At 69.1% G+C, this 111,592-nt stretch carries 104 protein-coding genes and 2 riboswitches (2 of these 106 cut by a window edge); of the genes, 63 read left to right on the top strand and 41 right to left on the bottom strand.

The features are described 5' to 3' along the window. Positions 1-848, bottom strand: the 5' portion of a protein-coding gene (locus AC1RL8_RS26170) for a leucine-rich repeat-containing protein kinase family protein (RefSeq protein WP_492686581.1). 472 nt of this gene lie to the left of the window's left edge; 848 of the gene's 1,320 nt are visible here — the first part of the coding sequence; it begins with the start codon at positions 846-848; the stop codon falls past the left edge of the window. A 109-nt stretch (positions 849-957) separates the two neighbouring features. Continuing rightward, entirely contained in the window at positions 958-2,016 is a 1,059-nt protein-coding gene (locus tag AC1RL8_RS26165) for an MBL fold metallo-hydrolase (RefSeq protein WP_159272767.1), read from the bottom strand. 94 nt (positions 2,017-2,110) lie between these two features. On the opposite strand from AC1RL8_RS26165, the gene AC1RL8_RS26160 reads away from it, so the two are divergent. From AC1RL8_RS26160 to AC1RL8_RS26095, 14 genes are all read left to right on the top strand, one after another. Beyond that, a complete protein-coding gene (locus AC1RL8_RS26160) occupies positions 2,111-2,554 on the top strand; it encodes a MerR family transcriptional regulator (protein WP_070062936.1) in 444 nt (147 codons plus the stop codon). 12 nt (positions 2,555-2,566) lie between these two features. Next, complete coding sequence (gene can, locus AC1RL8_RS26155) at positions 2,567-3,301, top strand: carbonate dehydratase (RefSeq protein ID WP_062478745.1); 735 nt, start codon at positions 2,567-2,569, stop codon at positions 3,299-3,301. A 43-nt stretch (positions 3,302-3,344) separates the two neighbouring features. Next, on the top strand, positions 3,345-5,165 hold the full coding sequence (gene aceK / locus AC1RL8_RS26150) for a bifunctional isocitrate dehydrogenase kinase/phosphatase (RefSeq protein ID WP_062478759.1): 1,821 nt from the start codon (positions 3,345-3,347) through the stop codon (positions 5,163-5,165). 68 nt (positions 5,166-5,233) lie between these two features. Next, on the top strand, positions 5,234-6,418 hold the full coding sequence (locus AC1RL8_RS26145; protein ID WP_095746933.1) for an acetyl-CoA C-acyltransferase: 1,185 nt from the start codon (positions 5,234-5,236) through the stop codon (positions 6,416-6,418). A gap of 91 nt (positions 6,419-6,509) precedes the next feature. Continuing rightward, positions 6,510-7,757 carry a glutamate carboxypeptidase gene (locus AC1RL8_RS26140; protein ID WP_307696344.1) on the top strand — a complete coding sequence of 416 codons (1,248 nt, stop codon included), beginning with the start codon at positions 6,510-6,512 and terminating at the stop codon, positions 7,755-7,757. A gap of 40 nt (positions 7,758-7,797) precedes the next feature. Next, positions 7,798-8,928 (top strand): acyl-CoA dehydrogenase family protein, encoded by a 1,131-nt coding sequence (locus AC1RL8_RS26135; RefSeq protein WP_492686410.1) that lies wholly within the window; start codon positions 7,798-7,800, stop codon positions 8,926-8,928. An 8-nt stretch (positions 8,929-8,936) separates the two neighbouring features. Further along, the gene (locus tag AC1RL8_RS26130; protein ID WP_492686411.1) at positions 8,937-9,773 is read left to right on the top strand and encodes a metallophosphoesterase; all 837 of its coding nucleotides are present in this window, start codon (positions 8,937-8,939) and stop codon (positions 9,771-9,773) included. Positions 9,774-10,134: 361 nt separating this feature from the next. Beyond that, complete coding sequence (locus tag AC1RL8_RS26125; protein ID WP_492686412.1) at positions 10,135-10,419, top strand: hypothetical protein; 285 nt, start codon at positions 10,135-10,137, stop codon at positions 10,417-10,419. A 104-nt stretch (positions 10,420-10,523) separates the two neighbouring features. Then, positions 10,524-10,877 (top strand): hypothetical protein, encoded by a 354-nt coding sequence (locus tag AC1RL8_RS26120; RefSeq protein WP_492686413.1) that lies wholly within the window; start codon positions 10,524-10,526, stop codon positions 10,875-10,877. Positions 10,878-11,023: 146 nt separating this feature from the next. Beyond that, positions 11,024-11,680, top strand: a complete 657-nt coding sequence (locus tag AC1RL8_RS26115; RefSeq protein WP_492686414.1) for a hypothetical protein — start codon at positions 11,024-11,026, stop codon at positions 11,678-11,680. A 92-nt stretch (positions 11,681-11,772) separates the two neighbouring features. Then, on the top strand, positions 11,773-12,204 hold the full coding sequence (locus AC1RL8_RS26110; RefSeq protein WP_095746929.1) for a YchJ family protein: 432 nt from the start codon (positions 11,773-11,775) through the stop codon (positions 12,202-12,204). Between the two features lie 27 nt (positions 12,205-12,231). Further along, positions 12,232-12,337: riboswitch (TPP riboswitch) on the top strand. A gap of 92 nt (positions 12,338-12,429) precedes the next feature. Next, positions 12,430-14,313, top strand: a complete 1,884-nt coding sequence (thiC, locus tag AC1RL8_RS26105; RefSeq protein WP_492686415.1) for a phosphomethylpyrimidine synthase ThiC — start codon at positions 12,430-12,432, stop codon at positions 14,311-14,313. A gap of 89 nt (positions 14,314-14,402) precedes the next feature. Next, on the top strand, positions 14,403-15,095 hold the full coding sequence (locus AC1RL8_RS26100) for an HAD family hydrolase (RefSeq protein ID WP_307584285.1): 693 nt from the start codon (positions 14,403-14,405) through the stop codon (positions 15,093-15,095). Positions 15,096-15,181: 86 nt separating this feature from the next. After that, on the top strand, positions 15,182-15,508 hold the full coding sequence (locus AC1RL8_RS26095) for a thioredoxin family protein (RefSeq protein ID WP_492686416.1): 327 nt from the start codon (positions 15,182-15,184) through the stop codon (positions 15,506-15,508). Positions 15,509-15,786: 278 nt separating this feature from the next. Here AC1RL8_RS26095 and AC1RL8_RS26090 read toward each other — a convergent pair whose 3' ends face one another. Continuing rightward, positions 15,787-16,827, bottom strand: coding sequence for an AraC family transcriptional regulator (locus AC1RL8_RS26090; protein WP_062478709.1), 1,041 nt, complete (start codon positions 16,825-16,827; stop codon positions 15,787-15,789). Between the two features lie 127 nt (positions 16,828-16,954). Here AC1RL8_RS26090 and AC1RL8_RS26085 point away from each other — a divergent pair, with 127 nt between their 5' ends. The 8 genes from AC1RL8_RS26085 to AC1RL8_RS26050 all read left to right on the top strand — a co-directional run bounded on the left by AC1RL8_RS26085 (position 16,955) and on the right by AC1RL8_RS26050 (position 27,127). Beyond that, positions 16,955-18,127, top strand: a complete 1,173-nt coding sequence (locus AC1RL8_RS26085; RefSeq protein WP_062478706.1) for an isovaleryl-CoA dehydrogenase — start codon at positions 16,955-16,957, stop codon at positions 18,125-18,127. Between the two features lie 68 nt (positions 18,128-18,195). Continuing rightward, positions 18,196-19,863: an AMP-binding protein gene (locus AC1RL8_RS26080; RefSeq protein ID WP_492686417.1), complete on the top strand. Its 1,668-nt coding sequence runs from the start codon at positions 18,196-18,198 to the stop codon at positions 19,861-19,863. Continuing rightward, a complete protein-coding gene (locus tag AC1RL8_RS26075) occupies positions 19,860-21,482 on the top strand; it encodes a carboxyl transferase domain-containing protein (RefSeq protein ID WP_307584289.1) in 1,623 nt (540 codons plus the stop codon). The genes AC1RL8_RS26080 and AC1RL8_RS26075 overlap by 4 nt, the downstream gene beginning before the upstream one ends. Before the next feature lie 13 nt (positions 21,483-21,495). After that, complete coding sequence (locus tag AC1RL8_RS26070; RefSeq protein WP_492686418.1) at positions 21,496-22,290, top strand: enoyl-CoA hydratase/isomerase family protein; 795 nt, start codon at positions 21,496-21,498, stop codon at positions 22,288-22,290. Positions 22,291-22,309: 19 nt separating this feature from the next. Continuing rightward, positions 22,310-22,981: a DUF4126 domain-containing protein gene (locus AC1RL8_RS26065; protein ID WP_095947914.1), complete on the top strand. Its 672-nt coding sequence runs from the start codon at positions 22,310-22,312 to the stop codon at positions 22,979-22,981. Continuing rightward, positions 22,974-24,974: an acetyl/propionyl/methylcrotonyl-CoA carboxylase subunit alpha gene (locus AC1RL8_RS26060; protein WP_492686419.1), complete on the top strand. Its 2,001-nt coding sequence runs from the start codon at positions 22,974-22,976 to the stop codon at positions 24,972-24,974. Before AC1RL8_RS26065 ends, AC1RL8_RS26060 begins: the two co-directional genes overlap by 8 nt. 59 nt (positions 24,975-25,033) lie before the next feature. Next, positions 25,034-25,996 (top strand): DUF4349 domain-containing protein, encoded by a 963-nt coding sequence (locus tag AC1RL8_RS26055; protein WP_492686420.1) that lies wholly within the window; start codon positions 25,034-25,036, stop codon positions 25,994-25,996. Positions 25,997-26,056: 60 nt separating this feature from the next. Continuing rightward, positions 26,057-27,127, top strand: a complete 1,071-nt coding sequence (locus AC1RL8_RS26050; protein ID WP_493196611.1) for a hypothetical protein — start codon at positions 26,057-26,059, stop codon at positions 27,125-27,127. On the opposite strand, the gene AC1RL8_RS26045 is transcribed toward AC1RL8_RS26050, so the two are convergent. Then, on the bottom strand, positions 27,105-27,419 hold the full coding sequence (locus AC1RL8_RS26045) for an EthD family reductase (RefSeq protein ID WP_062477314.1): 315 nt from the start codon (positions 27,417-27,419) through the stop codon (positions 27,105-27,107). The genes AC1RL8_RS26050 and AC1RL8_RS26045 overlap by 23 nt on opposite strands. A gap of 87 nt (positions 27,420-27,506) precedes the next feature. Here AC1RL8_RS26045 and AC1RL8_RS26040 point away from each other — a divergent pair, with 87 nt between their 5' ends. The 8 genes from AC1RL8_RS26040 (at position 27,507) to AC1RL8_RS26005 (ending at position 34,480) form a co-directional block, all read left to right on the top strand. Beyond that, complete coding sequence (locus AC1RL8_RS26040; RefSeq protein WP_492686422.1) at positions 27,507-28,427, top strand: 2-hydroxyacid dehydrogenase; 921 nt, start codon at positions 27,507-27,509, stop codon at positions 28,425-28,427. Positions 28,428-28,520: 93 nt separating this feature from the next. Further along, positions 28,521-29,270 carry an IclR family transcriptional regulator gene (locus AC1RL8_RS26035; protein WP_062477316.1) on the top strand — a complete coding sequence of 250 codons (750 nt, stop codon included), beginning with the start codon at positions 28,521-28,523 and terminating at the stop codon, positions 29,268-29,270. Next, positions 29,267-29,656: a cupin domain-containing protein gene (locus tag AC1RL8_RS26030; protein WP_492686423.1), complete on the top strand. Its 390-nt coding sequence runs from the start codon at positions 29,267-29,269 to the stop codon at positions 29,654-29,656. The genes AC1RL8_RS26035 and AC1RL8_RS26030 overlap by 4 nt, the downstream gene beginning before the upstream one ends. Before the next feature lie 23 nt (positions 29,657-29,679). Then, positions 29,680-30,693 (top strand): Bug family tripartite tricarboxylate transporter substrate binding protein, encoded by a 1,014-nt coding sequence (locus AC1RL8_RS26025; protein ID WP_492686424.1) that lies wholly within the window; start codon positions 29,680-29,682, stop codon positions 30,691-30,693. Continuing rightward, complete coding sequence (locus AC1RL8_RS26020) at positions 30,690-31,922, top strand: CaiB/BaiF CoA transferase family protein (RefSeq protein ID WP_492686425.1); 1,233 nt, start codon at positions 30,690-30,692, stop codon at positions 31,920-31,922. The genes AC1RL8_RS26025 and AC1RL8_RS26020 overlap by 4 nt, the downstream gene beginning before the upstream one ends. After that, a complete protein-coding gene (locus tag AC1RL8_RS26015) occupies positions 31,919-33,088 on the top strand; it encodes an acyl-CoA dehydrogenase family protein (RefSeq protein WP_159272784.1) in 1,170 nt (389 codons plus the stop codon). The genes AC1RL8_RS26020 and AC1RL8_RS26015 overlap by 4 nt, the downstream gene beginning before the upstream one ends. Before the next feature lie 10 nt (positions 33,089-33,098). After that, a complete protein-coding gene (locus AC1RL8_RS26010) occupies positions 33,099-33,395 on the top strand; it encodes an acylphosphatase (protein ID WP_492686426.1) in 297 nt (98 codons plus the stop codon). A 164-nt stretch (positions 33,396-33,559) separates the two neighbouring features. Beyond that, positions 33,560-34,480 (top strand): hydroxymethylglutaryl-CoA lyase, encoded by a 921-nt coding sequence (locus AC1RL8_RS26005; RefSeq protein WP_492686427.1) that lies wholly within the window; start codon positions 33,560-33,562, stop codon positions 34,478-34,480. A 17-nt stretch (positions 34,481-34,497) separates the two neighbouring features. On the opposite strand, the gene AC1RL8_RS26000 is transcribed toward AC1RL8_RS26005, so the two are convergent. From AC1RL8_RS26000 to nirB, 4 genes are read right to left on the bottom strand one after another with little or no spacing between them, the layout of a single operon-like run. Continuing rightward, entirely contained in the window at positions 34,498-36,249 is a 1,752-nt protein-coding gene (locus AC1RL8_RS26000; protein WP_492686428.1) for a bifunctional protein-serine/threonine kinase/phosphatase, read from the bottom strand. Positions 36,250-36,266: 17 nt separating this feature from the next. Continuing rightward, entirely contained in the window at positions 36,267-37,079 is an 813-nt protein-coding gene (locus AC1RL8_RS25995; protein ID WP_369645300.1) for a formate/nitrite transporter family protein, read from the bottom strand. 50 nt (positions 37,080-37,129) lie between these two features. Beyond that, positions 37,130-37,471, bottom strand: coding sequence for a nitrite reductase small subunit NirD (gene nirD / locus AC1RL8_RS25990; protein ID WP_062477342.1), 342 nt, complete (start codon positions 37,469-37,471; stop codon positions 37,130-37,132). A gap of 24 nt (positions 37,472-37,495) precedes the next feature. Continuing rightward, positions 37,496-40,015 carry a nitrite reductase large subunit NirB gene (nirB, locus tag AC1RL8_RS25985; protein ID WP_492686429.1) on the bottom strand — a complete coding sequence of 840 codons (2,520 nt, stop codon included), beginning with the start codon at positions 40,013-40,015 and terminating at the stop codon, positions 37,496-37,498. Between the two features lie 449 nt (positions 40,016-40,464). On the opposite strand from nirB, the gene AC1RL8_RS25980 reads away from it, so the two are divergent. The 5 genes from AC1RL8_RS25980 (at position 40,465) to AC1RL8_RS25960 (ending at position 44,085) form a co-directional block, all read left to right on the top strand. After that, entirely contained in the window at positions 40,465-40,953 is a 489-nt protein-coding gene (locus AC1RL8_RS25980; protein WP_056577405.1) for a YbaK/EbsC family protein, read from the top strand. Next, a complete protein-coding gene (locus tag AC1RL8_RS25975; RefSeq protein ID WP_082818188.1) occupies positions 40,950-41,219 on the top strand; it encodes a DUF1289 domain-containing protein in 270 nt (89 codons plus the stop codon). The genes AC1RL8_RS25980 and AC1RL8_RS25975 overlap by 4 nt, the downstream gene beginning before the upstream one ends. Continuing rightward, complete coding sequence (locus tag AC1RL8_RS25970) at positions 41,216-41,854, top strand: 2-hydroxychromene-2-carboxylate isomerase (protein WP_139701370.1); 639 nt, start codon at positions 41,216-41,218, stop codon at positions 41,852-41,854. The genes AC1RL8_RS25975 and AC1RL8_RS25970 overlap by 4 nt, the downstream gene beginning before the upstream one ends. Before the next feature lie 213 nt (positions 41,855-42,067). Beyond that, positions 42,068-43,762: an MFS transporter gene (locus AC1RL8_RS25965; protein WP_062477354.1), complete on the top strand. Its 1,695-nt coding sequence runs from the start codon at positions 42,068-42,070 to the stop codon at positions 43,760-43,762. Positions 43,763-43,896: 134 nt separating this feature from the next. Beyond that, positions 43,897-44,085 carry a hypothetical protein gene (locus AC1RL8_RS25960; protein ID WP_056577413.1) on the top strand — a complete coding sequence of 63 codons (189 nt, stop codon included), beginning with the start codon at positions 43,897-43,899 and terminating at the stop codon, positions 44,083-44,085. Between the two features lie 16 nt (positions 44,086-44,101). Here the strand turns inward: AC1RL8_RS25960 and AC1RL8_RS25955 are convergent, their stop codons facing one another. After that, positions 44,102-45,232, bottom strand: a complete 1,131-nt coding sequence (locus tag AC1RL8_RS25955; protein WP_139701371.1) for an ABC transporter substrate-binding protein — start codon at positions 45,230-45,232, stop codon at positions 44,102-44,104. 185 nt (positions 45,233-45,417) lie between these two features. Here AC1RL8_RS25955 and uvrA point away from each other — a divergent pair, with 185 nt between their 5' ends. The 5 genes from uvrA to AC1RL8_RS25930 all read left to right on the top strand — a co-directional run bounded on the left by uvrA (position 45,418) and on the right by AC1RL8_RS25930 (position 55,914). Continuing rightward, positions 45,418-51,168 (top strand): excinuclease ABC subunit UvrA, encoded by a 5,751-nt coding sequence (uvrA, locus tag AC1RL8_RS25950; protein ID WP_492686430.1) that lies wholly within the window; start codon positions 45,418-45,420, stop codon positions 51,166-51,168. A gap of 117 nt (positions 51,169-51,285) precedes the next feature. Continuing rightward, positions 51,286-52,335, top strand: coding sequence for an ornithine cyclodeaminase (gene ocd / locus AC1RL8_RS25945; protein WP_492686431.1), 1,050 nt, complete (start codon positions 51,286-51,288; stop codon positions 52,333-52,335). Between the two features lie 34 nt (positions 52,336-52,369). After that, positions 52,370-53,416: a histone deacetylase family protein gene (locus AC1RL8_RS25940; RefSeq protein ID WP_492686432.1), complete on the top strand. Its 1,047-nt coding sequence runs from the start codon at positions 52,370-52,372 to the stop codon at positions 53,414-53,416. Between the two features lie 106 nt (positions 53,417-53,522). Next, positions 53,523-54,491: a Bug family tripartite tricarboxylate transporter substrate binding protein gene (locus AC1RL8_RS25935; protein WP_095947927.1), complete on the top strand. Its 969-nt coding sequence runs from the start codon at positions 53,523-53,525 to the stop codon at positions 54,489-54,491. A gap of 226 nt (positions 54,492-54,717) precedes the next feature. Then, entirely contained in the window at positions 54,718-55,914 is a 1,197-nt protein-coding gene (locus AC1RL8_RS25930; RefSeq protein WP_062477373.1) for a porin, read from the top strand. Positions 55,915-56,044: 130 nt separating this feature from the next. Here the strand turns inward: AC1RL8_RS25930 and AC1RL8_RS25925 are convergent, their stop codons facing one another. After that, a complete protein-coding gene (locus AC1RL8_RS25925) occupies positions 56,045-56,869 on the bottom strand; it encodes an HAD-IIB family hydrolase (RefSeq protein ID WP_492686433.1) in 825 nt (274 codons plus the stop codon). Between the two features lie 95 nt (positions 56,870-56,964). On the opposite strand from AC1RL8_RS25925, the gene AC1RL8_RS25920 reads away from it, so the two are divergent. The 5 genes from AC1RL8_RS25920 to AC1RL8_RS25900 all read left to right on the top strand — a co-directional run bounded on the left by AC1RL8_RS25920 (position 56,965) and on the right by AC1RL8_RS25900 (position 62,124). Further along, complete coding sequence (locus tag AC1RL8_RS25920) at positions 56,965-57,960, top strand: ABC transporter ATP-binding protein (RefSeq protein WP_159272795.1); 996 nt, start codon at positions 56,965-56,967, stop codon at positions 57,958-57,960. Between the two features lie 8 nt (positions 57,961-57,968). Further along, a complete protein-coding gene (locus AC1RL8_RS25915; RefSeq protein ID WP_492686434.1) occupies positions 57,969-58,811 on the top strand; it encodes an ABC transporter permease in 843 nt (280 codons plus the stop codon). A gap of 85 nt (positions 58,812-58,896) precedes the next feature. Continuing rightward, a complete protein-coding gene (locus AC1RL8_RS25910; RefSeq protein WP_492686435.1) occupies positions 58,897-60,087 on the top strand; it encodes a hypothetical protein in 1,191 nt (396 codons plus the stop codon). Then, the gene (locus AC1RL8_RS25905; protein ID WP_492686436.1) at positions 60,084-61,133 is read left to right on the top strand and encodes a DNA methyltransferase; all 1,050 of its coding nucleotides are present in this window, start codon (positions 60,084-60,086) and stop codon (positions 61,131-61,133) included. Before AC1RL8_RS25910 ends, AC1RL8_RS25905 begins: the two co-directional genes overlap by 4 nt. A 187-nt stretch (positions 61,134-61,320) precedes the next feature. Next, positions 61,321-62,124 (top strand): ABC transporter permease, encoded by an 804-nt coding sequence (locus AC1RL8_RS25900; protein WP_492686437.1) that lies wholly within the window; start codon positions 61,321-61,323, stop codon positions 62,122-62,124. Here the strand turns inward: AC1RL8_RS25900 and AC1RL8_RS25895 are convergent, their stop codons facing one another. The 6 genes from AC1RL8_RS25895 to phaP all read right to left on the bottom strand — a co-directional run bounded on the left by AC1RL8_RS25895 (position 62,125) and on the right by phaP (position 67,447). Then, complete coding sequence (locus AC1RL8_RS25895) at positions 62,125-63,753, bottom strand: peptide chain release factor 3 (protein WP_062482912.1); 1,629 nt, start codon at positions 63,751-63,753, stop codon at positions 62,125-62,127. A gap of 66 nt (positions 63,754-63,819) precedes the next feature. After that, the gene (locus tag AC1RL8_RS25890; protein WP_139706027.1) at positions 63,820-64,413 is read right to left on the bottom strand and encodes a GNAT family N-acetyltransferase; all 594 of its coding nucleotides are present in this window, start codon (positions 64,411-64,413) and stop codon (positions 63,820-63,822) included. Between the two features lie 25 nt (positions 64,414-64,438). Continuing rightward, positions 64,439-65,512 carry an alpha/beta fold hydrolase gene (locus AC1RL8_RS25885; RefSeq protein WP_492686438.1) on the bottom strand — a complete coding sequence of 358 codons (1,074 nt, stop codon included), beginning with the start codon at positions 65,510-65,512 and terminating at the stop codon, positions 64,439-64,441. Then, positions 65,509-65,952, bottom strand: coding sequence for a hypothetical protein (locus tag AC1RL8_RS25880; RefSeq protein WP_492686439.1), 444 nt, complete (start codon positions 65,950-65,952; stop codon positions 65,509-65,511). Before AC1RL8_RS25880 ends, AC1RL8_RS25885 begins: the two co-directional genes overlap by 4 nt. A 45-nt stretch (positions 65,953-65,997) precedes the next feature. Further along, the gene (locus AC1RL8_RS25875) at positions 65,998-66,927 is read right to left on the bottom strand and encodes an alpha/beta fold hydrolase (protein WP_159272801.1); all 930 of its coding nucleotides are present in this window, start codon (positions 66,925-66,927) and stop codon (positions 65,998-66,000) included. 22 nt (positions 66,928-66,949) lie between these two features. Then, a complete protein-coding gene (gene phaP, locus AC1RL8_RS25870) occupies positions 66,950-67,447 on the bottom strand; it encodes a TIGR01841 family phasin (protein WP_062482351.1) in 498 nt (165 codons plus the stop codon). 251 nt (positions 67,448-67,698) lie between these two features. After that, positions 67,699-67,767: riboswitch (S-adenosyl-L-homocysteine riboswitch) on the top strand. A 65-nt stretch (positions 67,768-67,832) separates the two neighbouring features. Between phaP and ahcY the strand changes: the two genes are divergently transcribed. From ahcY to AC1RL8_RS25850, 4 genes are read left to right on the top strand one after another with little or no spacing between them, the layout of a single operon-like run. Beyond that, complete coding sequence (gene ahcY / locus AC1RL8_RS25865; RefSeq protein ID WP_070062885.1) at positions 67,833-69,272, top strand: adenosylhomocysteinase; 1,440 nt, start codon at positions 67,833-67,835, stop codon at positions 69,270-69,272. A 5-nt stretch (positions 69,273-69,277) separates the two neighbouring features. Further along, complete coding sequence (locus AC1RL8_RS25860; RefSeq protein ID WP_159279420.1) at positions 69,278-70,111, top strand: TlyA family RNA methyltransferase; 834 nt, start codon at positions 69,278-69,280, stop codon at positions 70,109-70,111. A gap of 10 nt (positions 70,112-70,121) precedes the next feature. Then, positions 70,122-70,946, top strand: coding sequence for a methylenetetrahydrofolate reductase [NAD(P)H] (metF, locus tag AC1RL8_RS25855; protein ID WP_062482359.1), 825 nt, complete (start codon positions 70,122-70,124; stop codon positions 70,944-70,946). Positions 70,947-70,999: 53 nt separating this feature from the next. After that, positions 71,000-71,638, top strand: coding sequence for a septal ring lytic transglycosylase RlpA family protein (locus AC1RL8_RS25850; RefSeq protein WP_095746890.1), 639 nt, complete (start codon positions 71,000-71,002; stop codon positions 71,636-71,638). 10 nt (positions 71,639-71,648) lie between these two features. On the opposite strand, the gene AC1RL8_RS25845 is transcribed toward AC1RL8_RS25850, so the two are convergent. Beyond that, positions 71,649-72,608 (bottom strand): 23S rRNA (adenine(2030)-N(6))-methyltransferase RlmJ, encoded by a 960-nt coding sequence (locus AC1RL8_RS25845; RefSeq protein ID WP_492686440.1) that lies wholly within the window; start codon positions 72,606-72,608, stop codon positions 71,649-71,651. A 162-nt stretch (positions 72,609-72,770) separates the two neighbouring features. On the opposite strand from AC1RL8_RS25845, the gene AC1RL8_RS25840 reads away from it, so the two are divergent. From AC1RL8_RS25840 to mdtD, 6 genes are all read left to right on the top strand, one after another. Beyond that, entirely contained in the window at positions 72,771-73,373 is a 603-nt protein-coding gene (locus AC1RL8_RS25840) for a hypothetical protein (protein ID WP_492686441.1), read from the top strand. 5 nt (positions 73,374-73,378) lie between these two features. Next, positions 73,379-74,647, top strand: a complete 1,269-nt coding sequence (locus AC1RL8_RS25835; RefSeq protein WP_492686582.1) for a S1C family serine protease — start codon at positions 73,379-73,381, stop codon at positions 74,645-74,647. 205 nt (positions 74,648-74,852) lie between these two features. Then, positions 74,853-75,284, top strand: coding sequence for a 50S ribosomal protein L13 (rplM, locus tag AC1RL8_RS25830; protein WP_062479213.1), 432 nt, complete (start codon positions 74,853-74,855; stop codon positions 75,282-75,284). A 12-nt stretch (positions 75,285-75,296) separates the two neighbouring features. Beyond that, positions 75,297-75,689 carry a 30S ribosomal protein S9 gene (rpsI, locus tag AC1RL8_RS25825; RefSeq protein WP_062479216.1) on the top strand — a complete coding sequence of 131 codons (393 nt, stop codon included), beginning with the start codon at positions 75,297-75,299 and terminating at the stop codon, positions 75,687-75,689. Between the two features lie 197 nt (positions 75,690-75,886). After that, positions 75,887-76,252: an iron-sulfur cluster insertion protein ErpA gene (gene erpA / locus AC1RL8_RS25820; RefSeq protein ID WP_056577477.1), complete on the top strand. Its 366-nt coding sequence runs from the start codon at positions 75,887-75,889 to the stop codon at positions 76,250-76,252. Positions 76,253-76,342: 90 nt separating this feature from the next. Further along, positions 76,343-77,776, top strand: coding sequence for a multidrug transporter subunit MdtD (gene mdtD / locus AC1RL8_RS25815; protein ID WP_492686442.1), 1,434 nt, complete (start codon positions 76,343-76,345; stop codon positions 77,774-77,776). 6 nt (positions 77,777-77,782) lie between these two features. Here mdtD and AC1RL8_RS25810 read toward each other — a convergent pair whose 3' ends face one another. Next, positions 77,783-78,934 carry an anhydro-N-acetylmuramic acid kinase gene (locus tag AC1RL8_RS25810; RefSeq protein ID WP_492686443.1) on the bottom strand — a complete coding sequence of 384 codons (1,152 nt, stop codon included), beginning with the start codon at positions 78,932-78,934 and terminating at the stop codon, positions 77,783-77,785. Between the two features lie 17 nt (positions 78,935-78,951). Next, on the bottom strand, positions 78,952-80,298 hold the full coding sequence (locus AC1RL8_RS25805; protein ID WP_062479224.1) for a M23 family metallopeptidase: 1,347 nt from the start codon (positions 80,296-80,298) through the stop codon (positions 78,952-78,954). A gap of 161 nt (positions 80,299-80,459) precedes the next feature. Between AC1RL8_RS25805 and tyrS the strand changes: the two genes are divergently transcribed. Then, positions 80,460-81,692, top strand: a complete 1,233-nt coding sequence (gene tyrS, locus AC1RL8_RS25800; RefSeq protein WP_492686444.1) for a tyrosine--tRNA ligase — start codon at positions 80,460-80,462, stop codon at positions 81,690-81,692. Positions 81,693-81,747: 55 nt separating this feature from the next. Here the strand turns inward: tyrS and AC1RL8_RS25795 are convergent, their stop codons facing one another. Together AC1RL8_RS25795 and AC1RL8_RS25790 are read right to left on the bottom strand one after the other, a co-directional pair. After that, positions 81,748-82,362 (bottom strand): OmpA family protein, encoded by a 615-nt coding sequence (locus AC1RL8_RS25795; protein ID WP_492686445.1) that lies wholly within the window; start codon positions 82,360-82,362, stop codon positions 81,748-81,750. Positions 82,363-82,366: 4 nt separating this feature from the next. Next, positions 82,367-82,852: a FecR family protein gene (locus tag AC1RL8_RS25790; RefSeq protein ID WP_369630225.1), complete on the bottom strand. Its 486-nt coding sequence runs from the start codon at positions 82,850-82,852 to the stop codon at positions 82,367-82,369. A 151-nt stretch (positions 82,853-83,003) separates the two neighbouring features. Here AC1RL8_RS25790 and AC1RL8_RS25785 point away from each other — a divergent pair, with 151 nt between their 5' ends. Both AC1RL8_RS25785 and dtd read left to right on the top strand, forming a co-directional pair. Beyond that, positions 83,004-83,918: a cation diffusion facilitator family transporter gene (locus tag AC1RL8_RS25785; RefSeq protein WP_095746881.1), complete on the top strand. Its 915-nt coding sequence runs from the start codon at positions 83,004-83,006 to the stop codon at positions 83,916-83,918. Continuing rightward, entirely contained in the window at positions 83,915-84,358 is a 444-nt protein-coding gene (gene dtd / locus AC1RL8_RS25780; RefSeq protein ID WP_099793121.1) for a D-aminoacyl-tRNA deacylase, read from the top strand. The genes AC1RL8_RS25785 and dtd overlap by 4 nt, the downstream gene beginning before the upstream one ends. Here the strand turns inward: dtd and AC1RL8_RS25775 are convergent. From AC1RL8_RS25775 to AC1RL8_RS25765, 3 genes are read right to left on the bottom strand one after another with little or no spacing between them, the layout of a single operon-like run. After that, positions 84,330-84,956: a class I SAM-dependent methyltransferase gene (locus AC1RL8_RS25775; RefSeq protein WP_492686446.1), complete on the bottom strand. Its 627-nt coding sequence runs from the start codon at positions 84,954-84,956 to the stop codon at positions 84,330-84,332. The two genes, dtd and AC1RL8_RS25775, sit on opposite strands and share 29 nt — an antisense overlap. Before the next feature lie 12 nt (positions 84,957-84,968). Further along, positions 84,969-85,436, bottom strand: a complete 468-nt coding sequence (gene ybeY / locus AC1RL8_RS25770) for an rRNA maturation RNase YbeY (RefSeq protein ID WP_492686447.1) — start codon at positions 85,434-85,436, stop codon at positions 84,969-84,971. Position 85,437: 1 nt separating this feature from the next. Beyond that, positions 85,438-86,388 carry a PhoH family protein gene (locus tag AC1RL8_RS25765; protein WP_172438305.1) on the bottom strand — a complete coding sequence of 317 codons (951 nt, stop codon included), beginning with the start codon at positions 86,386-86,388 and terminating at the stop codon, positions 85,438-85,440. 20 nt (positions 86,389-86,408) lie between these two features. Here AC1RL8_RS25765 and ruvA point away from each other — a divergent pair, with 20 nt between their 5' ends. From ruvA to AC1RL8_RS25745, 4 genes are all read left to right on the top strand, one after another. Further along, positions 86,409-86,981 carry a Holliday junction branch migration protein RuvA gene (gene ruvA / locus AC1RL8_RS25760; protein WP_056577514.1) on the top strand — a complete coding sequence of 191 codons (573 nt, stop codon included), beginning with the start codon at positions 86,409-86,411 and terminating at the stop codon, positions 86,979-86,981. After that, complete coding sequence (locus AC1RL8_RS25755) at positions 86,978-87,874, top strand: hypothetical protein (RefSeq protein ID WP_492686448.1); 897 nt, start codon at positions 86,978-86,980, stop codon at positions 87,872-87,874. The genes ruvA and AC1RL8_RS25755 overlap by 4 nt, the downstream gene beginning before the upstream one ends. A gap of 35 nt (positions 87,875-87,909) precedes the next feature. Continuing rightward, on the top strand, positions 87,910-88,902 hold the full coding sequence (locus tag AC1RL8_RS25750; protein ID WP_095947951.1) for a helix-turn-helix domain-containing protein: 993 nt from the start codon (positions 87,910-87,912) through the stop codon (positions 88,900-88,902). 120 nt (positions 88,903-89,022) lie between these two features. Next, a complete protein-coding gene (locus AC1RL8_RS25745; protein ID WP_216360064.1) occupies positions 89,023-90,429 on the top strand; it encodes an aldehyde dehydrogenase family protein in 1,407 nt (468 codons plus the stop codon). Positions 90,430-90,463: 34 nt separating this feature from the next. Here the strand turns inward: AC1RL8_RS25745 and AC1RL8_RS25740 are convergent, their stop codons facing one another. The 10 genes from AC1RL8_RS25740 to AC1RL8_RS25695 all read right to left on the bottom strand — a co-directional run bounded on the left by AC1RL8_RS25740 (position 90,464) and on the right by AC1RL8_RS25695 (position 104,376). Next, the gene (locus tag AC1RL8_RS25740) at positions 90,464-91,618 is read right to left on the bottom strand and encodes a serine hydrolase domain-containing protein (protein ID WP_492686449.1); all 1,155 of its coding nucleotides are present in this window, start codon (positions 91,616-91,618) and stop codon (positions 90,464-90,466) included. Beyond that, positions 91,615-93,924, bottom strand: a complete 2,310-nt coding sequence (gene tynA / locus AC1RL8_RS25735) for a primary-amine oxidase (protein WP_492686450.1) — start codon at positions 93,922-93,924, stop codon at positions 91,615-91,617. Before tynA ends, AC1RL8_RS25740 begins: the two co-directional genes overlap by 4 nt. 69 nt (positions 93,925-93,993) lie before the next feature. Then, positions 93,994-94,956 carry a helix-turn-helix domain-containing protein gene (locus AC1RL8_RS25730; RefSeq protein ID WP_095746874.1) on the bottom strand — a complete coding sequence of 321 codons (963 nt, stop codon included), beginning with the start codon at positions 94,954-94,956 and terminating at the stop codon, positions 93,994-93,996. A 126-nt stretch (positions 94,957-95,082) separates the two neighbouring features. Continuing rightward, positions 95,083-96,078, bottom strand: a complete 996-nt coding sequence (locus AC1RL8_RS25725; protein ID WP_492686451.1) for a Bug family tripartite tricarboxylate transporter substrate binding protein — start codon at positions 96,076-96,078, stop codon at positions 95,083-95,085. Positions 96,079-96,103: 25 nt separating this feature from the next. Continuing rightward, the gene (locus AC1RL8_RS25720; protein ID WP_492686452.1) at positions 96,104-97,378 is read right to left on the bottom strand and encodes an alkyl sulfatase dimerization domain-containing protein; all 1,275 of its coding nucleotides are present in this window, start codon (positions 97,376-97,378) and stop codon (positions 96,104-96,106) included. Continuing rightward, on the bottom strand, positions 97,375-98,712 hold the full coding sequence (locus AC1RL8_RS25715; protein WP_492686453.1) for a DUF1254 domain-containing protein: 1,338 nt from the start codon (positions 98,710-98,712) through the stop codon (positions 97,375-97,377). Before AC1RL8_RS25715 ends, AC1RL8_RS25720 begins: the two co-directional genes overlap by 4 nt. 5 nt (positions 98,713-98,717) lie before the next feature. Beyond that, positions 98,718-100,106, bottom strand: coding sequence for a DUF1254 domain-containing protein (locus AC1RL8_RS25710; RefSeq protein ID WP_492686454.1), 1,389 nt, complete (start codon positions 100,104-100,106; stop codon positions 98,718-98,720). A 45-nt stretch (positions 100,107-100,151) separates the two neighbouring features. Continuing rightward, positions 100,152-101,153, bottom strand: coding sequence for a Bug family tripartite tricarboxylate transporter substrate binding protein (locus AC1RL8_RS25705; RefSeq protein WP_492686455.1), 1,002 nt, complete (start codon positions 101,151-101,153; stop codon positions 100,152-100,154). A gap of 26 nt (positions 101,154-101,179) precedes the next feature. Further along, complete coding sequence (locus AC1RL8_RS25700) at positions 101,180-103,291, bottom strand: acetate--CoA ligase family protein (protein WP_492686456.1); 2,112 nt, start codon at positions 103,289-103,291, stop codon at positions 101,180-101,182. A 23-nt stretch (positions 103,292-103,314) separates the two neighbouring features. Next, positions 103,315-104,376 (bottom strand): porin, encoded by a 1,062-nt coding sequence (locus AC1RL8_RS25695; protein WP_492686457.1) that lies wholly within the window; start codon positions 104,374-104,376, stop codon positions 103,315-103,317. 272 nt (positions 104,377-104,648) lie between these two features. Here AC1RL8_RS25695 and AC1RL8_RS25690 point away from each other — a divergent pair, with 272 nt between their 5' ends. Continuing rightward, positions 104,649-105,272 (top strand): Crp/Fnr family transcriptional regulator, encoded by a 624-nt coding sequence (locus tag AC1RL8_RS25690; protein ID WP_223301435.1) that lies wholly within the window; start codon positions 104,649-104,651, stop codon positions 105,270-105,272. A gap of 25 nt (positions 105,273-105,297) precedes the next feature. Here AC1RL8_RS25690 and AC1RL8_RS25685 read toward each other — a convergent pair whose 3' ends face one another. From AC1RL8_RS25685 to AC1RL8_RS25655, 7 genes are all read right to left on the bottom strand, one after another. Next, entirely contained in the window at positions 105,298-105,912 is a 615-nt protein-coding gene (locus tag AC1RL8_RS25685; RefSeq protein ID WP_492686458.1) for a YdeI/OmpD-associated family protein, read from the bottom strand. Continuing rightward, positions 105,909-106,856: a phosphatidate cytidylyltransferase gene (locus AC1RL8_RS25680; protein ID WP_492686583.1), complete on the bottom strand. Its 948-nt coding sequence runs from the start codon at positions 106,854-106,856 to the stop codon at positions 105,909-105,911. Before AC1RL8_RS25680 ends, AC1RL8_RS25685 begins: the two co-directional genes overlap by 4 nt. A gap of 5 nt (positions 106,857-106,861) precedes the next feature. Continuing rightward, complete coding sequence (locus tag AC1RL8_RS25675) at positions 106,862-107,527, bottom strand: lysophospholipid acyltransferase family protein (RefSeq protein ID WP_139704435.1); 666 nt, start codon at positions 107,525-107,527, stop codon at positions 106,862-106,864. A gap of 62 nt (positions 107,528-107,589) precedes the next feature. Next, a complete protein-coding gene (locus AC1RL8_RS25670; RefSeq protein ID WP_062482724.1) occupies positions 107,590-108,030 on the bottom strand; it encodes a hypothetical protein in 441 nt (146 codons plus the stop codon). Next, entirely contained in the window at positions 108,023-109,369 is a 1,347-nt protein-coding gene (locus AC1RL8_RS25665) for a phosphatase PAP2/dual specificity phosphatase family protein (RefSeq protein ID WP_492686459.1), read from the bottom strand. Before AC1RL8_RS25665 ends, AC1RL8_RS25670 begins: the two co-directional genes overlap by 8 nt. Further along, complete coding sequence (locus AC1RL8_RS25660; RefSeq protein ID WP_492686460.1) at positions 109,366-111,132, bottom strand: bifunctional alpha/beta hydrolase/class I SAM-dependent methyltransferase; 1,767 nt, start codon at positions 111,130-111,132, stop codon at positions 109,366-109,368. The genes AC1RL8_RS25665 and AC1RL8_RS25660 overlap by 4 nt, the downstream gene beginning before the upstream one ends. 38 nt (positions 111,133-111,170) lie before the next feature. Continuing rightward, positions 111,171-111,592 carry the 3' portion of a CDP-alcohol phosphatidyltransferase family protein gene (locus tag AC1RL8_RS25655; protein ID WP_492686461.1) on the bottom strand. 193 nt of this gene lie beyond the right edge of the window, so the window shows 422 of its 615 coding nt (coding positions 194-615); the start codon falls outside the window, past its right edge; it ends in the stop codon at positions 111,171-111,173.

The raw sequence follows: 111,592 nt of genomic DNA, 5'->3' as shown, positions 1-111,592 counted from the left end.
TCGGTGCCGTCGGGGTGGCCGTCGATGCGGCCTTGCGCGGCGATCAGCGTCGGGTGCGCGCCGGCCGCGATGCAGGCCGCCATCTCGCTGTGCGGCCAGCCGTCGCTGGTGACGGCGCCCTTGAACAGCTTCACCGCCACGGGCAGCTCGGCGCCATCGGCCGTGGCTAGCGTGGCGCGGTGGATCACGCCCGAGGCGCCTTCGCCGAGCTTCGGGCCGAGCGTGAGGTCGCGCCAGTCGACGTGCGGCACGGTGGGCGCGTCGATGGCGGCGTCTTCGGTCGGCGCATCGAACGGGTTGCCCGCGCAGGCCAGCCAGGCCAGGCGCGGCAGGGTGGGCAGCCACTCGGGCAGCGCCTCGAAACGGTTGGCCGACAGGCGCAGCAGCTCGAGTTGCCGGCAGCGGGCCACCGACGGCGGCAGGGCGCGCAGGCGGTTGCCGGCCAGCATCAGCTTCTGCATGCGGGTGCAGTCGCCGAGAGTGTCGGGCAATGCTTCGATGGCGTTGTCGGTCAGGATCAGCCAGCGCAGCGAGGGCGGCAGCGCCTCGGCGGGCACGTGGGCGATGCGGTTGGCCTTGAAGCCCACGATGTCGAGCTGGCGGCACTGGCCGATGGACGCCGGCAGTTCCGTGAAGCGGTTGTCGGAGCAGAACAGCACACGCAGCCGGTGCAGCCGGCCGAGGTCGTCCGGCAGCGCGCTGAGCGCATTGCCCGTGAGGTTCAGTGTTTCGAGGGTGTCGGCGAGCGCAAAAATCTCGCGCGGGAACTCGGTGAGTCCGCACGAGAGGTCCAGTCGTCGTGCGCCAGCCAGCCGGCCGGCGCGCAGCTCAGCCAGCGTGTTCGACATTGTCATTCCCAGAGTCTATGCGGCCGCCGCCGGGCCGCCCCAAGGCGAGCCGCGCCTCCCCCTCGGGGGGAGTTACACGCAGCGAAGCGAAGTGAAAAGCCGGGGGGCCTCAGGCTGCGCCGAAGCGGTAGATGCCGTCGGCATCGAGCGTGCGCTTCACCTGCCCCGAGAACCACAGCAGGTGCAGGTGGGCCACGGTCTCGCCCATGGCGAAGGTGATCTGGTGCAGGTCGAGCTCGCGCTTGAACAGGATCGGCAGGCCCTCCGACGCCGTGATCGGGCGCGCGAGGCAGGCTTCGAGCAGCTCGGCCAGGCGGTCGCGGTGGTGCTCCTGCAGCTGGTCGACGCGGCGGTGGATGCCGGTGAAGGGCTTGCCGTGCGAGGGCAGGCCCAGCGTGTCGGCCGGCAGGGCCTTGAACTTGTCGATGCTGTCCAGGAACAGGCGCAGCGAATTGGCCTCGGGCTCGCCCGCGTGCACGCTCACGTTGGTCGAGATGCGCGGCAGCATCATGTCGCCGCCCAGCAGCAGCTTCGGCTCGGCGCAGTACAGCGCGATGTGCTCGGGCGCGTGGCCGTAGCCGCTGATGCAGCGCCAGTCGCGCCCGCCGATGTGGACGATGTCGCCGTCCATCATGCGCACGTAGCGGGCGGGCACGCTGGGCACCATGTTGGTGTAGTAGCTGGTGCGCGCGCGGATCTTGGCGATCGATTCGGGGTTGGTGAGGCCGTGCGAGGCGAAGAAGTCGGCCGCCGCGTCGCCGCCCGCGAGCGTGTCGCCGGCGCTGCACAGCACGCGAGCCACGTGGTAGTCGGTGGCGCTGATCCACAGCGGCGCGTTCCAGCGCTGGCACAGCCAGTCGGCCAGGCCGATGTGGTCGGGGTGCATGTGGGTCACGATCACACGCAGGATCGGCAGGCCCTGCAGCTGCGTCTCGAAAATCTGCTCCCACTGCGCGCGGGCCTCGTCGTGCGCGATGCAGCAGTCGACCACCGTCCAGCCCTCGACGCCGTCGATCGTGTCGCGCAGCAACCAGAGGTTGATGTGGTCCAGCGCAAAGGGCAGCCGCATGCGGATCCAGCGCACGCCGGGCGCGACTTCCAGTGCTTCGCCGGCGGCGGGCAGGGTGTCGCCCAGGGGGTAGTGGAGTTCGCGTTCGAGGAGGTTCATGTATGATTGACGTTTACGTAAACGTCATGGGTTGAGGCATCATTGTAGAGAATGCGCCGCCAACCTGCTGTCGCCCCCGCAACCCTTGCCGCCCATGCCCGCGCAGACCTTCACCATCAGCCAGCTCGCCAAGGAGTTCGATCTCACGACGCGCGCCATCCGCTTCTATGAAGACATGGGCCTGCTGTCGCCGGAGCGGGCCGGCCTGCAGCGCGTGTACAGCGCGCGCGACCGGGCGCGGCTCACGCTCACGCTGCGCGCCAAGCGCCTGGGCCTGACGCTGGTCGAGGCGAAAGACATCCTCGACATGTACGACAGCCCGCGCGACACCGTGCCGCAGCTGGAAAAATTCCTGGGCGTGCTCGGCGCCCACCGCGCGCAGCTCGAGGCGCAGCTGGCCGAGCTGCAGGCCAACCTCGCCGAAGTGCGCGAGCACGAGAAAAAAGGCCGCGCCACGCTGACCAGGGCGCAGAAGGCCGCCAAGGCCGTCCAGGACGCCCGAGGTGGCGAAAACACGCCCGACACGACGACTCACTGACAATAGACCACCATGCCCTCCGACAACCTCGACGACCTCTTTGCCCACAACCGTGCCTGGTCCGCCCAGATGGAGCGTGACCGGCCCGGCTTCTTCACCGGCCTTGTCAAGCAGCAGACGCCGCGCTACATGTGGATCGGCTGTTCCGACAGCCGCGTGCCCGCCAACCAGATCACCGGCCTGGAGCCGGGTGAAGTGTTCGTGCACCGCAACGTCGCCAACATCGTGGTGCACTCCGACCTCAATGCGCTCTCGGCGATCCAGTTCGCGGTCGAGCACCTGAAGGTCGAGCACATCATGGTGGTCGGCCACTACGGCTGCGCCGGCGTGAAGGCTGCGCTCAGCGGCAAGCGCATCGGCCTGGCTGACAACTGGATCCGCCACATCCAGGACGTGCGCGACCGCCACAGCGTGATGCTCGACAGCCTGCCCGAAGACGTGCGCGTCGACGCGCTGTGCGAGCTCAACGTGGCCGAGCAGGTGGTCAACGTGGCCGTCAGCACCGTCATGGTCGACGCCTGGGCGCGCGGCCAGAAGGTGCGCATCCACGGCTGGACCTTCGGCGTGCACGACGGCCTGCTGCAAGACCTCGGCCTGAGTGTCGAGGGCGACAAGCCGCTCGACGCCATTTACAAGGCCGCCGTGCAGCGCATCCGCTACAAGTGGAGCAAGCCGGCCGGCGCCTCGCCGTCGGCGCAGGCGGGTGCCGACGGCACCGAAGGCACCGAGACGCCGCCAGCCGCCTGAGTTCGCTGCCGCTGCCATCGCCGCCCCCGTCGGTATTGCCGCCATGTTCCCGCAGCGCCTCGATTCACCGCTGGCCTACGATATCGCGAAGGCGATGATCGACGGGTTCAACCGGCACTACCGGCTGTTTCGGGCCGAATCGGCGCGCGCCAAGCACCGATTCGAGACCGCCGACTGGCACGGCCAGCAGCGGGCGCAGCGCGAGCGCATCGAGTTCTACGACCTGCGCGTGAACGAGGCCGTGGCCCGGCTCGAAAAAGAGTTCAAGGCCGGCGACCAGCCCATGGAGGTCTGGCACCAGGTCAAGCTGCACTTCATCGGGCTGCTGGTGAACCACCACCAGCCCGAGCTGGCCGAGAGTTTCTTCAACTCGGTCACCACGAAGATCCTGCACCGGGCCTACTTCCAGAACGACTTCATCTTCGTGCGCCCGGCCATCAGCACCGAGTACATCGAGCCGCGCGGCGCACCCACCTACCGGCCGTACTACCCCTCGCAGGCCACGCTGCCCGACATCATCGAGCAGATGCTCGACGACTTCGCGCTGCAGGGCAGCTACGCCAACAAGCGGCGCGACGCCGAGCGCGTGGCGCACGTCATCCTGAACCGCTTTCACCAGGTCAAGCTGCGCGCCAATTTCCAGCTGCAGGTGCTGTCGGGCCTGTTCTACCGGAACAAGGGCGCCTACGTGGTCGGCAAGATCATGAACGGCTTCACCGAGATCCCGTTCTCGCTGCCCATCCTGCACGACACCCACGGCAAGTTCTACATCGACGCGGCGCTGTTCGGCGAAGACGACCTGCAGATGCTGTTCAGCTTTGCACGCGCCTACTTCATGGTCGACATGGAAGTGCCCTCGGCCTGGGTGCAGTTCTTGCGCTCGCTCATGCCGCGCAAGCCGCGCGCCGAGATCTACAACGCGCTCGGCCTGGCCAAGCAGGGCAAGACGCTGTTCTACCGCGACTTCCTGTCGCACCTGAACTATTCGAGCGACCGCTTTCGCATCGCGCCCGGCATCAAGGGCATGGTCATGCTGGTGTTCGACCTGCCGTCGTTTCCGTTCGTGTTCAAGGTCATCAAGGACTTCTACCCGCCGCAGAAGGACACCACGCGCGAGCAGATCAAGGGCAAGTACATGCTCGTGAAGCAGCACGACCGCGTGGGCCGCATGGCCGACACGCTCGAGTACAGCAACGTGGGCTTTCCGCTCGACCGCTTCGAGCCCGAGCTCATCGAAGAAATTCGCAAGTTCGCGCCCAGCCAGCTCGAGATCGGCGACCGCGACGGCAACGGGGAGATGGAGGTCGTGCTCAAGCACGTCTACATCGAGCGCCGCATGATCCCGCTGAACATCTACTTGCAGGAAGCCTTCGACACGCTGGCCCATCCCGAGAGCCCGGCCCAGGCCCGGCGCGCCAAGGACCAGCTGGAGCACGCGGTCATCGAGTACGGCAATGCCATCAAGGACATGGTGGCCGCCAACATCTTCCCCGGCGACATGCTGTGGAAGAACTTCGGCGTCACGCGCGGCGGCAAGGTCGTGTTCTACGACTACGACGAAATCGAATACGTCACCGACTGCAAGTTCCGCAAGGTGCCCACGCCGCGCAACGAAGAAGACGAGATGAGCGGCGAGGTCTGGTATTCGGTCGGCCCGAAGGACGTGTTCCCCGAGACCTTCGAGCCCTTTCTGCTGGGCAACAAGGACGTGCGCGCCGCCTTCATGGCGCACCACGCCGACCTGCTCGACGCCGCCTTCTGGCAGCACCACAAGGAACGCATCCAGGCCGGCCAGATGCTCGACGTGTTCCCGTACGAAGAGTCGCAACGCTTCCAGCACGAAGGCCACGCGACGCATTTCTGACCGCCCGTTTCCGATTTCTGTTTTCGCTTTTTCTTGACTTCACTTTCACATCCCTGAAGGAGACCTCCATGTCCGAATCCATCGTCATCGTCGGCGCCGCCCGCACCCCCATGGGTGGCTTCCAGGGCGACTTCTCGTCCCTCTCCGCGCACGACCTGGGCGGCGCGGCCATCAAGGCGGCCGTCGAGCGCGCCGGCATCGCGCCCGAGAGCGTGGGTGAAGTGCTGTTCGGCAACTGCCTCATGGCCGGCCAGGGCCAGGCCCCGGCACGCCAGGCGGCCTACAAGGGCGGCCTGCCCGACAGCGCGGGCGCCGTCACGCTCAGCAAGATGTGCGGCTCGGCCATGAAGGCCGCGATGCTCGCGCACGACCTGCTGCTGGCCGGCACGCACGACGTCATCGTGGCGGGCGGCATGGAAAGCATGACCAACGCGCCCTACCTCATGCTCAAGGGCCGCGGCGGCTACCGCATGGGCCACGACAAGATCTATGACCACATGATGCTCGACGGCCTCGAAGACGCCTACCAGCCGGGCCGCTCCATGGGCACCTTCGGTGAAGACTGCGCCGCCAAGTACAACTTCACGCGCGAGCAGCAAGACGCCTTTGCCATCGCCAGCGTGCAGCGCGCCAAGGCCGCCACCGAATCGGGCGCCTTCAAGGACGAGATCACGCCCGTCACCGTGAAGGGCCGCGGCGGCGACACCGTCATCTCCATCGACGAAGGCCCGGGCAAGGTCAAGCTCGACAAGATCCCCACGCTCAAGCCCGCGTTCAAGAAAGAAAACGGCACCATCACCGCCGCCTCGAGCTCGTCGATCAACGACGGCGCCGCCGCGCTGGTCATGATGACCGAGTCGCATGCCAAGAAGATCGGCGCCAAGCCGCTGGCGCGCATCGTCGGCCACGCCACGCACGCGCAGCAACCCGAGTGGTTCTCCACCGCGCCGGTCGGTGCCGTGCAGAAGCTGTTCGCCAAGACCGGCTGGAGCGTGAAGGACGTCGACCTGTGGGAAGTGAACGAGGCCTTCGCCGTCGTGCCCATGGCGCTCATGCACGAGCTCGACGTGTCGCACGACATCGTCAACGTGAATGGCGGCGCCTGCGCGCTGGGCCACCCCATCGGCGCCAGCGGCGCGCGCATCATGGTCACGCTGCTGCACGCGCTGAAGGCGCGCGGCAAGAAGCGCGGCGTGGCCACGCTGTGCATCGGCGGCGGCGAAGGCACCGCCGTCGCGCTCGAATTGCTATAACGCCAGGAGCCGCCGGCGCCCGGGAGAGGGCGCCGGACGGTTTTCCACCCCGGACAGTTCAAACAAAACCATGCGTAGAGCAGGAGATTTCATGCGCCCATCCCTTCACCGTACCGCCGTTGCCGCCGTGCTCGCTACCGCCTTCGTGGCAGGTGGCGCCTGGGCCCAGAAGCGCGACAACGTGCTGTTCCAGGCCGCCACCGACGAGCAGCCGGCGGTGATCAAGACGCTCGAGAAGCTCGTCAACATCGAGACCGGCACCGGTGACGCCGAAGGCATGGCCGCCGCCGGCGCGTACCTCGAAGGCGAACTGAAGAACCTCGGCTTCACCGTCACGCGCAGCAAGTCGGTCGGCCTCGTGGTCGGCGACAACATCGTCGGCAAGCTCAAGGGCCGCGGCGGCAAGAACCTGCTGCTCATGTCGCACATGGACACCGTGTACACCAAGGGCACGCTCGCCAAGGCGCCGTTCCGCATCGAAGGCGACAAGGCCTACGGCCCCGGCATCGCCGACGACAAGGGCGGCAACGCCGTCATCCTGCACACGCTCAAGCTGCTCAAGGACTACGGCGTGCGCGACTACGGCACCATCACCGTGCTGTTCAACACCGACGAGGAAAAAGGCTCCTTCGGTTCGCGCGACCTGATCCAGGAAGAAGCCAAGCTGGCCGACTACGTGCTCTCGTTCGAGCCCACCAGCGCCGGCGACGAAAAGATGTCGCTCGGCACCTCAGGCATCGCCTACGTGCAGGTCAACATCACCGGCAAGGCCTCGCACGCGGGCGCCGCGCCCGAGCTGGGCGTGAATGCATTGGTCGAGGCCTCCGACCTCGTGCTGCGCACCATGAGCATCGACGACAAGTCGAAGAACCTGCGCTTCAACTGGACTATTGCCAAGGCCGGCAATGTGTCGAACATCATCCCGGCCAGCGCCACGCTGAACGCCGACGTGCGCTACGCACGCAACGAAGACTTCGACGCCGCCATGAAGACCCTCGAAGAAAAGGCGCAGCAGAAGAAGCTGCCCGAGGCCGACGTCAAGGTGCTCGTCACGCGCGGCCGCCCGGCCTTCAACGCGGGCGAGGGCGGCAAGAAGCTGGTCGACAAGGCCGTGGGCTTCTACAAGGAAGCCGGCGGCAGCGTGGGCGTCGAAGAGCGCACCGGCGGCGGCACCGACGCAGCCTACGCGGCACTCTCGGGCAAGCCCGTGATCGAAAGCCTGGGCCTGCCGGGCTTCGGCTACCACAGTGACAAGGCCGAGTACGTGGACATCAGCGCCATTCCGCGCCGCCTGTACATGGCCGCGCGTCTCATCATGGACCTGGGCGCCGGCAAGTAAGCCACGCACCCACCGACAAGAAAGAACTGGAGACAACGCCATGCTGCTCAGCGCAGACCAGGAAGCCATCCGCGACGCGGTGCGCGATTTTTCGCAAGCCGAGCTCTGGCCCAACGCCCCCAAGTGGGACCGCGACCACAGCTTTCCGAAGGAAGTGCACCAGGGCCTGGCCGCGCTGGGCGCCTACGGCATCTGCGTGCCCGAGGAGCATGGCGGCGCGGGCCTCGACTACCTCACGCTCGCACTCGTGCTCGAAGAGATTGCGGCCGGCGACGGCGGCACCAGCACCGCCATCAGCGTGACCAACTGCCCCGTCAACGCCATCCTCATGCGCTATGGCAACGCGCAGCAGAAGAAGAAGTGGCTCGAGCCGCTGGCCCAGGGCCAGATGCTCGGCGCCTTCTGCCTCACCGAGCCGCAGGCCGGCAGCGACGCCTCGAGCCTGCGCACCACCGCGCGCAAGGACGGCGACGGCTACGTGATCGACGGCGTGAAGCAGTTCATCACCAGCGGCAAGAACGGCCACGTCGCCATCGTCATCGCGGTGACCGACAAGGGCGCCGGCAAGCGCGGCATGAGCGCGTTCATCGTGCCCACCGACGCGCCCGGCTACAACGTCGCGCGCCTGGAAGACAAGCTCGGCCAGCACAGCAGCGACACCGCGCAGATCAACTTCGACAGCTGCCGCATCCCGGCCGAGAACCTCATCGGCGCCGAAGGCGAGGGCTACAAGATCGCGCTCGGTGCGCTCGAGGGTGGCCGCATCGGCATCGCCGCGCAGAGCGTGGGCATGGCCCGCAGCGCCTTCGACGTGGCCGTGGCCTACGCCAAGGAACGCCAGGCCTTCGGCGGCGCCATCTTCGACCAGCAGGCCGTGGGCTTTCGCCTCGCCGAATGCGCCACGCAGATCGAAGCCGCGCGCCAGCTCATCTGGCACGCCGCCAGCCTGCGCGACGCCGGCCGGCCCTGCCTGAAAGAAGCCGCCATGGCCAAGCTCTTCGCCAGCGAGATGGCCGAGCGCGTGTGCAGCGCCGCCATCCAGACCCTGGGCGGCTACGGCTACGTGAACGACTTTCCGCTGGAGCGCATCTACCGCGACGTGCGCGTGTGCCAGATCTACGAAGGCACGTCGGACATCCAGAAGCTGCTGATTCAACGCGCGCTCGCCTGATCGATCACGTGAGCCGGCGCCGCGGCCGACCCTGGGGCCCGATCGCCGCGGCACTCGTGCTCGCGGCGCTGGCCGCCTGGAGCGTCGTCATCGAGCCGCACTGGGTGGCCGCGCGTGTCGAGCCCTTGGGCTCGGCGCAGTGGCAACCCCCGGCTGGCCTGAAGGTCGCCGTGGCCAGCGACTGGCACCTCAGCACGCGCTCGCTGTGGCGCGTGACCAGCGCCGACCGCGCCGCCGCCATCGTCGACCAGATCAACGCGGCGCAGCCCGACGTGATCCTGCTGCCCGGCGACTTTCTTGCGGGCTCCGGCGACGACGAAGACTTTTCCATCGAAGCCATGGCCGCCGTGCTCGGCCGCCTGAAGGCGCCGCAGGGCGTTTACGCGGTGCTCGGCAACCACGACTGGTGGCACGACGGCGAACGCACCGCCAAGGCCTTGTCCGCGCAGGGCATCCGCGTGTTGGAGAACGCCTCGGTGCGCCTGCCCGGGCACGACCTCTGGGTGGTCGGCATCGGCGACGACTCCACCGGCCATTCCCAGCCCGACAAGGCCCTGGCCGGCGTGCCACCCGGCGCCGCCACGCTGGTCATGATGCACGACCCCTTCAGCTTCGCCGGCATGCCGCGTACGCAGGGGCTCGTGGTGGCGGGGCACACACACGGCGGGCAGATCAGCGTGCCGGGCTACGGCGCCTTGGTGGTGCCCGGGCGTGCGCCGCGTGAGTGGGCCTATGGCTGGATCGCGCATAAGGACAACAAGCGGATGTATGTGACCAGCGGGCTTGGTGTGAGCATCTTGCCGGTGCGGTTCAACATGCGGCCTGAGTGGGTGATGTTTCGGTAGGCCCGTGCCAATCGCTGGAGCTTGACGGGGCTCTTCGAGACCGCTTACATTGCCTTCGCCTCGTGATGAGCGGGGCCGGGTTTAGCAGCCCGCTGACATCCTGCGACGAAAGCCGCAGTTACCGCACAGGGTCTGCGGCTTTTTCGTTCGTGCTCCTTTTTAGGCGGCTCGAATGGGAGGGCTCGCGCCCTGCCGGTTTCCGCAAGGATGTCCCGGTCTGCTAACCCGTTCGAGCCGCCGCCCTCGTTTAGCAGCGGGTGCGTCGGTTGTTGCAAATCGACATCCTTGGAGGCCTATGGCCACTGCTTCAAATACGGGTACCGACACCGGTTGCCCTTGCGCGCCTCAACGACCCGCTGCCTTGTTTAAGCCCTTTGAATGGGTTGAGGGCGAAGGGCTCTCTCCTTCACTGCAAAGCCATGCTGCTTTCGTCAACGATGCGCGTGATGTAGTGCAGGGCGCTCAGACGTTGGTACAGCTGCTCGGCTGGGATGAGGATCGACGCGACGCCGCTACTTCTGATGCAGGCGCCGCGCCACTTTTCGATGCATGTCAGCGCAGTTCGCTGCAGCGGCTTCTTGCGGCATCGCTGGGGCTTCTGCACGCGCGAATTGAAGCGCAGTGCGAGGCGTTGACTGAGTTGTAGCGCGGGCTCGAGGCTCGTGCAGAAAAAGGAAGGCCGTCTCAAAATATGCCTCTTGGGCGCACCGACCCGCAATTGCTTAGTACAGTGCTGCTACAGGAGAACACATGACTAAATACTACAGCGCTGAAGTGGAGGTCGTGCAGACCAAGACCATTTCAGTGCAGATCGCTGCCGACAGTGAAGCCGACGCCATTGAGAAGGCAAGAGAAAAGGCTCGCACTAAGGAGCCCGGATTTTCCCCTAAGAATGTGCAACTCACTTTCGTCGGAGAAAGCGAGATGGAGGTTGGTAGCCGCGTTGTTCACTCGATATTCGGTGCTGGAGCAGTGGAGGCGATGATTCCGAATGGGGCCGGACTCGGCTTTCGCGTTCAAGTCAAATTTGACCTAGGCGACACCAAGACCATACATGGGCCCGGAGGGCATTTGCTACCCGAGACACTCGTAAGTCGCGGATAGTCATTGCAGCGGTGTGATCTGCGGGGGCCGGATAGGAGATACAAGAGGCCAGCAGGCGTAGGGCAATCAGAGAGCTGTGGACCGGAAAAAAAGCGAAGAGGGCCTCCATGAGAAAAATATCGCCAACGGATGTGAGAAATGATTTCTTGAAGCAGCTTGTCGAGCTCGGCAGGTTTCACAACGCTTGCATGGCGGCGTTATCGACGGCATCCGATCAATCTAGGCTAACCGAACACAGTCTGCTGGCCGCTGCGGTCGCGTGGGAGGGCTTCGTTAGCGACATGTTTATCGCCTATATCAACGGCGACGCGACGCGCTTCAAAAAACACCTGAAAGACTCCTTTGAAGCACATGTGAACAGTGCAAGCACACCATCGAATGTCTACGTTTCGTTTGCCTCGCTTTCTTTCCCGCGTCACCTGACTAAAGAAGACGTTCAGCGGCTGGCGAACACCAGCGGGAACAACATCACGTTTTCCAACTTCGCCAAGTTGGAAGTCGGCGCAAAAAAGATGCTGGTGGCGGCTCATGCGCATAAGTTCACCTCGCTTAGCTCGCAGCAGAAGGCCGTGGTTGATGCCGTGATCGTGCTGCGAAATCATGTGGCGCACCGAAGCCGTCGATCGTCAGAGGCAATGAATACCGCTCTTAGCAAGGGAGCCCTACTTCATAGCGGCATCAAACGTGGACAAAACAAGTTTCACGATGTTGGCGCATGGCTGAAAGCCGTTCCTCCTGGGAGGGCCGACTCTCGACTCGGCACGATCATTGGCGCCTTGACTGCGATAGGTACGGCGTTCTAACGCCTTACCGAATTTCACGCGGAGGGGCTTGGAGGCCCATGTCGCCCTCACCTTCAGCCCCTGCCGCGCCAAGTGTTCCAATAGAGCCCTTCATGAGCGCCACCGACCCCACTCCCGGCCCCTGCCCCTGCGGCCGCACCGACCGTCGCGACAAGCCCATCGGCTACGCCCTGTGCTGTGGGCGCTACCTCGACGATTTCGAGAACACGCCGGCGCCCGACGCCGAATCGCTGATGCGTTCGCGCTACTCGGCCTTCGTGCTGGCGCGTGCCGACTACCTGCTCGCCACCTGGCATGCGTCGAAGCGGCCGGCGTCGGTCGAGTTCGAGCCGGGCGTCAAATGGCTGGGGCTGGACATCCGCTCGCGCTCGGTGCTCGACGCCGACCACGCCGAGGTCGAGTTCGTCGCCCGCCAGCGCGGCGCGACGGGCGTGGCGTTCCGCCTGCACGAGCGCAGCCGCTTCGTGCGCGAGGACGAGCGCTGGTTCTACGTCGACGGCGACCTGCACCAGCCCCCGGGTTGACGGCGGCGGGCTTCGGCCCGCACAATCGGCCCCGCTCCGGGGTGCACGCATGTGGCGTGCTGAGATGGCAAAGCTGCCGACCCGCGAACTTGATCCGGGTCATACCGGCGTAAGAAGAGCTGCACTCCCTGACTTCGGTCCGTCACTCCCTTTTCCGGTGGCGGGCCTCCCGAGGTCCACGAGCGATTGCGGAGCACCCTTTCCCTCAACAAGGAGTGCCTCCCGATGAATGCCCCCGACAAGTTCACCTCGCTGCTGTCGCTGACGCGCGAACCCTTTCCCGCGTCGCACAAGTGCGTCATTCCGGGCAGCCGGCCTGACCTGTTCGTGCCCGTGCGCGACGTGGCGCTGACCAACGGCGAAACCGTCTCCCTGTACGACACCTCGGGCCCCTACACCGACCCGAAGGTCGAGATCGACGTGCGCCGCGGCCTGCCCGACGTGCGCAGCGCCTGGGTCATCGAGCGTGGCGACACCGAAAGCTACGAAGGCCGCACGCACCACGCGCTGGACGATGGCGCCAAGAACGAAGACCGCGACGCGCAGCGCCTGGCCGAGCTGCGCGCCGGTGCCTCGGCGCTGCAGCGCACGCCGCGTCGCGCCAAGTCGGGCGCCAACGTCACGCAGATGCACTACGCGCGCCGCGGCATCGTCACGCCCGAGATGGAGTACGTGGCCCTGCGCGAGAACGGCAAGCGCGAGTGGATGGCCGAGTACCTGGCCAACGAGGAGCGTGCCAAGCGCGTGGCGGGCAACCCGATGGGCGCGAGCATTCCGCGCATCATCACGCCCGAGTTCGTGCGCGACGAAGTGGCCCGTGGCCGCGCGATCATTCCCGCGAACATCAACCACCCCGAGGTCGAGCCGATGGCCATCGGGCGCAACTTCAAGGTGAAGATCAACGCCAACATCGGCAACTCGGCCGTCACCTCGAGCATCGAGGAAGAGGTCGAGAAGCTGGTGTGGGCCATCCGCTGGGGCGCCGACAACGTCATGGACCTGTCGACTGGCAAGAACATCCACACCACGCGCGACTGGATCGTGCGCAACTCGCCGGTGCCCATCGGCACGGTGCCGATCTACCAGGCGCTCGAAAAGGTGGGCGGCGTGGCCGAAGACCTCACCTGGGAGATCTACCGCGACACGCTCATCGAGCAGGCGGAGCAGGGCGTCGACTACTTCACCATCCACGCGGGCCTGCGCCTGCCGTTCATTCACCTCACGGCGGACCGCATGACGGGCATCGTGTCGCGCGGCGGCTCGATCATGGCCAAGTGGTGCATCGCGCACCACAAGGAGAGCTTCCTCTACACGCACTTCGAAGACATCTGCGACATCATGAAGGCCTACGACGTGAGCTTCTCGCTCGGCGACGGCCTGCGCCCCGGCAGCGGTGCCGATGCGAACGACGAGGCCCAGTTCGCCGAGCTGCGCACGCTGGGCGAGCTCACGCAGATCGCCTGGAAGCACGACGTGCAGACCATGATCGAAGGCCCGGGCCACGTGCCGATGCACATGATCCAGGCCAACATGGACGAGCAGATCAAGCACTGCCACGAGGCGCCGTTCTACACGCTCGGCCCGCTGACCATCGACATCGCACCGGGCTACGACCACATCTCCAGCGCCATCGGCGCCGCGATGATCGGCTGGGCCGGCACGGCGATGCTCTGCTACGTAACGCCCAAGGAGCACCTGGGCCTGCCCGACCGCGACGACGTGAAGCAGGGGATCATTGCCTACAAGATCGCCGCGCACGCGGCCGACGTGGCCAAGGGCCACCCGGGAGCGCGCTCGCGCGACGACGCGCTGAGCAAGGCACGCTTCGAGTTCCGTTGGCAAGACCAGTTCAACCTGGGCCTGGACCCCGACACGGCGCGCGAATTCCACGACGAGACGCTGCCGAAGGACTCGAGCAAGGTGGCGCACTTCTGTTCGATGTGCGGCCCCAAGTTCTGCTCGATGAAGATCACGCAGGAAGTGCGTGAGTACGCGGCCAAGAAGGGCGTGGCCGAGGCGGCTGCCATGGCCGAGGGCATGGAAGAGAAGTCGAAAGAATTCATGGCCGGCGGCGGCGAGATGTACATCCCTATCCGCCCCGTCGCCTGAGGCCGTGAATGACCCGATAGCCTGAGTCTCCCCGTGCGGAAAGGGTGCGTTGCTACCATGGGGCCAGACCCCTGAACTCCTGCCTCGCAATGACCCCTTTCCCCTTTTCCGCCGTTCTCTTCGATTGCGACGGCGTGCTCGTCGATTCCGAACCCATCACCAACCGCGTGCTCGCCGACATGCTCGGCGAGCTCGGCTGGCAGCTCACGGCCGAGGAATCGATGAACATCTTCACCGGCAAGGCCGTGAAGGACGAGACGGCGCTCATCGAGGCCAAGACGGGCTTCAAGATCACCGACGACTGGCTGCGCGGCTTCCGCGCCCGTCGCAACGAGGCGCTGGACCGCGACCTCGTCGCCATTCCCCATGCACCCGCCGCCATCCGCGAAATCCATGCGCGCCTCAAGGGCCGCATTGCCTGCGCCTCGGGCGCCGACCGCCACAAGGTCGAGCTGCAGCTGGCCAAGGTCGGCCTGCTCGACTGCTTCGAGGGCCGCATCTTCAGCGGCCACGAGATGCCGCGCTCCAAGCCGCATCCCGACGTGTACCTGGCCGCGGCGGAAGCGCTCGGCGTCGACCCGACGCGCTGCGCGGTGGTCGAAGACACGGTCACCGGCGCAATGGCCGGCGTGGCCGCGGGCGCCACGGTGTTCGGCTACAGCACGGGCGAGTCGGGCCACAGCGGCCCGGGCGCGCTGCGCGCCGCGGGCGCCGTGGCCGTGTTCAGCGACATGACCGGGCTGCCCGCATTGCTGGCCGGCTACGGCCTGCAGGCGGCCTGAGTTTCTGGTGCAATGACGCCCGTCAGCGTGTGGCGCGCCCGTCGCCTTCACGCGCTCCTTCCCACGAATTCGCAAGGACCCCGCCCATGACCTCCGAGTACCAGACCGAGCAACCCGACCGCAGCGAGATCGACGCGCTCCAGGGCCCGGCCGTGGTGGAGTTCGGCACCAACTGGTGCGGCATCTGCAAGGCCGCGCAACCGAACATTGCCGAGGCCTTTGCCCAGTACCCGAACGTGCGCCGCATCAAGGTGGAAGACGGCAGCGGCCGCCCGCTGGGCCGTTCGTTCAACGTGCGGCTGTGGCCCACGCTGGTGTTCCTGCGCGACGGGCAACAGGTCGCGAAGCTGGTGCGGCCGGAAGACAGCCAGTCGATCGCCGATGCGCTGGCGTTGATCGATACGCCGGCCTGAGTTCCGTTATTCAGGGCGACGCTCCCGCCGACGGGGAGCCTTGCTCCGCGAATGTCCCCCGGGGCTTCGCCCCTCCTCCTTGATTTCGCTGCGCAAGGCACCCCATCGGCGTGAGCGTTGGGCAGTGCGGTTGGTCATCGACCGGCACAACGACAGCGCTCAGTGGGCGCAGGACACTGGGTGCTTCCCGCAGCGAAATCAAGGGGGAGGCCGCAGGCCGGAGGACATTCGCGGAGGGAAGTACCCGGTGGCCTGTGCACGCGCCCTGAACAAGCGCCCTACAGCCCCAGCTGCCGAAAATCCCGAGGCGCGTGCCCCGTCCACTGCAGGAACGCACGCGAAAAGCTCTTCTCGTTGCGAAAGCCCACCGCCAGCGCCACCTGCTTGATCGGCCGCGTGGTCCGGCGCAGTTGCTCGACTGCCAGTTCGTGCCGCACCTCGTTCTTCAGCACCTGCAGCGAGGTGCCCTCTTCATGCAGCTGCCGGTGCAGCGTGCGCCCCGACACATTCAGCAGCCCTGCCAGCGCCTCGGCCGTGGTGGCCTCGCCGGCGCGCGCGCGCAGCAGTTCGCGCACGCGCTGGCCCAGCAGGCGGTCGCGGCGGTACTGCAGCACCGTGAGCGGCAGGGCGCGCTTGAGCATGGTGCGCAGCGCGCGCTCGTCGCGCAGCAGCGGCAGCGCGAGGTAGCGCTCGTCGAAGCTGATGCTGGCCTGCGGCGCGTCGAAGTGCACGTCGGGCGTGAACATCAGCGGGTAGGCGTCGCGGTGCGGCGGCGCCGCGAACGGAAAGGTGGCCTGGCGCAGCGAGATGCGCGAGTCGATCGCCCAGCACACGTAGCCGTGCATGAAGCGCAGGCTGGTCACCAGGCAGAACTCGCGGAATGCGGGGTCGAGCGGGCGGTTCTCGGTGATGCGCAGCGTGGCCACGCCGCCGGCCACCTCCAGCGCGAGCGTGATGTCCTCGGTCAGCAGGCGGTGGTGGCGGCACCAGCGTTTCATGGCCACGCCCAGGTCGGGCGAGGTGAGCGAGGCGCGGCACAGCATGCCGTAGCTGCCCCAGGGCAGGCGGCGCGAGAACCAGCCCAGCGCCTCGTCGTCCAGCTCCTGCATCGCGTGGCCCGACAGCGCCTCGAACTGCGCGGCCGTCACCCGGGCGCCCGGGCGGGCCAGCTCGCGCGGCGCGATCTGTGCCGCCTGCAGGGCCTGCGCCGGGTCCTTGCCGTAGCGGGCATACCCTTGCACGATGGCTCGCACGAAGGCCATCGGCGTGACGGCGCGGGCGGGTCGCAGGAAGGCGGGGGACGACGTGGTGGAGGGCATCGCTCGTGGCGCAATTTGCAACCATTGTGGCGCCAATTGCGGCGCCACGAGGCGTAAGCTGCGTTTTTTCAAGCGCCATCCGCGCGGGCAGCCCTGCGCGCCGACCCTTTCAGAGGAGACAAGACTCATGCACGATTTCGGCCTCAACTTCGACCTGGGCGACGACATCGACGCGCTGCGCAGCGCGATCCAGGACTTCGCCGCCAACGAAATCGCGCCCCGCGCCGCCGAGATCGACCGCGACAACCTGTTCCCGCACGACCTGTGGCAAAAGCTCGGCGAGCTGGGCCTGCACGGCATGACGGTGAAGGAAGAATTCGGCGGCACGGAGCTAGGCTACCTGGCCCACATCGTGGCCATGGAGGAAGTCTCGCGCGCCTCGGCCTCGGTGGGCCTGTCGTACGGCGCGCACTCCAACCTGTGCGTGAACCAGATCCACCGCAACGGCAGCGAAGCGCAGAAGAAGAAATACCTGCCCAAGCTGGTGAGCGGCGAGCACGTGGGCGCGCTGGCCATGAGCGAGCCCAACGCCGGCTCCGACGTGGTGAGCATGAAGCTCAAGGCCGACAAGAAGGACGGCTACTACGTGCTCAACGGCGGCAAGATGTGGATCACCAACGGCGGCGACGCCGACACGCTGGTCATCTACGCCAAGACCGAACCCGAAATGGGCGCGCGCGGCATGACCGCCTTCATCGTCGAGAAGAACTTCAAGGGCTTCTCGGCGGGCACCAAGCTCGACAAGCTCGGCATGCGCGGCTCCAACACCTTCCCGCTGTTCTTCGACAACTGCGAAGTGCCCGAAGAGAACGTGCTCGGCGGCGAAGGCATGGGCGCCAAGGTGCTGATGAGCGGCCTGGACTACGAGCGCGCCGTGCTCTCGGGCGGCCCGCTGGGCATCATGGCCGCCTGCATGGACGCCGTGATCCCCTACATCCACGAGCGCCAGCAGTTCGGCCAGAGCATCGGCGAGTTCCAGCTGATGCAGGGCAAGATCGCCGACATGTACTCGACCTGGCAGGCCACCCGCGCCTACGTGTACGCCGTGGGCAAGGCCTGCGACCGCAACGACCATGCGCGCACCTTCCGCAAGGACGCGGCCGGCGCCATCCTGTACTCGGCCGAGAAGGCGACCTGGATGGCCGGCGAGGCGATCCAGACGCTGGGCGGCGTGGGCTACACCAAGGACTTCCCGGTCGAGCGGCTGTGGCGCGACGCCAAGCTGTACGAGATCGGCGCGGGCACGAGCGAAGTGCGCCGCATGCTGATCGGTCGCGAGCTGTTCAGCGAAACCGCATAAGCCGCGCTGCACACCCTCACCCCACCCTCTCCCCGCAGGGAGAGGGCGCCAGACAAGGAGACAAGACGATGCCACTGACGCAGAGCCTGGCCCAAGGCGCCACGGACGTCCCCCTCATCGAGCAAGCCATCGGCGACTTCTTCGACGACATGGTCGAGAAGCAGCCTGAACGCGAAGCCCTCGTCAGCCGCCACGAAGGCCAGCGCTTCACCTACCGCGAACTGCAGACCGCGTCGAACAAGCTGGCCAGCGCGCTGCTGAACCTGGGGCTCGTGCCCGGCGACCGCGTGGGCATCTGGTCGCACAACAACGTGCCCTGGGTGCTGATGCAGATCGCCACCGCCAAGGTCGGCCTGATCCTCGTGAACATCAACCCCGCCTACCGCACCTCGGAGCTCGAGTACGCGCTCAACAAGGTCGGCTGCAAGGCGCTGGTGACGATGGCGCAGTTCAAGACCAGCGACTACCTGGGCATGCTGCGCGAGCTGGGCCCGGCCAAGCTGCCGCTGCTGCAGCACACCTTCTGGATCGACAAGCCCGGCCAGGGCGACGAGCAGCCCGGCATGCGCCGCTTCAGCGAGCTGCTGGCCGGCGGCGATGCGGCCGACGCGCGCGTGGCCGCCACGCAGAAGACGCTGAAGGCCACCGACCCGATCAACATCCAGTTCACCAGCGGCACCACGGGCTTTCCCAAGGGCGCAACGCTCACGCACCGCAACATCCTGAACAACGGCTTCTTCATCGGCGAGTGCATGAGGCTCACGCCGGCCGACCGCCTGTGCATTCCGGTGCCGCTGTACCACTGCTTCGGCATGGTGCTGGGCAACCTGGCCTGCCTCACGCACGGCTCGGCCATCGTGTACCCGAACGACGGCTTCGACCCGCTCACGGTGCTCGAGACCGTGCAGGCCGAGAAGTGCACGGGCCTGCACGGCGTGCCCACGATGTTCATCGCCGAGCTGGACCATCCGCGCTTCAAGGAGTTCGATCTGTCGACGCTGCGCACCGGCATCATGGCCGGCTCGCCGTGCCCCATCGAGGTGATGAAGCGCGTGGTCAACGAGATGCACCTGGGCGAGATCACCATCGCCTACGGCATGACCGAGACCAGCCCCGTGAGCTGCCAGAGCAGCACCGACACGCCGCTGGACCGCCGCGTGTCGACCGTGGGCACGGTGCAGCCGCACCTCGAGGTGAAGATCATCGACCCCGAGACCGGCGCGATCATGCCGCCGGGCCAGTCGGGCGAGCTGTGCACGCGCGGCTACTCGGTGATGCACGGCTACTGGGAGGACGAGCCCAAGACGCGCGAGGCCATCGACGCCGAGCGCTGGATGCACACCGGCGACCTCGCCACGATGGATGCCGAGGGCTACGTGAACATCGTCGGGCGCATCAAGGACCTGGTGATCCGCGGCGGCGAGAACATCTACCCGCGCGAGATCGAAGAGTTCCTGTACCGCCACCCGAAGGTGCAGGACGTGCAGGTGGTCGGCCTGCCCGACAAGAAGTACGGCGAAGAGCTGTGCGCCTGGATCATCGTCAAGCCCGGCCAGACGGCCACCGACACCGAGATCCGCGACTTCTGCAAGGGCCAGATCGCGCACTACAAGGTGCCCAAGTACATCCAGTTCGTTTCCGAGTTCCCGATGACGGTGACCGGCAAGATCCAGAAATTCAAGATCCGCGACGCCATGACCGAGCAGCTCGGTCTCAGCCAAGAAAAGACAGCATGAGCAAACTCGAAACCAAACTCAACGCACGGTCCGCAGACTTCCAGGCGAACGCTGCCGCCATGCGCGCGCTGGTCGACGACCTGCAGCAGCAGTTCGCGAAAGTGGAGCAGGGCGGCGGCGAGGCCGCGCGCGCCAAGCACACGGCGCGCGGCAAGCTGCTGCCGCGCGACCGCGTGGCCGAGCTGCTCGACCCGGGCACGCCCTTCCTCGAAATCGCGCCGCTGGCCGCGCATGCGATGTACCTCGATGCCAAGGGGGCCGAGTCGGCACCGGGCGCCGGCATCATCGCGGGCATCGGTCGGGTGAACGGCGTGGACTGCATGATCGTGTGCAACGACGCCACCGTGAAGGGCGGCACCTACTACCCGATGACGGTCAAGAAGCACCTGCGCGCGCAGGAGATCGCCGAGCAGAACCGCCTGCCCTGCATCTACCTCGTGGACTCGGGCGGCGCCAACCTGCCGAACCAGGACGAGGTGTTCCCCGACCGCGATCACTTCGGCCGCATCTTCTACAACCAGGCCAACATGAGCGCCCAGGGCATCCCGCAGATCGCGGTGGTCATGGGCTCGTGCACGGCCGGCGGCGCGTACGTGCCGGCGATGAGCGACGAATCGATCATCGTGAAGAACCAGGGCACCATCTTCCTGGGCGGCCCGCCGCTCGTGAAGGCAGCCACCGGCGAGGTCGTGTCGGCCGAAGACCTGGGCGGCGGCGACGTGCACACGCGCCTGTCGGGCGTGGTCGATCACCTGGCGCAGAACGACCTGCACGCGCTGGCGCTGGCGCGCTCGGCAGTGGCCAACCTCAATGCGAAGGCCGCCGACACGCCGCAAGGCGCCGCGGTGCGCGCGCCCGACTTCCCGCGCGAAGAGCTGTACGGCGTGATCCCCACTGACACGCGCAAGCCCTTCGACGTGCGCGAGATCATTGCGCGCATCGTCGACGGCAGCGAGTTCCACGAATTCAAGGCGCGCTTCGGCGCCACGCTGGTCTGCGGCTTTGCCGAGATCGAGGGCATGCCCGTGGGCATCATCGCGAACAACGGCATCTTGTTCAGTGAGTCGGCGCAGAAGGGCGCGCACTTCATCGAGCTGTGCTGCCAGCGCAAGATCCCGCTGGTGTTCCTGCAGAACATCACCGGCTTCATGGTGGGCCGCAAGTACGAGAACGAAGGCATCGCGCGCCACGGCGCCAAGATGGTGACGGCCGTGGCCACCGCCAACGTGCCCAAGTTCACGATCATCATCGGCGGCAGCTTCGGCGCCGGCAACTACGGCATGTGCGGCCGTGCGTACAGCCCGCGCTTCCTCTGGATGTGGCCCAACGCGCGCATCAGCGTGATGGGCGGCGAGCAGGCCGCGAGCGTGCTCGCTACGGTGAAGCGCGACGGCATCGAGCTGAAGGGCGGCAGCTGGAGCGCCGACGAGGAAGAGGCCTTCAAGGCCCCGATCCGCCAGCAGTACGAAGACCAGGGCCACCCCTACTACGCCACCGCGCGCCTGTGGGACGACGGCATCATCGACCCGGCCGACACGCGCCGCGTGCTGGCACTGGGCCTGGCTGCGTCGCGCAACGCGCCGATCCCCGAACCGAAGTTCGGCATCTTCCGCATGTGACGAGGGGCACCGCATGAGCAGCACCTTCACCAAGCTGAACCTCGCCATCGACGGCGCGGTCGCACGCATCTGGCTCGACCAGCCCGACGCGCGCAACGCCTTCGACGACGTCGTGATCGCCGAGCTGACGCAGGCCTTCCTTGAAGCCGGCGCCGCGCCGCAGGTCAAGGCCATCGTGCTCGGCGCGAACGGCCCGGCCTTCTGCGCGGGCGCCAACCTCAACTGGATGCGCCGCATGGCCGACTACACGCGGGGCGAGAACCTCGCCGACGCGGGCAAGCTGGCCGACATGCTGCGCACCATTGCCGAGTGCCCCAAGCCCACCATCGCGCGCGTGCAGGGCGATGTGTACGCGGGCGGCATGGGGCTCGTGGCCGCGTGCGACATGGCCGTGAGCGTCGACACCGCGTGGTACTGCCTGAGCGAAGTGAAGATCGGCCTCGTGCCCGCGACCATCAGCCCGTACGTGCTGCGCGCCATGGGCCCGCGCGCGTCGCAGCGCTACTTCCTCACGGCCGAACGCTTCACCGCCGCCGAGGCGCACCGCATCGGTTTCGTGCATGAAGTGGTGGCCGCCGACGCGCTCGACGCCAAGGTCGACGAGCTGCTGAAGGCACTCACCGGCGCCAGCCCCGCCGCCGTGCGCGCCTGCAAGCAGCTGATCGCCGACGTGGCCGGCCGCGAGATCGACAGCGCGCTCATCGCCAAGACCGTCGAAGGCATCGCCGACATCCGCGCCAGCGACGAAGGCCGCGAGGGCGTGCAGGCTTTCCTGCAGAAGCGCAAGCCGTCCTGGCTCGCCGGCTGACAGCCAACCAAGGACCGCCATGAACGCACTCGACATGCCGCAACTGCTCGCACTGGCCGCCGCCATCGGCTGGGCCAGCGGCGTGCGTCTGTACCTCGTCGTGCTGCTGACCGGCCTGGTCGGCTACTTCGGCTGGGTGCCGCTGCCTGCGGGGCTGCAGATGCTCGCGCATCCGATCGTGCTCGCGGTCAGCGGTTTCATGGTGTTCGTCGAGTTCTTCGCCGACAAGATCCCGGGCCTGGACTCGCTGTGGGACGTGGTGCACACCGCCATCCGCATCCCCGCCGGCGCGGCGCTCGCGGCCAGCGTGTTCGGTGCCGACCATGGCGCCATGGCCGTCGTGGCGGCGCTGCTGGGCGGCGGCTTCGCGGCCACGGCGCATGCGGCCAAGGCCACCACGCGCGCGGCCATCAACACCTCGCCCGAGCCGTTCTCGAACGTCGGTGCTTCGCTGGTCGAAGACTCGATGGTGCCGGCCGGGCTGTGGCTCGCGGTGGCGCATCCGCTGGTCTTTCTGGTGCTGTTCGTCTTCGTGCTCGTGCTCAGCGTGTGGCTCATCCGCAAGAGCTGGCGTTTCTTGCGCGCGCTGTTCAGCCGCGTGGCACGCATCTTCAGTGGCCGGCCCGATCCGGGCGTCACGTCCGCCTTTCAACTGAAAAAGAATCCTCCGGGAGACACTCCGAATGTTTAAGAAGATCCTCATCGCCAACCGTGGCGAGATCGCCTGCCGTGTCGCAGCAACCGCACGTCGCATGGCCGTTCGCACCGTGGCGGTGTACTCCGATGCCGATGCGCACGCCAACCATGTGCGCGCCTGCGACGAGTCGGTGTACCTCGGCGGCAGCGCCCCGAAGGACAGCTACCTGCGCTGGGAAAAGATCCTCGAGGCCGCCAAGGCCACGGGCGCCGAAGCCGTGCACCCCGGCTACGGCTTCCTGAGCGAGAACGAAGAGTTCGCGCAGGCCTGCGCCGACGCCGGCCTGGCCTTCATCGGCCCGCCGCCCTCGGCGATCAAGGCCATGGGCCTGAAGGCCGAGTCGAAGCAGCTGATGGAAAAGGCCGGCGTGCCGCTGGTGCCCGGCTACCACGGCGCCGACCAGGACCCGGCGCTGCTGCAGCGCGAGGCCGACCGCATCGGCTACCCGGTGCTCATCAAGGCCAGCGCCGGCGGCGGCGGCAAGGGCATGCGCGCGGTCGACAAGGCCGCCGATTTCGAGGCCGCACTGGCCTCGTGCAAGCGCGAAGCCATCAACAGCTTCGGCGACGACGCGGTGCTGATCGAGAAGTACGTGCAGCGCCCGCGCCACATCGAGATCCAGGTGTTCGGCGACACGCAGGGCAACTACGTCTACCTGTTCGAGCGCGACTGCTCGGTGCAGCGCCGCCACCAGAAGGTGCTCGAAGAGGCGCCTGCGCCCGGCATGACCGAGGCGATGCGCAAGCAGATGGGCGAAGCGGCCGTGGCCGCGGCGCGCGCCGTGAACTACGTGGGTGCGGGCACGGTGGAGTTCATCGTCGAGCAGCGCGAAGGCGGCGAGATGAACTTCTTCTTCATGGAGATGAACACGCGCCTGCAAGTGGAGCACCCGGTGACGGAAGCGATCACGGGCCTCGACCTGGTGGAGTGGCAACTGCGCGTGGCCTCGGGCGAGCCGCTGCCCGCCAAGCAATCGGAACTGCAGATCCACGGCCACGCCATCGAGGCGCGCATCTGCGCCGAGAACCCCGACAACAACTTCCTGCCCGCCACCGGCACCTTGCGCGTGTACCGCAAGCCGCAGGCCACCGCCTTCCAGCGCAGCCGCGTGCGCATCGACGACGGCGTGCGCGAAGGCGGCGAGATCTCGCCCTTCTACGACTCGATGATTGCCAAGCTCATCGTGCACGGCAGCACGCGCGCCGAGGCGCTGGCCCGGCTCGATGCCGCGCTGGCGCAGGTGCAGATCGTGGGCGTGTCGACCAACGTGCAGTTCTTGCGCGGCATCCTGGCGACCGAGTCGTTCTCGACGGCCAACCTCGACACCGCGCTCATCGAGCGCGAGCGCGCCGTGCTGTTCGACCGTGAGCCGCTGGGCCTGCCGCTGGCCGCCGCCGCCGCCATCACGCGCACGCTGGTCACCGAGTGGCCGACGCAGCTGCCCGACCCCTTCGAGCGCCGCGACGGCTGGCGCGCGCATGGCGAATACAAGCGCCGCTTCGACTTCGAGTTCCGCGGCGCCGAGCACAGCGCACTGCTGACCTACCGCCGCGACGGCGGCCTGCACCTCGAAGTGGGCGGTGTCGAAGGCCCGCTCACCATCGGGCGTTTTCCCTCGGGCGAGTTCGAGCTCGAGTTCGCCGGCACGCGCCAGACCCTCGACGTGCACCTGGACGGCGCCACCGCCCACGTGTTCGCGTCGAAGGGCGCCACGCGCCTCACGGCCATCGACCGCCTCGCCCATGCGGGCGACACCCACGCCGAAGGCGGCCGCCTCACTGCGCCGATGCCCGGCAAGGTCGTGTCCTTCGCGGTCAAGGCCGGCGACAAGGTCAGCCGCGGCCAGCCGCTGGCCGTGATGGAAGCCATGAAGATGGAGCACACCATCGCCGCGCCGGCCGACGGCACGGTGGAAGAACTGATGTTCTCGCCGGGCGAGCAGGTGGCGGAGGGCGACGAATTGTTGCGAATGGCGGCTGCCGCTTAACCCCGATCCGGGCGCTCGCCCGTATCAGCGGTGGTAGTCATTCTTTTCAAGGAGTCCTGATGAGCCGCCGCACCCTTTCCATATCGACCTCCCGCGCCGCCGTGCGCCACCGCGCAGGCGCTGTCCTGCTGGCCCTGGCGGCCGCCCTGTCGCTGGCCGGCTGCGACCGCCAGCGCAGTGCCGAATCGGCCGCGCCGGCCTCCGCGTCCATGCCGGCGCCGCCGATGGGCTATGGCGGTGCCATGAAAGCACAGCGGGCGAGCGCACCGCAGGCCGAGATCGCCGCGTCGCAGTCCGACGAGGCGCGGGGCGGCAGTAGCGAGACCGCGCTGCAGCGCTTCCTGGCCGTGCGGCAGGACCTGAGCGTCGAAGTGCCGGCCGAACAGCTGGCCGACGCCTGGGGCAAGGTGCGCGACCTGTGCGGCACGCTGAAATGCGAGCTGCTGTCGTCTTCGCTGCTGCGCGAGACGCCGCAGCAGCCGGGCAACGCCCTGCTCGAGATGCGCGTGGAACCCGCCGACGTCGACAAGCTGCTCGGTGGCCTGGCCGGCGTGGCGAACGTGGTCTCGCACACCACCACCAGCGAGGACAAGACCTCCGAGGTGATCGACGTCGAGGCCCGCATCAAGAACCGCACCGAGTTCCGCGACAGCCTGCGCGTCATGCTGCGCGACACCGTCACCAAGCGCACCATGGCCGACCTGCTGGCGATCCAGCGCACGCTGTCGGACACGCAGGCCGAGCTCGACGCCATCGCCACCCAGCGCAAGGTGCTGGCGCAGCAGACCAGCAAGCAGCACATCCAGATCCAGTTCACGCCCAAGCGCGCGCTGGTGAGCGGCAGCGACGGCTACAGCCCGATGGCGCATGCGCTGCGCAACGCCGGCGACGTGCTGGCCGAAAGCGTGGGTGCGCTCATCACCTTCGTGGCCGCGGCGCTGCCGTGGCTGCTGCTGGTGGTGCTGCCCGTGGGATGGCTGGTGCGGGTGCTGTGGCGTCGTCGCCGCGCCAAGGTGGCGTGAGACACTGCGCGCCGGCCGCGCCCGACACAGCGCGGCCGCACGACAAGAAGGAGGGGCCGCATGGCGGGGCGATTTCGGAAGTTTCTTGCGGGACTGGGCCTGGGGAAGGCGCAGGACGATGGGGCGGTGCCTGCCTCTGTGCCGGCTGCGCCTGAACCGGCGCCACCGCCCGCAGCGCCCCCTGCACTGCGCTACACCTTCGACGTCAAACCCGCCCAGCCCATGGCGCGGTTGATCGCCGCCCCATGGGCCTCGGCGCCCCCGACGCCGCCGAAGCCCTTGAAGCGCCCACCACGGAACCCGCCCGCGCCACCCGTCGAGGCACCTCCGCCGCAGTTCGACGCGACACCGGACCTGCCGGAGCCCTTCGGCTACAAGGTCTGCTGGTTTGCCGTGCAAGCCTCGGACCCCGCACAAGTGCTCGATGCCCTCGGATGGGCGTCCGAAGGGCCGGCCAACTGGCACACCGGCATCGCGGCGGCCTACCGCCGAACGTCTGGCGGACAGGCCCCCTGGGTGTTCGCATCACCGCCCGTCGAGGGCTGGGTGTTGCTCGTGGGGGACGGCCTGCCGTATCCCGCCGTGTACCCGGAGGACCGCCTCGAAGGCATCGGGCAGGCCTTCGACGTGATCTTCACGCGCCTGAAGGACCACTTCGGCGAAGCGCAATTCTTTGGCAGCCACCGTGTCGCCGACTTCGTCACCTGGGCGCGCGCACGCCGCGGCGAGCCCGGGCGGCAGTTCTGCTATGCAGGCAGCAGCGGCGAGGTGTATGCGAACGTGGGCGCACAGAGCGCCGAGGAAGCCGCACTGGGCTTTGCCGTGCTCAGCGGACTGTCGCCGGTCGATGCGCGCGATCGGCTCTCGGACCTGCTCGAGGATGAATTCGCACGGGAGGCAGCGCTGGTCGCCTCAGGCATGTCGCGGCGCGACGCCGACCGCCAGGTCCGTCCGACTGGCCGTAGCGTCGTGCCCGGCGAAGAGGACGTCACGGCGCTTGCCGATGCGTGGAGTGTCGACCCGACGCAGCTCGACGAAGCGGACCGGGGTTACGTGCCGGGCGTGGGGTTGATGGCCCGCGTTCCGACGGACCTGGGGCAAGCGCCCGTCAGCCCACCACCACTTCACTGATCTGCATCACCGGCGCAATGTCGGTGTAGTTCTTCACGTCGCCCATGATCTCCTTCACGTGCGGGCCGAAGGCCTTCTGGAAGGACTCGACCGACTCGGCGAACACGTGGCACATGCCGACGTAGGTGGGCGGCGAGCCCGGTGCGCCGCCGCCCAGGCCCTTGTCGATGGTGTACGAGAGGCAGGCGTCGCCCATGCGGGCCTTGAGCATCGGCATGTGCTGGTCGCGGTAGTAGTCGTGGTCGAACCGCGCGCCGGGGGTGTGGGGGTACATCACGCTGACTTTGATCATGGAAGGTGTCTCCTGGGTGGCTGAATGCGGTCGAGCATAGGAGATGGCGCGCGACGCAACAAGCCGGTGCCTTCTAAGATGGCGCCCATGCGAATCTCCGTCTACCTCACCGACAACCGTCCCGATCCCTGGATCGATGGCCTGAAGGCCGAACTCCCCGAAGCCACCATCGAAGCCTGGACGCCCGGCGCGCCGCAGGCCGACCACGGCGTGGTGTGGGCGCCGCCCCAGCAGTTCCTCGACGAGCAGCCCGACCTGCGCGGCCTGTTCAACATCGGCGCGGGCGTCGATGCGCTGCTCAAGCTCAAGGTGCCGGCGCACACGCGCATCGTGCGGCTCGACGACGCGGGCATGTCGGTGCAGATGGCCGAGTACGTGTGCCACACGCTCATCCGCCACTTCCGCGAATTCGACGTGTACGAGGCCGATGCGCGCGAGGGCAAGTGGAGCTACCGCAAGCCGAAGCTGCGGCGCGACTTCCCGGTCGGCATCATGGGTCTGGGCGTGCTCGGCGAGCGCGTGGCCAAGGCCGTGGCGCAGTTCGAATTTCCGGTGCTCGGCTGGAGCCGTTCGCCCAAGGCGCTCGACGGCGTGCAGGTGTTCAGCGGCGAAGCGCAGTTCGACGAGTTCCTGGCCTCCACGCGCGTGCTGGTCAACCTGCTGCCGCTGACCGAAGCCACGCGCGGCATCCTGAACCGCACGACGCTGGGCAAGCTCAAGCCCGAGGGCTACCTCATCAGCATCGCGCGCGGCGGCCACCTGGTGGAAGACGACCTGATCCCGATGCTCGACGCCGGCCAGCTCGCGGGCGCCACGCTCGACGTGTTCCAGGTCGAGCCGCTGCCGGCCGACCACGCCTTCTGGCGCCACCCGAAGATCACCGTCACGCCGCACGGCTCGGCGCGCACGCTGCGCGAGGAGTCCATCGCCCAGATCGGCGGGAAGATCCGCGCGATGGAGCAGGGCCTGCCGATCGCCGGCATCGTCGATCCCGTCCGCGGCTACTGACGGCCCTGCGCCGACGACGACGGTCCGGCTGACACGCGGCCGGCGGGGGAAAACCCCGACGCTTTTGTTTTTCACATACGAGAAAATTTCTTCATGGTTGTGAAAACAGCGTTCCGCGTGATCGAGATCGTCGAGCTCTTTGCCCGGGAGAAGCAGCCGCTGGCCCTGTCCGAGATGGCGCGGCTGCTCGACATGCCGGTGTCCAGCTGCCTGGGCCTGATCCGCACGCTCGAAGAGCAGGGCTACATGTACGAGACCGGCCGCCGCCAGGGCTACTACCCCACGGGGCGGCTGCTGGCCATGGCGCAGGTCATCGCCGCGCACGACCCGGTGCTCGACCGGGTGAAGGCCACGCTCGAGGAGCTGCGCGACGCCGCCTGCGAAACGGTGGTGTTCGGCAAGTTCCGCGATGCCGAGCACGTCGTGTACCTCGACGTGCTGAGCGCACCGCAGCGCATCCGCTACACGGCCGAGTCGGGCGAAACGCGCCCCGCGTACGCCAACTCGCTGGGCCGCGCGCTGCTGTCCACGCTCGCGCCCGAAGCGCGCCGCAAGCTGCTCGAGGGCATGACGCTCGCGCCCCTCACCGACGCCACGCTCACCACCGCCGACGCCATCGAGGCCGAGCTGCAGCGCGGCGCCGCACGCGGCTGGTACGGCAACCTGGGCGAAAGCATTCCCGACCTGATCGGCCTGGCCTGGCCGCTGCGCATCGGCGGCGAGGCCTACGCGATCTCGGTGGCCGGCCCGCGCTACCGCATGGAAGCGCGCATCGACGACATCGCCGCGATGCTGCGCTCGGCGTGCCTCGCGATCGAACCCAAGACAGAGAACCCCCGATGACCGCAACCGCTGCACGCTACTTTGTCCGCGAGGACGAGATCACCGGCTACCACCCCGCCAACCACACCGGCACGCTGAACAAGCGCCTGATCGGTCCCGAGACGGTGGGGGCGAAGCAGCTCGAGGTGCTGGTGGGCCACATCCAGAAGGGAAAGGGCGCGCTGCCGCATGCGCACCCGGGCATCGAACAGGTCTGCTACATGCTCCAAGGCCGCGCGGTCGCCGAGGTGGGCGGCCAGCGGCAGGAGCTGCATCCTGGCGACAGCTGCTTTTTTCCGGCCGACGCGATGCACACCTTCACGGTGGTGAGCGACGAGCCGGTGCGCGTGCTGGTGATCTACAGCCCGCCGTACGAGGAATCGCCGGAGCGCGTGATCCGGCCCTGAACGACAACCCCGGAGACACAACCATGCAGACGAAGAACGCGACAGAAACAGTCGCGGTGGAAAGCCGCCGCCGTTTCATTTCCATCGGCGCTGCGGCGGGCCTGGCGGGCGCCGTGCCCTGGGCCTTCGCGCAGGACGGCGGTTACCCGAAGCAGCCGATCAAGCTCATCGTGCCTTTCGCGGCCGGCAGCGGCACCGACGCGGTGGCGCGCATCACCGCGCAGATGCTGGGCGAGGCGCTCAAGGCCTCGGTGATCGTCGACAACCGGGCCGGCGCCAGCGGCGTGATCGCGGCCGAGCTGGTGGCCAAGGCGCCGCCCGACGGCTACACGCTCTTCATGACGACCAACACCACGCACTCGGCCAACCCGAGCCTGATGAAGTCGCTGCCCTACGACCCGGTGAAAGACTTCGCGCCTGTCAGCCGCATGGGCAACCTGCCGTTCATGCTGGTGGTGAACAACGACCTGCCCGTGAAGAGCGTGGCCGAGCTGCTGGCCTGGGGCCGCGCGCATCCGGGCAAGCTCACCTATGCGAGCGGCAACAGCACCGGCATCGTGAGCGGCGCCACGCTGTCGCGCATGAGCGGCATCCCGATGCTGCACGTGCCCTACAAGAGCACGCCGCCGGCCATCGCCGACCTCATCGGCGGACAGGTGTCGATGATGGTGGTCGACCTTGCCGCGGGGCTCGCCACGGTCAAGGCCGGCAAGATGCGCGCCATTGCGGTCACCACGCAGGAGCGCACCAAGCTCTTTCCCGAACTGCCGCCGCTGGCCGACACGCCCGAGCTCAAGGGCTTCGACATCACTTCGTGGAACGGCGTGTTCGCGCCGGCCGGCACGCCGCGCGAGGTCGTGCTGAAGCTCAACAAGGCGCTGTCGGAGATGGCGAACGGCGCCGCCTTCCGCGAGCGTGTGACGAAGCTGGGCTTCGATGCGTTCGGCAGCACGCCGGAGGAACTCGGGGCGTTCACCGTGTCCGAGCTGGCGAAGTGGAAGAAGCTGATCCAGGCCGCGGGCATCCAACCCGAATGAGCGCGACCGGTTCTCTCGGCCCTCTCGAAGGCATCCGCATCCTCGACCTCACGGCCGTGGTGATGGGCCCGTACGCCACGCAGACCCTCGGCGACCTCGGCGCCGACGTCATCAAGGTCGAGCCGCCGTCGGGCGACAACCTGCGCGCCGTCGGCCCGATGCGCCATGCCGGCATGGGCGCGATGGCGATGCACCTGAACCGCAACAAGCGCTCCATCGTGCTCGACCTCAAGCAGCCCGAGGGCCGCGAGGCCTGCCTGCGGCTCGCGGCGGGCTGCGATGCGCTCATCTACAACACGCGCCCGCAGGCGATGGCGCGGCTGGGGCTCGGCTACGAGGCCGTGGCCGCGGTCAACCCGAAGATCGTGTACCTCGGCGCCTTCGGCTACGGCGAAGAAGGCCCGTATGCCGGCAAGCCTGCGTACGACGACCTGATCCAGGGCGCGGCCGGCGTCGCCTCGCTCTTCGCGCAGCAAAGCGGCGGTGCGCCGCGCTACGCGCCCGTCACGCTGGCCGACCGCGCCGTGGGCCTGCAGGCCGCCATCGCACTGCTCGCCGCCGTGCTCAGCGCGCAGCGCACCGGCCAGGGCCAGGCCGTGGAAGTGCCGATGTTCGAGGCGCTCTCCCAGTTCGTCATGGGCGACCACCTCGGCGGCCACAGCTTCGAGCCGCCGCTCGGCCCCACCGGCTACGCGCGCCTGCTCGCGGAGCACCGCAAGCCCTACGCCACGGCCGACGGTTACCTCGGCGTGCTCATCTACAACGACAAGCACTGGCAGGCCTTCTTCGACGTGATCGGCCGGCCCGAGCTGCGCAGCTCGCCGATGTTCGGCACGCACACGGCGCGCGCCGCGAACATCGGCGCGGTCTACGCATTCGTCGCTGAGGTGATGGCCACGCGCGGCAGCGACGAATGGATGGCGCTGCTCGAAGCCGCCGACATCCCGGTCGCGCGCCTGCACACCACCGAGAGCCTGCTCGACGACCCGCACCTGCGCGCCGTCGATTTCTTCCCCGAGTTCGACCACCCGAGCGAAGGCCGCATCCGCACGCTCGCGCCTGTCGGCCGCTACAGCGCCACGCCCGCGGCCATCCGCCGGCCCGCGCCGCGCATCGGCGAACAGAGCGTGGAGCTGCTGCGCGAAGCGGGCTATGCGGACGACGCCATCGACCGCATGCTCGCGCGCGGCGTCACGCTGCAGCCGGAACCCACGAAAGACAGCGAATGAATTTCTCCCTGAACGAAGACCAGCGCTCGCTCGTCGCGGCCATCGAGCGCCTGTGCGAAGACTTTCCCATCGACTACTGGCGCGACCACGACGACCGCGCCGTGTTCCCGCACGAATTCCACCGCGCCGTCGCCGACAGCGGCTGGCTCGGCATCGCGATGCCCGAGGCGCAGGGCGGTGCGGGGCTGGGCATCACCGAGGCGGCGCTGATGATGCGTGCCATCAGCGCATCGGGCGCGGGCATGTCGGGCGCCTCGTCGGTGCACATGAACATCTTCGGCCTCAACCCGGTGGTGGTGTTCGGCACCGAGGCGCAGCGCCAGCGCTTCCTGCCGCCGCTGATCGCGGGCACCGAGAAGGCCTGCTTCGCCGTGACCGAACCCGACGCGGGGCTCGACACCACGAGCCTCAAGACGCAGGCGGTGCGCCAGCCGAACGGCAGTTATGTACTGCACGGCCGCAAGATCTGGATCTCGACCGCGCAGGTGGCCGACCGCATGCTGATCCTCACGCGCACCACGCCGCTCGACCAGGTGAAGAAGCCCACGCAGGGCCTCACGCTGTTCTACACGGCGCTGGACCGCAGCAAGGTCGAGGTGCGCGAGATTCACAAGCTGGGCCGTGCGGCGGTCGACTCGAACATGCTCTTCATCGACGGCCTCGAAGTGCCCGAGGAAGACCGCATCGGCGAGGAAGGGCGCGGCTTCGAATACATCCTGCACGGCCTGAACCCCGAGCGCATATTGATCGCGGCCGAAGCCATCGGCATCGGCCGCGCCGCGCTGCGCATCGCTTCGCAGTACGCGCAGGAGCGCGTCGTCTTCGGCCGCCCCATCGGCCAGAACCAGGGCGTGGCGCATCCGCTCGCGCGCGCCTGGGCCAACCTGGAGGCGGCCGACCTGATGATGCTCAAGGCCGCGACGCTGTACGACGCGGGCGAGCCCTGCGGCATCGAGGCCAATGCCGCCAAGTACCTCGCGGCCGAGGCGGCGCACGACGCCTGCCAGAACGCCGTGCTCACACTGGGTGGCATGGGTTACGCGAAGGAATACCATGTCGAGCGCCTGCTGCGCGAGAGCTACATCCCGCGCATCGCGCCGGTCAGCCCGCAGATGATCCTGAACTTCATCGCCGAGAAGGCACTGGGGCTGCCGAAGTCGTACTGACCCACTTGCCATGAACGCCAACGCCACCATCACCCGCCATCTCGTCGTCCACGGCCTCGTGCAGGGCGTGGGTTATCGCTGGTCGATGGTGCAGGCCGCGCAGCGGCTCCGCGTGCGCGGCTGGGTGCGCAACCGGCGCGACGGCAAGGTCGAAGCGCTCGTGGCCGGCGAGGCCGATGCGGTCGAGGCGCTGGTGCACTGGGCGCGCCAGGGGCCGGCCGGTGCGCGCGTGGAGGCGGTCGATGTGAGCGAGGCCGACGCCACGGGCGATCTGCCCGACGGTTTCGCGCAGCGCGAAACCGTCTAGCGGCTGTTTTCCTGCGGGGCCGACCGGTTGGCACCATTTGCAACCCCACAGGCGCGCATTGCTACCTTCCGCGACTTGTGTACCAAGCAGCGCAAGCCCATGTGTCGGACAATCGAAGCCGGTTTTTCATCCCCCTCCCGCGACAGCGACACCAGAGACATCCCATGAAACTCCCCACCCAGGTCAAGCTCGTCGACGTCGGTCCGCGCGACGGCCTCCAGAACGAAAAGCAATCCGTCTCCGCCGAGGTCAAGATCGGCCTCGTGCACCGCCTGCAGGACGCCGGCCTGAAAGAGATCGAGGTCACCAGCTTCGTTTCGCCCAAGTGGGTGCCGCAGATGGCCGACAACGCCGAAGTGATGCACGGCATCGTGCGCAAGCCGGGCGTTCTCTACTCGGTGCTCACGCCCAACATGAAGGGTTTCGAGGCCGCCATCGCCGCGCCCCGCGAAGAATGGCCCGACGAGATCGTGGTGTTCGGCGCCGCGAGCGAGGCCTTCAGCCAGAAGAACATCAACTGCTCGATCGCCGAGAGCATCGAGCGCTTCGCGCCCGTGGTCGAGGCCGCGCGCGCCAAGGGCATCGCCGTGCGCGGCGCGATGTCGTGCACCGTGGGCTGCCCCTACGAAGGCGAGATCGCGCCGGCCAAGGTCGGCTACCTCGCGCAACTGATGAAGGGCATCGGCGTGCAGCGCGTGGACGTGGCCGACACCATCGGCGTGGGCACGCCGCGCAAGGTGCAGGCGGCCATGGAGGCCACGCTGGCGCACTTCGGTGTCGACGCCATCTCCGGCCACTTCCACGACACCTACGGGCAGGCGCTGGTCAACACGCTGGCGGCGCTCGAGCTGGGCGTGTGGAACTTCCAGTCGTCCTCGGCCGGCCTGGGCGGCTGCCCCTACGCCAAGGGCGCGACGGGCAACGTGGCGACCGAAGACGTGGTCTACATGCTGCACGGCATGGGCATCGCCACCGGCATCGACCTGGACAAGCTCATCGACGCGGGCGTGTACATCAGCGAAGCGCTGGGCCGCGAACCGAACTCGCGCGCCTCGAAGGCGATCCGCACCAAGCGCGCGGGCTGAGCCTTCCTTCTTTCTTTTCAGCGCCCGAAGGCGCGCAGCCCCAGCAGCACCACCACCGCCGCGGCCAGCAGCACGGTGGTGCACTGCCAGAAGAGCACCGGGCGGCGCTCGATCAACGGCGGCATCCGCGCACTCCAGAACTCCGGGCCCGGCGCGCGCAGGTCGTGCGCGAACTCCGACACCGCCTGCTGCCGCTTCGCGGCCTGCGGGTGCAGCGCCTTCTGCAGCACGGCATCGACCCAGGCGGGCAGCTCGGGCCGCAGGTGGCGCACGGGCACACAGCGCAGCCGCCCCACATCGGCTTGCGTGCGGATGCGCGACACCTGCAGGCCGTAGGGCAGCTGGCCGCACAGCATCTGGTAGACGATCGCGGCCAGCGAGAACAGGTCGGAGCGCGCGCTGCCGCCGTGGCCGGTGAAGTACTCGGGCGCGGTGTACTGCAGCGTGCCTTCGATGGCGAGCGCGCGGGCTTCGCCGCTGCCGTCGGCCAGGCCGGCCACGTGGGTCGCGGCCAGGTCGATGATCTTCACGGTGCCGGCGCGGTCGATCATCACGTTCTCGGGCCGCAGGTCCTGGTGCAGCATCTCCTTGCCGTGCAGCGCCTGCAGCCCGCGCGCCAGCTGCGCGACGATGCCGCGCACGCTGTCCAGGTCGGGCCGGGGGTGGTCGATCATCCATTGCGCGAGCGTGTGGCCGTCGACGTACTCCATGGCCACGTACAGGTGCGCGCGTGGGCGCTCGACGGCGCTGGCCTTGAGCACGTGCGGGCTGTCGATGCGCCGCGCCACCCACTCCTCGAGCACGAAGCGGTCGAGGTAGCCGGGGTCGTCGCGCAGGTCGACCGACGGCAGCTTCAGCACGGCGGGCTGGCCGGTGGCGTCGTCGGTGGCCAGGTAGACGTGGCTGCGCGCGCTCATGTGCAGCTCGCGCACGAGGCTGAAGCCCTCGAAGCGGGCCCGCGGCGCCAGCGCCGGCGGCATCGCCAGGCCTTCGCGCTGCAGCTGCGCGGGCGGCGCGGCGGCGTCGGGCAGCTCGTCGATGCGCAGCAGCTGCACCGTGATGTCGTCGGTGCTGCCCCGGGTGCGCGCGGTTTCCGCGAGCCAGCGTGCTGCTTCGTCGAAGTCGTCGGCGTGCAGCGCCAGCGCCTCGTGCACGGCGGCCGCGTCCAGGTGCGTGTAGGCGCCGTCGGTGGCCAGCAGGTAGACCTCGCCGACCTCGGCTTGCCAGCAGCGGTGGTCGATCTCCACATGGGCGCCCGCGCCCAGCGCGCGCCCGAGGTACGACTCCACCGACGACACGCGCACGCGGTGGTCCTCGGTGAGCTGCTCGAGCGCGCCGGCGTGCAGTCGGTGGATGCGCGCGTCGCCCACGTGCAGCAGGTGCGCGTCGCGGCCCTTGAGGATCAGCGCGCTGAAGGTGCAGACGTAGCCGCTGTCCTTGTCGAAGCGCGCGTCGCTGCGCATCGTCTGCGCGTGCAGCCAGGCGTTGGTGGCGCCCAGCACGCGCTGCGCCGCGCGCTGCACCGACCAGGTGTCGGAGGTGGCGTAGTAGTCGTCGAGAAAGCCGCGCACGGCCGCCGCGCTCGCCACCTGGCTCACGCGGCTGGAGCCGATGCCGTCGGCCAGCGCCACGGCGATGCCCTTGGACGCACGCAGCGCGCCCTCGGGCAGCATGGCGCCGTGGAAGTCCTGGTTGACCGGCGCGTGAAGCCCCGCCAGCGAATGCTGGCCGAGTGTCACGCGCAGCTGCTTGCGCGGCGGCGCGGGCATGCGAACGATGCGGTGGCTCAGCCGGCGACGCGCTTGGCCGCCGTCTTGTAGTGCGTGGCGTACAGCGTGAGGCCCACGAAGGTCAGGCCGCCGACGAGGTTGCCGATCACGGTGGGCAGTTCGTTCCAGATCAGGTAGTCCATGAAGGTGAACTTGCCGCCCAGCATCAGGCCGGCGGGGAACAGGAACATGTTGACGATCGAGTGCTCGAAGCCCATGTAGAAGAAGACCATCACGGGCATCCACATGCCGATGGCCTTGCCCGACACGGTGGTCGACATCATGGCCGCGACCACGCCGGTCGAGACCATCCAGTTGCACATCACGCCGCGAATGAACAGCGTGAGCATGCCGGCCGCGCCGTGCGCCGCATAGCCGACGGTGCGGCCTTCGCCGATGTGGCCGAGCTTCTCGCCGATGGCGTTGGGCGCCTCGCTGAAGCCGAAGGTGAAGATGATCGCCATGAACACCGCCACCGTGAGCGCGCCGGCGAAGTTGCCCACGAACACCAGGCTCCAGTTGCGCATCACGCCGGCCCAGGTGGCGCCGGGGCGCTTGTCGAGCACGGCCAGCGGCGCCAGCGTGAACACGCCGGTGAGCAGGTCGAAGCCCAGCAGGTACAGCATGATGAAGCCGACCGGGAACAGCATCGCACCCACCAGCGCGTTGCCGGTGTTCACGGTGATGCTCACGGCGAAGGCCGCGGCCAGCGCGAGGATGGCGCCGGCCATGTACGAGCGGATCAGCGTGTCGCGCGTGGACATCAGCAGCTTGGATTCACCGGCGTCGACCATCTTGGTCACGAATTCGGCAGGGGCGAGGTAGGCCATTCGGGGTCCTTGGAGAGAGGCTGAAAAAATCGGAAGAGGGCGAAGCGGCGTCAGGCCAGCGCGACGAGCACGCGGCCGTCCTCGACGCGCACCGCATGCGCGCGCACCGAGTGCTCGGGCGCCTCCAGGCATTCGCCGCTGCGCAGGTCGAAGTGGTTCTTGTAGAGCGGCGAAGCCACGACGATGCGCTCGCCCAGGCTGCCGACCAGCCCGCGCGAGAGCACGCTGGCGCCGGCCTTCGGGTCGACGTTGTCGATGGCGAAGAGCGAGGGCTCCTGGCCGACGCGGAAGATCGCGACATGCACGCCGTCGACCAGCGCGCACACGCCGGTGTCGGGGAGGATGTCGCCGGCGGCGCACACGGCGGTCCAGTTCAGGGTGTCGGTGGTCATGGGGTTTCCTTCGTTGTGGGTCGCTCAGGCGGCGCTGGTCTCGCGGCGTTCCTCGGGGCGCGCGGGGCGGTTCTGGCCGCGCTCCTGCACGAAGACGATGTGCTCGTCGGGCTTCTCGCTGTTGACGAAGGAGCGGAAGCGCTGGCGCGTGGCGGGGTCGTTCACCGCGGTCTTCCATTCGCACTGGTAGGTGTCGACCACGTGCTGCATCTGCGCCTCGAGCTCGGCGCCCAGGCCCAGCGTGTCCTGCAGCAGCACGCCCTTGAGGTAGTCGAGGCCGCCCTCCAGGTTCTCGCGCCAGGTGCTGGTGCGCTGCAGGCGGTCGGCCGTGCGCACGTAGAACATCAGGAAGCGGTCGATCATGCGGATGAGGTCGGCCTTGCTCAGGTCGCTCGCCAGCAGCTCGGCATGGCGCGGCTTCATGCCACCGTTGCCGCACACATAGAGGTTCCAGCCCTTTTCGGTGGCGATGATGCCGACGTCCTTGCCCTGCGCCTCGGCGCATTCGCGGGTGCAGCCCGACACGCCGAACTTGATCTTGTGCGGCGCGCGCAGGCCCTTGTAGCGGTTCTCCAGTTCCACGGCCAGGCCGACGCTATCGTCCACGCCGTAGCGGCACCAGGTGGAGCCCACGCAGCTCTTCACCGTGCGCAGCGACTTGCCGTAGGCATGGCCCGACTCGAAGCCGGCGGCGATGAGTTCTTCCCAGATGGCCGGCAGTTGTTCGACGCGCGCGCCGAACATGTCCACGCGCGCACCGCCGGTGATCTTGGTGTACAGGCCGTACTTCTTCGCGACCTGGCCCACGGCGATCAGGCCCTCGGGCGTGACCTCGCCGCCCGGCATGCGCGGCACCACGGAGTAGGTGCCGTCCTTCTGGATGTTGCCCAGGAAGTAGTCGTTGCTGTCCTGCAGGCCGGCCAGGTCTTTCTTGAGCACGAACTCGTTCCAGCACGAGGCGAAGATGCTCGCTGCGGTCGGCTTGCAGATGTCGCAGCCCAGGCCCTTGCCGTGCTTCGTGAGCAGGTCGGCGAAGCTGCGGATCTCGCCCACGCGGATCAGGTGGTACAGCTCCTGGCGCGAGTAGGGGAAGTGCTCGCACAGGTGGTTGTTCACGGCCATGCCGCGCTTGGCCATTTCCATCTTCATGACCTGCGTGACCAGCGGCACGCAGCCGCCGCAGGTGGCGCCGGCCTGGGTGCAGGCCTTCATCTCGGCGGGCGTGCACACGCCCTGGCCCACGGCCTCGCAGATCTGGCCCTTGGTGACGCTGTTGCACGAGCAGATCTGCGCGCTGTCGGGCAGCGCATCGACGCCCAGGCCCGGCTTGGCCTTGCCGTCGCTGGACGGCAGGATCAGGAACTCGGGCTCGTCGGGCAGCACGATGCCGTTGAGCGCCAGCTGCAGCAGCGTGCCGTACTCGCCGGCGTCGCCGACCAGCACCGCGCCCAGCAGCTGCTTGCCGTCTTCGCTCACCACGATCTTCTTGTAGACCTGCTTGCGCTCGTCGATGTACTGGTAAGCGCGCGATTTCGGCGTCTTGCCGTGCGCGTCGCCGATGCTGGCCACGTCGACGCCCATCAGCTTGAGCTTGGTGCTCAGGTCGGCGCCGGTGAAGGCGGCGTCGTCCTGGCCAGCGATGTGGCGCGCGGCCACGCGGGCCATGTCGTAGCCCGGCGCGACGAGGCCGAAGGTCTGTTCGTTCCACGCCGCGCATTCGCCAATGGCGTAGACGTTGCGGTCGCTGGTGCGGCAGTGACTGTCGATCGCCACGCCGCCGCGCGGGCCCACGGCCAGCAGGCTCTGGCGTGCCAGTTCGTCGCGCGGGCGGATGCCGGCGGAGAACACGATCATGTCGGTCTCCAGGTGCGTGCCGTCGGCGAACACCATGCGGTGCCGTGCGCTCGCGCCGTCGACGATCTCCACCGTGTTGCGGCCGGTGTGCACGTGCAGGCCCAGCGCCTCGATGCTGCCGCGCAATGCACGGCCGCCGCCTTCGTCGACCTGCACCGCCATCAGGCGCGGTGCGAACTCGACCACGTGCGTTTCCAGGCCCATGTCGCGCAGCGCCTTGGCGCATTCCAGGCCCAGCAGGCCGCCGCCCACCACCACGCCGCTGCGCGACTTCGCGCCGCAGGCCTTCATGGCGTCCAGGTCCTCGATGGTGCGGTAGACAAAGCAGTTCGGCCGGTCGCGGCCCGGCACGGCCGGCACGAAGGGGTTGGAGCCGGTGGCCAGCACCAGCTTGTCGTAGGCGATCACCTCGCCGTCGGCCGTGGTCACGGTGTTGTTGCGCCGTTCGACGGCCACGGCCCGCGCGGCCAGGCGCAGCGTGAAGCCGCTGCGCTCGAAGAAGCCGGGCTCGACCAGCGACAGGTCGTCGGCCGTCTTGCCGGAGAAGTATTCGGACAGGTGCACCCGGTCGTAGGCCGGGCGCGGCTCTTCGCACAGCACGGTGACCTGTGCGCCGGGAATGCCGAGCGTGTGGAGTTGCTCGAGGAACTTGTGGCCGACCATGCCGTGGCCGATGACTGCGATCTTCATTGGGGGTCCTGCACGCAACCGGCCCTGGAAGGCGCCCCCGCAGCCACTGTCGAACAGACAGCGTCGTTGGGGCCCCCGCGACGGAACGGATGCGAAATGGGTTGGAGCAGACGAACCGGCGGCGGGCGGCCATCGGTGCGCTTGAACCCCGCCGTCGTTAGCGGAGGCACTGCGAACCCGCCGCAGAGGCCGGTGGGTCGCCACCGTGTTCAGCAATAAGCGTGCCGCGCTCAAAAGCCCGTGCGGCGGGCCTCATCGGCCGGTGGCGCACCGAAAGCGGACCGGGGCCGGCACGCCGCGCACGGGCGTCGTGCGCCGGCGCTCTCCGCATTGGTGCGCCGGGGTTGAAGGGCGGATGGGGGCGGCGGCGTCGGTGCGCGGGGCTTTTCCGTATGCTCGGGGCCTTGCAACGCAGGGCGAACGCCCCCACGAACCTCGAAGAACTTGCCATGTGCGGCTCCGAACTCCATTCCCTCCCTGAAGGTGTCCAGCGCGTCTCCCGCGTGCTGCAGGACGCCGGCCATCCCCATGCACCCCGCATGCTCGACGACGCCTGCCGCACCGCGCAGCAGGCCGCCGACGCGCTGGGCATCTCGGTCGGGCAGATCGCCAAGAGCATCATCTTCCGCCGCAAGAGCGACGAGGCGGCGGTGCTGGTCATCACCTCGGGCGACAAGCGCGTCGACGAGAAGAAGGTCGATGCCATCGTCGGCAAGACCGGCCGCGCCGACGCCGACTTCGTGAAGGCGCGCACCGGCTTCACCATCGGCGGCGTGTCGCCGGTGGGCCATGTGACCAAGCCGGTGGTGCTCATCGACCGCGAGCTGTTCCGCTTCGAGGAAATCTGGGCCGCCGCGGGCCATCCGCACGCCGTGTTCCAGCTGCACCCGAACGATTTAGAGAAGCTCACCGGCGCGCCGGTGGCCGACGTGGTGTGAACTTCGACGAAGCGCATGCGCTCGCCGAGCGCGCCGGGACCGTGCAGCGCATGGACGGCGAGGTGCCCTCGCCGTGCTCGTCGGTGTGCCGCATGGACCGCCTGAGCGGCTTCTGCGAAGGGTGCCTGCGCACCATCCCCGAGATCGCCGGCTGGAGCAAGATGGAAGACGACAGCCGCCGCCAGGTGTGGCGCGCGATCGAACTGCGGGCCCAGGCCGGCATCTGGCGCGTGCCCGAACCCACCACAGGAGACCACGACGCATGAAGCACATCGACTTCTATCTCGATTTCATCTCGCCCTACGCGCACCTGGCGTTCGAGCACCTGCCCGAGGCGCTCGAAGGCCTGAGCGTGAGCGTGGCCTACAAGCCCGTGCTGCTGGGCGCGCTGCTCAAGCACCACGGCCAGCTCGGGCCGGCCGAGATTCCATCCAAGCGCAGCTGGACCTACCGCCACGTGCTGTGGCTGGGCCAGGCGCACGGCATCCCGATCGAGATGCCGGCCTCGCACCCGTACAACCCGTTGCCGCACCTGCGCCTGGCCGTGGCCACGGGCGACGACGGCAGCATCAGCCGCCTGGCGGCCGAGACCCTCTTTCGCCATGTGTGGCGCGGCGGCGAAGAGGCGGGCGATGCCACGCGGCTGGCCGCGCTCACGGCGCAGCTGCAGCCGAAGCGCGACGTGAACGGCGACGAGAACAAGGCCCTGCTCAAGCGCAACACCGACGAGGCCGTGGCGCAGGGCGTGTTCGGCGTGCCCTGCTACGTGGTCGACGGGCGCCTGTTCTGGGGCTTCGACGGCCTCGCGATGCTGCGCGCCTACCTGCAGGGCGACGCCTGGTTCGACGGCCCGCAATGGACCGGCGCCGACCAGCGGCCCTCGTTGCTGCGTAAGAGCTGAGGCTTTTTTGCTGCTTCGCAGCAAGGACTGAGGACAAACCCGCGCAGGGTCCTTGTTTCTTACAAGCTGAAACGAGCAGCGCGGGTTTCACCCTAAACCGTAAGCGCCCGTTCAGTTTCGCGAAAGCCTCGGGTCAGTCGCGCCTCCAAGAATGCCCCACGGTCCCGAATGCCGGGAACCGATGGACGCATACATACACACCAGGAGACGACGATGGCAGCCACGCTAGATTCAAGGGGAGTGCCGCATCCGGCCCCCCGGCCCATGTCCGCGGAGGAGAAGAAGGTCATCTTCGCCTCCTCGCTCGGCACCGTGTTCGAGTGGTACGACTTCTATCTGTACGGTTCGCTCGCCGCGATCATCGCGAAGCAGTTCTTCAGCGGCCTGGATGCGGGCGCGGCCTTCATCTTCGCGCTGCTGGCGTTCGCCGCCGGCTTCCTGGTGCGTCCGTTCGGCGCCATCGTGTTCGGCCGCCTGGGCGACATGATCGGGCGCAAGTACACCTTCCTGGTGACGATCCTGATCATGGGCCTGTCGACCTTCATCGTCGGCCTCTTGCCCAGCTACGCGACCATCGGCGTCGCGGCGCCGGTGATCCTGATCGCGCTGCGCATGCTGCAGGGCCTGGCGCTCGGCGGCGAGTACGGCGGTGCCGCCACCTACGTGGCCGAGCACTCGCCGCACGGCAAGCGCGGTGCCTACACCTCGTGGATCCAGACCACGGCCACGCTCGGCCTGTTCCTGAGCCTGATCGTGATCCTGGGCGTGCGCACCTGGCTCGGTGAGCAGGCCTTCGGCGAGTGGGGCTGGCGCATTCCGTTCCTGGTCTCCATCCTGCTCCTGGCCATCTCGGTGTGGATCCGCCTGACGCTGTCCGAGTCGCCGGCCTTCCAGAAGATGAAGGCCGAGGGCAAGACCTCGAAGGCACCGCTCGCCGAATCCTTCGGCCAGTGGAAGAACCTGAAGATCGTGATCCTGGCGCTGATCGGCCTCACGGCCGGCCAGGCCGTGGTCTGGTACTCGGGCCAGTTCTACGCGCTGTTCTTCCTGACACAGCAGCTCAAGGTCGATGCGACCACCGCCAACCTGATGATCGCCGCCGCGCTGCTGCTGGGCACGCCCTTCTTCGTGGTGTTCGGCACGCTGTCCGACAAGATCGGCCGCAAGCCGATCATCATGGCCGGCTGCCTGCTGGCCGTGGTCACCTACTTCCCGGTCTTCAAGATGCTGACCGAAGCCGCCAACCCCGACCTGGCCCGCGCACAAGCCACGGCCGGCGTCACCGTGACGGCCGACCCGAAGACCTGCTCGTTCCAGGGCAACCCGGTGGCCCGCGAGATCGACTTCAAGAGCTCGTGCGACATCGCCAAGCGCTACCTCGTGCAGAACTCGGTGAGCTACGAGAACGTGGCCGGTGCGCCCGGCTCCGCGGCCGTCGTGAAGATCGGCGACAAGACCGTCGAGGCGCCCACCGGCGTGGTCGCGAACTCCAAGTTCGACGAAACCAGCGTCAAGGCCATCGCCGCCTTCAAGAAGGGCGTGGCCGAAGACCTGAAGGTCGCCGGCTACCCGTCCAAGGCCGATCCCGCCAAGATCAACAAGGTGCTGACCATCGTGCTGCTGTTCTGGCTGGTGCTGCTGGTGACCATGGTCTATGGCCCGATCGCCGCGATGCTGGTCGAGATGTTCCCCACGCGCATCCGCTACACCTCGATGAGCCTGCCGTACCACATCGGCAACGGCTGGTTCGGCGGCCTGCTGCCGACCACCGCCTTCGCCATCGTGGCCTCGACCGGCAACATGTACAACGGCCTGTGGTACCCGATCATCATCGCGGGCATCACGCTGGTGATCGGCACGCTGTTCATCCGCGAGACCAAGGACGTGGACATCTACGCCAACGACTGATCCTCGGCGGCATCTGGAGGGGGCCGCGCGGCGGCTGCCCTCCGTTCAACAAAGAGGCTTCATGCCCCGCGGCATGAGGCCTTTTTCTTGAGCCCTCTTCCTCCCCCTTTGCAACTTCTCAGGAGACAGTACCCATGTGGAAAATCGTTGTCGGCTTCGTCATCTTCGCCGCCATTGCCCTGTATGTGATTTCGATGGGCGGCGACAAGATCGACATGTCCGGCGAGAAGCACGGCGGCGACACGACGCACGCCCCCGCACCAGCGGCCACGCCGGCGCCTGGCGCATCGGCACCGGCCGCCGCGGCCTCCGCCGCGAAGTAACGCAACGGGGCGCGCGTCAGCGCTTGAAGCGGCCTTCGCTGATGATCGCGAGGTCCGCGAAGTCGATGCCGCTGTGGTCCTGCGGCGAGTAGCTCACCTCGAGCCCTCCGCCCAGGTCGTAGCCCTTGAGGCTTTCGAGCGCCGCCAGCACCTTGGCGCGCGTGGGCTTGGGGCCCGCGCGGCGCAAGGCCTCCACCAGCACCTTGGCCGAGGCGAAGCCTTCGAGCGCAGCCGGCGACAGCTCGCCCTGGCCCTTGGCGCGGGCGAGCGTCAGCGCCTCCTTCACCATCGGCTGGCCCATCGAGCGTTCGCTGGGGAACACCTGCGTCACGATCACGCCGCGGCTGGCGTCGCCCAGCTGCTTGATGAAGCCCGACGAGGCGTTGTTCGACAGCGTGACCACCTGCGCCGCCGAGCCCGCGGCGCGCAGCGCCTTGATGCCGTCGACCACCGCCACGCCCGAGCCGATCCACACCACCGCCTGCGCGTCGGCCTTCATGATGGCGGGCACGATGGTCTTGTAGTCGGGCTTCTCGCGGTCGGCCGGCACGGTCGCGATCGGCTGGGCCTTGCCCTTGGTGAAGCCGTTCATCGCGCCCTGCAGCGCGTCGGCGCCGAACGAATCGGTCACGTGGACCACGGCGATGCGCGTGAGGCCGATGGTCAGCAGGTGCTGCACCGCCTTCTCGGCTTCGCGCTGGTAGGTGGCGCGCACGTTGAACACGTGCTTTTGCAGCGGCTTGTGCAGCACCATCGCGCCGGTCGAGGGGCCGATGAGCGCCACCTCGTTCTTGTCCAGGTACGGGATGATGGCCTGCGAGTGCGGCGTGCCGCGGCTCATGAAGAGCGCCAGCACCTTCTTGTCCTCGATCAGCACGCGCGCGTTATCGCCCGCGCGCTTGACGTCGAAGGCGTCGTCCATGCGGATGACCTCGATCTTCTCGCCGTGGATGCCGCCCTGGGCATTGGCCGCGTCGATCACCAGTTGCGCGCCGCCGATGGTCTCGTTCACGCTCGCGGCCACCGAGCCGGTCATGCCGGCGGTCTGGCCGATCACGATCTGGGCGGAGGCGCCCATCGCGTACAGCGCCAGCAGGGCGGCCACGCCGAGCGCGTGCCGTGAACCTGCCACTTTCTTCTTCGTCATGAAAGCCTTTCGGAGCCTTCGGGAGACTCGCTGAACAATTGTGAAAACAAATGTCGCATTTGTTTCATAAAGTGTCTTAGGACGCATCCAGACAAACCCCTGCGCGGGCGCCGCCCATGCGCCGGCGTGGGCCGAAGCGTCACGAAGCACTCCCTAGAATGTTTGCCCCACCCCCCAAGGCACTCATGACACAGGGCTCCATCCGGATTCGCGGCGCGCGCCAGCACAACCTCCAGAACCTCGACCTCGACATCCGCACCGGCGAGATGACCGTGGTCACCGGGCCCAGCGGCTCGGGCAAGTCGAGCCTGGTGTTCGACACCCTCTACGCCGAAGGCCAGCGCCGCTACGTGGAGACCTTTTCCGCCTACGCGCGCCAGTTCCTGGACCGCATGGACAAGCCCGCCGTCGACAAGGTGGAGGGCGTGCCGCCCGCCATCGCCATCGACCAGACCAACCCGGTGCGCTCCTCGCGCTCCACGGTCGGCACGATGACCGAGCTGAACGACCACCTGAAGCTGCTCTACGCGCGCGCGGCCCAGCTGTTCGACCGCGAGACCGCGCTGCCGGTGCGCCACGACTCGCCCGACAGCATCTACGCACAGATCGCCGAGCGCGCGGCGGCCGGGGGCGACCCGCGCATCGTCATCACCTTCCCGGTCGAGCTGCCGGCCGGCACCACGGCGGACGAAGTGACGCAGTGGCTGTCGGCCAGCGGCTTCACGCGCGTGCAGGCCGAGCGCGAGGTGGCCACGCCCACCGGCCCGCGCAAGGTGCTCGACGTGGTGGCCGACCGCTTCCGCATCTCGAGCGCGGAGCGCGCGCGCGTGGTCGAAGCGATCGAGGTGGCGCTCAAGCGCGGCAGCGGCCGCGTCACCGTGCATGCGACTGGCGCCGAGGAAAACGCACCGACCGACGTCTGGAAGTTCTCCACCGGCCTGCATTGCCCCGAAAGCGACATCCGCTACACCGACCCCATCCCGTCGATGTTCTCGTTCAACTCGGCGGTGGGCGCCTGCGACACCTGCCGTGGCTTCGGCCGCGTGATCGGCGTCGACCTGGGGCTCGTGATCCCGAACGACAAGCTCACGCTGCGCGCCGGCGCCATCAAGACCATCCAGACGCCCGCGTGGAAAGAGGCGCAGGACGACCTCATGCGCCACGCCGAGGCCGCCGGCATTCCGCGCGACACGCCGTGGAACAAGCTCACCGAGGAGCAGAAGCACTGGGTGATCGAGGGCACGCCCAACTACAAGGACGGCAACTGGAACAAGCAGTGGTACGGCGTGCGCCGCTTCTTCGGCTACCTGGAGAGCAAGGCCTACAAGATGCACATCCGCGTGCTCTTGTCGAAGTACCGCAGCTACACGCCGTGCCCCGTGTGCAGCGGCGCGCGCCTGAAGCTCGATCCGCTGCTGTGGCGCATCGGCAGCAAGGACGACGCCGACGCGGTGCTGCCGCCTGAAAAGCGCTTCCTGCCCACCGGCGCGAAGTGGAGCCGCGCGCAGCTCGAGGCGCTGCCCGGCCTGTGCCTGCATGACCTGATGCTGTTGCCCATCGAGCGGCTGCGCAAGTTCTTCGACCGCGTGGAACACCACGGCAACGGCAGCCCCGCCAGCGAAGGCGAGGCGCAGGCGCTGAAGCTGCTGTTCGAAGAGATCACCACGCGCCTGCGCTACCTGCACGACGTGGGCATCGGCTACCTCACGCTCGACCGCCAGAGCCGCACGCTCAGCGGCGGCGAGGTCCAGCGGATCAACCTCACGACGGCGCTGGGCACCTCGCTGGTGAACACGCTGTTCGTGCTCGACGAGCCCAGCATCGGCCTGCACCCGCGCGACATGAACCGCATCACCGAGGCCATGCTGCGCCTGCGCGATGCGGGCAACACGCTGGTGGTGGTCGAGCACGACCCGGCCGTGATGCTCGCGGCCGACCGCGTGATCGACATGGGCCCCGGCCCCGGCGCACGCGGCGGACAGATCGTGTTCGACGGCGGCACCGACCAGCTGCGCGACGCCGACACGCTCACCGGCCAGTACCTGGGCGGGCGCAAGAAGATCGGCATGGGCTTCAAGCGGCTCGTGAGCGAGAACACGCACCGGCTCATCCTCGAAGGCGTGCGCGAGCACAACCTGAAGAACATCACGGTCGACTTTCCGCTCGCGCGCCTGGTGTGCGTGACCGGCGTGAGCGGCTCGGGCAAATCGACGCTCATCCAGGACGTGCTGGCGCCCGCGCTCATGCGCCACTTCGGCAAGGCCACCGAGACGCCGGGCGCGCACGACCGCATGCTCGGCGCCGATCACCTGGGCGACGTGGTGTTCGTCGACCAGTCGCCCATCGGCAAGACCGCGCGTTCCAATCCCGCGAGCTACGTGGGCGCGTGGGACGCCATCCGCGAGATCTTCGCCACCGCGGCGCTGTCGCGCCAGCGCGGCTACACCGCGAGCAAGTTCAGCTTCAACTCCGGCGACGGGCGCTGCCCCACCTGCGGCGGCTCGGGCTTCGAGCACGTCGAGATGCAGTTCCTGTCGGACGTGTACCTGCGCTGCCCCGACTGCGACGGCAAGCGCTACCGGCCCGAGATTCTCGAAGTGAAGATCGAGCGCAAGGGTCGCGGCTACAACGTGGCCGACATCCTGGAGCTCACCGTGGCCGAGGCCGCGGCGCTGTTCGACACCGACCGCGACGTGCTGCGCGTGCTGCAGCCCATCGTCGACGTGGGCCTGGACTACGTGAAGCTCGGCCAGCCCGTGCCCACGCTCTCGGGCGGCGAGGCGCAGCGCCTGAAGCTGGCGGGCTTCCTGGCCGAAGCGGCCAAGAGCTCGACCGCGAGCCGCCAGATGGTGGCGCGCAAGGGCACGCTGTTCCTGTTCGACGAGCCGACCACCGGCCTGCACTTCGACGACATCGCGCGGCTCATGCGCGCGCTGCGCAAGCTGCTCGACGCGGGCCATTCGCTGATCGTCATCGAGCACAACCTCGACGTGATCCGCGCCAGCGACTGGCTCATCGACCTCGGCCCCGAAGGCGGCGACGCCGGCGGCCAGGTGGTGGCCGAGGGCACGCCCGAGCAACTGCGCGAGAACCGCGCCTCGCTCACCGGCGCGGCGCTGGCCGACTACGAGCTCGCCGTCGGACCGGGCGCCTACAAGGTGGCCGAACGCGCCGCGCGCCGCTACATCGCCAACGCCAAGACGGCGCCGGGCGGCAACGCCATCGAAATCGTCAACGCGCGCGAGCACAACCTGAAGAACCTCAGCGTCGACATCCCGCGCGGCAAGTTCAGCGTGGTGACGGGCGTGAGCGGCTCGGGCAAGTCGACGCTGGCCTTCGACATCCTGTTCAACGAAGGCCAGCGCCGCTACCTCGAATCGCTCAACGCCTATGCGCGCAGCATCGTGCAGCCGGCGGGCCGGCCTGAGGTGGACGCGGTGTACGGCATTCCGCCCACGGTGGCCATCGAGCAGCGCCTGTCGCGCGGCGGCCGCAAGAGCACGGTGGGCACCACCACCGAGGTGTGGCACTTCCTGCGCCTGCTGTATGTGAAGCTGGGCATCCAGCACTGCGTGCACGACGGCGCGGCCGTGCAGCCCCAGACGCCCGACAGCATCGCCGCGCAGCTGATGCGCAACTTCAAGGGCCAGCACATCGGCCTGCTCGCGCCGCTGGTGAGCAACCGCAAGGGCGTGTACACCGAGTTGGCCGACTGGGCGCGCCCGCGCGGCTTCACGCACCTGCGCGTGGACGGCGACTTTTTGCCGACCACGGGCTTTCCGCGCATCGACCGCTTCAAGGAACACAGCATCGAGCTGCCCGTGGCCAGCCTCGACGTGCTGCCTTCGCAGGAGAACGAACTGCGCGCGGCGCTCACCAGGGCGCTCGAGCACGGCAAGGGCGTGGTGCATGTGCTGAGCGAACTCGACGGCCTGCGCGCCGCCATGATGGCCGGCGTGTCCGCCGTGGGCATCGGCCGCGTGCAGGTGTTCTCCACGCTGCGCGCCTGCCCGGTGTGCAGCACCAGCTATGCCGAGCTCGATCCGCGCCTGTTCAGCTACAACAGCAAGCACGGCTGGTGTCCCGACTGCGTGGGCACGGGCGTGAAGCTCAGCAAGGACCAGCGCAAGGTCTTCGATGACTCGATCCGCGACGACGACAGCAAGGGCCGCGAGCAGACCTTCGCCGAACCCGAGGTGGAAGACCTCGCCGACGTGGCCTGCCCGACCTGCGAGGGCACGCGCCTGAACGCCACCGCGCGCGCCGTGGGCTTCGGCACCGCGGCCGACGGCTCGGGCGGCATCGGCATCACCCAGCTGGCGCGCATGAGCGTCACCGAGGTGCGCCAGTGGTTCGAAGGGCTGGTGCTCAACGGCCGCGAAGCCGAGATCGCCCGCGACCTCGTGCCCGAGATCAAGAGCCGCCTCGAATTCCTCGAGGAGGTGGGCCTGGGCTACCTCACGCTCGACCGTGGCGCGCCCACGCTCTCGGGCGGCGAGGCGCAGCGCATCCGCCTGGCGGCGCAGCTGGGCAGCAACCTGCAGGGCGTGTGCTACGTGCTCGACGAGCCGACCATCGGCCTGCACGCGCGCGACAACCAGATCCTGCTGAACGCGCTGCACAAGCTCGGCGAGAAGGGCAACACGCTGGTGGTGGTGGAGCACGACGAAGACACCATCCGGCGCGCCGACCACATCATCGACATCGGCCCCAGCGCCGGCAAGCGCGGGGGGCGCCTCGTGGCCGAGGGCACGGTGGCCGACATCCAGAAGGCCGGCGATTCGCAGACCGGCCGCTACCTGCGCGACGCCATCAAGCACCCGCTGCAGGCGCGCCGCCTCATTCCCTCGCCCGATCCGAAGGCGGAAGACAGCGGCAACTGGCTCACCGTGCACGGCGCCGACCTGCACAACCTGCAGGATGTGACCGCCACGCTGCCGCTGCACCGCCTCGTGGTGGTCACGGGCGTGAGCGGCTCGGGCAAGTCGACGCTCGCGCGCGACGTGCTGCTGGCCAGCGTGCAGGGCATCGTGGTGCAGCGCATGACCAAGGCCGGCCGCGACGCCGACGCCGCGGGCAAGCGCCCGGCCTGGACCGGCTGCCGCGGCGTCGACGGCTACGAGGTCATCGACCGCGTGCTCGAGGTCGACCAGACGCCCATCGGCAAGACGCCGCGCAGCTGCCCCGCCACCTACATCGGTTTCTGGGACACCATCCGCAAGCTCTTTGCCGACACGCTCGAGGCCAAGGCGCGCGGCTACGGCCCGGCGCGCTTCAGCTTCAACACCGGCGAAGGCCGCTGCCCGGGCTGCGAAGGCGCGGGCGTGCGCACCATCGAGATGAGCTTCCTGCCCGACGTGAAGGTGCCCTGCGAGGTCTGCCACGGCGCGCGCTTCAACCCCGAGACGCTGGCCGTGAGCTGGCGCGGCAAGAGCATCGGCGATGTGCTGAAGATGGAGGTCGACGAGGCGGTCGAGTTCTTCGCCAGCATGCCCAACATCGCGCATCCGCTGCAACTGCTGAAGGACGTGGGCCTGGGCTACCTCACGCTGGGGCAGCCGTCGCCCACCCTGTCGGGCGGCGAGGCGCAGCGCATCAAGCTGGTGACCGAACTCAGCAAGGTGCGCGACGACATCACGCGCCGCGGCCAGAAGGCGCCGCACACGCTGTACGTGCTCGACGAACCGACCGTGGGCCTGCACATGGCCGACGTCGAGAAGCTGATCCACGTGCTGCACCGGCTGGTGAACGGCGGCCACAGCGTGGTGGTGATCGAGCACGACCTCGACCTGATCGCCGAAGCCGACTGGATTCTCGACCTCGGGCCCGAAGGCGGCAACGCCGGCGGGCGCATCGTGGCGGCGGCGCCGCCGGAGGAGGTGGTGCGATTGGGTACGCACACTGGCGTAGCTCTAAAGGCCGTGTTGGCACGTTGACGCGCACAGGCGCACAATGGCTTGAACCCTTGGCGCAGGCGCATCCTGAATCAGCCATGGTGGAGACCGTGTGAACGGATGAAGCGCCGTGCCGGGGGCTACGCAAGGAGCCGCGCCATGACCCGCTTCATCGATGTTCACAGCCTGGTTCGCCTGGTGGATGAGACCGGCGTCCCGGAATTCCTCGTCACGCTGGCCGACGCGCTGCGCGACGACTTCCTGCGATGGCGCGAGTTCGACAAGAAGGCGCGCGTGGCCAGCCATTCGCACCTGGGCGTGATCGAGCTCATGCCCGTGGCCGACGACGGCGCCTATGCCTTCAAGTACGTCAACGGCCACCCGCACAACACGCAGGTCGGCCTGCCCACGGTCATGGCCTTCGGCGTGCTGGCCGAGGTCGACACGGGCTATCCCGTGCTGCTGTCCGAACTCACGCTCACCACCGCGCTGCGCACGGCCGCCACTTCGGCCATGGCCGCCAAGGCGCTGGCGCGGCCCGATGCGCGCAGCCTGGCGCTGATCGGCAACGGCTCGCAGAGCGAGTTCCAGGCGCTGGCCTTCCATGCGCTGCTGGGCATCGAGCAGGTGCGCGTGTTCGACATCGACCCGCGCGCCACCGACAAGCTGGTGCGCCACCTCGCGGCCTGCACGCCGATGGAGATCGTGCGCGCCGGCTCCACCGCCGAGGCGGTGCGCGGCGCCGACATCGTGACCACCATCACCGCCTACCAGGGCCACGCGACCGTGCTCACGCCCGACATGATCGAGCCCGGCATGCACATCAACGCCGTGGGCGGCGATTCGCCCGGCAAGACCGAGCTGCACCCCGACGTGCTGCGCGGCGCGCGCGTGTTCGTCGAGTACGAGCCGCAGACCCGCATCGAGGGCGAGATCCAGCAGCTGGCGCCCGACTTCCCGGTGCACGAGCTGTGGCGCGTGCTGCTGGGCGAAGTGCCGGGCCGCGAGCGGCCCGAGCAGGTGACGGTGTTCGACTCGGTCGGCTTCGCGCTGGAGGACTACACGGCGCTGCGCTGCATCCAGCAGCTGGCGCTGGAGCGCGGCGTGGGCCGGCAGATCGCGCTGGTGCCCGAGCTCGACGACCCGAAGGACCTGTTCGGTCTCACCGCCTCGGGGCGGCGCCGGGCGGTGCTGCGGCGTGCGGCATGATGGCAGGCCCTGTCGTCACGCCCTTCGCCGCTTCATGCTCACCATCTACAACGACCAGCACGCCCTGCACCAAGGCCAAGTCGAAATGTTCCGGGGCGAGCTGGTGCCCTGCTTCGAGGTGCCCGCCCGCGTCGACCATGTGAGGCACGAACTCGAGCGGCGCGGCCTCGGCCCGCTGCAGGCGCCCGACGCGTTCGACGACGCGCTGCTGGCGAAGGTGCATGCGCCGCGTTACCTCGATTTCATCGCCCATGCCTGGGACGAGTGGGTGGCGCTTGATGCCGCCAACGCCACGCGCGACGCGCTGCCGTCGTACTGGCCCACACGCGGCATGCGCACCGACGTGCTGCCCCAGAGCTTTCCCGCGCGCCTGGGCCTTTTTTCGTTTGATGCCGGCACGCCGCTGATGGCGGGCAGCTGGGCCGCCGCGCGCCACGGCGCCGCCTGCGCGTGGACGGCGGCGCAGCGCGTCCTCGGCGGCGAGCGCAGCGCCTTCGCCCTCACGCGCCCGCCGGGCCACCATGCGGGCGCCGACTTCTTCGGCGGCTACTGCTTCGTCAACAACGCCGCCGTCGCCGCGCAGGCGCTGCGCGATGCGGGCGTCGAACGCGTGGCCGTGCTCGATGTCGACTACCACCACGGCAACGGCACGCAGGCGATCTTCTACGAACGCAGCGACGTGCACTTCGCCAGCCTGCACGGCGACCCGCTGACCGACTACCCGTACTACCTGGGCCATGCCGACGAGCGCGGCGCGGGCGCGGGCGAGGGCTTCAACCACAACCTGCCGCTGCCGCGCGGCACCGACTTCACAGCCTGGCGCGCGGCGCTCAAGACGGCGCTCGACGGCATCGCAAAGGTCAAGGCCGGCGCGCTCGTGGTCTCGCTGGGCGTCGACACCTTCGAGGGCGACCCGATCTCGGGCTTCAAGCTGAAAAGCGGCGACTACCTGCGCATGGGCGAAGACCTCGCGCGCGCGGGCCTGCCCACCGTGTTCGTGTTCGAGGGCGGCTATGCGGTCGCCGAGGTGGGTGTGAACGCGGTCAACGTTCTCGAAGGCTTCGCGCAAGCCGCGGGCTGAGCGGGCGAGTAGCCCCGGCGACAGCAGTCGGGTGAGCCCCGATTGCTGCACCGGGCGGGGCAGGGCCCAATGCGCGGCTCGATCCACGCTTCAGGAGCCTTCCGTCATGTTTCGCCGTTCCCTTCTCCGTGCCGCCACGCTGGCCGCCTGCGGCCTCGCTGCGCCGCTGGCGGTGCTTGCACAGGCCTTTCCCGCGAAGCCCATCAAGCTCGTGATCGCCTTTCCCGCGGGCGGCCCGACCGACATCACCATGCGCCAGCTGGCCGACAACGCCAGCAAGATCCTGGGCCAGCCCGTGATCATCGACAACAAGCCCGGCGCCGGCGGCACGCTGCCCGCGCAGGCGTTGCAGACCGCGCAGCCCGACGGCTACACCGTCGCGCAGATTCCGCTGGGCGTGTTCCGCCTGGGCTACACCACGAAGATCAACTGGGACCCGCTCAAGGACATCAGCTACGTGCTGAACGTCACCGGCTATGCCTTCGGCATCGTCGTGCCGGCCGACAGCCCCTTCAAGACCTGGGCCGACTTCGTCGCCTACGCCAAGGCCAACCCCGGCAAGCTCACCTACGGCTCGACCGGCAACCTGACCAGCCCGCACCTCACGACCGAGATCGTGGCGCAGAAGGCCGGCATCACGTTGCAGCACGTGCCCTACAAGGGCAGCGCCGACCTGATGCTCGCGGTGGTCAGCGGCCAGCTCATGGCCGCGGCCGACAGCACCGGCTTCGCGCCGCAGGTCGAAGCCGGCAAGCTGCGCGTGCTCAACACCTGGGGCGAGAAGCGCCTGGCCAAGTTCCCCGACGCGCCGACGCTGAAGGAGCTGGGCTACGACGTGGTGCAGAACTCGCCCTTCGGCATCGGCGCGCCCAAGGGCACCCCGCCCGAGGTCGTGAAGAAGCTGCACGACGCGTTCAAGCAGGCGATGGAAGAACCGAGCTACGTGGCCTCGCTCGGCCGCTACGACATGCTGCCCAACTACATGAGCTCGGCCACGTACACCAAGTTCGCGCAGGACACGGTGGTGCGCGAGAAAGTGATCATCGACAAGCTGGGGTTGGCGAAGGAGAAGTAAGCGCCCGCCGGAAAAGGGGAGGCGTGCGCGGCGCCTACCCCGATCCGCGACCGCTGTCCTGAACTCACCCCCTATATCCCTCCGTAATCTAGGCGTTAACCCTATGTAATCCCTTTGTCTTCCAGCGCAGGAAAACTCGGACCCAGTCTCGCGGCAACAAGGCCCGGACGTCCCAAAGTCGCGCCCGGTCTCGGCGCAGCGACATCCCCCTCCTGGAGTGACACCAATGAAAAAATCCCTGCTTGTTCTGGCTGCCATCGCAGCCTGCGGCGCCGCGTCGGCGCAATCGACCGTGACCCTGTTCGGCGTGGTCGATGCCGCCTACCGCAACGTAGCGAACAAGAGCGTTTCGACCACCCCCTTCGGCCCCGCCTACAGCGTGAAGGCCAGCCGCACCGAGCTGGCGAATTCGGGCCTGAGCTCGAGCCGCCTCGGCTTCCGCGGCGTGGAAGACCTGGGCGGCGGCCTGTCGGCCAGCTTCTGGCTCGAAGCCCCGATCACCAATGACGACGGCGCCACCGGCGTGTCGAACTTCACCCGCCGCTCGACCGTGAGCCTGGCAGGCAGCTTCGGCGAACTGCGCCTGGGCCGCGACAAGACCGCGACGGTGATGAACGAAGAGCAGTTCGACCCGTTCGGCGACACCGGCATCGGCGGCTCGCTGATCATCGACGCCAACGAAGCCAGCGTGCCGGGCAGCGGCTACGGCAGCAACGGCACCTACAAGCGCGCGAGCAACATGGTGCAGTACTTCCTGCCGCGCCTGGGCGGTTTCTACGGCAACGTGGCCTACGGCCTGGCCGAGCAGACGCGCCTGTCGCCCGACACCGCCGCCAGCACCAACACCGGCCGCCACATCGGCGGTCGCCTGGGCTACACGACGGGCCCGTTCGACATCGCTGCCAGCTACGCGCAGAACGACACCAGCTTCACGACCGGCAGCGGCGCCGCCGCCGTGGCACGCCCGGGCAAGGTCAAGACCTTCAACCTCGGCGCGACCTACGACTTCGGCGTGGCCAAGCTGTTCGGCGAAATCTCGCGTTCGAAGGACGAGCGCAACGCGCTGAACATCTTCACGCCCGGCCAGGACGTGGACCTCACCGGCTACCTGCTGGGCGTGACCGTGCCGGTCGGCCCGGGCGTGATCCGCGCGTCGTATTCGCAGGTCAAGTACGACTTCAACCGCGTACCCGTCTTCGGCGTGAACAACGCCGACCCGAAGGCCAGCAAGCTCGCGCTGGGCTACGTGCACAACCTGTCCAAGCGCACCGCGCTGTACGGTACGGTCGCGCGCGTCAGCAACAAGAACGGCGCGGCGCTCACGGTGGGTGCAGGCCCGTCGTACGCCACCACGTTCAACCGCACCGCGCTGCAGGCCAAGAGCTCGATGGGCTACGAGTTCGGCATCCGCCACACGTTCTGATGTCCTGAAGGGTCGCGCATCGCGCGACCCTCACCCCTGCAAGTTTCTCCAAGGGTCGTTCAACCGGTCCATTCGGCCCGCCCTGCGCGGGCCTTTTTTTCGTGCGCGACGCCCGCGCGGCGTGCGTGGCTCAGCGCGCCGACAGCACCGCCTGCGCGGCCTGCGCGAAGCCCGCGCCGCGCTCGCCCTGCGTCACGTAGCGCGGCAGGTGCTCCAGCTGCGGCACGAAGCGCGCCACGTTCGCCACGCCGATGCTGTGCGCGAAGCTGCGGAACATCAGCTGGTCGTTGGTGGAGTCGCCCACGTAGGCCCAGCGGTCCATCTCGTCGTCGAGCGTGCGGCCCCACAGTTCGCGCACGATCCAGCGCGCGCCTTCGAGCTTGTCGTTGTCGCCGTACCAGCCGTTGATGTGGATGCTGCTCACGGTCGCGTGCATGCCCTCGCCGCGCATCAGCGCGACGACGCGCGCGATGGTGTCGTCGTCGAGCGTCACGAACTCGCTGTGGTCGATGGCGATGTCGGTCTCGCGCCCCGGCGAATCGGTGGCACGGCCGGCGCCCGGAATCTCGTGCTCGATGCGCGCCAGCACGGCCTGCATGCGCGCGAAGTTGGCGGCACGCGTGGCGGCGTCCTGCTGGTAGCGCTTCTCGACACCGCCATCGGCCGCCGGCCGCAGCGCCACCGCGCCGTTCTCGGCCACGATCGCATCGACCGGCCAGCTGTTCACGAAAGGCAGGCTCCAGCCCACGGGCCGGCCGGTGATGGCCACCACCGCGAGGCCGGCGGCCTTCAGGTCGGCCAGCGCATTCAAGGCATCGGGCGTGATCGCGCCATCGGTGGTGAGCGTGTCGTCGATGTCGGTGAACACGCCGACCAGCGCCGCGCGCGCGTCGGCGGGCCAGCGCGTGAGCGGCAACAGGTGGTGGGGTGAGGCGGGCAGGGGAGGCGAAGACATGGACAGGATTCTCGAAAGGGCCCGTGATCGTACCGGCGCTTTCGTGTAGCATCCCGCCCCCGCCGCGCTTTCGGGCCGGCGCGGCACCTTCCACCATGCCTCACATCCTCGTCGACAACCTGCGCAAGACCTACCGGGTGTCCGAGCGCGACCCCGGTCTGCGCGGTGCGCTGCGAGGCCTGCTGCAGCGCCGCCACCGCACGGTGGAGGCGCTGTCGGGTGTGTCGTTCGCGCTGGAGCGCGGCGAGCTGCTGGGCTTCATCGGGCCGAACGGCGCGGGCAAGTCGACCACCATCAAGATCCTCTCGGGCATCCTGCGGCCCGACGGCGGGCGCGTGGAAGTCGACGGCCGCGACCCCTTTGCCGACCGCGAGCGGCACGTGGCGCGCATCGGCGTGGTCTTCGGCCAGCGCACGCAGCTGTGGTGGGACCTGCCCGTGGGCGACGGCTTCGACCTGCTGCGCGACATCTACCGCGTCGACCCGCAGCGCTACCGCCGCACGCGCGACGAGCTGGTCGCGCTGCTGCACCTGGAGCGCGTGCTCGACCAGCCGGTGCGTCAGCTGTCGCTGGGCCAGCGCATGCGTGCGGAGATCGCGGCGGCGCTGCTGCACGAACCCGACATCCTGTTCCTCGACGAGCCGACCATCGGCCTCGACGCGCCTTCGAAGCTCGCCGTGCGCGACTTCGTGCGCCGCGCCAACCGCGAGCGCGGCACCACCGTGCTGCTGACCACGCACGACATGCACGACATCGAGGCCCTGGCCCAGCGCGTGATCGTCATCGGCCACGGCCGCGTGCTGGCCGACAGCCCCGTCGAGGCATTGCGCGCGCAGGTGATGGCCGAGCGCCGGCTGGTGGTCGACTTTGCGCAAGACGCCACGCTGCCTGCGCAGGTCGACGGCGCCACCGTGCATTCGCGCGACGGCCAGACGCTGGTGCTCGACTTCGACCCCAAGCAGACCCCCGCGCCCGCGCTCATCGCCCGCATCGCCGGCGCGCACGCCGTGGAAGACATCCGCCTCGAAGGCCTCGCGATCGAAGCCGTGATCGCGCGCTTCTACGCCATGCACGGAGCGGCCGAGGCGTGAGGCCGGCCATGGGCCCGCGCGATCTCGCCCGGCCGTATGTCGCGGCGTTCGTCTCGCGCTTCCTGCAGATGCTGCAGTACCGCACCGCGGCGCTCGCGGGCTTTGCCACGCAGTGCTGGTGGGGCGGCATCAAGGTGATGGTGTTCGCCGCGTTCTACAGCGGCAGCGCCATCGCGGGCGCCGCCTCGTCGATGTCGCTGGCCCAGGCCATCACCTACACCTGGCTTGCGCAGGGCCTGTTGGTGCTGATGCCCTGGCTCGGCGACCCCGAAGTGGCACAGGCCGTGCGCACCGGCGCGGTGGCCTACGACCGGCTGCGCCCGGTGGACGCCTACGCGCTGTGGTTCGCGCGCACCGCAGGCTGGATCGCGGCGCGCCTGCTGCCGCGCGTGGCGCTGATGGCGGCCTTCGCGGCGGTCGCATTGCCGCTGGTGGGGCTGGGCGACTGGGCCTGGCAATTGCCCGCGAACGCGGTGGCCGGCGCGGCGTTCCTGCTGTCGGTGGTGCTGGGCCTCCTGCTTTCGACTGCGATGGTGATGCTGCTCAACGTGGCGACCACGGCAGCGCTCAACGAGCGCGGCATCCAGGCGGTGGCGACGCCCGTGGTCATCGTGTTCTCGGGCAACCTGCTGCCGCTGGCGCTGCTGCCCGACGCCTGGCAGACCGCGCTGCTGGTGCAGCCGCTGGCGGGGCTGTTCGACATTCCGGCGCGGCTGTACTTCGGGCAGCTGAGCGGCGCGCATGCGCTGGGCGCGCTGGGGCTGCAGTGCTTCTGGATCGTCGCGCTGGTCGCGTTCGGGCGGATGGCGATGGGGCGCACGATGCGCAGTCTGCAGGTGCAAGGTGGCTAGGGTGATGGGCGCGCGCAGGGAGCCACTCCCGCCCTCGGAGGCAGCGCTGTCGTATGGTGGCGGGTGCGACAACCCCGCCCCTGCCATGCGCCCCGTCATTCCCGTTGAAGCCGATGCGCCGGCGCCCCTCGCGGCGCGGGCCGTGACCTGCGCGATCGACCAGATCGCCGTGGCCGATCTGCCGCGCAGCGCCAGCTCCCCACTCTTTGAACGCCTTCGCCGCTCCGTGCGCGGCGTGACGCTTCGCACGCCGCCTTCGCACGAGGCCGCGCGCTGGCACACGCACACGATCGGCGGCGTCGCGCGGCGCCTTGCGCAGCCCCTCACGTTCACGCCGTACGCCTCCGTGAAGCCTTGTTCGGCACGTTGCGGCTTCTGCTCGGAAAACCTGCGCAAGACCGAGGGCGGAACCTCGGCGTCCCGGCTGCGTCCGGCGCCCGACTACTTCGACGGCCTGTCCCGTGCGCTGCGCGCCTTGCGCGGCGTGCCGCTGTCGTGGTCGCTCTCGGGCCTGGAAACGAGCGACGACGCCGACTGGATGCTTCGGCTGCTGCACACGCTGGCCGCGGGCGAAAGCCAGGGCCCGGTGGTCGAGGACCGTGTGCTCTATACCAACGGCGCAGGCTTTGCCGGCCCGCAGGGCGAGGTGCTGCGGCGCGCGCTGCAAGGCTTCGGAATGAGCTGGCTGGAGCTGTCCCGCCATCACCACGACGGCGCGGTCAACCAGGCCATCATGCGATTCCGGCCCGAGGTGGCCATCGGCGATCCCGCCGTGTTCGAGCGCACCGCGCGCCAGCTCGCCGATGCGGTGGCGCTGCGGCTCGTGTGCATCCTCCAGCGCGGCGGCGTCGCGCAGCCGACCGACGTGGCCGCGTACCTCGCGTGGGCACGGCAATGCGGCGCCGGGACCGTCGTCTTCCGGGAGTTCTCGCGGCTCGACGACGGCTATCGCGATAGCGCCACCGCGCGCTACCTGCGCACGCAGCGGGTCTCGATGGACGCGCTGCTGACGGCCTGCCTCGACGCGCCCGACATCTCGCGCGGGTGGACCCTCGAAAGCCTCACCGAGGGCTACTACTTCTGGAACCTGCGCCTGCGCACCGACAGCGGCCTGACGGTCGTCTTCGAAAGCGCCGACTACGGCGCCATGCACGCGCGCCACGCGACCGGCGATGTCTACAAGCTCGTCTACTTTGCCGACGGACAGCTGTGCGCCGGCTGGGAGCCGGGGCACGACGTGCTGCTCGACACGCGCACCGCGAAGGCCTGCCCATGAGCAGTCACAGCTGGCTGATGCTCGACCATGAATCGCCGCGCTACCGGCTGCCGGACGACCTGCGCGCGCGGGACCCGATGGGCGGGCGCGACTGCGGATGGCTCGAGCAGATGCTGCCCTTCGTGCGCCGGTTCTCGCAACCGGGCGACACGGTGTTCGATCCGTTCGCCGGCTTCGGCACGACGCTGCTCGCGGCACGCCTCGAGGACCGACGGGCCTTGGGCTGCGAAGTCGATGCAGGCCGCATCGACCTCATCCGCGAGCGGCTGGAACGCCACGGCCTCGCCCACGGCACGACGCTCCTGCACGCCTCGTGCGATGCGCTCGAAGACGCCGCGCTCCCGCCCTTCGACCTGTGCCTGACGAACGTGCCCTACTTCGGGTGCCGCTGGACCGGTGCGCAGGCAACCTCCCAGCTTTACGACAGCCCGAGCTACGCGCAGCACCTCGACGGCCTGCGCAACGTCTTCCACCGCGTCCGCGCCGGATTGCGCGAGGGCGGCGCCTGCATTGCGATGGTGGAGAACCTCCGGATCGGCGATCGCGTGCTGCCGCTGGCCTTCGATCTCGCCCGCATCCTGGGTTCGCTCTTCACGATGGAGGAGGAGCGCGTGCTGGTCTATCCGCACGACGCGGAAGACAGCGACACCGATGCCCGCACCGACCGGCGCCACGAACACGCGCTGGTCTTTCGCAAGCAGCGTGAGCGCATCGACCTGCCGGCCACGGCCGCGCTGCTCGATGCCATGCGCGCCGCAGGACACGTCTTCACGCTGTTCGGCAGTTTCGCGCGCTGGCAGCAGGACCCACAAGGCACGCCGCCCGCAGACGCCGACATCTGCGTCGACGCCGACCCGCAGCGCCTGGATACCCTGCTGCGGTGGCTGCAAGGGCAGGGCTTCTCGGTGACGAGTTGGGGCGATCCGGTCACCACGCCCCTTCACCTCGACAGCTACCGCGGCCGCTTCTATTTCCGCGCCGATCGCATCGATGTCCGCGGCGCCTTGGTCCGGCTGGACATCTGCTACGAGCAAGGAGCGGCATGACGCAATCCGCACAGCGGTGGACCGACCCGCACCACGACCGCGCTCAGTGTGCGCAGGACACTGGGTGCTTCCCGCAGCGAAATCAAGGAGGAGGGCGAAGCCCGGGGGACATTCGCGGAGGGAAGTACCCGGTGGCCTGTGCACGCGCCCTGAACCACGGCGACACAGGCCGCGAGGGCCATTGAAGATGGGCGCCCTCCCTCTCTTCTTCCGTCTCATGGCCGCCTCCATCAGCGGCCAGGCCAGGTATCCCGCGTCCGCACTGCTGCTGACCCTGGGCCAGTTCCTCGGCACAGGCATCGAGGTCGTCGCCGTCTGGGCGCTGTTCCATCGCTTCGGCGAGGTGCAGGGCTGGGGCATCGGCGAAGTCGCGTTGTTCTACGGCCTCGTGAACTGCATGTTCGCCCTCGCCGACGCACTGGGCCGCGGCTTCGACGTGCTGGGCACCGAGTTCCTGCGCACCGGCACCTTCGACCGGTTGCTGCTGCGCCCACGCCCGCTCGCGCTGCAGCTCATGGGCCACGACGTGCGCATCAGCCGCCTGGGCCGTCTGCTGCAGGGCCTGCTCGTGCTGGCCTTCGCGACCGTGCAGGCCGACATCGCATGGGCCCCCAGCGCCGTGGCAATCGCCATGTTCGCCCTGGCCGGTGGCATCGCGCTGTTCCTCGGCATCCTCGTGCTGCAGGGCACGCTGTCGTTCTGGACCGTCGAGAGCCTGGAGATCGCCAACGTGCTCACCTATGGCGGCGTGCAGGCGGCGCAGTACCCGCTGGCGCTCTATGCGCAGTGGTTCCGCCGCGTGCTGACCTTCATCGTGCCGCTGGCCTGCGTGGCGTACTACCCGGTGCTGGTGATCCTGAGCAAGCCCGATCCGCTGGGCGCGCCGGCCTGGGTGGGGTGGGTGTCGCCGCTCGCGGGCTTCGTGTTCCTCGCGGCGGCATTCGGTGCGTGGCGCCTCGGGCTGCGCCACTACACCTCGTCGGGCAGCTGATCAGCCGGCGCTCTGCAGCGCCAGGCCCGCGTGCTCGCGCAGCGGATGGAAGTGGATCTTCGGAAAACGCTCCTGCGCCAGCCGCACGTCGTACGGCGAGGTGCACAAAAAGGCCAGCGTGTCGGCCGCATCCTTGGCCATGCGCACCGGGTAGGCGTGGACGAACTCGCGCAGCTCGGCCGGGGTGTCGGCCGTGATCCAGCGCGCGCCCGTGTACTGGCAGCCTTCGAGCCGCACGTCGGCGTCGTACTCGGCCTTCAGGCGGTGCTGCACCACTTCGAACTGCAGCTGGCCGACCGCGCCCAGCAGCATCGGGCCGCCGACCTCGGGGCGGAAGACCTGGATCGCGCCTTCCTCGCCCAGCTGGGCCAGGCCCTGCTGCAGCTGCTTGGTGCGCAGCGGGTTCTTCAAAATCACGGTCATGAACAGCTCGGGCGCGAAGAAGGGCAGCCCGGTGAACTGCAGGTTCGCGCCGTCGGTGATGGTGTCGCCCAGCTGCACGCCGCCGTGCGTGGTGAAGCCCACGATGTCGCCGGCATACGCCTCTTCCACCGCTTCGCGGCGCTGGCTCATGAAGGTCACGACGCTGGTGGGGCGCAGCTCCTTCGCGGTGCGCTGCACCTTCAGCTTCATGCCCGGCGTGTACTTGCCCGAGGCCATGCGCACGAAGGCGATGCGGTCGCGGTGGTTGGCGTCCATGTTGGCCTGCACCTTGAAGACCACGCCCGCGAAGTCCTTGTCCTCGGGCTGGATCTCTTTCACCACCGGCTGGCGGTTGACCAGCGTGGTGCTGGTGCGCGACTGCGGCGAGGGCGCCAGGTCGACCAGCGCGTCGAGCACTTCCATCACGCCGAAGTTGTTCACGCCCGAGCCGAAGAACACCGGCGTCTGCTTGCCGGCCAGGAAGGCCTCGCGGTCCCAGGTGGGGGAGGCGCCGGTGGCCAGTTCCATGCTTTCCATGGCGTGCTCGAAGTCGGCACCGAAACGCTTGACGAGCGTGTCGCGCTCGCTCAGCGGGATGGTCTCGAAGTCGTGCGGCAGCCGCTCGCTGCCCGACTCGAACACCGTCATCGCCTGGGTGCGCAGGTTCATGATGCCGCGGAAGCTCTTGCCCTGGCCCACGGGCCAGGTCATGGGCACGCAGGGCATGCCGAGTTCGCGCTCCACCTCGTCCAGGATGTCCAGCGGCTCGCGCACTTCACGGTCCATCTTGTTGACGAAGGTGATGATGGGCGTGTCGCGCTGGCGGCAGACCTCGATCAGCCGGCGCGTCTGCGCTTCCACGCCGTTGGCCGCGTCGATCACCATCAGCGCCGAGTCGACGGCGGTGAGCACGCGGTAGGTGTCTTCCGAGAAGTCCTTGTGGCCGGGCGTGTCGAGCAGGTTGATCACGTGCTCGCGGTACACCATCTGCATCACCGACGAGGCCACCGAGATGCCGCGCTGCTTCTCGATTTCCATCCAGTCGGAGGTGGCGTGGCGCGAGGCCTTGCGGGCCTTCACCGAGCCGGCGATCTGGATCGCGCCCGAGAACAGCAGCAATTTTTCGGTCAGCGTGGTCTTGCCGGCGTCAGGGTGGGAAATGATCGCGAAGGTGCGACGGCGGCGGGTTTCGGCGAGAAAAGACAAGGTGGGCAATCTGCAGGGGAATCCCCCGATTTTAGGAGGCCGCCCCGCCAACCCTGGGCTGTAGGCCTAAAACGCCTCCGTCACCCCGTACGCCCGCATCTGCGCCTCGACCTGCGCCGCGTCCTGGCTCAGCACCACGAGGTCGTGCGCCTTGCCCTCGCGGTCCTTCACGTGGCGGGTCAGCAGGGCCTCGGGCCGGAAGCCCAGGGCCTGGAAGACGGCGATGGCGCCGCGCTGGTCGACGGTCATCTGGGCGACGATCTTTTCCTGCCCGTGGGCGAAGGCCAGCGCGCAGCCCTCCTGCGCCAGCTGCTGGCCCAGGCCGCCGCCGCGCAGCGCGGGCGACACCAGCACGCGCAGTTCGGCCACGTGGCCCGACCACGAATGCGGGTCGCGGATGACGGCGGCGCAGCCCAGCACGGCGCCGTCGCGCACGGCGAGCACGCTGTCGATGTCGCCGCGCTCGATGGCGCGGACCCAGGCGGCCATCACCTTGGGCTCGGTGATGTCGCGCGGCAGAAAGAGCAGGTCGTGCGCCGGCAGCGCCTGCGCGAAGGCCAGCACGGCGGGGGCGTCGGCGCCGGTCATCAGGCGCAGGGCGATGTCGCCGTCCGCGTGGGAAACGGTGCGCGGGTAGGTGCGGGAAGAAGATGCGGTCATGAGCGTAGGGGGATGGTTGTGTTCGTCAGGTGGAGCGCAAGCCCAGCCACTCGTCGAGCTTGGGCCACAGCCGCCGCACGGCGTTGGTGCCGGCCGCCAGGCTCACGTGGCCGCCCTTGAGCACCACCTCTTCCTTGTCGGTGGAGCCGATGCCGGCGATCAGCGGCTGGCCCGCCTCGTAGGGCACGATGTGGTCGTGCTGCGCCAGCGCGTGCAGCACCGGCACGGTGATGTTCTTCAGCAGCACGGGGCGCCCGCCGAGCACCAGCTCGCCCTTGTGCAGCTTGTTGTCCCACATGAGTTCCTTCACGGTCTGGCGGAAGTACTCGCCGGCCAGCGGCAGCATCTCGGCGCCCCAGCGGTCGAACATGCGGTACGACTTGACGAACTCGTCGTTGGCCATGTTGTCCCACAGCTGCACCAGCCCGGCGCCGCGCCCGGCGGGGCGCAGCATGTCGAAGGAGGCGAACAGCATCTCGGGCGGCACGTTGCCCACGGTGTCGATGAGGCGGTCGACGTCGAAAAAACGCCGGTCGGACCACGCATGAAAGAGCTTCATGCGGCTGAAGTCGATCGGCGTGGTGAAGAGCGCCAGGTTCTTCATCGGCCCGCCGGGGTGCAGCGCCGCGTACAGCGTAGAGAGCACGCCGCCCATGCAGTAGCCGGCGATGGTCACGTCGTCCTCGCCCGAGTCTTCCTGCACGCGGCGGATCGAATCGGGAATGAAGTCGAGCACGTAGTCCTCGATGCGCAGGCGCTTCTCGTCGGGGCGCGGTGCGTTCCAGTCCATCACGTAGACGTCGTAGCCCTTGAGCAGCAAATACTCGACCATGCTCTGGCCCGGCGCGAGGTCGAAGATGTAGGCGCGGTTGGTGGTGGCCATCACCATGAGCACCGGCACGCGGTAGATCTCGTCGACCATCGGGCGGTAGTGGTACAGGCTCAGCGTGCCGCGCCGGTGGATCTCGTCCTTGGGCGTGAGGCCGACGGCGGGCGCGGTCGAGGTCAGGAAGTCCAGCCCCTTGATGTTGCGCTGGATGGTGCGCTCGATCTCGCCGCGGATGTCGGGCAGCTGGAAGGTGTCGGGCGGCGCGCTCATGGGCGGCGCTTTCCGGCGGGGCGTTTCTTGGCGGCGGCGGCCTTGGCGGCCGGTGCAGGCGCTGCCGCCGCCGCGGGCGGCTGCTTGGTGCGGCGCGGCCGGGGCGGCGCAGCAGCTGCATCGGCGGTCCGCGCGGCAGGCCCGGCCCCGCCTTCCAGCGCGCGGCGGATGCCCGCCAGGTGGTCGTCGATGCGGTGCAGCTGCTCGCCCAGCGCCTGCAGGTCGGCGCGCGTGGGCAGGTTCAGCAGCGTGAGGTAGCGCGCCATCAGGTCGCCCACCGCCTTCTGCGCGGTGAGCGAGGCGTTCATGCCGCCGTGCATGCCCTGGCGGAACGGGTCCGAGGCCATGGCTTCGTTGGCGAATTCGTTGGTGCTTTTTTCCCACTGGGCCGTGAGCTCGCGCCACAGGGCCATGGGATCGAGGGACGGAAATTGGCTCATGAAAAACACCTCCGTCTGGGGTCGTTGTCGTGTCTCTTTTTTTCTTCAGTGATCGTCGCGCCGCGCCGCCCGTGCGGTGTGCGCGGCGATGGCTTCGATGATCTGCGGCCACATCGCGATCGGCAGCGCATGGCCCATGCGCGGAATGCGCAGCAGCGTCGCGCCGGGAATGGCCTCGGCCACGTCGATGCCGCAGGCCACGGGCACCAGCGGGTCGACGTCGCCGTGGATCACCAGCGTGGGCACCTGCACCGCGCGCAGCGCCGGCTTGCGGTTGCCCGACGCGAACACGGCTGCCAGCTGGCGCGCCACGCCGCCTGGGTTGAGGCCGCGCAGAAATGCGAGCTGCGCACGTTCGGCGTCGCGCGCCTCGTCGAGCGGAAAGGCGTCGGGCCCGCGCAGCACGCGCCACAGCTTGGCGTGGTGCGGCAGGTAGGCCTCGAAGCTGGTCGGCGCGGGCGCGAACAGCACCGCCAGCGCCTCGGGCGTGGGCGGCGGCAGGGCCGGGTCGCCGGTGCTCGACATGATGCTGGTGAGCGAGCGCATCCGCCCCGGGTGGTGGATGGCCATCTCCTGCCCGATGGCGCCGCCCATCGACGCGCCCACGACGTGGGCGCGTGCGATGCCCAGCGCGTCGAGCAGGCCGGCGCAGTCGTCGGCCATGTCGCGCAGCGTGTAGGGCACCTGCAGCGGGCGCCCGGCCATGGCCTGCAGCATCAGCGCCTGGATGTCGGGCACGCCGGCGTGCGGCAGGTGGGTGGAGTGGCCGATGTCGCGGTTGTCGAAGCGGATCACATGGTGGCCGCCGGCCTGCGCCAGGCCGGCGCAGAACGCGTCGTCCCACGCGACCATCTGGGCGCCGAGGCCCATGACCAGCAACAGCGGCGGCGCCTCGGGGTCGCCGAAGCTGTCCCAGGCCAGTTCGATGCCGTTGGCGCGGGTGCGCCGTTCGGTGCGGGGCGCGACGGCGGTCATGCGGGCCTTTCTTTTCTTCTTGTTACTTGCGCTGCAGCAGCTTCGTGACCTCGTCCACGTTGGCCTGGATGCGCTGGCGCACCACGTCGAAGGCGTCGGCCTGCGACTTGGCGGCCAGGGTGGCCAGTTCCTTGATGTCGTCGACGGCGCGCTGGAACGATTGGCGGCCCAGCTCGTCGAGCTTGGCGAGGTTTTCCTTCGGGTCCTTGCCCGGCATCGCCTTGGCGGCGGTCTGCCATTCGGCGATGGCCGTCTTGATCATTTCGGTCTGTCGCTGCACCACGGTCTGCAGGCCCTGGTAGGACTTCTCGTTGGCCTGCATCAGTGCCTGCAGGTCCTTGCGGCCGCTGTCGAGCAGCTTGCCGGCGCCGCCGGTGAGGTTCAGGTTCTGCAGGCGCTCGGCCATGCCCTTGAGGTTCTTCATCGGATCGAGCATGTCCGCGGCGGACGGCGCCGCCTGCTTCGCGCCGGCGCTGCTGGCGGTGGTTTTTTTCGCGGCGGCTTTCTTGGCAGTGGCCATGGTGCGGAATCTCCTGTGTCGGGTGATGAAAACAATCGAACGGGTGGATGCAGGCAGCGGCCGGGCGGCCGGGGCCCGCCGCCACGATACGCCGGGCCGGCGCGGCTCAGGGCGCTCCAAGCGCGGATTTGCCTGCGGAGTTTCCCGGGGTGGCCCGCGCCGCCCGGCCCGGCCTCGCGGGCGTCCGCGCTTTCCGTGATGTGGGATGCCCCGGCCGATTGGCGGGCCGGGCGGCCGCGACTACAATCCGGCGCTCCGAGGAGCGTTGCAGCGCCGTCAGGCGTGAGGCTCGGACCACATCGCAACCACGCTCACCCGCTGTTCTCGCGGTGAGTCTTTCTTCCCCGTACGCAGTGGCATCTTTCAAACCAGTTTTGGAGTTCACATGAGCGCTGTACTCAAGCCCACCCCCGTCTCGACCGCCGACCAGGCGATTGCCGACCTGTCCCTTGCCGCCTGGGGCCGCAAGGAAATCAAGATCGCCGAAACCGAGATGCCCGGCCTGATGGCCATCCGTGAAGAGTTCTCGAAGGGCCAGGCCCTGAAGGGCGCGCGCATCACGGGCTCGCTGCACATGACCATCCAGACGGCCGTGCTGATCGAGACGCTGCAAGCCCTGGGCGCCGAAGTGCGCTGGGCCTCGTGCAACATCTTCTCGACGCAGGACCACGCCGCCGCCGCCATCGCCGCCGCCGGCACGCCGGTGTTCGCCATCAAGGGCGAGTCGCTGAAGGACTACTGGGACTACACCCACGCCATCTTCGACTTCGGCCCCAAGGGCTCGAAGGGCGAAGGCCCGAACATGATCCTGGACGACGGCGGCGACGCCACGCTGCTCATGCACCTGGGCCAGCGCGCTGAAAAAGACCTGGGCGTGCTCGCCAACCCGACCAGCGAAGAAGAACGCATTCTTTACGCCGCCATCAAGGCCAAGCTGGCTGTGGACGACACCTGGTACACCCGCAAGTCGGCCGAGATCATCGGCGTGACCGAAGAGACGACCACCGGCGTGCACCGCCTGAACGAGATGAGCGCCAAGGGCACGCTGCTGTTCCGCGCCATCAACGTGAACGACTCGGTCACCAAGAGCAAGTTCGACAACCTGTACGGCTGCCGCGAATCGCTGGTGGACGGCATCAAGCGCGCGACCGACGTGATGATCGCCGGCAAGGTGGCCTGCGTGGCCGGCTACGGCGACGTGGGCAAGGGCTCGGCCCAGGCCCTGCGTGCACTGTCGGCGCAGGTGTGGGTCACCGAAATCGACCCGATCAACGCCCTGCAAGCCGCGATGGAAGGCTACAAGGTCGTGACCATGGAGTACGCCGCCGACAAGGCCGACATCTTCGTGACCACCACCGGCAACCGCGACGTGATCCGCCACGAGCACATGGCCGCCATGAAGGACCAGGCCATCGTCTGCAACATCGGCCACTTCGACAACGAGATCGACGTCGCGTCGATCGAGAAGTACGAGTGGGAAGAGATCAAGCCGCAGGTCGACCACATCACCTTCCCGGACGGCAAGAAGATCATCCTGCTGGCCAAGGGCCGCCTGGTGAACCTGGGCTGCGGCACGGGCCACCCGAGCTTCGTGATGTCGTCGTCGTTCGCCAACCAGACCATCGCCCAGATCGAGCTGTTCACCAAGCCCGACGCCTACCAGGCCGGCAAGGTCTACGTGCTGCCCAAGCACCTGGACGAAAAGGTCGCGCGCCTGCACCTGAAGAAGGTCGGCGCCATGCTCACCGAGCTGACCGACTCCCAGGCCGCCTACATCGGCGTGGACAAGAACGGCCCTTACAAGCCGGACACCTACCGCTATTGATCCGCGTGCGCGCCGATCAACTGTTGGTGGAGCGCGGCCTGGCCGCGTCGCGTTCGCAAGCCGTGCGGCTCATCGCCGGCGGCATGCGCTGGCGTGACGCGGGCACGGGCGACGCGTGGCGCAACGTCGCCAAGAACAAGGACGAAGTGCCCGAGTCGGCCGAGCTCGAACTCGCCGACGCCGCCGAGGCACGCTACGTGTCGCGTGGCGGCCTCAAGCTCGAAGGCGCGCTGAAGACCAGCGGCGTGGACCCGACGGGCAAGCTCTGCCTGGACGTCGGCCAGTCGACCGGTGGCTTCACCGACTGCCTGCTGCAGCATGGCGCCGCCAAGGTGGTGGGCGTCGACGTGGGCCACGGGCAGCTGCATGCGCGCATGCGCGAGGACGAACGCGTGGTCGCCATCGAAGGCGTCAATGCGCGGGCGTTGTCGCCGGCCGACCTGCAGGTGGACGAGGGCGAGGACGACGAGGTGGGTGAGGCGCTCGAAGTCGTCGAAGCCCCGCCTGAGCCGCGCTTCGATCTCATCGTCGGCGACCTGTCCTTCATCTCGCTCACGCTGGTACTGCCGGCCGTGGTGCAGTTCCTGGCTGACGACGGCCAGTTGCTGATGCTGGTCAAGCCGCAGTTCGAGCTGCAGCCCGGCCAGGTCGGCAAGGGCGGCATCGTGCGCGACGAGGCGATGTACGCTGTGGTCGAGAAGCGCCTGCACGACGCCTGCGCGGCGCTCGAGCTGAAGGTGCTGCGCTGGTTCGACAGCCCGATCGCCGGGGGCGACGGCAACCGCGAGTTTTTCATTCACGCCGTTCGCGCTGCTGCCAAGGCGGGCGACGGTTCCTAAGGAGACGCAGGTGCGCCTTCCGCTGAGTTTCGAATTCTTCCCGACCAAGACGCCTGAAGGCGCGGTCAAGCTGCGCGCCGTGCGCCAGCAGCTGTATGCGCGCAAGCCGCAGTTCTGCTCCGTCACCTACGGCGCGGGCGGCTCCACGCACCAGGGCACCTTCGGTGCGGTGCAGGAGATCCTGGCCGAGGGCGTGGACGCCGCGAGCCACTTCTCGTGCATCGGCGCCACGCGCGCGACCGTGCGCGAGCAGCTGGCCGAGCTGAAGGCCATGGGGGTCAAGCGCCTCGTGGCGCTGCGCGGCGACCTGCCCAGCGGCTACGGCATCGGCGGCGAGTTCCAGTACGCGAGCGACCTCGTCGCCTTCATCCGCGAGGAGACCGGCCGCGACTTCCACATCGAGGTGGCCTGCTACCCCGAAGTGCATCCGCAGGCGCGCTCGCCCGAAGCCGACCTGCAAGCCTTCGCCACCAAGATGAAGGCGGGGGCCGACTCGGCTATCACGCAGTATTTCTTCAGCCCCGAGGCCTACTTCCGCTTCGTCGACGACGCGCGCAAGCTGGGGCTCGACACGCCGATCGTGCCGGGCATCATGCCCATCACGAGCTCGACGCAGCTCATGCGCTTCTCGGACGCCTGCGGCGCCGAGATCCCGCGCTGGATCCGCCTGCGGCTGCAGGGCTTCGGCGACGACACGGCCTCCATCAAGGCCTTCGGCCTGGACGTGGTGACCGACCTGTGCGCGCGCCTGCAAGCGGGCGGCGCACCCGCGATCCACTTCTACACGATGAACCAGTCGGCGGCCACGCTGGCGATCCTGGAGCGCCTGGATTGAGAGGGCTGCGCGCGGTCGCCGTCGCGGTCTCCTGCGTGCTCGCAGGGTGCACCATGCCGCCTGCCACGCAGGAGAAAGACGCGGACACCGCCGCCGCGCCGGCGGCGTCCGGCAAGCGGCTGCAGCCGCTGGGACGCGGCCTGGCCGTGCCGCCCGGCGCGGCCCCGCGCTCGGCCGTGCCGTCGGTGCGCTACGACCTCGCGGTGTCCGGCACCGGCGAGTCGCTGGACGATGGCGTGCCCGGCGATGAGCCGCGCGAGATCTTCGAGCGTGGTGGCGCGTCGTGGTACGGCATCCAGTTCCATCAGCGCAAGACCGCCAACGGCGAGCGCTTCGACATGGGCGCCATGACGGCGGCCCACAAGACGCTGCCCTTCAACACGCGCGTGTGCGTGCGCAGCCTGGTCAACGGCAGCGAGGTGCTGGTGCGCGTCAACGACCGCGGGCCCTTCACGCCGGGCCGCATCATCGACCTGAGCCGCGCCGCGGCCGACCGCATCGGTCTCACGAGCATGGGCATCAAGCAGGTGGCGCTGTCGGTCATCGACCGCGAGGGCATGCGCTGCGGCGGCCAGGCCGTGGCGGCGGAAGATCTGCAGCCCGCGCTGTTGCCCGAGGCGCCGACGTCGCGCGTGCGTGCGCCGGCCCCTGCGCGCAAGCGGGTGATCGTGCCGCCGCGCAAGCGCCGCTGAGCGGCCGGCCTCAGCCGCCGCTCTCGAGCGAGTAGGCGGCGTTGCGGTCCTGGGCCAGGCGCTCGGCCAGCTGGGGCAGTGCCTCGGCCAGTTGCGCCTTCAGCGTGTAGGGCGGGTTGATCAGGAACATCCCGCTCGCCGGCAGGCCCGGACGCTGCGTTTCGCCCGAGGCGGCGTCCTTCGTGATCTTGCTCGACTTGACCGTCAGCGTGGCGTGCAGCCACGGCTTGCCGGCCTTGGTCGCCATCGTCTTCAGGCGGCGCGGCAGGTCGTGCGCCTCGGGGCGCGGAATGATCGGGTACCAGACGGCATACGTGCCGGTGGCGAAGCGCTTGAGCGCCTCGGCCGCGAAGTCGAGCACGCGGCCGTAGTCGGTCTTCATTTCGTAGCTCGGGTCCATCAGCACCAGCGCGCGGCGCGAGGGCGGCGGCAGGAACTTGGTGGCGCTGCCGAAGCCGTCGTCGCGCAGCACGGCGATGCGGCGGCCGGCCTCGAGCTGGGCGATGTTGGCGTCCAGCGTGCGGGCGTCGGTCGGGTGCAGCTCGAACAGCTTGAGCTTGTCGTGGTCGCGCAGCAGGTGCTGCACGATGAACGGCGAGCCGGGGTAGACGCGCGCGCCGCCCTTGGGGTTGAAGTCATGGATCACGCTCAGGTAGCGGGCGATGGCTTCGGCGACCGGCTTTTCTTCGGCGGGGGCTGCGGGTTTCTTGCCCGTCGACTTGGCGGTGGGGGCGGGCGTGTCGGGGGCTTTCTCCGGTGCGGCGAAGAAGCGCAGCACGCCGTCGGCCGCTTCGCCGCTGGTGCCGGCGTAGTCGCCGTCGAGCCGGTACAGGCCGGCGCCGGCGTGGGTATCGACGACGGTCAGCGCGGCGTCTTTTTCAAGCAGGTGGTCGAGGGTGGCAATCAGGACCGTGTGCTTGAGCACGTCGGCGTGGTTGCCGGCATGGAACGCGTGGCGGTAACTGAACATGGAATGAGGCCTGAAAAAGTGGAAAGGGGAGCGCTAGACTCGCGCGGCGCTACATTGATTTACAAAACACAACGAGGGGCAGCAATGCGAGGAGCCGGATGGCGATTTTGGGGCCTGTGCGTCGGCGCGGGTGTTTTGTCTATTTTGACGGGCTGCGCCTCCGTGACCCACGGCACCACGCAGAACGTGAAGGTCGAGACCCTGTCGCCCGAGGGCAAGGTGGTCGACGGCGCCCGCTGCCGGGTCTCGAACGACCGCAATGATGCGGTGGTGCGCTCCGGCCTGACCCTGCCGGTGCGGCGCTCGGGCGAGAACCTGAACATCGAATGCACCCAGTCCGGCCTGCCGCCGGCCCGCGGCCAGGCGATTTCGCGCGCCAACGTGGGCCTGGTCGGCAACGTGATGATCGGCGGCCTGGTCGGCGTGGCGATCGACGCCGGCACCGGCGCGGGCTTCAACTACCCGAGCTGGATCCGGCTGATCTTCGGCGAGGTGCGCAGCTTCGACCGCAGCGCGCAGACCGGCGATGAAGCGACCGTCGGCATGAAGATCGGCACGACCGAGATGGCGGCTGCGCCGGCGCCGAAGACGGCCGTGGCAGCGCCTGTGCCTGCGCCCGCGCCGGCCGTGGTCGCGCCACCGCCGCCTCCCGTGGCGGTTGCGCCGCCCGCTCCGGCGCGCCCCGCGCCCGCAGCACCGTCCGCCGCGCCCGACGCCCGCGTCTCGATGGACGACCTGCGCGGCCTGCTGCCCGCCAAGCCGTGAAGCCGATGTGGAAGAACGCCGCGCCGTGGCTGTGCGCCGCGGGCGCCCTGCTGGCTGCCGGCCCCGCCGCCGCGCTGGAGCCCGACGCCCTGTTCGCCAAGCTGACCGGCAGCGTCTGGGCCGTGCGCACCTTCGACGCGCAGGAACGCCCGCTGCGCGCCGGCAGCGCCGTGGTGATCGCGCCCGGCCGGCTCGTCACCAACTGCCACGTGCTCGCCAAGGCCAGCAATTTCGTGGTCAGGCGCGACAACGTCACCTACGGCGCCACGCTCGAATACCCGGACCCGGGGCGCGACCTGTGCCAGATCAAGGTCGCCAACTTCACGGCGCCGCCGGTGGCGCTGGCGCCCGCCGGCGGTGCGCGGGTGGGGCAGCGCGTGTACGCCATCGGCAACCCGCGCGGGCTGGAAAACACACTCAGCGAAGGCCTGCTGTCGGGCCTGCGCGGTGGCGACGGCGAGGCGCGGCTGCTGCAGACCACGGCGGCGATTGCGCCCGGATCGAGCGGCGGCGGGCTGTTCGACAGCGACGGCCGCCTGCTGGGCATCACCACCTTCGCCGCCCGCGACGGCGGCAACCTGAATTTCGCCATGCCGGCCGAGTTCCTGGCGGAACTGCCAGCCCGCGCCCAGGCGCAGCTGGCGGCTCGGGCCCGGGAGCCTGCGGGCGCTGCCGCCCGACGGGTGGCCGACGCCGGTGGGGCGGGCATCCCGCTGACCGAGCCGCTGCGCGCCGGCGACGCGCTCGAGTACGTGCGCACGGACCGGCTGACGGGCAACCGGGCGCCGGTGATCTACCGGGTGGACCGGGTCAGCGGCGACGAGGTGTCGTTCAATGCTGGCAGCCGGATCGAGAAGACCAACGGGCAGGTGGTCTCCATCACGTCGCCGGCCGGCGGCCTGTTCGACACCGCGTCGCCGCCGGGCGGCTGGGCATTGCGCAAGGACGACATCCAGCCCGGCATGCGCTGGCAGCTCGACTACGTGACGACCACCGGCGACCGGCTGCGGCATGAACTCACCGCCTCGGTGGGCGGCGAGCAGACGATGCGTGTGGACGGGGTGGAGTTGAACGTGATGCGCATCGGCTACGAGGGCTGGATCTTCGCCTCCAGCACCACCAGCTTGCCGCTGACCGGCGCCAGCACGCGCTTTCGGGGCGCCGCCTGGTACAGCCCCGAGCTGGGCCGGGTCGTCCGTTTCGAGGGCGAATACCAGCGCGGGGTCTCCTCGGGGGCCAACGAGAGCCTGGAGCTGGTCCGCATCCAGCGCTGAGGCCCCCGGAAGCCCGGAAATTGGCCGTTCGGCCATTTCTTCATATAATCGCGGGCTTCGCAGCGTTTTTGTAGCCCCGCGGCGAAGGCATGCCAGCCACCCTTTCATTGGGCGGAAGGCGTGAAAACCCACCTAAGAGATTCCCATCAGAGGAACGCCGACCGTGGAAAAGGGCTCGCCAAACCCTCTTTCAAGAGAAAAACTCATGACCAAAACGTTCAGCGCCAAGCCCGCTGACGTGACGCACGAGTGGTTTGTGATTGACGCGACCGACAAGGTCCTCGGACGAGTAGCCAGCGAAGTTGCTCTCCGTTTGCGCGGCAAACACAAGGCCATTTACACGCCTCACGTCGATACCGGTGACTACATCGTCATCATCAACGCCGCGCAACTGCGCGTCACCGGCGCCAAGTCGATCGACAAGGTGTACTACCGTCACTCGGGCTACCCGGGCGGTATCACGGCGACGAACTTCCGCGACATGCAGAACAAGCACCCGGGCCGCGCCCTGGAAAAGGCTGTCAAGGGCATGCTGCCCAAGGGCCCGCTTGGTTACGCGATGATCAAGAAACTCAAGGTGTACGGTGGTGCTGAGCACCCGCATACCGCCCAACAGCCCAAAGTGCTGGAACTGTAAGGAGCCTTGAGAATGATTGGTGAATGGAACAATGGCACCGGCCGTCGCAAATCCAGCGTCGCCCGTGTGTTTCTGAAAAAAGGCACCGGCAAGATCACGGTCAACGGCAAGGACATCCAAGCGTTCTTCGGCCGTGAAACCTCGATCATGATCGCCAAGCAGCCCCTGGCGCTGACCAACAACCTCGAAGCTTTCGACGTGATGGTCAACGTGAACGGCGGCGGCGAATCGGGTCAAGCCGGCGCCACGCGCCACGGCATCACCCGTGCCCTGATCGACTACGACGCTTCGCTGAAGCCCGTCCTGAGCCAAGCCGGCTTCGTGACGCGTGACGCACGTGAAGTCGAACGTAAGAAGGTCGGTCTGCACTCCGCCCGTCGCCGCAAGCAGTTCAGCAAGCGCTGATCCCCTGCGCGTTGCGAGACAAGAAGCCGCCCTCGGGCGGCTTTTTCGTGGCCGCGTCCCCCGGGTGCTCTTGGCGGATGCGGCGCCCGACCCCACTTGCGATGGGTGCTCGCCACAGTCGGCCTGCCGAGATTGCGGCATTGCAGTAGCATCCGTCCCATTGGCCGCCCAAGCGGCCCCCCAAGGAGTTTCACCCCATGAGCGCTGTTGCCGAAAACATCCAGACCCAGATGCCCGAGCCGATCGTCTTCACCGACAGCGCGGCCGCCAAGGTCGCCGACCTGATCGCCGAAGAGGGCAATCCCGACCTGAAGCTGCGCGTGTTCGTGCAGGGCGGCGGGTGCTCGGGCTTCCAGTACGGTTTCACCTTCGACGAGATCACCAACGAAGACGACACCACCATGACCAAGAACGGTGTGTCGCTGCTGATCGACGCCATGAGCTACCAGTACCTGCTCGGCGCCGAGATCGACTACAAGGAAGACCTGCAGGGCGCCCAGTTCGTCATCAAGAACCCGAACGCCACCAGCACCTGCGGCTGCGGTTCCAGCTTCTCGGCCTGATGCCTGGATGCTGCTGACCAGCCCCCTCGAAAAAGCCGCCTCCGGGCGGCTTTTTGCTGCCCGTCGTTTTCCTGAGTCCACGCTTTCCCGATGAGTCCCGAAACCGCCGTTCCCGTCGATCCCGCCCGCAAGAGCCTGCTGTGGCTCGTGGCCGTGGGCTTTTTCATGCAGACGCTGGACGCCACCATCATCAACACGGCGCTGCCCGCCATGGCCGCCAGCCTTGGCGAGAGCCCGCTGCGCATGCAGTCGGTGGTGGTGGCCTACGCGCTCACCATGGCGATGCTGATCCCGGCCTCGGGCTGGATCGCCGACCGCTTCGGTACGCGGCGCATCTTCTTCTGCGCCATCGTGCTGTTCGCGGCCGGCTCGGTGCTGTGCGCGCTCTCGCAGGGGCTGGGGCAGCTCGTGGCGGCGCGGGTGGTGCAGGGCCTGGGCGGGGCGCTGCTGCTGCCTGTGGGGCGCCTGGCGCTGTTGCGCACGGTGCCGCGCGGCGAGTTCCTGCAGGCGATGAGCTTCGTGGCCATTCCGGGGCTCATCGGGCCGCTGCTGGGGCCCACGCTGGGCGGCTGGCTGGTGCAGTACGCCTCCTGGCACTGGATCTTCCTGATCAACGTGCCGGTGGGACTGGCCGGCTGCATCGCCACGCTGCGCTACATGCCGGACCTGCGCGGCGCCCTCCAGAAGCGCTTCGACGGCGTGGGCTACGCGCTGCTGGCCTTCGGCATGGTGGCGATCTCGCTGGCGGTCGACGGCGTGTCGGGGCTCGGGCTGCGCCAGGGCGGGGTGATGGCGGTGCTGATCTTCGGCTTTGCCGCCGTGGTCGCCTACTGGCTGCGCGCGGCGCGCACGCCCGAGCCGCTGTTCTCGCCCGCGCTGTTCGGCATCCCGACGCTGAGCATCGGCCTGCTGGGCAACCTGTTCTCGCGCCTGGGCAGCAGCTGCATGCCCTTCCTGGTGCCGCTGCTGCTGCAGGTGTCGATGGGCTATTCGCCGGTGCGCGCCGGGCTGATGATGCTGCCGGTGGCGCTGGCCGGCATGGCCATGAAGCGCTTTGCCACGCCGCTGATCACGCGCCACGGCTACCGCCGCGTGCTGGTCGCCAACACGGTGCTGGTCGGCTGCACCATGGCCAGCTTCGGCCTCACGGCGCCGGGGCAGCCGGTGGCGCTGCACCTGCTGCAGCTGCTGGTGTTCGGCGCGGTCAACTCGCTGCAGTTCACGGCCATGAACACCATCACCCTGAAGGACCTCGACGGCGGCATGGCCAGCAGCGGCAACAGCCTGCTGTCGATGGTGCAGATGCTGGCGATGAGCCTGGGCGTGGCCGCCGCCGGCGCGGTGCTGGCGGGCTACAACGGCGTGTTCGGCACGGCCACGGCGGTGCAGACGCTCGATGCGTTCCAGGCCACGTTCGCGACCATGGGGCTCATCACGGTGGCTTCGGCGCTGATCTTCTGGCATCTGCCGGCAGAAGTGCGGGCGGCACAGCCTGCACAGCCGGAGGTCTCCGGCCAGGGCTGACGCAGATCAGGCCGGGTAGATCGCGCCGAGCACCCGCGCCCCGCGCGCGCCGGTCACGCTCGCGAGGTTGCCGGGTTCGCGCCGGACGGTGCGCCGGGCCAGCCACGCGAAGGCGGCCGCCTCGACCTGCTGGGGCGGCAGGCCGTGTTCCGACGACGCCTGCACCTGCACGCCGGGCAGCAGGGCGCGCAAGCGGCCCATGAGGTGGTCGTTGAGTGCGCCGCCGCCGCAGACGATCAGCAAGGCGCTCTCTTTTTGATAGCTTCTCAGGGCCACCGCGCAGGTGCTGGCGGTCAGTTCGGCCAGCGTGGCCTGCACATCGGCAGACGCCCAGGTTGCTGTACCCAGATGGCCGGCCAGCCAGTCCGGGTGGAATAAATCGCGCCCCGTGCTCTTTGGCGGCGCCTTGGTGAAATACGGTTCGGCCTGCAGCCGGGCCAGCAGCTCGGGCAGCACGCGCCCGCTGGCCGCCCACTGGCCGCCCCGGTCGAAGGGCTGGCCGAGGTGGCGCTGGCACCAGTGGTCCATCAGCGCGTTGGCAGGGCCGCAATCGAAGCCCAGCAGGGGGGCAGCAGTGCCCGCCGGCGCGCTCGTGGCGGGCAGCAAGCTCAGGTTGGAGATGCCGCCGAGGTTCAGCACGGCGACGGGCGCGTCGGGCCGGGCGAACAGGGCCTGGTGGAAGGCCGGCACCAGCGGGGCGCCCTGGCCGCCGGCCGCGAGGTCGCGGCTGCGGAAGTCGGCGACCACGTCGATGCCGCTCAGTTCGGCCAGCAGCGAAGGGTTGTTGACCTGCAGCGTGTAGCCGGTGCCGTCGAACTCGAGCGGCCGGTGGCGCACGGTCTGACCGTGGGCGCCGATGGCAGTGACGGCTTGCGGGGCGGTGCCGGTGCGGGCCAGCAGTTGCGCGACCACGTCGGCATACGCCCGCGCCAGGCCGTTGCCGGCCAGGGCCGCGCGGTGCAGTTCGTTGTCGCCGGGGGTATTGAGCGCCAGCAGCTCGGCGCGCAGCGGGGCGGGAAAGTCGGCGCTGGCGTGGCCGATCACCGCGAGGTGGCCGTCGTCGGAGAAATCGGCAATGACGCCGTCGACCCCGTCGAGCGAGGTGCCCGACATCAGGCCGATGAAGCGTTGCTGCGGCGGCTGCGGTGCGGCGGCCATGCCCAGGGGAGCGAGGCTCAGTCGGCGCTGGCCTGGATCACCGAGAAGGCGGCGGCCAGCTCGGTGCGGGCGCCCACGGCGATGCGTTCGAAGGCCGGACGCAGGGCGGCGGTGATCGGTGCGCCGCCTTCCTGCGCGATCGTGGTCGGGTCCTGGTAGGCCCCGCCGACGCGGTATTCGAAGTGCAGGTGCGGGCCAGTGGCCCAGCCGGTGGAGCCGACGGCGCCGATGGTCTGGCCCTGGCTCACGCTCTCGCCGGCCTTCACGTTGATGCGGCTCAGGTGGGCGTAGGCCGTCTGCTGGTTGTTGCGGTGGTTGATGATGACGATGTTGCCGTAGCCGCTTTGCGTGCCGGCGAAATCGACCGTGCCATCACCGACCGTGCGCACCGCGGTGCCCGTGGGCGCCGCGTAGTCGATGCCGTTGTGCTGGCGCCAGCTGTTCAAAATCGGATGCATGCGCATCGCGAAGCCGCTGGACACGCGCGAGAACTCGACCGGCGACGCCAGGTAGGCCTTGCGCAGGCTGTCGCCGTTCGGGCGGTAGTAGCTGCCCTTCTGGCCCGCGCCCGGGGGCTGGAACCAGACGGCCTGGTGGACCTTGCCGTTGTTCTCGAACTCGGCCGAGAGCACGCGGCCGCTGCGCAGCGCCTGGCCGTCGGCTTCGAAGGTCTCGTAGACCACGGCGAAGCGGTCGCCCTTGCGCAGCGAACGCACGTCGACGTCGCCCGCGAAGATGTCGGCCAGTTGGCTCGCCACCGCGTCGGGAATGCGCGAGTCGTCGGTGGCAGCGAACAGGGAGCTGCGGATGGTGCCGCTGGCCAGGCGCGTGCCCGGCGTCAGCATGTCGCGCTCGGTGCGGGCGACAAAACCGGTGGGCGTGCGCTCGACGACGAAACGCTTGAAGCCGCCGTCGGCGTCGGGAATCCAGCGGGCGCTGAGCTTCTGCAGCTGGTTTTCCTGCGTGGCTTCGGCCGTCACGGTGCGGCCCACGCGCGCGAACAGCGCCATGCGCGCTTCGGCGTTGCCGCGCACGAAGGCGGTGGCGGCGGGGTCGGAAATGCCCAGGCGCTTCATCAGCGCCTCGGCCGTGTCGCTGGAACGCGAGACGTCGGTGCGGAACAGCGTGAAGCTGAAGTTCTCGAGCGACGCCGACTGGTCGGCGAAAGACACCGGCGCGGTGGCTTCGAGCACTTGCTGGATGGGGAGGTCGGACGCGTCGGGACCGAGCGAGGCGACCGCGAGGGTGCCGGCGCTGAGCAGCATCGCAGCGATCGCTGCGGTGATCTGCTTGGGGTACGTCCGGAATGTGTAGGCCACGCGGGAAGCGAGAAGCTCCTCGGCGGCGAGAATGCCGTTGATCAAACTGTGGATTCCAACTCAGGTTCTGCAGGTCCGTGCTGCAAGGCCCAGTGCGTTCAGGGCGGCAGGAGACGGTGCGGAAAAAAAGCGCCGCTTAGAATCCGGCGCTTGAAAAGTCGGGCTGAGTATAGCTTCGGCCACCGGAAAAACCGCCAAAAAAGCCCATGAACGCCGAATCTGTTACATCCACCAGCCTCTCCGATGGTGTAAGACAAGCCCTCGAAATCTCCCTCCGCGGCGCTGACGAGCTGCTGCCGCAGGACGAGTGGATCAAGAAGCTCCAGAAGGCGGAAGCCAGCGGCAAGCCGCTGCGCATCAAGCTGGGCCTGGACCCGACCGCACCGGATATTCATATCGGACACACGGTGGTGCTCAACAAGATGCGCCAGCTCCAGGACCTGGGGCACCGCGTGATCTTCCTGATCGGCGACTTCACCTCGCTGATCGGCGACCCCTCCGGCCGCAACAGCACCCGCCCGCCGCTCACGGCCGAGCAGATCCGCGCCAACGCCGAGACCTACTTCGCCCAGGCCAAGCTGGTGCTGGACGAGTCGAAGACCGAGATCCGCTACAACTCCGAGTGGAGCGACCCGCTGGGCGCGCGCGGCATGATCCAGCTGGCGGCCAAGTACACGGTGGCGCGCATGATGGAGCGCGACGACTTCAACAAGCGCTTCAAGGCCGGCCAGTCGATCTCGGTGCACGAGTTCCTGTACCCGCTGATGCAGGGCTACGACTCGGTGGCGCTGCAGAGCGACCTCGAGCTGGGTGGCACGGACCAGAAGTTCAACCTGCTCGTCGGCCGTCACCTCCAGCAGGAATACGGCCAGGAGCCGCAGTGCATACTCACTATGCCACTGCTCGAAGGGCTCGACGGCGTCGAGAAGATGTCCAAGAGCAAGGGCAACTACATCGGCATCAGCGAGGACGCCAACAGCATGTTCGCCAAGGTGCTGTCGATCTCCGACACGCTGATGTGGCGCTGGTACACGCTGCTGAGCTTCCAGTCGGTGGCGCAGATCGAGGCGCTGAAGGCCGAGATCGCGGCCGGCCGCAACCCGAAGGACGCCAAGGTGGCGCTGGCCAAGGAAATCACCTCGCGCTTCCACAGCGCGGCGGCGGCCGACGCGGCGGAGCAGGACTTCATCAACCGCAGCAAGGGCGGCGTGCCCGACGAGATTCCCGAGGTGGCGCTGAGCGGCGCCCCGCTGGGCATCGGCCAGCTGCTCAAGCAGGCTAACTTGGCGTCGTCGTCGGGCGAGGGCAACCGCCTGATCGACGGCGGCGGCGTGCGAATCGATTCGGTCGTGGTGTCCGACAAGGGCCTGAAGCTGCCTGCGGGCAGCTACGTGGTGCAGGTCGGCAAGCGCAAGTTCGCGCGGGTGACCCTGAGCTGATCGCAAGAAAAAAAGGCCCCTCGGGGCCTTTTTCAATGGGAGCCGGCGCGCAGGATCAGCGCACCTCGATGGTCACGCGCCGGTTGCGGGGCTCGTCCACCTCGTCGGCGGTGGGCACGGCCAGGTCGCGTTCGCCGCGGCCCACGGCCTCGATGCGGTTCGCCGGGAACTGGCGCTCCACGAAGAGCTGGGCCACTTCCTGTGCGCGGCGGCGCGACAGCTGGTCGTTCTGCTCGCCGGCACCCTTGGTGTCGGTGTGGCCGGTCACCACGATGTCGCCGCCGCTGCGGGCCAGCGCGGCGGCCAGCGCCTCGGTCATGATCTGCTGCGACGCCGCCGTCAACGTGGTGGTGCCCACTTCGAAGAACACCGTGTAGCGCTGCGGAAGCGGCGGGCGCATGTCGAACAGGGGCTTGTTCTCGGCCTGGACCTTGGCCGCATCGGCCTGGTCGACCACCGGTGCGCCGCTCGCGCCCACCGCGGCCGTGGCGCGCTGGTAGGGCTTGGAAAGCACTTCTTCGCCGTCCTTGGCGCGCACCACCACGGCGGAGGGCGTGCCGTCAGCCTGGGGCAGCAGCACCACGCGCGTGCCCGGCGAGGAGCAGGCGGCCAGGAACAGGGCGATCGTGGTCGCGAGAAGAAGGGAGGAGCGGCGTAACAGTGTCTGCATCTTTTCAGGGTTGGCCGTCGGTCTGCACGATGAAGTCCGTGCCCCGAATGCCGATGGTGGCGGTCTGGGTTTCGACGCGCACGGCGTCGGGGTTGGTCTTGCCGATGAGGCCGGTGATCATGCGCATCGAGCCGCGCAGCAGCGACACGAGCATGCCGCCGTCGCGGGTGGTGCCGTCGAAGTGGAATTCCTTCAGGTCCATGCGCGAGGACGGGCCGACCATCAGCGTGGTGTTGTCGCGCAGCACGACGGCTGCGGAAGAATCCGGACCGGTCACGATGCGATCGACCGCGCCCAGCGCGTCGCCGGGGGCGGCCGTGCGCGTGGCGCCGGCGCTGTCGAGCAGCTGGACGTTGCCGCGCACCGTCTTCACGAACCCGGCCTGCTGGGGCGCGGCTGCTGCGGGCGCCGCAGCGGGAGCCTGGGCCTGGGCCAGGGTGGCTGCGCCGACGATGGCGAGCCCGAGGGCGGCGGTCAAAAATTTCTTCATCATTTGCCTCTCTGTGACTGATTGCTTCGCAATGAGCGCAAATATTAAGGCGAAGGCGTTACATATGGTCACGCGGCTGATAATTCAGCCGATTCCTGCGACGTAATGCCCGCCCGCACAGGCCCTTTTTACCTGATCTTGTTCTTTCTGCATGACGTTGACCCCTAAAACGCTGCTTCGCGTCTCTGTCGCGGTGGCCCTGATCACCATCCTCCTGAAGGGATGGGCCGGCTACCTGACGAACTCGATGGGCCTGATTTCGGACGCCATGGAGTCCTGCGTGAACCTCGCGAGCGCCATGTTCGCGCTGGCCATGGTGACCATCGCCGAGCGCCCGGCCGACGAGGACCATCCCTACGGCCACCACAAGGCCGAGTACTTCTCGTCCGGCTTCGAGGGCCTGCTGATCGTGGCCGCCGCCGTCGCCATCCTGTGGGTGTCGGTGCTGCGGCTGCTGTCGCCGCAGCCGCTGGAGCAGCTGGGCTGGGGCCTGGCGCTGTCGGTGATCAGCTCGGGCTTCAACGCGGCGCTGGCGTTCGTGCTGTTCCGCGCGGCGCGCGCGCACCGCTCCATTGCGCTGGAGGCCGACGGGCGCCACCTGATGACCGACGTGTGGACCTCGGTCGGCGTGCTGGTCGGCATCGTGGCCGTGCATTTCAGCGGCTGGCTCTGGCTCGACCCGCTGATCGCCATCGGCGTGGCGCTCAACATCGTGCGCGAGGGCTTCAAGCTCGTGTGGCGCTCGTCGCAGGGCCTGATGGACGAGGCGCTCGACGCCGAGACGCTCGCCACCGTGCGCGCCACCCTCGACGCCTTCGCCGCCAACCATGCCGAGGGCGACCGCCTGCGCTTCGACGACATGGTGACGCGCGGCGCCGGCCAGCGCCGCTTTGCCGACCTGCACATGCACGTGCCCGGCGACTGGACACTGCAGCGCGCCGCCAACCTGCGCGACGAGCTGGAACAGTCGCTCATGGACGCCGTGCCCGGCCTGCGCGTGACCATCCAACTGCTGCCGCTCACCATGGAAGCGCGCGCCACCCGACTCGAGGACCACCATTCATGAAAGCCGTGCTCCAGCGCGTCGCCCACGCCCGCGTCGACATCGCGGGCCAGACCGTCGGCGCCATCGAGGCCGGCCTGCTGGTGCTGCTGTGCGCCGAACGCGGCGACGCCGACAGCGTGGCCGACCGCCTGCTCGCCAAGATCCTCAAGCTGCGCATCTTCTCGGACGAGGCCGGCAAGATGAACCGCAGCGTGCAGGACATCGGCGGCGGCCTGCTGGTCGTGAGCCAGTTCACGCTGGCCGCGGACGTGAGCGGCGGCAACCGCCCCAGCTTCACGCTCGCGGCGCCGCCCGACGAAGGCCGCCGGCTCTACGAGTACTTCGTGGCGCAGGCGCGCGGCGCGCACCCGGTGGTGGCAACGGGCGAATTCGGTGCCGACATGCAGGTGCACCTGCTGAACGACGGGCCGGTCACGATCCCGCTGCAGATGACGGCGTGAACGGCGCGGGGCGGATCACCGCTTCCCACGCCACCTTCGGTTCGTCGTAGCGCAGCACGCGCACCTCCTCGAGGTGCTGCAGCTGCCAGCCGTCGGCAAACAGCCGCTCGACCGCGGCGCGGTCGAAGAAGCGCTTGGGAATGCCGTCCACCGTGTAGAAAAAGTCTTCGTCCCGCCCGCTGACCGACGGGCCGCGCGCGCCGTGGTGCCGGTCGTTGACCGAATTGAGGCGGCACAGCAGCACGCCACCCGGCCGCAGCACGCGGTGGATGCGCCGCACCAGCGCCAGCGTCTCGTCCCACGCGAAGTAGTGCAGCGACAGGCTCGCGAGCACCACGCCGACCGTGGCGCCCTCCGCGAGCGGCCAAGCGTCGCGGAAATCGCCGCAGTGAAACTCGGCCCTTTCGGGCACGCGTTGCGGCGCCTGCGTCAGCGCGTCAGACGACAGCTCGACCGCCACCACCCGCAAGCCGGCCTCGACCAGCGTGGCGGTGTCGCGACCGGCTGCACAGCCCAGTTCGAGCACCGGCCCGTCGCCGGCGCATGCGCGCAGCAGCGGCAGCCAGCGCGGCAGCCAGGGATCGGTGCCCGACGCCATCGCGACCTCCGCTCAGCGCCCGTACGGGCTGCGAATGCCCAGGCCCGCGAGGATCTCGATTTCGTACGCTTCCATCTCGTCCGCGTCGGCTTCGCTGGTCTCGTGGTCCCAGCCCTGCGCGTGCAGCGTGCCGTGCACCAGCAGGTGTGCGTAGTGCGCGGAGAGCGTCTTGCGGTTTTCCTTGGCTTCGCGCGCCACCACGGGCGCGCACAGCACCAGGTCGGCCATCACGACCGGGCCCTGCGCATAGTCGAAGGTGAGGACGTTGGTGGCGTAGTCCTTGCCGCGGAACTCGCGGTTCAGGCGCTGGCCCTCCTCGGTGTCGACGATGCGCACGGTGATCTCGCCGTCGATGTCCAGCGCGTGGCGGATCCAGCGCGTCACGCTGTGGCGCGGCAGCGCGGCGCGGTGCCGCTCCACGCCCTTGAAGCGCCCGAACTGCAGCGACAGCGACAGGGCCGGAAGCAGAGAGGCCGCCATGTCAGTGGCCTCCCGAGCGCTTGCGCTGGCCGTCGTAGGCATCGACGATCTTCGCCACCAGTGGGTGGCGCACCACGTCGGCGCTCGTGAAGTGCGTGGTCGCGATGCCGGCCACGCGCTTGAGCACGCGTTCGGCGTCGATCAGGCCGCTGAGCTGCTGCTTGGGCAGGTCGATCTGGCTCACGTCGCCCGTCACCACCGCCTTGGCGCCGAAGCCGATGCGCGTGAGGAACATCTTCATCTGCTCCACCGAGGTGTTCTGCGCCTCGTCGAGGATCACGAAGGCGTTGTTCAGCGTGCGCCCGCGCATGAAGGCCAGCGGCGCAATCTCGAGCACGTTGCGTTCGAAGGCCTTCTGCACCTTCTCGTAGCCCATGAGGTCGTACAGCGCGTCGTACAGCGGGCGCAGGTAGGGGTCGACCTTCTGCGTCAGGTCGCCCGGCAGGAAGCCCAGCCGCTCGCCGGCTTCCACGGCCGGGCGCGTGAGCACGATGCGCTGCACCGCCGCGCGTTCCAGCGCATCGACCGCGCAGGCCACCGCCAGGTAGGTCTTGCCGGTGCCGGCCGGGCCGATGCCGAAGGTGATGTCGTGCTTGGCGATGTTGTCCAGGTACAGCGCCTGCGTGGGTGTGCGGGCGCGCAGGTCGGCGCGGCGCGTGACGAGCATGGCCGCGTCCTCGTCGCTCATCGAGCCGTCGCCGGCCAGCGTGAGCTGCACCACGGCCGGGTCGATGGCGCGCTGGGCGATCTCGTACAGCGCCTGCAGCACCTCCATGGCGCGCTGCGCCGGGGCCTTGGGGCCGTCGACCTTGAACTGCTCGTGGCGGTGCGCGATCTTCACGCCCAGGGCGTCCTCGATGCGGCGCAGGTGCGCATCCAGCGGGCCGCACAGGTGGCCGAGGCGCGAATTGTTCAGGGGGGTAAAGGTGTGTCGCAGAATCACGCCGGACATTTCAAGGAAAAAGGGCACCCATGATAGGCAAACTGACCGGCACGCTCGCAGAGCGGAATCCCCCGCAGGTGGTGGTGGACTGCAACGGCGTCGGCTACGAGGTCGACGTGCCGATGAGCACGTTCTACAACCTGCCCAACGTCGGCGCGAAGGTGTCGCTGCTCACGCACTTCGTCGTGCGCGAGGACGCGCAGATTCTCTACGGCTTCGGCACCGCCGAGGAGCGGGCGGCCTTCCGCCAGCTCATCAAGATCACCGGCGTGGGCCCGCGCACCGCGCTGGGCCTGCTCTCGGGCATGAGCGTGGGCGAGCTGGCGCAGGCCATCACCACGCAGGAGCTGGGCCGGCTCGTGAAGATCCCGGGCATCGGCAAGAAGACCGCCGAGCGGCTGTTGCTGGAGCTCAAGGGCAAGCTGGGCGCCGACATCGGCCTGCCGGCGCATGCCGCGTCCGACGCGCAGGCCGACATCCTGCAGGCGCTGGTGGCGCTGGGCTACAGCGACAAGGAAGCCGCGCTCGCGCTGAAGGCGCTGCCGAAGGACGCGAGCGTGAGCGACGGCATCAAGATGGCACTGAAAGCCCTGGCGAAGTGAGTTGGCGCGAGGCGTGGTCGCGCGCGCAGGCGCTGCGCCACGAGTCGGCCGAGACCGACGCCGTGCTGATGCACACGGCCATGGCCTTGTCGGTGCCGATCATCTGGCTCTACGGCTTCGCCGGCGTGGCCTACGGCCAGCTGCCGATGCTGACGCCGGCCGGCTTCGTCGACATGCCGGGCGTCTGTGCATGGCTCACGGCGGTCATGGCCTTCGCGGTCGGCGTCCTGTTCATCGACTGGCTGGTGCGCGGTGACGTGGCACCGCCGCCGGTGCCGACGTCGATCGTCGTGCGGCACTGGCAGTCGGGCTGGCCCCGGTCGCCGGCGTTGCCGCCCGAGCCCTCTCCCGGCTTCCTGCAGGGCAGCGCCTCGCCGTTTCGCAGCGTGTGCCTGCTCGTCGCGGCCGTGGCCTGCGTGTCGGCACTGGTGTTCAGCGGCCTCGACACGCTGGGCTGGTCGGTCGTCGCGCGGCCGGGTGGGCTGGCGCCGCGCGCCGAATGGCCGCTGTACCCGCTGCCGTGGATCTGGCCCTGGCTGCTGCCGCTCGCGCGCCAGCCCTTCGCGCTCGGCACCGTCGCGGTCGGCGCGGTGCTGCTCGTCGCGGCGATCTTCATGCGCTGGCGCCGGATGCGCGGCGCGTGGTTTCCGTTCTTCACGGCGCTGCCGATCCTCGTGGCACCGCATTTCCTGGGTGCCGCGGGCTTCGACTACGCCGCCGCGCGCGGGCTCGGCGGCCTGAACGAACCCGCACTGGCGAGTGCGCTCGCGCAGCATCCGGGGCGCTACAACGTCTACACTTTCCTGAGCCTGTGGGGCGGCATCGGTGCCGGCACAGTCGGCCTGGTGCTCGGCTTCTGGTTCGGCCGCTCGCGGGTCATGGACGAGGACTGAGCGCTGGCCCGGCGCCCTGCAAGGAGACACCCTCTGTGAGCGCTTCTTTCTTCGATTCGCCCGCGCACCTGAGCGGCGGCCCCCTCACGCCGCGGATGCGCGCCGAGATGCCGTTCGAGCTCGTCGGCCCGCGCCTGCAGGCCGTGTGCGGCAACTTCACCCCCGTGCCCATGCCGCGCCAGCAGACCGTCTCGGGCGGCATCGAGGTGCGGCGCGCCGGCGGTGTCGACGTGGCGCTCATCGGCCAGAACCTGCAGCGCGTGCACCGCGACGCGCAGGCCATCCGGCGCGACGACCGCGAGCATTTCTTCCTCGTGTTCCAGGACCACGGCGGCGCGCTCATGTGCCAGGGCGCGCAGCAGATCGCGGTGCAGGCCGGCGACATCGTGCTGATCGATTCGGCGCGGCCCTCGGAGTTCGTCTACGACGGCGCCAGCTCGCAGCAGGTGTCGGTGCACCTGCCGCGCGCCGACATGCTCGCGCGCTTCGGCCCCACGCTGCAGGGCGGTGTGTGCGTGCGGCGCGGCGACGCGCTGGGCTTCGCGATGCGCGCCATCCTCGCGCGTCTGCTCGACAGCGGACAGTCCGACGACGCGCACCTGGTCGAGGCCTTTCTCGGCGTCTTCGGCTCGGTGCTGGTCGAGCGCGCGCGGCAGGCGCCGGCGCTGCTGTCGCGCAACGCCGGCGAGGGCGTGCTGCGCCGCGCGATGGACCACGTGGCGCTGCAGTTCCACGACCCGGCCTTCCACGCGGGCGAACTGGCGCGGCACCTGGGCGTGTCGCCGCGGCTGCTGCAGCGGGCCTTCGAGGCCTTGGGTGTTTCGCCGAGCCGCCACATCCTCGATACCCGGCTGGCGGCGGCGCGCGCCGCGCTCGATGCGGCGGCCCGGCAGGGCGGCCCCGCGCCGGCCATCGCGGTGGTCGCCTACGACTGCGGCTTCAACGACCTGTCGTTCTTCTACCGCGAGTTCCGCAAGCGCTACGGCGTGCCGCCGGGGCGCCTGGCGCTTGGACCCCTGACGCACTGACGCCTGAGTCCATTCGCTGACGCCTGGCTCCAAGACGTCGGCCCCTGCTTTTCCTACAGTGACCTGGCGCGCCCGCCCTGCGGCGGCGCGCGCCAGCGTCAACCCAACCAGGACAAAGCAATGCAAGAGACAAGAATGACGATCGGCGGTCGCGCGGTGCCAGGCACGGCCTCCTTCGAAGTGCGCAACCCCGCCAACGGCCAGGTGATCGGCACCGCGCCGAACGGTTCGCGCGACGACCTCGCCGCCGCCGTGGCCGCCGCGCAAAAAGCCTTCACGAGCTGGTCGCGCAAGTCCGACGACGAACTGGCCGCCGCCTGCCGCGCCGTCACCGAGAAGATCGGCGCGCACGCCGAAGAGCTGGCGCGCCTGCTCACGCTGGAGCAGGGCAAGCCGCTCAACGGCCTGGGTTCGCGCTGGGAGCTGGGCGGCGCCGCGGCCTGGGCCGGCGCCACCGCGGCGCTGTCACTGCCGCCGCGCGTGCTGCAGGACAACGCGCAGGGCCACGTCGAGATCTTTCGCAAGCCCGTGGGCGTGGTCGGCTCGATCACGCCGTGGAACTTCCCCGTGCTGATCGCCGTGTGGCACGTGCTGCCGGCGCTGCGCACGGGCAACACGGTCGTCATCAAGCCCTCGCCGTACACGCCGCTGGCCACGCTGCGCTTTGTCGAGCTGCTCAACGAAGTGCTGCCCGAAGGCGTGGTCAACAGCGTGAGCTGCGACGACCGCACCTCCAACCTCGGCGCCGACATGGCGAGCGACCCTGTCATCCGCAAGATCGTGTTCACCGGCTCCTGCGCCACCGGCAAGAAGGTGATGCAGTCGGCCGCCAGCACCATGAAGCGGCTCACGCTCGAACTCGGCGGCAACGACGCCGGCATCGTGCTGCCCGACGCCGACCCCAAGGCCATTGCCGAAGGCCTGTTCTGGGGCGCGTTCCTCAACAACGGCCAGACCTGCGCCGCCATGAAGCGCCTGTACGTGCACGCCAGCATCCACGACGAGGTGTGCGAGCACCTCGCGGCCTTTGCCAGGCAGGTGCCGATGGGTGATGGCATGGACGAGAAGAACGTGCTCGGCCCGGTGCAGAACCGCATGCAGTTCGACAAGGTCGCGCGGCTCGTGGCCGACGCGAAAAAGAAGGGCCAGGTGCTCACCGGCGGCGAACCGGGCGAGGGCCTGTTCTTCCCCGCGACCATCGTCGCGGGCCTGAAGAACGGCGATGCGCTGGTCGACGAAGAACAGTTCGGGCCCGCGCTGCCCGTCATCCGCTACACCGACGTCGAAGAGGCCATCCGCGCCGCCAATGACAGCGAGAACGGCCTCGGCGGTTCCGTGTGGTCCAAGGACATCGAGCACGCCAAGCGCATCGCCTCGCGCCTGGAGTGCGGCTCGGTGTGGATCAACAAGCACGGCGCCATCCAGCCCAACGCGCCCTTCGGCGGCGTGAAGGCTTCGGGGCTCGGTGTGGAGTTCGCGGAAGAAGGGCTGAAGGAGTACACCGACGCGCAGGTGATCTTCTCCTGACGCAGTGCAGAGCGTGGCGCGTGCCACGCTCTGTTCACGAGCGCAGCGCGGCGGTCAATGCGCCGAGCAGCGCATCGGTCTCGACCAGGCTCGGCGGATGGATCGGCGCCGGCCAGGTGCTGTGGACCGCGACCACGAGCCGTTCCTTCGGATGGATGTAGACCTGCTGGCCGAAGATGCCGAGCGCGGCGAACAGGCCGCCGTCGAGTTCGGGCAATGCCTTCGCGCCGGTCGGGAAGGTCCACCACTGGTAGCCGTACCCCATCGGTTCGAAGCCCGGGAGCGTGCCGGGCGCGAGGTGGCTGGCCGCGTCGACGCGCGTGGCATCGGCCACCCAGCCGTCGGGCAGCACCCGCTGGCCGCCGGCCACGCCGCCGCCGAGCACGAACAGGCCGAAGCGCCCGAAGTCGCGCAGCGTGGCGTTCACGCCGCTGCCGGTGAACTCCTGGCCATCGACCGCATCGAGCTGCCAGTAGGCATCGGCCTCCATGCCGAAGGGCGCCCAGATTTTTTGCGAGAGGTAGTCGCTGAGCGGCCGGCGGATCGCGCTGGCCAGGATCTCGCCGACCAGGCAGGTCTCGCCGGTGCTGTAGTTGAAGCGCGTGCCCGCCGGCGCCACGCGCGGGCGCTGCGCCATGAACTTCAACACCGCGCCCTTCTCGCGCGTGAGCTGCACGCGCATCAGCTGGCGCCGGTCGGAGTCGGCGTCGAGGTAGTCCTCGTTCCAGGCCACGCCCGAGTTCATCTGCAGCACCTGCTTCACCGTCACGTCGTCATACGCCGAGCCACTCAGCGCGGGCAGGTAGCGCACCACCGGGTCGTCGAGGCTGGCGATGTGGCCATCTTTCACGGCCGCGCCGACCAGCGTGGAGGTCAGCGACTTCGCGACCGAGAACGACAGCCACTTCGTCGCTGCGTTGTTGCCCATGGCGTAGCGCTCGAGCACGACATGGCCGTCCTTGATCACCAGCAGGCCGGCCGTGTGGTTGCGCGCCATGAAGCCGTCGATGCCGAAGCGCTGCGCGTCGACCGGCGGGCCCTCGGGCAGCGGATGCACCTGCGTGCCGCGCCGGATCGCGCGCGTCGCGTAGAGCCGGTCCATCTGGCGGTAGGTCGGCGCCTGCAGCGCGGGCGGCAGCGTCATCAGGTCTTCGTAGCGGCCGATGGCCTCGTTGCTTGCGGCTGTCATTTCGCAGCAGGCCGGTTCAGCCCCAGCGTCGGCGTCTCGTCGAAGAAGTTCCAGGGCTTGAGCAGCGCATGCACCCACTCGGTGGGCATGATCGGCCACTCCTCGGCGCGCGCGACGTGCGTGGTGCCGGTGGTGAGCCATACCACGTTGTCGGTGTTCACGATCTCCTGGTTGTCGGCCGTGAACTGGCCCAGGCCCGTGTCCTTGTTGGAGCGGTTCGGGTACTTGCCTTCGGGGAACAGCTCTTCGGGGTCGTAGCGCGTCACCCAGAGCTGGCGGTCCATGAAGCTCAGGCGGTGGTTGATCCACTCGTCCTTCGCGAAGTTCGCGCCCTTGGCAATGGGGTGCGTGCCGCCCGCGTACGGCACCAGCTGGTAGGACACCGGGTTGCCGACCTTGTTGTTGCGCGACGGGTTGCTCAGCAGGCGGATGGTCGAGGGGTCGAACTTCTGCGCCGCCTGCTGCTCGGTGCGCACCGTGCGCTGCACCGTCTGCATGGTGCTGGTGCGCGGGCCGCCGCGCGTGTTGGGCAGCACCACCGGGTCGACCTCGGTGAGCGTGTTCTGCTCGCCGTCCACATCGAGGTCGAGGCGGAAGTTGTAGATGTGCTGGTGCGTGGTGCCGACGATGTGGTGGTCCAGCAGCGTGCCGTAGCGCGTGTCCTCGGCGGCCGTGGGGTCCTGCATGGTGCGCGACTTCACGCCCTTCACGGCCTCGATGCCGGTGGCGCCGGCGTGGATGCCGATGGTGCCGTTCTCGGCGAACACCCAGTCGAACAGGTAGTCGTAGTTGCCCACCGTGCTGATCCAGCGCACCACCAGCTCGCGCCGCTCGGTGCTGATGTTGGGCTTGCCCATCTCCTGGTGCTTGAACTCGGGGTCGGCATAGCGTTCGAAGACGGCGATGGCGCGCGGCACCTTGGTGGGGGCGCCGGTGTAGTCGGCCAGCGTGGCGTCCAGCAGCACGGCATTCTGCGGCGCGTCCTTGTTGGGCTCGATGGGCGAGGTGAGCGTGCCCATGCCGTACTCGCCCGAGTCGAGGTACGCCTTGAAGTACCAGCCGGTGTCGGGGTCGCCGTAGGGCACGATCATGCCGCCCAGCGAGCCTTCGTACATCACCTTGCGCTTCGTGCCCTTGTCGTTGTAGGTGACGGTAGAGAGCACCAGGCCCACGCGCGAATCGAGCCGCACATGGAAGTCCCAGTTGCGCCAGTGCATCGTGTGGCCGGTGATCGTGTAGTTCTTGCCTTCGGGCTCGGTGATCTCCAGCGGCTTGGGCGCGGGCGTGGCCGCGCGGTCGCGCCCGTCGTAGGGCGTGGGCTTGAGCGGCACGGGCACGAGGCCGCCGTCCTCGATCTTGATGACCTTCTTCTGCTCCAGGTCGACCACCGCCACCAGGCCCTCGATGGGGTGCGCCCAGTAGTTGCCGTCGCCCACGTCCAGGTAGCTCACCACCTTCAGCAGGCGGTCTTCCTGGCGCAGCGAATCCTTGCCGTCGAAGTAGCCCACGGTGAGCGGCGTGGCCACCACCTTCTTCACGTCGGCGATGCCGCGCGTGGCGAGGGCCTTGGCGTAGTCGGGGCTGGCCTCGATGGCGCTCTGCACGGTGGCGAAGTCGTCCAGCAGCACCATGCCGTGCGCGCCTTCGATGGGCTTCCACGCGATGAGCGTGCGCGCCGCGAGATCGACCGTGCCTTCGATGACCTTCTTGCCGTCCAGCGCCACGAAGGCCGCCTGGCGCGGCGCGCGCACGGGCTGGCCGGTGAGCGCGAAGTTCCAGACCTCGTCCTTGGGCGGGCGCTTGACGCTGATCTCGGTGAAGCGCAGGCCGGCCTTGTGGCGCCCCGAGGCCTTCAGCACCTCGAGCGTGGCCTGGATCTCGGCCTCGGTCAGCGGGTTCAGCGGGTTGGGCACGCGCTCGACCACGAAGGTCTTGTCCAGGCTGGACTGGAACACCTGGTTCACGAAGTCGTGCGGCACGTAGGCCGCGCCCTTGCGCATGACCACGGGCACATCGAGCTGCATCGGCTGGCCGTTGACCAGCGCCGTCTTCGAGCCGGGCTTCAGGCGCACCAGCGTGCCGTTGCGCGCCACGGTGAACACGTTGGCAAAGCTGTCCCAGCGCAGCGTGCCGCCGAAGTCTTCCACCGTCTTCTTCAGCGGCACCATGTGGGCCGCGCCGCCGTGGGCCCGGGCCGGTTCAGTGCTCAGGGGGCCGAGGGCGAGCGCCAGGGCAGAGGCCAGGGCGGTGCCCAGGAGACGCCGTGCGGCGCCGCGGCCGGGCGTTCGGTGGTAGCTGCTGCGCATGGCTGCATCCTTCTTCGCGTGTTGTGGTGGACAACCGCGAAGGTAAGAGCGCCGCCGGCGCGGGCGTTATCAAGATTTGGCAAACCACCGCGCGCGCGTGGCGGACGGCAGCTCGCCGAACAGGCGCGCGTAGTCGATGGCAAAGCGCGACAGGTGCCAGAAGCCCCAGCGCGCGGCGATGTCGCCGATGGTGTCCTCGCGGCAGGCCTGCATCTCGCAGCGCACGCGGTTCAGGCGCATCACGCGCAGGTAGGTGACGGGGCTCAGGTGCAGCACGTCCTCGAAGGCGTACTGCAGCGAGCGGCGTGACACGCCCGTGGCCGCGCACAGGTCGGGCACGCTGATGGGCTCGTCGGCGTGCGCCTGCATGTACTCGCGCGCCTTGGCCACGATGTGGCGCCGCGCCGCCGTGCTGGCGGGCAGCCGGGCCTCGAAAGCCTTCGAGCCCATGCACTGCAGCACCGCGTCGGCCAGCGACAGCGACAGCATGTGGCGCGCGGCCGGCTGTTCGAGCTGCGCGAGGTTGTCGCGCGCCAGCGACAGGGCGGCGCCCAGCAGGCGGGTGAAGGCGGTTTCGTCGAAGCCGGGGTGCTGCACCGGCGCGGGCGCCGGCATGCGCAGCTCGAAGTCGGGTCCGAACAGGGTGGTGGCCAGCTTGGCCAGCGGCTCGGTGTCGACGCACACGGCCATCAGGTCCATGCCGGCGCCGGCCAGCAGCTCGAACTCGCCCCGCGGCGGCAGCGCGCTGAGCTGGCGCCCGCCCAGGTCGTGGCCGCAGTACCAGCTGCCCGGGGCGGCCGTCTCGGTGAGGGCGAAGGCGATGGCGCCGGGGCGGCCCCGGCCGCGCTGCAGCACGGTCTGGTTGGCGCGCTCGTGGAAGACCTGCACGAAGTCCAGGTGCAGGTCTTCGGCCAGCCCCTCGAAGCGGCCGTTGGACAGCTGCTCGTAGTGCTGGTCCCAGGCGCCCACGCCCGAGGCCTGCGCCTGGGCTTCGGCGGTGAGTTGTCGGCTGAAGTGAAGAAGCTCGGTCATGGTGCGCGCTGGCGCAGTTGCCATCGCGCAGCCGATGAGCAGAAACCGTGCCTGTCACGGCGCAGTGTGTGGGAAGCGCCGCCGCCCGACCATGTTGCTTACCCTTGGTCAGGGCCGCTCAGGCGTTCATTCGAGCGTCAGGCCGATGTCCTTCACCAGCGCGCCCCAGTCGCGCAGGTCGCTGCGGATGGTGGCGGTGAACTGCTCGGGCGTGTTCTGGGGCAGGTCGTTGAAGTTCAGCTCGTACATGCGGCGCACCACCGCGGGGTCGCGCAGCACCTGGTTCACGGCCTCGTTGAGCTTCTTCACGACGGCGGGCGGCGTCTTGGCCGGCGCGAGCAGGCCGTACCAGGCGTAGGTGGTGAAGGGGTAGCCGCTCTCGGTCATGGTGGGCACGTCGGGCAGCATCGGGATGCGCGAGGGGCCGCTGTTGGCCAGCGCCCGGATGCGGCCGGCGCGCACGATCTCCACGGTCGAGGAGATGTCGGCGAAGGCCGCATCGACCTGGCCGCCCACGAGGTCCTGCACGCAGGGGCCGCTGCCCTTGTAGGGCACGTGCGTCATGACGAGGCCGGCCTGCTTCTTGAGGCTTTCCATGGCCAGGTGGCCGCCCGAGCCGTTGCCCCACGAGCAGTAGCTGAGCTTGTCGGGGCGCGCCTTGGCATAGGCGACGAACTCCTGGATCGTCTTCACCGGCAGGTCCTTGCGCACCAGCAGCAGGTTGCCGCCACGCCCGACCTGGGCGATCGGCATGAAGTCCTTCAGCGGGTCGTAGGGCAGCTTCTTGTAGAGGCTGGGGTTCACCACCATCGTCGCGGCGTAGGTGAACAGCAGCCGGTAGCCGTCGGGCGTGGAACGCGCCACCACCTCGCTGCCGAGGATGCCGTTGGCGCCCGGGCGGTTGTCGACCACGAAGGGCTGCTTCAGGATCTTGCCGAGGCCGTCGCCGATCAGCCGCGCGATGGTGTCGGTGCCGCCGGCCGCCGCGGTGGGCACCACCAGCGTCACGGGCTTGTCGGGGTAGCTGTCGGTCTGTTGTGCGTGGCTGGCCGTTGCCAGTGCGGCCAGGGAACAGGCGGCGAGCGTGCGCAGGCCGAAGCGGAATGGTGTTGTCGTTGTCATGGTCCGTGTCTCCGATGGAAAGGCTTCAGCGGATGCCGAAGCGCGCCTGCGTGCCTTGTTCGATCATGTCCGCGCCCACGCGATACAGGTTGCGCGAGACGTAACTGGGCACTTCGCGTGCCCGCTCGCGCAGCCATTCGGCCTTGAGCGAGCGCGCCTCGGCGATCTCGCTGGCGTCGCCCTCGGCGGTGGCCAGCAGGTCGATCACGTGCAGCGCGAGCTGCCACTGCTTGGCCACAGCCAGCGCACGTGCCTGGTCGATCACGCCGCGCTTGTCGGTGATCGCGTCGGCCACCGCGCGGCCGATGGCCTCGGGCGCGGCCGGGTGCAGCGAGGTCGGGTTGCGGTCCCACCAGCCGTTCTCCGAGCGGTAGATGTCGCGCACGATGTAGCCCGGGTCGCCGTAGGTGGGCTTCATCCACTCGACCGCGAACAGCTCGTCGGGAAAGCGGATGCGCGCCAGGATGTCGCGCTCGTTGAGCCCCTCGTTCATGAGCCGCACCACCTCCGCGCGCACCCAGCGCAGCGCGCGGGCCGTGTGCACGAGCACGTGCTGCACCTGGTCTTCGCCCTCGAGCGTGGCGCCGAATTCGCGCACCGCCTTGCGCGGCTTCAACGCCGCCAGCGCCTCCAGCGTGTCGGCCCAGCGCACCGTGTCGCGCATCGTGCGAAAGGGCGTGCCGATGTTGGGAATGGAGTCGATCAGCGCCGCGCCGCCGTACAGCACGCGCTGCGCCGGGCTCCACAGCGCGATCGCGTCGTCGGTTTCCGAGGGCGCCCAGCGCAGCTCGATGCAGCGCTCGCCGCTGCCGATCTGCAGCACGTCGTCGAAGGTCTCGGTGGGCGGGTGCGTCACCAGCCGGTGGTCGAAGAAGCCGGCGGGGCGGTTGAACTGGATCTCGGCCATGCGGTGCTGCAGGGCCAGCGTCTCGCGGTAGCGCGCCAGGCGGCGCGGCACGTTGCGGTGCGCAATGATGCGCGGCGGCGCATCGCCGCGCGCGGCGGCATGGGCCAGCCACATCGGCACGCCGGCGTTGTAGCCGATGTGGCCGTGGCTGAAGCACAGCGCATGCACCGGCGCGTCGCTGAGCTGGCGCAGCGCGTCGATCATGCCCTGCGTCACCGAGCCGCCCGGGCCGGCGTCGATCACGACCAGGCCCACGTTGGTCTCGGCCACGAACGATTGGCCCTGCCCGCGCAGGATGTGCAGGCCGGGCGCGACGGTCTCGGTGCCGGTGCCGACGATGAGGAAGGGCTTTTCTTCTTCTGTGGCCTGGGGTTTTTCAGCGGTGGCGCTCATGCGGAATCCTTGGTGACGGTGAGGGGCGGCAGCTGGTAGCGGCCGTCGAGCAGTTCGGCGCGCGGCACGTAGGCGCGCAGGCACAGGTAGAAGCTGCCTTCGGGGGCCGGCAGCCAGTTCGCGCGCGCGGCCTCGCCTTCGGGCGGTGCGTGCTGGATGTGCAGCGTGAGCCCGCCGTCCGCGTCGCGCCGCAGTCCCGGTGTGCGGTCGCCGACGGCGTAGCGGTCGATCGGGTTGTCGACCAGCATGTAGTCGCGCGTGTCGTACATCGTGAGCGACCAGAAGGCGTCGACCGGCGGCAGCGCGTCGGGCGCGAAGCGCAGCGTGTAGCAGAGCTGGCCGGTGAGCGGCTCGCCAGCGGCGTCGTGCCAGGCCATCGGGTAGGTGGCCTCGCGGCTTTCGAGCATGCCGATGTACTTGAGCGCGATCAGCGCGCGCGCCAGGTGGTCGTCACCAAAGCTTCCTTCCACCAGTGGCATCTGCACCCAGCCCGAGGCTGTGGTGCGGCCCGACTGCGCCTCGCGCAGCCGCGGCAGCACGGTGTCGAGCGCGGCCTGCAGCGCGGCGCGCTGGCCGTCGTCGAGCGCGCCTGCAGCAGGCCCGATGCCGAGCGATGCATAGCGCGCGAGCTGCGCGGCATCACCAGCCGGCGGTGCGTTGTCGCGCAGCGCCGCATTCACCTGCGCGGCGAAGTGCGCGGCCGTGAGCGGCGCCTTCGGGTCGCAGGCCGGATCGAAGGCGCGCGGTGCCGAGGCGCGGCCGGCTTCCCAGTCGGCCAGCGTGCGCACGAGAAAGCCGTCCTGCAGCGCGTTGACGGCCGGCACGTCCTGCGGGCCGTCGACCAGCAGGCGCCCGATGATCCACAGCCAGCGCGTGGGCGCCTCGATGCGCGCGCCCGGCGCGTCGAAGGCCGCGGGCAGCGTGCCGCGCCATCCCGGCGGCGTGACCACGAAGGCGCGCGCCGCCGTGCCCGTGAGGCGCTGTCCCAGGTGGGCGAAGGGGTTGGTGAAGAAGTCGAGCAGGCCCAGCACGTAGTAGCGCCCGGCGGTGTCGGGCACGTCGATCACGAGCGGGCCCTCGCCCAGGTCGAGCCAGGCGTTGGTGTAGAGCGTGTCGTTGTTCGGCGTGACGACGCGGCTCTTGCCCGCGCCCAGCAGCTGGCGCGCGTGCGTGAACACGTTGCACCAGCGCAGCGGCTTGGGCGCCTCGCCGGCGGCATCGGTGCGCTGCGGCGAGGTGGCTGCGCGCATGCGGCACATCTCGTACAGCGGGTAGGCGTAGACCACGGCCTCTTCGGCCAGGGCTTGCAGGGTGGCGTCGGTGTGCGGTTGCATCGTGCTCAGCCCTGTTGTGCCTGCAGCGCCGGGATGCGCCAGCCCTGCACGCCTTCGCGCGGGTAGTACATGCGCAGGATCAGGTAGAAGCGCCCGGCCGGCGCGGGCAGCCAGTTGGCGGCGTCGGCGGGGCGCGCGTGGCTCACCACCAGCTCGAGGCTGCCGTCGGCGTTGCGCTTCAGCCCGGGCGTGCGGTCGCCGATGGCGTGGCGGCGGATGTCGTTGGGGTAGAGGAAGCGGTCGGTGTCGTAGAGCGTGACCGACCAGAAGGCGTCCGCGGGCGGCAGGTCGCCGGCCTCGAAGCGCATCGTGTAGCGGCGCTGGCCGTCCAGCGGCTCCTGCGTGGCGTCGTGGTGCGCGGCGGCGTACACCGCCTCGCTCGTGGCCAGCGCGCCCAGGCCCAGGTAGGCGGTGCGCGCGCGGCCGAGGAACTCGTTGCCGTAGCGGCCGGTGGCCGGCGTCATCGACCAGGGCTTGGGCCGGCGGTTGCGGCCCACGGCGCCGACCAGCTGCACGCCCTCGGCGAAGCCTTCGATGAGGCCTTCGCGCAGCGGTGCTTCCAGCGCGTCCCACGAGAACGCGGCGTTCGCGAGCAGCCCGCCCTGGCCGAACCACGCCACGAGCGCGCGGTCTTCCACGCGGCCCGGCGCCTCGGCCAGCGCATGGCACACGTTGGTGAAGAAGCGCGGCGCCACGTCTGCGGCCGGCTCGCCGTGCTCGAAGGCGGCGGCCATGGCGTCTTCGTGCGGGCCGGCCCACTGTTCGATGGCGGCCGGGCGGCCCTGCAGCACGGTGCCGGGCGCGGGCTTCAGTTGGATCTCCGACTGCAGCGCGCGCGCCGCCGGCCAGTCACTCTCGTCGCCCACCAGGATGCGGCCGATGAGCCAGACCAGGTCGGTCGGGCAGCGCACCACGCGGTGGCCGGCAAGCGATTCCGGCACGGTGCCGCCGGGGCCCACGAGCACCACGGTCTCGCCCTCGGGGTTGCAGTTGCGCGGGCCCAGGTTCTCGAAGTTCTCGGTGTAGGCGTCGTACAGCGGCAGCACGAAGTAGCGCCCCGGGTGCCGTGCCGACGCAGGCACGGTCAGCAGCATCGGCCCGTGCGCCAGGTGCAGCCAGGCCATGGTGTAGAGCAGGTCGTTGGCGGGCGTGACCACGTCGCGGTCTTCGTGGGTGGAAGGGCGCGGCGCGTGGTGCAGCGTGTTCAGCGGCGCGCGCACGTCGGAGCCGGCCGACGCGCCGCTGCGGCGTTCGGCGCGCGGCGCGGTCTGCATGGCGCAGGTGCGGTAGGTCTCGGTGAGCGGATAGCCGTAGACGAAGGCGGCCAGGCCGATGGAACGGGCGAGCGCCTTGCGGGCGGCGGCGATGTCGGGCACGGGAGCGGGAGCGTTCATGGGAAAGACCTCGGGGTTCGAAAAAAAGGGGAGGGGGAAGGCGGTTCAGTCGAGCTTCACGCCCGTGGCCTGCGTGAGCTTCAGCGTCACGGGCAGGAAGGCCTTGTAGGCCGCGGCGGCTTCGGGCGGCAGGTTGCCCACGGGCTCGGCGCCGAGCTCCTCGATGCGCCGGCTCACCTCGGGCTGGCGCACCACCGCGCTGACCTCGCGGCCCAGGCGCTCGACGATGGCGTCGGGCGTCTTCGCGGGCGCCATCAGCGAAGTCGGGCCGGTCATGGCGTAGACCTCGTCGGCGTAGCCCTGCTCGGCGAAGGTGGGCACGTCGGGCAGCGCGCGGGCGCGCCGGGGGCCGGCCACGGCCAGCGGGCGCAGCTTGCCGGCCTTGATGTACGGCTGCAGCGTGGTGACCGAGCCCACGGTCATCTGGATCACGCCGCCGATCAGGTCGATCGCCATCGGGCTCTCGCCCTTGTAGGGCACGTGCATCGTCTGCAGGCCGTAGGCCTTGTCCATGTACACCTGCACCTGGTGCGGCTGCGTGCCCGGGCCCCACGAGCCCATCGAGTACTTGCCGGGCGAAGCCTTCGCGGCGGCGATCAGGCTCTTGAAGTCGGTCGCCGGCACCGAAGGGTGCACCGCCAGCACGGTGCGCGTGGTGGCGATGTCTGACACCATGCGCAGGTCGGTGCGCGGGTCGTAGGGCAGCTTGCTGTAGAGCACCAGGTTCGCCGTGACGGGGCCCGGCACCGTGAGCAGCAGCGTGTGGCCGTCGGGCGGGCTCTTGGCGACGTAGTCGGTGCCGATGATGCCGCCCGCGCCGCTGCGGTTCTCGACCACCACCGGCTGGCCCAGCCGCTTGGACAGCCCCTCGGCCACGAGCCGCGCGAGGATGTCGGTCGAGCCGCCTGCCTGGTACTGCACGATGATGCGCACGGGCTTGGAGGGGAAGGGGGCCTCCGTGGCTGCCGCCGCCGTGCTTGCGGCGAGCACCAGTGCCGCGCCCGCGCCGAGTGTGCGCCCGAGTCCGTTCTTCGATGTCGTCGTCATGCGATGTCTCCGGTGGTTGTTGTGCTTCAGGGCGCGCGGCCGACGACCAGCGCATCGACCGCCACGCAGCCGCCCTCGGCCTGCGGGCGCGCGATCAGCGGGTTGATCTCGGCGCTGTCGAGCGAGTCGCCTGCGCGCTGCGCGAAGTCGGCCAGCGCGCACAGCGCGTCGGCGATCGAATCGAGGTCGACCGGCGGCCGGCCGCGCGCGCCGTTCAGGATCGCGAAGGCGCGCAGCTCGCGCACCATGGCCAGCGCGTCGTCGCGCGTGATGGGCAGCGCGCGCAGCGACACGTCGCGCAGCGTCTCGACGTGGATGCCGCCCAGGCCGAACATCAGCACCGGCCCGAACACCGGGTCGCGGTGCACGCCCGCGATGCACTCGACGCCGCCGGTCAACATGCGCGCCACCAGCGCGCCGTTGAGCCGCGCCTCGGGCCGCGCGGTGAGTGCGTGGTCGCGTGTGCGCTCGAAGGCCGCGCGCGCCTGCGCCGCGCCGCGCAGGCCGAGCGCCACGCCGCCGACGTCCGACTTGTGCGGGATGTCGGCGCTGACGATCTTCACCACCACCGCCTCGCCGAGCGCCTCGGCGGCGGCCGCCGCTTCGTCGGCGCTGCGCACCACGCGGTGCGCGACCACGGGCACGCCGGCGTCGGCGAGCAGCGCGAGCGCATCGGGCTCGGACATCGTGCCGGGCGCGAGCGTCAACGGCGCCTGGGTCGAAACGGGCGCCGCAACCGCTGCCGCCGCAGGCTTCAGCCCCGCGAGCGCGGCGATCGTGCGGATGCCGTCCGACGGGTCGGCGAACACCAGGCAGCGCATGGCCTCGAGTTCGGCGCGGCGCTCGGGCGTCAGCAGCGTGCTCACCGCCAGCAGCGTGTCGGGATACGCCTCGCGCAGCGACGCCACGAGCGAGCGCAGCACCGGCCAGAACGCGTCCGACGCGCCCGCGGCGGCCAGGAAGCCCATCCACGAGGCGAAACCTTGGTCGTCCAGCATCACGCGGGCCGTGCGATCGATCAGCGTCATGTCGTTGGTCACCTGGCCCGTGATATCGACCGGGTTGCGCGGCGCCGCGAAGGGCACCCAGCGGCGCAGCGTGTCCTGCGCGGCCTCGCTCAGCGGCCGGGCGTCCAGGCCCTGGGCCGAGGCCTCGTCGGCCATCAGCGCGCCGACGCCGCCCGAGAGCGTGAACAGGCCGATCGAGCGGTCGCGCGGGCGGCCCGCCACGGCCGCGCTGTGGGCCAGGTCGAAGAACTCCGTGAGGTTGCGCGCGCGCAGCACGCCGTACTGGCGGAACACCGCGTCGTACACCGCGTCGTCGCCCGCCAGCGCGGCGGTGTGCGAGGCCGCGGCCTCGGCGCCGAGTGCGGTGCGCCCGACCTTGACCATCACCACCGGCTTGCCGTTGGCCTGCGCCAGGGCCAGCGCCGCGCGCAGGCGGGGGCCGTCGCGGCAGCCTTCCATGTAGGCCATGATCACGTCGGTGTCGGGGTCCTGCGCGAGCCAGGCCAGGCAGTCGGCGACCTGCACGTCGGCCTCGTTGCCGGTGGTGGCCCACAGCGACAGGCCGACGCCGCGCGCCCGCGCCATCGCATACGCATAGGCGCCGAACGCGCCCGACTGGCTCACCAGTCCGATGCGCCCCGGCATCACGCGGCCCACGCCGGGCGCCGGCGAGAAGGTGGCGTACACGTGGCGCGCGATGTTCATGAAGCCCAGGCAGTTGGGGCCGACCAGCCGCACGCCCGCGGCACGCGCCTTGTCGCCCAGCCGCGCCTGCGCCGCCGCGCCCTCGGCGCCCACTTCGGCGAAGCCCGAGGAGAACAGCACCACGCCCTTCACGCCCGCCGCGATGGCGTCGTCGAGCGCGCCGTCGACCAGCGCCGAGGGCACCGCGAGGATGGCCAGGTCCACCGGCTGGCCGATGGCGCGCAGGCTCGGGTAGGCCGGCAGGTCCTGGATGCGGTCGGCGTTCGGGTTGACCGGGTAGAGCGCGCCCTCGAAACCGAAGCGGCGCTGGTAGTCGACGGGAATGCCGCCGATCTTCTGCGCGTTGGACGAGGCGCCGACCACCGCGATGGCGCGCGGTGCGAACAGCGCCGACAGGGATTCGGTTTGCGAAGAGAAAAAGTCCATGGGCATGGCGAAGGGTTCGGAAGTCAGAAGTTGTGGCGGATGCCGGTGGCGAGCACGCGCACGTCGTTGCCGCTGTTGGCCACCACCGGGATGGTCGCGAGCGAGGCCGAGGCGCCGTGCCGGTTCAGCAGGCGCAGCCAGCGCGCGTAGACCACGGTGCGCTTGCTCAGGTAGTAGTCGTAGCCCAGCGTCCAGGCCAGCTGCGAGCGTTCGCTCTCGGCCACTTTGCGCTGCGTGGCGCCGAAGATCAGGTTCGAGGCCGGCGTCACGTTGTAGGTGGCGCCCAGGTTCACCAGCTTCGCGGTCGGCACGTGGGGCAGGCTCGAGGCGTTGCGCACGTAGCTGGCGTACAGCTGCAGGCCGATGGAGGGCAGCTCGTAGGAGCCGGTCAGCGCCTGGTAGGTCGTGGTGGCGGGCGAGGCCACCGGCGCCGCGCCGGTGCCCGAGCGCGCGCGCTGGAAGGCGTAGGCGATGTAGTAGGGCTTGCGCGCCCAGCCGATGTTGCCGCCGTAGACGTTGCCGCTCTGGTGGCTCGGCGCACTCGATTCGCCCGGTGCGTAGGCCAGGTCGGCAAAGAACTCCATGCTGGCCGGCGTGCGGTAGCGCACCATGTTGCTGGCGCGGGCCGCGAAGGGCGTGAGGCCCGGTTGCGCGTCGGTGGCCGCCACCAGGTTGATGGGCGAGAACACCGAGTTCAGGCCGTAGGGGTCGGCCTTGAACAGCGCGTAGAACATCGGCGTGTACATGCGGCCCGCGTCGATCTGCCCCCACGGCGCCGAGAACCCGACGAAGGACTGGCGGCTGAACGACATCGCGGGGCCGGGCAGCGTGCCGTTGCCGGTGTCGGGCGCAAAGCCGCTTTCGAGCGTGAAGTGCGCGCCCAGGCCGCCGCCCAGGTCCTCGGTGCCGCGAAAGCCGATGCGCGAGGCGGTCTGGCCGCCGTCCTCCAGCCGCATGGAGGAGGCGGGGCCCGACCTGGCGTGCGCCACGTACAGGTCGAGCGTGCCGTAGACGCTCACGGTGCTTTGCGCGGACGCAAGGGCGCAGGCCGCGAGCGCGAGGGCTGCGGTGGCTGTCTTCTTCATTTGGGTTGTCTCCGGTGTGGCCGGTCGCCTGCGGGTGCAGGGCGGTGCCGCCTGTGTGCTTGTCGATGTCCGGGGCTTACGATAGAAATGAAGGGCCCCCGAATCTGTCAACGCTTTGACAGATTCGTGAACACCAGGGCAGGGAGAACCCGCTGACCCGACCACCTGCAACCACCCCTCCCGACGCCGAAGACAGCGCCGAGCTGCTCGACCGCGCGCTGCGCTGGAACGAGCTGTTCTCCCAATGGCCCGACGCGCGCCGCGCCGAGCTCATGAAGTCGGCGCGGCTGGTGCGCTACCGCCGCCGCACGCAGGTGCTGGCGCGCGACCGCCACAAGCGCGAGCTGCTGGCGGTGGTGTCAGGCTGCCTGGAGATCAGCAGCATGAGCCCGCAGGGGCGCAAGTACGTCAACGCGCTGCTCGGGCCCGGCCAGGTGGCGCCGCTGGTGCGCCTGCTCGAGGACGTGCCGCTGCCCTACGACTACCACGCGCACGAAGACTCGGTGATCGTCCACCTGCCCAGCGACGCCGTGATCGCGGTGCTCGACGCCGAGCCCGCGCTGTGGCGCGGCGTGGCCCGGCTGGGCCTGAAGCGCCAGCGGCTGAGCGTGGTGCTGCTGCAGAACCAGATGCTGAACTCGGTGCGCGGGCGCGTGGCCGCCACGCTGATGAGCGTGATCCACTTCTACGGCATGCAGGTGGAGGCGGCGGCGAGCCTGCCGGTGCGGCTGTCGCAGAACGACCTCGCGGCGATGCTGGGGCTGTCGCGCCAGACCATCAACAAGGAGCTGGGGCGGCTGGTCGCGGAAGGCGTGATCGACATGAGCTACAAGCGCATCCGCATCGTGGACCCCGACCAGCTCGCGGTCATCGCGACCGGCACCGGGCCGCAGTGAGCGGCGCGCACCGCAGCGCGCGGGCTCAGGGGTGGATCTTCTCGCCCTTGGCGAGCATCTCGACGAACTGCGCGATGCGCCGGGCGCGCGTCTCGGGCTTTTTCGCGCCCTGGGTGCGGAACAGCACCGCGAAGCGGTTGCGCGCATCGAGCGTGGCGAAGAAGGCCTTGGCCTTGCGGTTGGCGTCGAGCGCGGCCTGCAGGTCGGGCGGCACGGTGGCCACGCTCGGGGCGTCGTAGGCCGCCTCCCAGCGGCCGTCGGCGCGGGCACGCTCCACCTCGGCCAGGCCGCCGGGCTGCATGCGGCCCTCGTCGATGAGCTTCAATGCCTTGTCGCGGTTGATCTTCGACCAGATGCTGCGCGCGGTGCGCGGCGTGAAGCGCTGCAGGAAGAACTGCGCGTCCTGGCTCTTGCGCTGGCCGTCGATCCAGCCGAAGCACAGCGCGATCTCCAGCGCCTCGGGGTGGTCGACGGAGGCGATGCCGCTGGCTTTCTTCGCGATGCGCAGCCAGACGCCGGCGTGCGTGGCGTGGTGTTTCTTGTACCAACGCAGCAGCGCGGCGGCGTCGGCACATTCCAGCGGCGTGTCGTCGACGATGCGGTCGGTCTTGACCGCGGTCTTCTTCGCCGCCGGGCTCATGGCACCCACCAGTAGCGCAGCGCGTGGAAGTAGATCGGCGCCGCGAAGATCACCGAGTCGAGCCGGTCGAGCATGCCGCCGTGGCCTTCGATCATGGAGCCCCAGTCCTTCACGCCGCGGTCGCGCTTGATGGCCGACATCACCAGCCCGCCGAAGAAGCCCAAGAGGCAGATCATGAAGGCCATGAGCGCCGCCTGCCACGGGTTGAAGGGCGTGGCCCAGTACAGCGCCGCGCCTATGGCGGTGGCGCTGGCCACGCCGCCGATCAGGCCTTCCCACGTCTTGGAGGGCGAGAGTTCGGGCGCCACCTTGCGCTTGCCGAAGAGCTTGCCCCACACGTACTGCAGCACGTCGCTGCCCTGCACCACGATGACCAGGAAGGCGATCAGCAGCAGGTTGCGGCCCTCGAAGCCCGGAATCTGCAGCGTGAGCAGCGCCGGCACGTGGCTGATGCAGAACACGCACACCATCAGGCCCCACTGGATCTTCGAGGTGCGCTCCAGGAAGCGCTGCGTGTCGCCGCCCACGGCCGCCAGGATGGGCAGCAGCAGGAAGGCGTAGACCGGGATGTAGATCGAATACAGCCCGTACCAGTCGATCCAGATCAGGAAGTACTGGCCCGGCAACGCCACGAAGAAGGCCAGCGCGATCGCGCCGTGGTCGCCGCGCCGCGTGTAGGCCAGGCTGATGAACTCGCGCAGCGCATAGAACGAGATCAGGTAGAACAGCACGATCACGCCGCCCTTGCCGAAGGCAAAGGCCAGGCCGATCACCGCCACCATCACCCACCACGCGTTGACGCGCGAGTTGAGGTTGTCGATCACCGAGTGCGGCTGGCCGTGCGCCACGCGCCACTTGAGCAGCGCGCCGATGGCCGAGGCCAGCACGAGCACGCCGAAGACGCCGCCGAAGAGCTTGAAGGTGGTCCAGGCGAAGGGGGACATTTCGATCACGAGGCGGTCCCTCCGTTTTGTTCGATGCGGTCGTACTCCGGGCGCAGGTCGAGCATGGCCGTGCGTGCGCGGGCAAGGAAGGCGGTCTTGTCTTCGCCTTCCTCGAGCTGGATCGGCGCGCCGAAGCGCACCGTGCAGGCCAGCGGGATCGGCACCAGCGTGCCCTTGGGCAGCACGCGCTTGAGGTTCTCGATCCACACCGGCACCAGCCGCACGGTGGGGCAGGCGCGCGCCAGGTGGAAGAGGCCGCTTTTCAGCGGCAGCAGGATGTCGTCGCCCGTGTTGCGCGTGCCCTCGGGGAACATGATGAGCGAGTCGCCGCCTTCCAGCGCCTCCTTCATCTGGTCGACCGGGTTGCCGCCCTGGCCCGATCCGTCGCGGCGGATCATGAGCGCATTGAACACGTCCTTGCCGATGAAGTTGCGCAGCTTCGAGGCCTCCCAGTAGTCCTGCCCCGCCACGGGCCGCGTGAGCGCGCGCAGGTCGGAGGGCAGCGTGGCCCACAAGAGCACGAAGTCGCCGTGGCTGGTGTGGTTGGCGAAGTACAGCGTCTGCTCGGCCTTGGGCGTGGTGCCCGACCAGATGGCGCGCACGCCGGTCAAGAGGCCGGCCGCGCCGATGATGAGCTGGCCCGCCACCACCGCGAGCCCGCGGCGCACGATGGCGCTTGGCCGGGCGCTGTCGTCGCTGCTGCTGTCGTTCTTGTTGTTGCCGTTGTCGTTGTTCAAGCGAGTTCCTGTGTCATGAGGGCGAGCAGGAAGAGCGCGTTCTGGCAGGCGATCACGATGGCGTGGCGCTGCATCAGTTGGCGGGTTCCCTGCACGCGGTCGGCGAGCGCGCGGGCGTTGGGCTGCGGCGGTGGGTCGCGCAGCCCGAGCACGGAAAGGGCGTTGTCCATCGCGCCCAGCGAAGCGATCTGGCCGTTGGCCAGGCCTTCGAACAGCGCCTGGTCCAGCCGCAGCCGGAAGGCGAAGTAGCGTTCGAGCACGCCCAGCACCATCACCGCGGCAAAGGCCAGGATGGCGGTGTTCGAGAGCCCGCGCAGCGTGAGCGCCAGCACCAGGGCGGCGATGCAGGTGAGCGCGAAGCCCCAGAGGGCAAGCATGGCCGCCGCGCGCAGCAGGCCGGCCAGGGTGGTGCAGGTGGCGCGTTCGTTGTCAGTCATGGCGGGAAGGGGCTGTGTCGGGGGTGGGGGCGAGCGCTGCACGCCAGGCGGCGTGCAGCACGATCTGCGGGCGGGCGCGGCGCACGGCGTCTTCGGCCTGCGCCAGGCCGTGGTCGCGGCCCAGCCAGGCGATCACGGCAGCGGCGCTGCGCGAGAAGCCCAGCGCGCAGCAGACCCACACGGCCGAACCGTCGGCCGCCGCCGCGCGGCGCTGGCCTTCGATGACGGCCGCGGCGCGGCGCAGGCGCACGGGCGGCGGCACCACCAGGTCGAGCAGCGGCACGCAGCGCGCACGGGCGGGCGGCACGCCGGCCGGCAGTTGCAGCTCGGCGCACAGGCTCACGAGCCGGGGCTGGCCGGCGGCGAGCCATTCGGCCTGCGTGGGGCGACGGCCCAGGCGCAGGCCGGGTACCACCTCGACCGAGGCCGGCAGCTTGCGCGTCCAGAGCCACACATTGAAGGCCGCGGCCAGGCGGTAGGGCGCGAACAGCCAGCGCGCCGCCCAGCCCATGCGGCCGTGGCCGTCCATCTGGAAGCCGCGCGCGCCGAAGCCGAGGTAGTTGAGCGCCACCAGCGCGAGCGCCGCCGCCGGCCACGCCAGCCACAGCGCCACGTCGCCGGTCGCCAGTGCTGCGCCCAGGCACAGCGCCGCGCCCACGGCGTAGAAGCCCGCGAGCTTGAGCCGCTGCGGATCGCGTGCCAGGCGCCAGGCGCGCAGCATCGACACCCGGCGCGCCATCGGCCACAGCCAGACGCAGAAGATGCCCAGCAGCGCGCCGGTCGGGATGTCGATGAAGTGGTGCTGCCAGGTCGTGAGCACCGAGGCGCAGATCGCGAAGGCCCACACATGCAGCACGAGCCGCGCCCACAGCGGCCGGATGAAGCGCCGGTACCAGTCCCACAGGATCACGGCCAGCGCGATGTGCAGCGACGGCGCCTGGTTGTAGGGCTGGTCGAAGCCGCGCAGCGCATTGAACAGGAAGGCCGGCGCGCCCTCCACCGGCGGCTGGCCGAAGCTGAAGTGCAGCGGCCAGAGGATGAAGCAGGTGCAGGCGATGAGCGTGGCGCTCACCAGCCGCAGCGCATGCCGGTCGAGCGTGTGGCGGTCGCGCGCCAGGAACAGCGACAGCGCGTAGAAGACGTTGATGGTCCAGTACGGAAAGATCGTCCAGGCCCAGAAGGGCACCTGCCGCTCCCAGTCGAAGGCCATCGAGGGCACGCTGGCGCGCGTGGTGGCCCACCAGTTGGCGAAGCCGTAGGTCGCGTAGAACAGCGGCCCCAAAAACACCAGCCACGCGGCGGCGCGTTTCCACGGCCGGGGCGCGCGCCGGGCGGTCATTGCGCGACGCGCACCGCCAGCGACACCGTGAAGATGCCCCATTCGTCAACCCGCTGGTCGATCTTGCGGAAGCCCGCTTCTTCGACCAGCTGGTCCATCTCGGCCTGCGTGCGCCGGCGCATCACCCAGGCTTCGCCCTGGCGGTGGCTGGTGAGCGCGCGGGCGATCATTTCGAGCTGTGGGTGCCAGGGCTGGCCGGTGTAGACCAGGTAGCCCCGGTCTTCCACCGCGTCGCCCACGCCCGCGAGCGAGCGGCGCACCATCTCGTTGTCGGGGAACAGCTCGTACAGGCCCGACACCACGGCCAGCGTGGGCCGCGGCGTCACGCTCGCCAGGCTGATGCGGTCGAAGGCGTCGGCCTGCACGAACTGGGCGACGTCTTCCAGACCCTTTTCGGCGATCAGGGCCGTGCCGTCGCGCACGTTGATGTCGCTGTAGTCGCGCAGCAGGATCGAGCTGGCCTTCACCGGGCTGGCCAGCACCGCGTCGAGCACGTAGCGGCCGTGGCCGGCCGCGATGTCCATGAGCCGCACCTCGCGGTGCATCTCGACCAGCCGCTCCATCGCGATGCGCAGCAGCTCTTCGACGTGGATCTTGCGCTGGCGGATGCCGCGCCAGCCGATGGAGTCCAGGTAGGTGCGGTCGACCGAGCGGCCCAGCGCGCCCTTGCCCTGCGGCTGGTTGCGGTAGACGTAGTCGAGCGTGCTGCCCGAGTCGAAGCCCGTGGCGTGGCCCAGCGCGATGCCGCTGGACAGCGCGCCGCCCACGCGCAGCCCGCCGCGCGTGATCGCCCAGTAGGCGCCGCGTGGCGACAGGGGCGAGAGCGGTTCGGCCAGCGCGCGCGACTCGTCGGCGGTGTTGCCGTTCAGGTGCGCCTCGCGCAGGTCGACCGGCACGGCCGGTTCGTCGAAGCGCTGCAGGATGAATTCGCGGATCGACGCCACCGCGGGCGCCCGGTCTTTTTCGCCCAGCGTGTCGTGGAAGAAGCCCGGCAGCACCGTCTTCGTCTTCACGGCGCTGCCCAGCCGTTCGAAGAACTGGTGCTGCGGCTTGTGGTGCACCACCCAGTCGGCGCCCGAGATGAGCAGCTGCACCGGCAGCGTGATCGCGTTGGCGTCGGCCACCACGCGGTCGGCCGCCTCGTACAGGCCCAGCAGGATGTTGACGGCGATCGGGCGCGAGATCAGCGGGTCGTTCTTGTAGCTCTCGATGCGCGCGGGGTCGTGCGTGAGGAATTTCGGCTTCACGTAGCTGTTCACGAAGAACAGCCCGCGCAGCTTGTGCATGAGCGCCAGCCCCGGCCGCGCGAACGGCACGTAGAGCTTGACCTTGAAGGCCGGCGAGGCCAGCGTGAGGCCGCGCACCTTGGGCGCGTAGTCGTGCGCCCAGGTGGCGATCAGCACCGCGCCCACGCTCTGCGCCACCACGTGGATGTCGTGCTCGGGCACGCCGTGGGCGGCGGCGATGTGCTGCACGAAGGTCTGCACGTCGCGCACCGAGGTGCCGAAGCTGGGGCTGTAGCCGCGCTGGCCCGGCGACAGGCCGTGGCCGCGCGCGTCCCAGGCGAAGAAGTCGAAGTCGGGCAGGTCCAGCTCGTCCACCAGGTGCGCCATGCGCGCGCCGTGCTCGTGGCCGCGGTGGAACAGCAGCACGGCACCGCGCCGCGCGGCGCCCGTGGCCGGCCAGTGGCGGTAGAACAGCGATTCGCCGTCGTGCGTGCGGAAATGATGTTCGGCGGCGACGCGGGGTGTGGAAAGGGTCATGAAGAAGGGTCTTCTTTACTTATTTGTATGGGGGTGTTTCAGGCGGCGGGCGCTTCAGCCTCGGCCAGGGCGCGGCGGATGCGGTTGACGACCGTCCAGGCCACCAGCGCGGCCAGCAATGGCATCAGGAGGGCGGTCCAGCCCGGCAGCGGTCCGCCGAGGGCGACATACAACCCGAGCGCGCCGAACACGAAGGCCCGGTCGCTCTTGCCCATCGGCCCGTCGTAGCGGCGCGAGGCGCCCACCGTCGGGCCCAGCGCGCCGGCGAATTCGCTCAGCCCGGCCAGCATGATGACCGTGCCGACCCAGAACGGCGCGAACGGCGCCACCAGCGCGAAAGGCAGGTAGAGCGCGGCGTCGGAGACCACGTCGGTGAGTTCGTTGAGGAAGGCGCCCAGCTTGCTTTGCTGGTGGTGCTCGCGCGCCAGCATGCCGTCGATGGCGTTGAAGGCCATGCGCA

Source organism: Variovorax sp. GW822-FHT04E09 (assembly GCF_058800845.1).
The sequence above is the reverse complement of the archived record's forward strand: the minus strand, read 5'-3'. Positions and strand labels throughout refer to the sequence as shown.

What these genes read in the sequence shown, in the direction of transcription:
- AC1RL8_RS25765 (WP_172438305.1), bottom strand. Translation starts at nt 86,388, where the DNA reads ATGTCCGGCGTGATTCTGCGACACACCTTTACCCCCCTGAACAATTCG.
- AC1RL8_RS25880 (WP_492686439.1), bottom strand. Translation starts at nt 65,952, where the DNA reads ATGAGCCAATTTCCGTCCCTCGATCCCATGGCCCTGTGGCGCGAGCTC.
- AC1RL8_RS26110 (WP_095746929.1), top strand. Translation starts at nt 11,773, where the DNA reads ATGAGCGCCACCGACCCCACTCCCGGCCCCTGCCCCTGCGGCCGCACC.
- AC1RL8_RS26030 (WP_492686423.1), top strand. Translation starts at nt 29,267, where the DNA reads ATGACCGCAACCGCTGCACGCTACTTTGTCCGCGAGGACGAGATCACC.
- AC1RL8_RS25875 (WP_159272801.1), bottom strand. Translation starts at nt 66,927, where the DNA reads ATGACCGCCGTCGCGCCCCGCACCGAACGGCGCACCCGCGCCAACGGC.
- AC1RL8_RS26045 (WP_062477314.1), bottom strand. Translation starts at nt 27,419, where the DNA reads ATGATCAAAGTCAGCGTGATGTACCCCCACACCCCCGGCGCGCGGTTC.
- AC1RL8_RS25700 (WP_492686456.1), bottom strand. Translation starts at nt 103,291, where the DNA reads ATGGACTTTTTCTCTTCGCAAACCGAATCCCTGTCGGCGCTGTTCGCA.
- nirD (WP_062477342.1), bottom strand. Translation starts at nt 37,471, where the DNA reads ATGACCACCGACACCCTGAACTGGACCGCCGTGTGCGCCGCCGGCGAC.
- AC1RL8_RS25845 (WP_492686440.1), bottom strand. Translation starts at nt 72,608, where the DNA reads ATGTTCAGTTACCGCCACGCGTTCCATGCCGGCAACCACGCCGACGTG.
- AC1RL8_RS25710 (WP_492686454.1), bottom strand. Translation starts at nt 100,106, where the DNA reads ATGAACGCTCCCGCTCCCGTGCCCGACATCGCCGCCGCCCGCAAGGCG.
- AC1RL8_RS26070 (WP_492686418.1), top strand. Translation starts at nt 21,496, where the DNA reads ATGAGCAGCACCTTCACCAAGCTGAACCTCGCCATCGACGGCGCGGTC.
- mdtD (WP_492686442.1), top strand. Translation starts at nt 76,343, where the DNA reads ATGAGTCCCGAAACCGCCGTTCCCGTCGATCCCGCCCGCAAGAGCCTG.
- phaP (WP_062482351.1), bottom strand. Translation starts at nt 67,447, where the DNA reads ATGGCCACTGCCAAGAAAGCCGCCGCGAAAAAAACCACCGCCAGCAGC.
- AC1RL8_RS25685 (WP_492686458.1), bottom strand. Translation starts at nt 105,912, where the DNA reads ATGAGCCCGGCGGCGAAGAAGACCGCGGTCAAGACCGACCGCATCGTC.
- AC1RL8_RS25795 (WP_492686445.1), bottom strand. Translation starts at nt 82,362, where the DNA reads ATGCAGACACTGTTACGCCGCTCCTCCCTTCTTCTCGCGACCACGATC.
- AC1RL8_RS25705 (WP_492686455.1), bottom strand. Translation starts at nt 101,153, where the DNA reads ATGACGACGACATCGAAGAACGGACTCGGGCGCACACTCGGCGCGGGC.
- AC1RL8_RS25720 (WP_492686452.1), bottom strand. Translation starts at nt 97,378, where the DNA reads ATGAGCGCCACCGCTGAAAAACCCCAGGCCACAGAAGAAGAAAAGCCC.
- AC1RL8_RS26090 (WP_062478709.1), bottom strand. Translation starts at nt 16,827, where the DNA reads ATGCCCTCCACCACGTCGTCCCCCGCCTTCCTGCGACCCGCCCGCGCC.
- AC1RL8_RS25850 (WP_095746890.1), top strand. Translation starts at nt 71,000, where the DNA reads ATGCCGCCTGCCACGCAGGAGAAAGACGCGGACACCGCCGCCGCGCCG.
- AC1RL8_RS25925 (WP_492686433.1), bottom strand. Translation starts at nt 56,869, where the DNA reads ATGTCTTCGCCTCCCCTGCCCGCCTCACCCCACCACCTGTTGCCGCTC.
- AC1RL8_RS25740 (WP_492686449.1), bottom strand. Translation starts at nt 91,618, where the DNA reads ATGACAGCCGCAAGCAACGAGGCCATCGGCCGCTACGAAGACCTGATG.
- AC1RL8_RS25885 (WP_492686438.1), bottom strand. Translation starts at nt 65,512, where the DNA reads ATGAGCGCGCCGCCCGACACCTTCCAGCTGCCCGACATCCGCGGCGAG.
- aceK (WP_062478759.1), top strand. Translation starts at nt 3,345, where the DNA reads ATGTTCCCGCAGCGCCTCGATTCACCGCTGGCCTACGATATCGCGAAG.
- AC1RL8_RS26060 (WP_492686419.1), top strand. Translation starts at nt 22,974, where the DNA reads ATGTTTAAGAAGATCCTCATCGCCAACCGTGGCGAGATCGCCTGCCGT.
- AC1RL8_RS25680 (WP_492686583.1), bottom strand. Translation starts at nt 106,856, where the DNA reads ATGTCCCCCTTCGCCTGGACCACCTTCAAGCTCTTCGGCGGCGTCTTC.
- AC1RL8_RS25785 (WP_095746881.1), top strand. Translation starts at nt 83,004, where the DNA reads ATGACGTTGACCCCTAAAACGCTGCTTCGCGTCTCTGTCGCGGTGGCC.
- AC1RL8_RS25745 (WP_216360064.1), top strand. Translation starts at nt 89,023, where the DNA reads ATGCAAGAGACAAGAATGACGATCGGCGGTCGCGCGGTGCCAGGCACG.
- AC1RL8_RS25900 (WP_492686437.1), top strand. Translation starts at nt 61,321, where the DNA reads ATGGGCGCCCTCCCTCTCTTCTTCCGTCTCATGGCCGCCTCCATCAGC.
- AC1RL8_RS25715 (WP_492686453.1), bottom strand. Translation starts at nt 98,712, where the DNA reads ATGCAACCGCACACCGACGCCACCCTGCAAGCCCTGGCCGAAGAGGCC.
- AC1RL8_RS26100 (WP_307584285.1), top strand. Translation starts at nt 14,403, where the DNA reads ATGACCCCTTTCCCCTTTTCCGCCGTTCTCTTCGATTGCGACGGCGTG.
- AC1RL8_RS25790 (WP_369630225.1), bottom strand. Translation starts at nt 82,852, where the DNA reads ATGAAGAAATTTTTGACCGCCGCCCTCGGGCTCGCCATCGTCGGCGCA.
- AC1RL8_RS26075 (WP_307584289.1), top strand. Translation starts at nt 19,860, where the DNA reads ATGAGCAAACTCGAAACCAAACTCAACGCACGGTCCGCAGACTTCCAG.
- AC1RL8_RS25905 (WP_492686436.1), top strand. Translation starts at nt 60,084, where the DNA reads ATGAGCAGTCACAGCTGGCTGATGCTCGACCATGAATCGCCGCGCTAC.
- rpsI (WP_062479216.1), top strand. Translation starts at nt 75,297, where the DNA reads ATGATTGGTGAATGGAACAATGGCACCGGCCGTCGCAAATCCAGCGTC.
- AC1RL8_RS26095 (WP_492686416.1), top strand. Translation starts at nt 15,182, where the DNA reads ATGACCTCCGAGTACCAGACCGAGCAACCCGACCGCAGCGAGATCGAC.
- AC1RL8_RS25665 (WP_492686459.1), bottom strand. Translation starts at nt 109,369, where the DNA reads ATGACCGCCCGGCGCGCGCCCCGGCCGTGGAAACGCGCCGCCGCGTGG.
- AC1RL8_RS26085 (WP_062478706.1), top strand. Translation starts at nt 16,955, where the DNA reads ATGCACGATTTCGGCCTCAACTTCGACCTGGGCGACGACATCGACGCG.
- AC1RL8_RS25955 (WP_139701371.1), bottom strand. Translation starts at nt 45,232, where the DNA reads ATGACGAAGAAGAAAGTGGCAGGTTCACGGCACGCGCTCGGCGTGGCC.
- AC1RL8_RS26120 (WP_492686413.1), top strand. Translation starts at nt 10,524, where the DNA reads ATGACTAAATACTACAGCGCTGAAGTGGAGGTCGTGCAGACCAAGACC.
- AC1RL8_RS25970 (WP_139701370.1), top strand. Translation starts at nt 41,216, where the DNA reads ATGAAGCACATCGACTTCTATCTCGATTTCATCTCGCCCTACGCGCAC.
- tynA (WP_492686450.1), bottom strand. Translation starts at nt 93,924, where the DNA reads ATGCGCAGCAGCTACCACCGAACGCCCGGCCGCGGCGCCGCACGGCGT.
- AC1RL8_RS26040 (WP_492686422.1), top strand. Translation starts at nt 27,507, where the DNA reads ATGCGAATCTCCGTCTACCTCACCGACAACCGTCCCGATCCCTGGATC.
- AC1RL8_RS25775 (WP_492686446.1), bottom strand. Translation starts at nt 84,956, where the DNA reads ATGGCGTCGGGCACCGATCCCTGGCTGCCGCGCTGGCTGCCGCTGCTG.
- AC1RL8_RS25930 (WP_062477373.1), top strand. Translation starts at nt 54,718, where the DNA reads ATGAAAAAATCCCTGCTTGTTCTGGCTGCCATCGCAGCCTGCGGCGCC.
- dtd (WP_099793121.1), top strand. Translation starts at nt 83,915, where the DNA reads ATGAAAGCCGTGCTCCAGCGCGTCGCCCACGCCCGCGTCGACATCGCG.
- AC1RL8_RS25670 (WP_062482724.1), bottom strand. Translation starts at nt 108,030, where the DNA reads ATGACTGACAACGAACGCGCCACCTGCACCACCCTGGCCGGCCTGCTG.
- ocd (WP_492686431.1), top strand. Translation starts at nt 51,286, where the DNA reads ATGACCCGCTTCATCGATGTTCACAGCCTGGTTCGCCTGGTGGATGAG.
- ahcY (WP_070062885.1), top strand. Translation starts at nt 67,833, where the DNA reads ATGAGCGCTGTACTCAAGCCCACCCCCGTCTCGACCGCCGACCAGGCG.
- AC1RL8_RS26035 (WP_062477316.1), top strand. Translation starts at nt 28,521, where the DNA reads ATGGTTGTGAAAACAGCGTTCCGCGTGATCGAGATCGTCGAGCTCTTT.
- AC1RL8_RS25660 (WP_492686460.1), bottom strand. Translation starts at nt 111,132, where the DNA reads ATGACCCTTTCCACACCCCGCGTCGCCGCCGAACATCATTTCCGCACG.
- AC1RL8_RS26165 (WP_159272767.1), bottom strand. Translation starts at nt 2,016, where the DNA reads ATGAACCTCCTCGAACGCGAACTCCACTACCCCCTGGGCGACACCCTG.
- ybeY (WP_492686447.1), bottom strand. Translation starts at nt 85,436, where the DNA reads ATGGCGGCCTCTCTGCTTCCGGCCCTGTCGCTGTCGCTGCAGTTCGGG.
- AC1RL8_RS25995 (WP_369645300.1), bottom strand. Translation starts at nt 37,079, where the DNA reads ATGGCCTACCTCGCCCCTGCCGAATTCGTGACCAAGATGGTCGACGCC.
- AC1RL8_RS25940 (WP_492686432.1), top strand. Translation starts at nt 52,370, where the DNA reads ATGCTCACCATCTACAACGACCAGCACGCCCTGCACCAAGGCCAAGTC.
- AC1RL8_RS25730 (WP_095746874.1), bottom strand. Translation starts at nt 94,956, where the DNA reads ATGACCGAGCTTCTTCACTTCAGCCGACAACTCACCGCCGAAGCCCAG.
- AC1RL8_RS26135 (WP_492686410.1), top strand. Translation starts at nt 7,798, where the DNA reads ATGCTGCTCAGCGCAGACCAGGAAGCCATCCGCGACGCGGTGCGCGAT.
- AC1RL8_RS25890 (WP_139706027.1), bottom strand. Translation starts at nt 64,413, where the DNA reads ATGACCGCATCTTCTTCCCGCACCTACCCGCGCACCGTTTCCCACGCG.
- tyrS (WP_492686444.1), top strand. Translation starts at nt 80,460, where the DNA reads ATGAACGCCGAATCTGTTACATCCACCAGCCTCTCCGATGGTGTAAGA.
- AC1RL8_RS25915 (WP_492686434.1), top strand. Translation starts at nt 57,969, where the DNA reads ATGGGCCCGCGCGATCTCGCCCGGCCGTATGTCGCGGCGTTCGTCTCG.
- thiC (WP_492686415.1), top strand. Translation starts at nt 12,430, where the DNA reads ATGAATGCCCCCGACAAGTTCACCTCGCTGCTGTCGCTGACGCGCGAA.
- uvrA (WP_492686430.1), top strand. Translation starts at nt 45,418, where the DNA reads ATGACACAGGGCTCCATCCGGATTCGCGGCGCGCGCCAGCACAACCTC.
- AC1RL8_RS26025 (WP_492686424.1), top strand. Translation starts at nt 29,680, where the DNA reads ATGCAGACGAAGAACGCGACAGAAACAGTCGCGGTGGAAAGCCGCCGC.
- AC1RL8_RS25935 (WP_095947927.1), top strand. Translation starts at nt 53,523, where the DNA reads ATGTTTCGCCGTTCCCTTCTCCGTGCCGCCACGCTGGCCGCCTGCGGC.
- AC1RL8_RS25690 (WP_223301435.1), top strand. Translation starts at nt 104,649, where the DNA reads ATGAAGTCGGCGCGGCTGGTGCGCTACCGCCGCCGCACGCAGGTGCTG.
- AC1RL8_RS26055 (WP_492686420.1), top strand. Translation starts at nt 25,034, where the DNA reads ATGAGCCGCCGCACCCTTTCCATATCGACCTCCCGCGCCGCCGTGCGC.
- AC1RL8_RS26160 (WP_070062936.1), top strand. Translation starts at nt 2,111, where the DNA reads ATGCCCGCGCAGACCTTCACCATCAGCCAGCTCGCCAAGGAGTTCGAT.
- AC1RL8_RS25810 (WP_492686443.1), bottom strand. Translation starts at nt 78,934, where the DNA reads ATGGCCGCCGCACCGCAGCCGCCGCAGCAACGCTTCATCGGCCTGATG.
- AC1RL8_RS25960 (WP_056577413.1), top strand. Translation starts at nt 43,897, where the DNA reads ATGTGGAAAATCGTTGTCGGCTTCGTCATCTTCGCCGCCATTGCCCTG.
- AC1RL8_RS26050 (WP_493196611.1), top strand. Translation starts at nt 26,057, where the DNA reads ATGGCGGGGCGATTTCGGAAGTTTCTTGCGGGACTGGGCCTGGGGAAG.
- erpA (WP_056577477.1), top strand. Translation starts at nt 75,887, where the DNA reads ATGAGCGCTGTTGCCGAAAACATCCAGACCCAGATGCCCGAGCCGATC.
- AC1RL8_RS25695 (WP_492686457.1), bottom strand. Translation starts at nt 104,376, where the DNA reads ATGAAGAAGACAGCCACCGCAGCCCTCGCGCTCGCGGCCTGCGCCCTT.
- AC1RL8_RS26005 (WP_492686427.1), top strand. Translation starts at nt 33,560, where the DNA reads ATGAAACTCCCCACCCAGGTCAAGCTCGTCGACGTCGGTCCGCGCGAC.
- AC1RL8_RS26145 (WP_095746933.1), top strand. Translation starts at nt 5,234, where the DNA reads ATGTCCGAATCCATCGTCATCGTCGGCGCCGCCCGCACCCCCATGGGT.
- AC1RL8_RS25920 (WP_159272795.1), top strand. Translation starts at nt 56,965, where the DNA reads ATGCCTCACATCCTCGTCGACAACCTGCGCAAGACCTACCGGGTGTCC.
- rplM (WP_062479213.1), top strand. Translation starts at nt 74,853, where the DNA reads ATGACCAAAACGTTCAGCGCCAAGCCCGCTGACGTGACGCACGAGTGG.
- ruvA (WP_056577514.1), top strand. Translation starts at nt 86,409, where the DNA reads ATGATAGGCAAACTGACCGGCACGCTCGCAGAGCGGAATCCCCCGCAG.
- AC1RL8_RS26140 (WP_307696344.1), top strand. Translation starts at nt 6,510, where the DNA reads ATGCGCCCATCCCTTCACCGTACCGCCGTTGCCGCCGTGCTCGCTACC.
- AC1RL8_RS26065 (WP_095947914.1), top strand. Translation starts at nt 22,310, where the DNA reads ATGAACGCACTCGACATGCCGCAACTGCTCGCACTGGCCGCCGCCATC.
- AC1RL8_RS25910 (WP_492686435.1), top strand. Translation starts at nt 58,897, where the DNA reads ATGCGCCCCGTCATTCCCGTTGAAGCCGATGCGCCGGCGCCCCTCGCG.
- AC1RL8_RS25835 (WP_492686582.1), top strand. Translation starts at nt 73,379, where the DNA reads ATGTGGAAGAACGCCGCGCCGTGGCTGTGCGCCGCGGGCGCCCTGCTG.
- nirB (WP_492686429.1), bottom strand. Translation starts at nt 40,015, where the DNA reads ATGAAGATCGCAGTCATCGGCCACGGCATGGTCGGCCACAAGTTCCTC.
- AC1RL8_RS26080 (WP_492686417.1), top strand. Translation starts at nt 18,196, where the DNA reads ATGCCACTGACGCAGAGCCTGGCCCAAGGCGCCACGGACGTCCCCCTC.
- AC1RL8_RS25725 (WP_492686451.1), bottom strand. Translation starts at nt 96,078, where the DNA reads ATGACAACGACAACACCATTCCGCTTCGGCCTGCGCACGCTCGCCGCC.
- AC1RL8_RS26010 (WP_492686426.1), top strand. Translation starts at nt 33,099, where the DNA reads ATGAACGCCAACGCCACCATCACCCGCCATCTCGTCGTCCACGGCCTC.
- AC1RL8_RS26015 (WP_159272784.1), top strand. Translation starts at nt 31,919, where the DNA reads ATGAATTTCTCCCTGAACGAAGACCAGCGCTCGCTCGTCGCGGCCATC.
- AC1RL8_RS25980 (WP_056577405.1), top strand. Translation starts at nt 40,465, where the DNA reads ATGTGCGGCTCCGAACTCCATTCCCTCCCTGAAGGTGTCCAGCGCGTC.
- AC1RL8_RS26000 (WP_492686428.1), bottom strand. Translation starts at nt 36,249, where the DNA reads ATGCCCGCGCCGCCGCGCAAGCAGCTGCGCGTGACACTCGGCCAGCAT.
- AC1RL8_RS26020 (WP_492686425.1), top strand. Translation starts at nt 30,690, where the DNA reads ATGAGCGCGACCGGTTCTCTCGGCCCTCTCGAAGGCATCCGCATCCTC.
- can (WP_062478745.1), top strand. Translation starts at nt 2,567, where the DNA reads ATGCCCTCCGACAACCTCGACGACCTCTTTGCCCACAACCGTGCCTGG.
- AC1RL8_RS25965 (WP_062477354.1), top strand. Translation starts at nt 42,068, where the DNA reads ATGGCAGCCACGCTAGATTCAAGGGGAGTGCCGCATCCGGCCCCCCGG.